Annotated in this window: 95 protein-coding genes; 57 read left to right on the top strand and 38 right to left on the bottom strand. The window is 52.1% G+C overall.

From position 1 onward, the window contains the following. Positions 1–178: 178 nt before the first annotated feature. From katG to FHD02_RS17480, 3 genes are all read right to left on the bottom strand, one after another. Complete coding sequence (gene katG, locus FHD02_RS17470) at positions 179–2359, bottom strand: catalase/peroxidase HPI (protein WP_042313364.1); 2181 nt, start codon at positions 2357–2359, stop codon at positions 179–181. Between the two features lie 167 nt (positions 2360–2526). Further along, positions 2527–3414, bottom strand: a complete 888-nt coding sequence (gene metF / locus FHD02_RS17475) for a methylenetetrahydrofolate reductase (protein WP_220394133.1) — start codon at positions 3412–3414, stop codon at positions 2527–2529. Between the two features lie 157 nt (positions 3415–3571). Continuing rightward, positions 3572–4480, bottom strand: a complete 909-nt coding sequence (locus FHD02_RS17480; RefSeq protein WP_042313366.1) for a LysR family transcriptional regulator — start codon at positions 4478–4480, stop codon at positions 3572–3574. 89 nt (positions 4481–4569) lie between these two features. Here FHD02_RS17480 and FHD02_RS17485 point away from each other — a divergent pair, with 89 nt between their 5' ends. After that, complete coding sequence (locus FHD02_RS17485) at positions 4570–4947, top strand: carboxymuconolactone decarboxylase family protein (protein ID WP_087856665.1); 378 nt, start codon at positions 4570–4572, stop codon at positions 4945–4947. A 38-nt stretch (positions 4948–4985) separates the two neighbouring features. On the opposite strand, the gene FHD02_RS17490 is transcribed toward FHD02_RS17485, so the two are convergent. Beyond that, positions 4986–6542, bottom strand: a complete 1557-nt coding sequence (locus FHD02_RS17490; RefSeq protein ID WP_137359878.1) for a bifunctional UDP-sugar hydrolase/5'-nucleotidase — start codon at positions 6540–6542, stop codon at positions 4986–4988. Positions 6543–6675: 133 nt separating this feature from the next. Here FHD02_RS17490 and FHD02_RS17495 point away from each other — a divergent pair, with 133 nt between their 5' ends. Next, entirely contained in the window at positions 6676–7860 is a 1185-nt protein-coding gene (locus FHD02_RS17495; RefSeq protein ID WP_137359877.1) for a cytoplasmic protein, read from the top strand. A gap of 26 nt (positions 7861–7886) precedes the next feature. On the opposite strand, the gene metL is transcribed toward FHD02_RS17495, so the two are convergent. Both metL and metB read right to left on the bottom strand, forming a co-directional pair. Further along, positions 7887–10319: a bifunctional aspartate kinase/homoserine dehydrogenase II gene (gene metL / locus FHD02_RS17500; RefSeq protein WP_042313376.1), complete on the bottom strand. Its 2433-nt coding sequence runs from the start codon at positions 10317–10319 to the stop codon at positions 7887–7889. Between the two features lie 2 nt (positions 10320–10321). Continuing rightward, the gene (metB, locus tag FHD02_RS17505) at positions 10322–11482 is read right to left on the bottom strand and encodes a cystathionine gamma-synthase (protein ID WP_042313378.1); all 1161 of its coding nucleotides are present in this window, start codon (positions 11480–11482) and stop codon (positions 10322–10324) included. 265 nt (positions 11483–11747) lie between these two features. Between metB and metJ the strand changes: the two genes are divergently transcribed. After that, positions 11748–12065, top strand: coding sequence for a met regulon transcriptional regulator MetJ (gene metJ / locus FHD02_RS17510; RefSeq protein WP_003825168.1), 318 nt, complete (start codon positions 11748–11750; stop codon positions 12063–12065). A 53-nt stretch (positions 12066–12118) separates the two neighbouring features. Here metJ and FHD02_RS17515 read toward each other — a convergent pair whose 3' ends face one another. The 3 genes from FHD02_RS17515 to rpmE all read right to left on the bottom strand — a co-directional run bounded on the left by FHD02_RS17515 (position 12119) and on the right by rpmE (position 14864). After that, complete coding sequence (locus FHD02_RS17515; RefSeq protein ID WP_137359876.1) at positions 12119–13543, bottom strand: MFS transporter; 1425 nt, start codon at positions 13541–13543, stop codon at positions 12119–12121. A gap of 89 nt (positions 13544–13632) precedes the next feature. Continuing rightward, positions 13633–14313 carry an oligogalacturonate-specific porin KdgM family protein gene (locus tag FHD02_RS17520; protein WP_110496307.1) on the bottom strand — a complete coding sequence of 227 codons (681 nt, stop codon included), beginning with the start codon at positions 14311–14313 and terminating at the stop codon, positions 13633–13635. Between the two features lie 338 nt (positions 14314–14651). Beyond that, on the bottom strand, positions 14652–14864 hold the full coding sequence (gene rpmE, locus FHD02_RS17525) for a 50S ribosomal protein L31 (protein ID WP_003028810.1): 213 nt from the start codon (positions 14862–14864) through the stop codon (positions 14652–14654). A 257-nt stretch (positions 14865–15121) separates the two neighbouring features. Here rpmE and priA point away from each other — a divergent pair, with 257 nt between their 5' ends. The 11 genes from priA (at position 15122) to FHD02_RS17580 (ending at position 27946) form a co-directional block, all read left to right on the top strand. Further along, the gene (gene priA / locus FHD02_RS17530; protein WP_220394134.1) at positions 15122–17320 is read left to right on the top strand and encodes a primosomal protein N'; all 2199 of its coding nucleotides are present in this window, start codon (positions 15122–15124) and stop codon (positions 17318–17320) included. Positions 17321–17474: 154 nt separating this feature from the next. Beyond that, positions 17475–18500, top strand: a complete 1026-nt coding sequence (cytR, locus tag FHD02_RS17535) for a DNA-binding transcriptional regulator CytR (RefSeq protein WP_042313387.1) — start codon at positions 17475–17477, stop codon at positions 18498–18500. A 93-nt stretch (positions 18501–18593) separates the two neighbouring features. After that, a complete protein-coding gene (gene ftsN / locus FHD02_RS17540; protein ID WP_072055793.1) occupies positions 18594–19568 on the top strand; it encodes a cell division protein FtsN in 975 nt (324 codons plus the stop codon). Between the two features lie 91 nt (positions 19569–19659). Further along, positions 19660–20190: an ATP-dependent protease subunit HslV gene (gene hslV, locus FHD02_RS17545; protein ID WP_003028805.1), complete on the top strand. Its 531-nt coding sequence runs from the start codon at positions 19660–19662 to the stop codon at positions 20188–20190. A gap of 9 nt (positions 20191–20199) precedes the next feature. Next, the gene (gene hslU, locus FHD02_RS17550; protein ID WP_003028803.1) at positions 20200–21531 is read left to right on the top strand and encodes an HslU--HslV peptidase ATPase subunit; all 1332 of its coding nucleotides are present in this window, start codon (positions 20200–20202) and stop codon (positions 21529–21531) included. 67 nt (positions 21532–21598) lie between these two features. Then, positions 21599–22528: a 1,4-dihydroxy-2-naphthoate polyprenyltransferase gene (menA, locus tag FHD02_RS17555; RefSeq protein WP_047025891.1), complete on the top strand. Its 930-nt coding sequence runs from the start codon at positions 21599–21601 to the stop codon at positions 22526–22528. Positions 22529–22620: 92 nt separating this feature from the next. Beyond that, entirely contained in the window at positions 22621–23106 is a 486-nt protein-coding gene (gene rraA / locus FHD02_RS17560) for a ribonuclease E activity regulator RraA (RefSeq protein WP_008787034.1), read from the top strand. Positions 23107–23333: 227 nt separating this feature from the next. After that, on the top strand, positions 23334–23624 hold the full coding sequence (locus tag FHD02_RS17565) for a UxaA family hydrolase (RefSeq protein WP_038636007.1): 291 nt from the start codon (positions 23334–23336) through the stop codon (positions 23622–23624). A 21-nt stretch (positions 23625–23645) separates the two neighbouring features. Continuing rightward, entirely contained in the window at positions 23646–24809 is a 1164-nt protein-coding gene (locus FHD02_RS17570) for a UxaA family hydrolase (protein WP_220394135.1), read from the top strand. An 86-nt stretch (positions 24810–24895) separates the two neighbouring features. Then, positions 24896–25855, top strand: coding sequence for a 2-keto-3-deoxygluconate permease (locus tag FHD02_RS17575; RefSeq protein WP_038636001.1), 960 nt, complete (start codon positions 24896–24898; stop codon positions 25853–25855). Positions 25856–26014: 159 nt separating this feature from the next. Next, complete coding sequence (locus tag FHD02_RS17580; protein ID WP_220394136.1) at positions 26015–27946, top strand: sigma 54-interacting transcriptional regulator; 1932 nt, start codon at positions 26015–26017, stop codon at positions 27944–27946. Between the two features lie 206 nt (positions 27947–28152). Here FHD02_RS17580 and zapB read toward each other — a convergent pair whose 3' ends face one another. Continuing rightward, on the bottom strand, positions 28153–28398 hold the full coding sequence (gene zapB / locus FHD02_RS17585; RefSeq protein WP_019077914.1) for a septal ring assembly protein ZapB: 246 nt from the start codon (positions 28396–28398) through the stop codon (positions 28153–28155). A 428-nt stretch (positions 28399–28826) separates the two neighbouring features. On the opposite strand from zapB, the gene FHD02_RS17590 reads away from it, so the two are divergent. From FHD02_RS17590 to fpr, 4 genes are all read left to right on the top strand, one after another. Then, positions 28827–29672, top strand: a complete 846-nt coding sequence (locus FHD02_RS17590) for an MIP/aquaporin family protein (RefSeq protein ID WP_038635996.1) — start codon at positions 28827–28829, stop codon at positions 29670–29672. Positions 29673–29694: 22 nt separating this feature from the next. Beyond that, positions 29695–31203: a glycerol kinase GlpK gene (gene glpK / locus FHD02_RS17595; protein WP_079225709.1), complete on the top strand. Its 1509-nt coding sequence runs from the start codon at positions 29695–29697 to the stop codon at positions 31201–31203. Between the two features lie 135 nt (positions 31204–31338). Beyond that, on the top strand, positions 31339–32349 hold the full coding sequence (gene glpX / locus FHD02_RS17600; protein ID WP_003840506.1) for a class II fructose-bisphosphatase: 1011 nt from the start codon (positions 31339–31341) through the stop codon (positions 32347–32349). A 95-nt stretch (positions 32350–32444) separates the two neighbouring features. Continuing rightward, complete coding sequence (gene fpr, locus FHD02_RS17605; protein ID WP_038635988.1) at positions 32445–33191, top strand: ferredoxin--NADP(+) reductase; 747 nt, start codon at positions 32445–32447, stop codon at positions 33189–33191. A 39-nt stretch (positions 33192–33230) separates the two neighbouring features. On the opposite strand, the gene FHD02_RS17610 is transcribed toward fpr, so the two are convergent. After that, the gene (locus tag FHD02_RS17610) at positions 33231–33659 is read right to left on the bottom strand and encodes a DUF805 domain-containing protein (RefSeq protein ID WP_042313402.1); all 429 of its coding nucleotides are present in this window, start codon (positions 33657–33659) and stop codon (positions 33231–33233) included. Between the two features lie 100 nt (positions 33660–33759). Here FHD02_RS17610 and FHD02_RS17615 point away from each other — a divergent pair, with 100 nt between their 5' ends. Together FHD02_RS17615 and tpiA are read left to right on the top strand one after the other, a co-directional pair. Continuing rightward, on the top strand, positions 33760–34359 hold the full coding sequence (locus FHD02_RS17615; RefSeq protein ID WP_042313405.1) for a YiiQ family protein: 600 nt from the start codon (positions 33760–33762) through the stop codon (positions 34357–34359). A 108-nt stretch (positions 34360–34467) separates the two neighbouring features. Further along, on the top strand, positions 34468–35235 hold the full coding sequence (tpiA, locus tag FHD02_RS17620) for a triose-phosphate isomerase (RefSeq protein ID WP_038635981.1): 768 nt from the start codon (positions 34468–34470) through the stop codon (positions 35233–35235). A gap of 40 nt (positions 35236–35275) precedes the next feature. Here tpiA and FHD02_RS17625 read toward each other — a convergent pair whose 3' ends face one another. The 7 genes from FHD02_RS17625 to cpxP all read right to left on the bottom strand — a co-directional run bounded on the left by FHD02_RS17625 (position 35276) and on the right by cpxP (position 42986). Then, the gene (locus tag FHD02_RS17625; RefSeq protein WP_042313410.1) at positions 35276–36748 is read right to left on the bottom strand and encodes a DASS family sodium-coupled anion symporter; all 1473 of its coding nucleotides are present in this window, start codon (positions 36746–36748) and stop codon (positions 35276–35278) included. 113 nt (positions 36749–36861) lie between these two features. After that, a complete protein-coding gene (locus FHD02_RS17630) occupies positions 36862–38166 on the bottom strand; it encodes an SLC13 family permease (protein ID WP_061382571.1) in 1305 nt (434 codons plus the stop codon). A gap of 73 nt (positions 38167–38239) precedes the next feature. Beyond that, entirely contained in the window at positions 38240–38989 is a 750-nt protein-coding gene (locus tag FHD02_RS17635) for a CDP-diacylglycerol diphosphatase (protein WP_137359872.1), read from the bottom strand. 104 nt (positions 38990–39093) lie between these two features. Then, a complete protein-coding gene (gene sbp, locus FHD02_RS17640; RefSeq protein WP_042313417.1) occupies positions 39094–40083 on the bottom strand; it encodes a sulfate/thiosulfate ABC transporter substrate-binding protein Sbp in 990 nt (329 codons plus the stop codon). Positions 40084–40287: 204 nt separating this feature from the next. Next, positions 40288–41250: a 6-phosphofructokinase gene (pfkA, locus tag FHD02_RS17645; RefSeq protein ID WP_006686196.1), complete on the bottom strand. Its 963-nt coding sequence runs from the start codon at positions 41248–41250 to the stop codon at positions 40288–40290. A gap of 185 nt (positions 41251–41435) precedes the next feature. Next, positions 41436–42338 (bottom strand): CDF family cation-efflux transporter FieF, encoded by a 903-nt coding sequence (fieF, locus tag FHD02_RS17650; RefSeq protein ID WP_038635968.1) that lies wholly within the window; start codon positions 42336–42338, stop codon positions 41436–41438. 147 nt (positions 42339–42485) lie between these two features. Next, positions 42486–42986 (bottom strand): cell-envelope stress modulator CpxP, encoded by a 501-nt coding sequence (gene cpxP, locus FHD02_RS17655; RefSeq protein WP_042313421.1) that lies wholly within the window; start codon positions 42984–42986, stop codon positions 42486–42488. Positions 42987–43136: 150 nt separating this feature from the next. On the opposite strand from cpxP, the gene cpxR reads away from it, so the two are divergent. Further along, entirely contained in the window at positions 43137–43835 is a 699-nt protein-coding gene (cpxR, locus tag FHD02_RS17660) for an envelope stress response regulator transcription factor CpxR (RefSeq protein WP_038635960.1), read from the top strand. After that, the gene (cpxA, locus tag FHD02_RS17665) at positions 43832–45205 is read left to right on the top strand and encodes an envelope stress sensor histidine kinase CpxA (RefSeq protein WP_042313425.1); all 1374 of its coding nucleotides are present in this window, start codon (positions 43832–43834) and stop codon (positions 45203–45205) included. The genes cpxR and cpxA overlap by 4 nt, the downstream gene beginning before the upstream one ends. 40 nt (positions 45206–45245) lie before the next feature. On the opposite strand, the gene FHD02_RS17670 is transcribed toward cpxA, so the two are convergent. From FHD02_RS17670 to yiiM, 4 genes are all read right to left on the bottom strand, one after another. Next, positions 45246–46496 carry an MFS transporter gene (locus FHD02_RS17670; protein WP_087856673.1) on the bottom strand — a complete coding sequence of 417 codons (1251 nt, stop codon included), beginning with the start codon at positions 46494–46496 and terminating at the stop codon, positions 45246–45248. Between the two features lie 117 nt (positions 46497–46613). After that, entirely contained in the window at positions 46614–47570 is a 957-nt protein-coding gene (locus FHD02_RS17675) for a sugar phosphate isomerase/epimerase (RefSeq protein WP_042313589.1), read from the bottom strand. Positions 47571–47577: 7 nt separating this feature from the next. Next, the gene (locus tag FHD02_RS17680) at positions 47578–48282 is read right to left on the bottom strand and encodes a GntR family transcriptional regulator (protein ID WP_042313430.1); all 705 of its coding nucleotides are present in this window, start codon (positions 48280–48282) and stop codon (positions 47578–47580) included. A 218-nt stretch (positions 48283–48500) separates the two neighbouring features. Continuing rightward, positions 48501–49175 (bottom strand): 6-hydroxyaminopurine reductase, encoded by a 675-nt coding sequence (gene yiiM / locus FHD02_RS17685; protein WP_042313432.1) that lies wholly within the window; start codon positions 49173–49175, stop codon positions 48501–48503. Positions 49176–49327: 152 nt separating this feature from the next. Here yiiM and FHD02_RS17690 point away from each other — a divergent pair, with 152 nt between their 5' ends. Continuing rightward, positions 49328–50224 carry a dihydrodipicolinate synthase family protein gene (locus FHD02_RS17690; RefSeq protein WP_121529789.1) on the top strand — a complete coding sequence of 299 codons (897 nt, stop codon included), beginning with the start codon at positions 49328–49330 and terminating at the stop codon, positions 50222–50224. A gap of 41 nt (positions 50225–50265) precedes the next feature. On the opposite strand, the gene kdgT is transcribed toward FHD02_RS17690, so the two are convergent. Both kdgT and sodA read right to left on the bottom strand, forming a co-directional pair. Continuing rightward, complete coding sequence (kdgT, locus tag FHD02_RS17695) at positions 50266–51249, bottom strand: 2-keto-3-deoxygluconate transporter (protein WP_079225712.1); 984 nt, start codon at positions 51247–51249, stop codon at positions 50266–50268. A 236-nt stretch (positions 51250–51485) separates the two neighbouring features. Next, complete coding sequence (sodA, locus tag FHD02_RS17700) at positions 51486–52106, bottom strand: superoxide dismutase [Mn] (protein WP_038635943.1); 621 nt, start codon at positions 52104–52106, stop codon at positions 51486–51488. A gap of 288 nt (positions 52107–52394) precedes the next feature. Between sodA and rhaT the strand changes: the two genes are divergently transcribed. Continuing rightward, complete coding sequence (gene rhaT, locus FHD02_RS17705) at positions 52395–53429, top strand: L-rhamnose/proton symporter RhaT (protein WP_220394137.1); 1035 nt, start codon at positions 52395–52397, stop codon at positions 53427–53429. On the opposite strand, the gene rhaR is transcribed toward rhaT, so the two are convergent. Next, positions 53426–54274: an HTH-type transcriptional activator RhaR gene (gene rhaR, locus FHD02_RS17710; protein ID WP_042313444.1), complete on the bottom strand. Its 849-nt coding sequence runs from the start codon at positions 54272–54274 to the stop codon at positions 53426–53428. The two genes, rhaT and rhaR, sit on opposite strands and share 4 nt — an antisense overlap. A gap of 108 nt (positions 54275–54382) precedes the next feature. Further along, the gene (gene rhaS / locus FHD02_RS17715; protein ID WP_042313449.1) at positions 54383–55231 is read right to left on the bottom strand and encodes an HTH-type transcriptional activator RhaS; all 849 of its coding nucleotides are present in this window, start codon (positions 55229–55231) and stop codon (positions 54383–54385) included. Positions 55232–55531: 300 nt separating this feature from the next. Here rhaS and rhaB point away from each other — a divergent pair, with 300 nt between their 5' ends. The 5 genes from rhaB to rhaM all read left to right on the top strand — a co-directional run bounded on the left by rhaB (position 55532) and on the right by rhaM (position 60696). Beyond that, the gene (gene rhaB / locus FHD02_RS17720) at positions 55532–57001 is read left to right on the top strand and encodes a rhamnulokinase (RefSeq protein ID WP_137361712.1); all 1470 of its coding nucleotides are present in this window, start codon (positions 55532–55534) and stop codon (positions 56999–57001) included. Beyond that, positions 56998–58257, top strand: a complete 1260-nt coding sequence (rhaA, locus tag FHD02_RS17725) for an L-rhamnose isomerase (protein ID WP_137361711.1) — start codon at positions 56998–57000, stop codon at positions 58255–58257. Before rhaB ends, rhaA begins: the two co-directional genes overlap by 4 nt. A gap of 143 nt (positions 58258–58400) precedes the next feature. Continuing rightward, positions 58401–59225, top strand: coding sequence for a rhamnulose-1-phosphate aldolase (rhaD, locus tag FHD02_RS17730; protein WP_220394138.1), 825 nt, complete (start codon positions 58401–58403; stop codon positions 59223–59225). An 11-nt stretch (positions 59226–59236) separates the two neighbouring features. Next, positions 59237–60385 carry a lactaldehyde reductase gene (gene fucO, locus FHD02_RS17735; RefSeq protein ID WP_220394139.1) on the top strand — a complete coding sequence of 383 codons (1149 nt, stop codon included), beginning with the start codon at positions 59237–59239 and terminating at the stop codon, positions 60383–60385. Next, positions 60382–60696: an L-rhamnose mutarotase gene (gene rhaM / locus FHD02_RS17740; protein WP_137371473.1), complete on the top strand. Its 315-nt coding sequence runs from the start codon at positions 60382–60384 to the stop codon at positions 60694–60696. The genes fucO and rhaM overlap by 4 nt, the downstream gene beginning before the upstream one ends. An 85-nt stretch (positions 60697–60781) precedes the next feature. On the opposite strand, the gene FHD02_RS17745 is transcribed toward rhaM, so the two are convergent. Next, positions 60782–61330, bottom strand: coding sequence for a helix-turn-helix domain-containing protein (locus tag FHD02_RS17745; RefSeq protein WP_003825255.1), 549 nt, complete (start codon positions 61328–61330; stop codon positions 60782–60784). A 101-nt stretch (positions 61331–61431) separates the two neighbouring features. Here FHD02_RS17745 and FHD02_RS17750 point away from each other — a divergent pair, with 101 nt between their 5' ends. From FHD02_RS17750 to FHD02_RS17775, 6 genes are all read left to right on the top strand, one after another. Continuing rightward, entirely contained in the window at positions 61432–62091 is a 660-nt protein-coding gene (locus tag FHD02_RS17750; protein ID WP_042313471.1) for an AzlC family ABC transporter permease, read from the top strand. After that, positions 62091–62414, top strand: coding sequence for an AzlD domain-containing protein (locus FHD02_RS17755; protein WP_042313473.1), 324 nt, complete (start codon positions 62091–62093; stop codon positions 62412–62414). The genes FHD02_RS17750 and FHD02_RS17755 overlap by 1 nt, the downstream gene beginning before the upstream one ends. A gap of 182 nt (positions 62415–62596) precedes the next feature. Then, positions 62597–63043, top strand: a complete 447-nt coding sequence (locus tag FHD02_RS17760) for a PTS fructose transporter subunit IIA (RefSeq protein ID WP_137361708.1) — start codon at positions 62597–62599, stop codon at positions 63041–63043. Positions 63044–63053: 10 nt separating this feature from the next. After that, on the top strand, positions 63054–64499 hold the full coding sequence (locus FHD02_RS17765) for a PTS fructose-like transporter subunit IIBC (RefSeq protein ID WP_042313477.1): 1446 nt from the start codon (positions 63054–63056) through the stop codon (positions 64497–64499). Further along, entirely contained in the window at positions 64489–65559 is a 1071-nt protein-coding gene (locus tag FHD02_RS17770) for an aminopeptidase (RefSeq protein WP_220394140.1), read from the top strand. Before FHD02_RS17765 ends, FHD02_RS17770 begins: the two co-directional genes overlap by 11 nt. Next, the gene (locus FHD02_RS17775; protein ID WP_220394141.1) at positions 65559–67304 is read left to right on the top strand and encodes a putative frv operon regulatory protein; all 1746 of its coding nucleotides are present in this window, start codon (positions 65559–65561) and stop codon (positions 67302–67304) included. Before FHD02_RS17770 ends, FHD02_RS17775 begins: the two co-directional genes overlap by 1 nt. Positions 67305–67360: 56 nt before the next feature. On the opposite strand, the gene FHD02_RS17780 is transcribed toward FHD02_RS17775, so the two are convergent. Next, positions 67361–67573, bottom strand: a complete 213-nt coding sequence (locus FHD02_RS17780; RefSeq protein ID WP_042313485.1) for a DUF1471 domain-containing protein — start codon at positions 67571–67573, stop codon at positions 67361–67363. 129 nt (positions 67574–67702) lie between these two features. On the opposite strand from FHD02_RS17780, the gene FHD02_RS17785 reads away from it, so the two are divergent. Then, entirely contained in the window at positions 67703–68224 is a 522-nt protein-coding gene (locus FHD02_RS17785) for a Crp/Fnr family transcriptional regulator (RefSeq protein WP_061382588.1), read from the top strand. A gap of 58 nt (positions 68225–68282) precedes the next feature. Next, the gene (locus tag FHD02_RS17790; protein WP_079225725.1) at positions 68283–68789 is read left to right on the top strand and encodes a YgjV family protein; all 507 of its coding nucleotides are present in this window, start codon (positions 68283–68285) and stop codon (positions 68787–68789) included. Here the strand turns inward: FHD02_RS17790 and fdhD are convergent. Then, the gene (gene fdhD / locus FHD02_RS17795; RefSeq protein WP_072276989.1) at positions 68756–69592 is read right to left on the bottom strand and encodes a formate dehydrogenase accessory sulfurtransferase FdhD; all 837 of its coding nucleotides are present in this window, start codon (positions 69590–69592) and stop codon (positions 68756–68758) included. The genes FHD02_RS17790 and fdhD overlap by 34 nt on opposite strands. A 194-nt stretch (positions 69593–69786) precedes the next feature. Here fdhD and fdnG point away from each other — a divergent pair, with 194 nt between their 5' ends. Genes fdnG through fdhE form a run of 4 tightly spaced genes read left to right on the top strand, consistent with a single transcriptional unit; the run spans position 69787 to position 75310 of the window. Further along, positions 69787–72837 carry a formate dehydrogenase-N subunit alpha gene (gene fdnG, locus FHD02_RS17800; RefSeq protein WP_220394142.1) on the top strand — a complete coding sequence of 1017 codons (3051 nt, stop codon included), beginning with the start codon at positions 69787–69789 and terminating at the stop codon, positions 72835–72837. Positions 72838–72849: 12 nt separating this feature from the next. After that, positions 72850–73752: a formate dehydrogenase O subunit beta gene (gene fdoH / locus FHD02_RS17805; protein ID WP_003028691.1), complete on the top strand. Its 903-nt coding sequence runs from the start codon at positions 72850–72852 to the stop codon at positions 73750–73752. Beyond that, a complete protein-coding gene (gene fdoI / locus FHD02_RS17810) occupies positions 73749–74384 on the top strand; it encodes a formate dehydrogenase cytochrome b556 subunit (protein WP_042313508.1) in 636 nt (211 codons plus the stop codon). Before fdoH ends, fdoI begins: the two co-directional genes overlap by 4 nt. Then, entirely contained in the window at positions 74381–75310 is a 930-nt protein-coding gene (gene fdhE, locus FHD02_RS17815) for a formate dehydrogenase accessory protein FdhE (protein WP_042313511.1), read from the top strand. Before fdoI ends, fdhE begins: the two co-directional genes overlap by 4 nt. A 36-nt stretch (positions 75311–75346) precedes the next feature. Here the strand turns inward: fdhE and FHD02_RS17820 are convergent, their stop codons facing one another. Beyond that, complete coding sequence (locus tag FHD02_RS17820; protein WP_061382591.1) at positions 75347–75721, bottom strand: type II toxin-antitoxin system VapC family toxin; 375 nt, start codon at positions 75719–75721, stop codon at positions 75347–75349. After that, entirely contained in the window at positions 75721–75963 is a 243-nt protein-coding gene (locus tag FHD02_RS17825; RefSeq protein ID WP_001523745.1) for a CopG family transcriptional regulator, read from the bottom strand. The genes FHD02_RS17820 and FHD02_RS17825 overlap by 1 nt, the downstream gene beginning before the upstream one ends. A 204-nt stretch (positions 75964–76167) precedes the next feature. Between FHD02_RS17825 and FHD02_RS17830 the strand changes: the two genes are divergently transcribed. The 3 genes from FHD02_RS17830 to FHD02_RS17840 all read left to right on the top strand — a co-directional run bounded on the left by FHD02_RS17830 (position 76168) and on the right by FHD02_RS17840 (position 77937). Beyond that, positions 76168–77097 (top strand): alpha/beta hydrolase, encoded by a 930-nt coding sequence (locus FHD02_RS17830; protein WP_220394143.1) that lies wholly within the window; start codon positions 76168–76170, stop codon positions 77095–77097. Positions 77098–77182: 85 nt separating this feature from the next. Further along, the gene (locus tag FHD02_RS17835; RefSeq protein WP_079939296.1) at positions 77183–77494 is read left to right on the top strand and encodes a type II toxin-antitoxin system HigB family toxin; all 312 of its coding nucleotides are present in this window, start codon (positions 77183–77185) and stop codon (positions 77492–77494) included. Then, positions 77491–77937, top strand: a complete 447-nt coding sequence (locus tag FHD02_RS17840) for a type II toxin-antitoxin system HigA family antitoxin (RefSeq protein ID WP_079939295.1) — start codon at positions 77491–77493, stop codon at positions 77935–77937. Before FHD02_RS17835 ends, FHD02_RS17840 begins: the two co-directional genes overlap by 4 nt. Before the next feature lie 18 nt (positions 77938–77955). Here the strand turns inward: FHD02_RS17840 and fabY are convergent, their stop codons facing one another. From fabY to FHD02_RS17870, 6 genes are all read right to left on the bottom strand, one after another. After that, positions 77956–78897 (bottom strand): fatty acid biosynthesis protein FabY, encoded by a 942-nt coding sequence (fabY, locus tag FHD02_RS17845; protein WP_003825286.1) that lies wholly within the window; start codon positions 78895–78897, stop codon positions 77956–77958. 44 nt (positions 78898–78941) lie between these two features. Continuing rightward, a complete protein-coding gene (dtd, locus tag FHD02_RS17850) occupies positions 78942–79379 on the bottom strand; it encodes a D-aminoacyl-tRNA deacylase (RefSeq protein WP_220394144.1) in 438 nt (145 codons plus the stop codon). Continuing rightward, on the bottom strand, positions 79376–80248 hold the full coding sequence (locus FHD02_RS17855; protein ID WP_220394145.1) for a virulence factor BrkB family protein: 873 nt from the start codon (positions 80246–80248) through the stop codon (positions 79376–79378). The genes dtd and FHD02_RS17855 overlap by 4 nt, the downstream gene beginning before the upstream one ends. After that, positions 80242–80841, bottom strand: a complete 600-nt coding sequence (gene yihX / locus FHD02_RS17860) for a glucose-1-phosphatase (protein ID WP_123269190.1) — start codon at positions 80839–80841, stop codon at positions 80242–80244. Before yihX ends, FHD02_RS17855 begins: the two co-directional genes overlap by 7 nt. A gap of 104 nt (positions 80842–80945) precedes the next feature. Continuing rightward, on the bottom strand, positions 80946–81749 hold the full coding sequence (locus tag FHD02_RS17865) for a DeoR/GlpR family DNA-binding transcription regulator (RefSeq protein ID WP_137361702.1): 804 nt from the start codon (positions 81747–81749) through the stop codon (positions 80946–80948). A 33-nt stretch (positions 81750–81782) separates the two neighbouring features. Further along, a complete protein-coding gene (locus tag FHD02_RS17870) occupies positions 81783–82679 on the bottom strand; it encodes a sugar kinase (protein WP_137361701.1) in 897 nt (298 codons plus the stop codon). Between the two features lie 166 nt (positions 82680–82845). Between FHD02_RS17870 and yihU the strand changes: the two genes are divergently transcribed. From yihU to ompL, 9 genes are all read left to right on the top strand, one after another. Then, the gene (gene yihU, locus FHD02_RS17875; protein ID WP_137371466.1) at positions 82846–83742 is read left to right on the top strand and encodes a sulfolactaldehyde 3-reductase; all 897 of its coding nucleotides are present in this window, start codon (positions 82846–82848) and stop codon (positions 83740–83742) included. Positions 83743–83752: 10 nt separating this feature from the next. After that, complete coding sequence (yihT, locus tag FHD02_RS17880; RefSeq protein ID WP_023217875.1) at positions 83753–84631, top strand: sulfofructosephosphate aldolase; 879 nt, start codon at positions 83753–83755, stop codon at positions 84629–84631. A gap of 15 nt (positions 84632–84646) precedes the next feature. Then, positions 84647–85888, top strand: coding sequence for a sulfoquinovose isomerase (yihS, locus tag FHD02_RS17885; RefSeq protein WP_023217874.1), 1242 nt, complete (start codon positions 84647–84649; stop codon positions 85886–85888). Positions 85889–85959: 71 nt separating this feature from the next. Next, positions 85960–86862 carry an aldose-1-epimerase gene (locus FHD02_RS17890; RefSeq protein WP_063941728.1) on the top strand — a complete coding sequence of 301 codons (903 nt, stop codon included), beginning with the start codon at positions 85960–85962 and terminating at the stop codon, positions 86860–86862. Between the two features lie 88 nt (positions 86863–86950). Further along, positions 86951–87826: a sulfite exporter TauE/SafE family protein gene (locus tag FHD02_RS17895; RefSeq protein WP_063941727.1), complete on the top strand. Its 876-nt coding sequence runs from the start codon at positions 86951–86953 to the stop codon at positions 87824–87826. 122 nt (positions 87827–87948) lie between these two features. Then, a complete protein-coding gene (locus FHD02_RS17900; protein ID WP_220394146.1) occupies positions 87949–89985 on the top strand; it encodes an alpha-glucosidase in 2037 nt (678 codons plus the stop codon). A gap of 45 nt (positions 89986–90030) precedes the next feature. Next, the gene (locus tag FHD02_RS17905; protein WP_200920946.1) at positions 90031–91413 is read left to right on the top strand and encodes an MFS transporter; all 1383 of its coding nucleotides are present in this window, start codon (positions 90031–90033) and stop codon (positions 91411–91413) included. Positions 91414–91458: 45 nt separating this feature from the next. Continuing rightward, positions 91459–92877: an MFS transporter gene (locus FHD02_RS17910; protein WP_220394147.1), complete on the top strand. Its 1419-nt coding sequence runs from the start codon at positions 91459–91461 to the stop codon at positions 92875–92877. A gap of 66 nt (positions 92878–92943) precedes the next feature. Next, positions 92944–93636, top strand: coding sequence for a porin OmpL (gene ompL / locus FHD02_RS17915; RefSeq protein ID WP_137361695.1), 693 nt, complete (start codon positions 92944–92946; stop codon positions 93634–93636). A gap of 69 nt (positions 93637–93705) precedes the next feature. Here the strand turns inward: ompL and typA are convergent, their stop codons facing one another. Next, complete coding sequence (gene typA, locus FHD02_RS17920; RefSeq protein ID WP_003028641.1) at positions 93706–95529, bottom strand: ribosome-dependent GTPase TypA; 1824 nt, start codon at positions 95527–95529, stop codon at positions 93706–93708. 380 nt (positions 95530–95909) lie between these two features. Between typA and glnA the strand changes: the two genes are divergently transcribed. The 4 genes from glnA to FHD02_RS17940 all read left to right on the top strand — a co-directional run bounded on the left by glnA (position 95910) and on the right by FHD02_RS17940 (position 100208). After that, complete coding sequence (gene glnA / locus FHD02_RS17925) at positions 95910–97319, top strand: glutamate--ammonia ligase (protein WP_038635848.1); 1410 nt, start codon at positions 95910–95912, stop codon at positions 97317–97319. Positions 97320–97514: 195 nt separating this feature from the next. Then, positions 97515–98564: a nitrogen regulation protein NR(II) gene (gene glnL, locus FHD02_RS17930; RefSeq protein WP_042313563.1), complete on the top strand. Its 1050-nt coding sequence runs from the start codon at positions 97515–97517 to the stop codon at positions 98562–98564. A gap of 11 nt (positions 98565–98575) precedes the next feature. After that, positions 98576–99985: a nitrogen regulation protein NR(I) gene (gene glnG / locus FHD02_RS17935; protein WP_220394148.1), complete on the top strand. Its 1410-nt coding sequence runs from the start codon at positions 98576–98578 to the stop codon at positions 99983–99985. A 112-nt stretch (positions 99986–100097) separates the two neighbouring features. After that, a complete protein-coding gene (locus FHD02_RS17940) occupies positions 100098–100208 on the top strand; it encodes a YshB family small membrane protein (protein WP_003028631.1) in 111 nt (36 codons plus the stop codon). The last annotated feature ends 179 nt before the right edge of the window (positions 100209–100387 follow it).

Genomic DNA, 100387 nt, shown 5'->3' on the forward strand with positions numbered 1-100387 from the left:
TGTGAAACAATTTATCCTGCCAGAAAAGAGAAAACGGCCCAAAAAAAGGACCGTTCGAATCTCAAAAACCCAGTATCCCGTTCACTCAAAACATCTTAAGTGAACGGTGTTACGCAATTGCGGGGATTTTTTATTCATACCATGCCGGATACGCGCAAGCGCCATCCGGCGTTTTTGTTTACAGCAGATCGAAACGATCCAGGTTCATCACTTTCACCCATGCCGCCACAAAGTCCTTCACGAACTTCTCGTGCGCATCGCTGCAGGCATAAACTTCAGCCACTGCACGCAGTACAGAGTTAGAACCAAACACCAGATCGGCGCGAGTTGCGGTGTATTTTACTTCGCCACTCAGACGGTCACGACCTTCAAACAGCTCTTGTGACTCATCAACCGCTTTCCATTCGTAACGCATATCCAGCAAATTGACGAAGAAGTCAGTGCTGAGTACGCCAGGACGATCGGTAAAGACGCCGTGCTGACTACCATCGAAGTTGGTGCCCAGTACGCGCATACCGCCCACCAGCACAGTCATTTCCGGTGCGGTCAGCGTCAGCTGCTGTGCTTTATCGATCAGCAGTGACTCAGTGGTTGATACGTCAGGGCGAGAACGATAGTTACGGAACCCGTCCGCAATTGGCTTGAGCAGTTCAAACATCTCAATATCCGTTTGATCCTGACGCGCATCTACGCGGCCCGGCGCAAAAGGAACATTGATGCTGACACCCGCAGCGCTTGCAGCCTGCTCCACGCCTACGACACCGGCCAGCACGATAATATCGGCCAACGACGCGGTATGGGCTGATTTATAGATGCCCTCTAACACGGGCAGTACGCGTGCTGCGGTAGCATTCACATCCCAACCACGCTGTGGGTCGAGCGCCAGACGAGCGCCATTCGCGCCGCCACGTTTATCCCCACCGCGGAAGGTTGATGCCGAAGCCCACGCTACCGATACCAGTTCGCCCACGGACAACCCGGAAGCCGCAATGGTCGCCTTCAGGTTAAGAATATCTTCTTCGCTTGGGTTGAAGAACGCATGCGGCAACGGATCCTGCCAAATCAGATCTTCTTTTGGCACTTCCGGTCCGATGTAACGCGCTTTCGGCCCCATATCGCGGTGCGTCAGTTTAAACCACGCACGGGCAAAGGCTTCGTTGAACGCCTGCGGATCATTGAGGAAACGACGAGAGATCTTCTCGAACTCAGGATCGAAACGTAGCGTCAGGTCGGTGACCAGCATCGTCGGCTTGCGTTTTTTCTCAGGATCAAACGGATCGGGGATAATCTCCGGCGCATCCACCGCTTCGAACTGGATAGCACCAGCCGGACTGCGAGTCTGGACCCACTCATATTTGAACAGGTTCTCGAAGAAATAGTTGCTCCACTGGGTCGGCGTTTGCGTCCAGACCACTTCCAGGCCGGAAGTAATCGCGTCTGCACCCGCGCCACTACCATAGCTGCTGGCCCAGCCTAAGCCTTGCGCTTCAATCGGCGCGGATTCAGGATCGGCCCCAACATGGGAAGCTGCTGCTGCGCCGTGGGTTTTACCTAACGTATGACCGCCGCCAATCAGCGCCACAGTTTCTTCGTCGTTCATTCCCATGTTACCGAAGGTCGCGCGAATCGCCGCGGCCGCAGAAAGCGGTTCGCCGCTATGATCCGGCCCTTCCGGGTTCACATAGATAAGACCCATTTCGGTTGCGCCCAGCGGCGCTTTTGCCAGTTCTTCCGGGTGACGGTGGGTCAGCCAGGCTTTTTCATCACCCCAGTTTACGTCGAGATCCGGTTCCCAGACATCTTCACGACCCGCGCCAAAACCGAAGGTACGGAAGCCGGAGTTTTCCAGCGCCACGTTGCCCGCGAGGATAAACAGGTCGGCCCAGGAGATTTTCTGGCCATATTTCTGCTTGATTGGCCACAGCAGACGACGCGCTTTATCCAGGCTGACGTTGTCCGGCCAGGAGTTCAGTGGTGCAAAACGCTGTTGTCCGCGACCCGCGCCACCGCGTCCATCGATGGAACGATAGGTCCCTGCCCCGTGCCATGCCATACGGATAAACAAACCGGCATAAGAGCCCCAGTCAGCAGGCCACCACGGTTGAGATTCGGACAGAAGGGCTCTGAGATCCCCTTTCAGGGCAGAGTAGTCAAGTTTGCTAAATTCTTTGCGGTAGTCGAAGTCCTCACCCAGCGGGTTCGAACGATTGGAATGTTGGTTCAAAAGATCAACGCGGAGTTGATTAGGCCACCAGTCGCGGTTACTTCTTCCTGCTCCCGCGCTGTGATCCGGCCCGCCCTGATGGAAAGGACACTTACCGGCAGTTGATGCGTTCTGGCTATCGTCGGACATGCTCATCTATATGCTCCCTTTACAGTGTTATGACTACGATATACACCACCAAAGATTAGATATAGTCGAAATAACCCACAGATTCGATAGCCAGATCCTTTTATATTTTTAGTTACAGAGATGTAGATCAAAATGATCAATAAAAACCCCTCCGCAGAGGGCTGACGTACTAATTATGCCGGTCTTACTCCCAGCGTGTGACAAATTGCGTAGCTCATTTCGGCACGATTGAGAGTATAGAAATGGAAATCTTTCACCCCTTCGCGGCTGAGAATTTTCACCATATCCATGGCAATGTTTGCGCCCACCAGCTTGCGGGTTTCCGCATCGTCATCCAGGCCAGCAAACATAGTCGACATCCATGCCGGAATGCGGACGTTGGTCATGTCGGCAAATTTTTTCGCCTGTTTAAAGTTAGATACCGGCAGGATGCCCGGAATAATTTCCACATCGATACCCGCAGAAACGCAGCGATCGCGGAAACGCAGATAGCTTTCTACATCGAAGAAAAATTGGGTGATCGCGCGGTTCGCACCGGCATCAACCTTACGCTTCAGGTTCAGCAGATCGGCCTGAGCGCTCTTCGCTTCCGGGTGCACTTCCGGGTAAGCCGCAACGGAGATATCAAAGTCCGCAACGTCTTTCAGCAGAGTCACCAGGTCAGAGGCATACATATCCGGTTTACCGCTTCCTGGCGGCAGGTCACCGCGCAGGGCAACAATATGACGAATACCGTTATTCCAGTAGTCCTGAGCAATAGTGCGCAGCTCATCGCGGGTCGCATCAATACAAGTCAGGTGCGGTGCCGCTTCAAGCCCGGTGCGCTCCTTAATCCCTTTAATAATGCTATGCGTGCGGTCGCGCTCACCAGAGTTTGCACCGTAAGTGACTGAAACAAACTTCGGCTTCAGGCTGCTCAGGCGATCGATAGAGTTCCACAGGGTTTGCTCCATTTCACTGGTGCGCGGCGGGAAAAATTCGAAAGAAACGTTAATCTGCCCCTGTACTTCGGCCAGACTCTGATTCAGCACTTCCCGCTGGTTGGCGTGAAAAAAGCTCATACCTTACCTCATCAATCTTTTGTCGTTATATGTTGTGTTGTGAACTGCTATACGTTTAGACGTCTAGATGTAAAAATGACGGAAAAGCACGCTGGCGTCAACACAAAAATCATCGTTAAAGGTGAGGAATACTCAGTCAACGTGAAAAAAATTCACATCAACCTGAAAGACCGAGGGATTGGTTCGCAACCGTCTGCAACCACTGCAACGTTGCTTCGCTCTCAGGCAGCATTACCAATCCCACGTGGATACGTAATGCGGAATCGGTAAGCGGCAGGAATATCACGCCCTGACGCTGGATAGCGGAAAAGGAGGCCGGGAGTAAACTCAGACCGTCGCCATGGGCGATCCGCGCCAGCAGCACGTCATGTTCCAGCGGCTCTTCAATACAGGCGGGAGAGTAACCGGCGCGACGAAAAATATGTCGGGTGTAATCAAAAAAGGCTGGGTTCCGTTCGCGTTTAAACCAGAACAGTGGCCGGTGGTTCAGCGTCGTTAATGAGAGTGACGGCAGGCTCGCCTCTGGCCAGATCGCGGGTAATGCGGCAATCATCGGCTCTTGCCAGCCAAGTTGCATAGCGGTAAGCCCAGGAGTCTCAAGCGGTAACGCCACCAGCGCTGCATCCAGTTTTCCCCGACGAACCTGCCGCACCAGCTCAGGCGAACCATGACGAACAATATGTAGTTTCTCCGTACACCCGTGTAGCTGCGATTCAAGCGAAGCAAAAACACCTTGTTCAAACGCCGTACTTAGCCCCAGGCGCAAAGAGTGCTCCCCAGCTTGCGCTAACTGACTCAACGTCGCGCAGGTTTCTTCGTACATCGTCAGCAGCGGACGCACTATTTCCAGTACGCGCAGACCATCTTCCGTCAGCGTCAAACCACGGGTATGACGGACAAAAAGCGTCATCCCCAGACGTTCTTCAAGCTGGCGAATATGGCGACTCAGCGGCGGCTGCGACATAAATAAACGCTGCGCCGCTCGGCTCATATTGTTCTCTTCCGCCACTACGGAAAAGTAACGCAGCAGGCGAATATCCAGAGTGTGCAAAGGCGATGTTGTCATACCGAAAAGGTATCACGGAAACGGTATTATCCCAATCATTCTGCACGCTTTATCCTCAGACCATATACCAGACAAATGAGGAAGAGATTATGCATTCAGAACGCTTTATTACCGGTCAGAAGATGCTGCAAAAAGTGGATGGTAAAGGGGGCGATGCGGTCGTCGAAAGTCTGCAAGATATTGCGCCAGACTTCGCCCGCTACCTGCTCGAATTTCCTTTTGGCGACATCTATTCAAGACCGGGTCTGGATTTACGCAGTAGAGAGATTGCTACCGTCGCGGCGTTAACGGCGCTGGGTAATGCCGCCCCGCAATTGAAGGTGCATATTGGCGCAGCATTACACGTAGGCTTAACGCAGGATGAGATCGTCGAAGTGATTATGCAGATGGCCGTATACGCTGGCTTCCCCGCGGCACTCAACGGCTTGTTCGCCGCAAAAGAGGTGTTTGCCTCCCACAGAGGCTAAAACAACAGGCCAGCGGATTGTCTGCTGGCCTGAACGTGTTACTTTTTCACATCTTCCACACGCATGCCTTTCAGTTGCTCATCCGTCAGCGTATTTCCCGCTTTGAAATAATCAACCACGGCATTAGAGACATAGTAACCGCCGGATGTATTACGCGCGGTGCCTTCGGTGAATGCCGTAAAACCATCACCGCCGTCTGCCAGGAAGCTATTGGTGGCAATGTGATAAATCACAGCGTCCTCAATTGGCTTACCGTTCAGCGTCAATACGGTGACCCGTTGGCCAACCGGTTTGCTGCTGTCGTACTTCATCTCAAACCCTTTGGATACCTGCAGTACGCCGTTGCTTAAACCCGCGCCGTGCTCCATCAAACTACGCAGTTGCTTACCGGTAAGATCCATCGTAGACAGCTCGTTCGGGAACGGGAAGGTACTAATAACTGCGCCCATCGTAATAGCACCTGACGGGATTTCATTACGAATGCCGCCTGAGTTGGTAAGCGCTAACTGGGTATCTTTACCCGCCGCAGCCAGTAATGCATCCGCCGCCAGATTCCCTAACGAGGAGGATTCCCCGTAAGCACGCGTCAGCTCAACCGGCGAGTTGGCAACCGTCTGTTGCACCACTTCATCAAGCTTTTTATTCCAGCCATCAATCACCTGTTTCGTCTGCGGATCGGGTTTCCACTCATCGGCGTAGATAGTCTTTAGCTCGAAATTCTTCACGGTAAATTGATGCGGTTTTTGCTGGTAATCCAACACCAGTTTACCGACATCAATACCGCCGCTGTCGGTGGAGAGAATTAAGGTATTACCGACTTTAATCGGCTCTGGCGTGCCCACATGCGCATGGCCGGTGATCAGGATATCCAGGCCATGCACCTGACCTGCAGTCTGGATATCTTTATCCAGCGCACGACGCACATCTGTACTTCCCTGGCTGGACTGACGCGCCGGTGTACCTTCGTGGATCAACGCCACCGTCAGATCCACTTTGCCTTTCAGTTCATCGATATAGCGTTGCAGCCACTTCACCTCATCTCGCGCCTCAATGCCCACGCGCGTCGAAGCAGAAACCGTATCATCAAAAGCAAACACGCCGTGCAGGCCAATAACGCCAATCTTCACGCCATCTTTTTCAATGATGGTCCAGGGCTTATCCCAGAACATTTTGCTGCTGTTCTGGTAAAAGATATTGCCCTGCACAATGGGGAATTTCGCCTGACTCAGTTGCAACAACGTATTATCCCATCCGTGATCGAACTCATGATTACCCATAGTGACGGCATCGAAGTTCATCGTATTCATGATATCGATAATCGCCTTGCCCTTTGTCAGGCTGCTGATGTACGGCCCGGTGAAGTAATCACCCGCGTCAAAGAACCAGGTCGCGCTATTTTTCGCTTTTTCCTGCTTCACCATCGTCGTGATATTGGCCCAACCGCCAATATCGCGTGTGCCATTAGCAATCCACGGGACTTTATAAGGTTCGACGTGGGCATGGAGATCGTTGGTATAGATAATCGTGACGTCTTTCGCTGACGCCCATAACGGCAGCGATACCAGAACACCGACAGCAAGCATTTTTAACTTCATAATCAATCCCTTTCAGTCATATAAAGAATCGCTACGTTACGTTCTGAAAGGTTTTTTTATGTGAGAAGACTCACACCCATCGGTAATAGTTGCAGGGCAAAATCAACGACCATTGAAAATCGTTGGTAATGCGATGACTTCTCTGTTCACCATCAACTGCTGCAAGTCTTTTGGCTGCAAAAATCTGGGGCTGGCAAACTCAGTTGATTACAGCTGGCCCGATTACCGGCTGGGCTACGCCGCCCTGCACTGCCGGGCATGCGGAAGTTATCCCCCGCTGTTTAACGCTGAACATTTCCGCGAGTGGTTGGCCGCCTGTTTTACACATTTTGCAATTAACAGCGGTCTTTTTTGCCCAAATTGCTACCAGCGGGAACCAATCCGTTATGGACATAACCCACAGGGAACCCAGCGCGTACAGTGCCGGAGCTGTAGAAAAGTCTGGACCCCCAGACAACCGCCATCGACGACTATTGATCCGCCAGAACAAATAGTGACGGTGCCGCTTATCGTCCCTTTTCAGGGCGCAAGTGCAGATCAGAAACTTTATGTATTACTCAGTTTTGATGCTATTCGCGGCAATATTTTGCATATTTCCAGCAACTTCTCCCCTCATTCTGTTGGCGAGTCATTAGTTTACCGCTGGCGCGGGACGGTCGAGGCCACAGCGAATCATGACGATGTTATCCAGCGTGTAAATCAGCGAGAAACGCAGTTTTTACGCCGTAGCCAGTTTGACGAAATTCAGTACGGCAGCGCGATGCTCAAACGTAACGCCAGCGGTGAGATTTTACGCCCGGTCATTACCGCGCATGGGCATTTCCGCGTCCTGAGCCATCTCTGGCCAACGATTAAAATGCACATCATCGCCCACGAATGCTTTCTGCGCGGCGCTGTGATTACCGCATGGTCGGAACAGTTTCGCGAACATCACACCTCGCTTTGGTTTGTGGATGAAGAAATGGGTGACGATCAACACACCAGGTCCTGGCAATTACTGGGCAAAAGTTATCAGGGATGGTGGCAAAACCAGTGGCAGATTTGGCAACAGAGCAACAGGCGTAAAATGGTGTGTTTGTTAACGGAGGGACAGGTTGAAAAAGGGGCCTCGATAACCCTGAGGGCAAGTCATCATTTTATCGCCTGGCTACAGCAACAGCCGGAATTTCGGGATAGCGCCCGTTACTCGGCCCATTCGGTGTTTCAGACGATAAGGACGCTGACGGAGAAATACAACACCCTAATCACCCAGAGCGATTTGCCCGGTGGCGCTGCCGCTTCCCGGGCCTACGGTTGGTGTCATAGCCAGGCCGGATAAGCGTAAACGCCATCCGGCATCGCAAACTACAGCAACTGCGCCAGGCGGTTGATGTCGGACTGAATGGCTCCGGCAGTCACATCACGACCCGCACCCGGCCCACGAATCACTAGCGGGTTATCGCGATACCAGCGGCTTTCAATGGCGAAAACATTATCGCACGGCAACAATGCCGCCAGCGGGTGCTCAGAACGTACCGCTTCAACACCCACACGTGCTTTACCGTTAGCGTCAAAACGCGCCACATAGCGCAGCACCAGCCCCATTTCACGCGCCGCTTCCAGACGCTGCACCATCTGCTCGTTCAGTTCATCGCCATTTTCAAAGAAATGGTCAATAGAGCCTTCTTCACAATGCGCAGGCACCAGCGACTCCACGCGAACCTGATCCGGCTCGATGTCGTAACCCGCTTCACGCGCCAGAATCACCAGCTTACGCATCACATCCTTGCCGGAAAGATCCACGCGCGGGTCTGGTTCGGTCAGCCCCTGCTGCCACGCCTGATCCACCAGGTCGGTGAAAGGCACCGTGCCATCAAATTGCAGGAACAGCCACGACAACGTGCCAGAGAAGATCCCGCTGATCGACAGAATGGTATCTCCGCTATCAATCAGATCGCGCACGGTATGGTTGATCGGCAAACCTGCGCCCACAGTGGCGTTGTACAGCCAGTGACGACCGGTTTTTTCAAACGCATCATGAATTTGGCGATACTTATTACTGCTGCTCGCACCTGCCAGTTTGTTGGCGCTGATAACATGGAAACCGTGACTGGCGAAATCCAGATATTGATCCGCCAACTGCTCGCTGGCGGTTACGTCCAGCACCACTAAATCATCATACGGGTGGGCGCGCATCCACAGGAACAACGACTCTTCATCCTGTTCCACTGCCTCATCATCAAAGAAAGCCAACGCGCGGCTGGCATCCAGCCCTTCATAATTCAGCAAGCTACGGCGGCTATCAACCACGCCTGCCAGCACGAACTCTAATCCGGTACGCGCCGAGAGCGTACTTTGCTCACGGGCGAATAGCTCCAGCCAACGTGATCCAATATTCCCCTTCCCGAACAACACCAGGCCAATACGTTTTTCCGCGCGGAAAATTGACTGATGCAGACCTTGGATCAGGCTCTCCGTCGGTCCAGTACGCAGTACGGCGACCAGGCTGATGCCCTCCTCCGACTGCCAGGTGAATTCGACCGGTTGTCCTTTCAGTTGCTGCCAGAAGCGGTGGCAGTGCAGCGGGTTACGGGTGACGCCCGCCCCGACCATCGCCACCAGCGCCAGCCCTTGACGCAGACGCAGCTCTCCCGGCAATCCGGCCTCATCAAGAATTCTCAACGCGCCGTCAGCGACTTCGGAGGTATAGCAAAATTGCAGCAGTTGGCGATCGGGATGCACACCCACCGCCAGCGGACGCACCTGGGTGCGTTTTAAAATCTGGTCGACCTCTTTGTGGGCCAGCTTAAAGTCCTGACCGGTGGGAACCTGAAACTCAATCAGGCAGACGTCGTCATGACTGGTCACGATACGCGCCCCGGTCCCGGAAGCCAGCACGCGTTCAATACGCGTTGAACCTTGCTCCGGCGTATAGCTACAACGCAACTGGAGATCAATATCACTGCCGGAAACCGGCTGTAAGGTACGGGCATGGAGGACCGGAGCCGCCAGACGCGCCAGTTCGCTGGCTTCATCCAGACGCAGCAGCGGTAGCAGACAGGCATCTTTCACTTTACGCGGATCCGCGCTGTAAACCCCGGCGACATCGCTCCAGATAGTTACGCGGGAAACCCCGGCCAGCGCGCCAACCTGCGTCGCCGAGTAGTCAGAACCATTACGCCCCAGCAGTACCGTTTCACCGGCGTTGCTACGGCTAATAAAGCCGGTAACGACCAGGCGTTTACCCGGATGTTGCGCCAGCAGTTGCTGCAGCAATGGGTAAGAGAGACCTTCATCCACCTGCGGCTGAGCGCTACGCTCCGCACGTAAAAAATCGCGCGCATCCAGCCAGGCCGATTCCATACCTTGTTGGTTAAGGACGGCGGACATCAAACGCGCCGACCATACCTCACCGTGTCCGACAACTTCAGCATAAACGGCATCGTTCACGCCGCTGTCGAGTAATCCGGCCAGACGCTCCAGGTCGTGAATAAACGCACCGATCAGGCCGTCGGCCACTTCTGGTGGTAACAAACCGCTAATCAGCTCGCTCTGATAGCGACGTAACGTCTGCTGAACCTGATGCGCAGAAAGACGATCGGTCTGGCTTAACTTCAGCCAGCTAATCAACTGGTTAGTGGTGCTGCCTGCGGCTGAAACAACCATCATGTCATCAGGCTGCGAGTACTCCGCCATAATGCCTGCGACACGCAGATAACATTTCACATCAGCCAGACTACTACCACCAAATTTGTGCAGTTGACGACCCTTCGCCCCTGCCTGCGCAATCACACTCATGTTTACCCCTTGTTTGCAGCCCGGAAGCCATTTTCCAGGTCGGCAATTAAATCTTCGCCATCTTCAATACCGGTGGAGATACGCAGCAGCGTTTCCGAAATCCCTGCTGCCGCGCGCGCTTCTGGTGCCATTCCCGCGTGTGTCATGGTTGCAGCGTGGGAGATCAGACTTTCAACGCCTCCTAACGATTCCGCCAGCGTAAACAATGACAGCCCGCCAAGGAAGCGACGCAGCGTTTGCTCATCGCCATCCAGTTCAAAACTCAGCATCGCGCCAAAGCCTTTTTGCTGACGCGCGGCAATCTCATGCCCCTGATTATCCGGCAATGACGGGTGATACAATTTTTTCACCAGCGGCTGCGTTTGCAGATAATCAACAATCGCCTGAGCATTACGTTGCGCCACCTCCATACGCGGTGACAGAGTACGTAGGCCGCGCAGCAGCAGATAACTATCAAACGCGCCGCCGGTCACGCCAATATTGTTCGCCCACCACGCCAGTTCAGTGACCGTTTCCGGATCTTTCGCTATCACCACGCCAGCCACCACGTCTGAGTGACCGTTTAAATATTTCGTGCATGAATGCAACACCAGATCGGCGCCCAATGCCAGTGGATTTTGCAGTGCCGGGCTTAAAAAAGTGTTGTCTACCACGCTGACTGCACCAGCTTCACGCGCCAATTGACAGATTTTCGCAATATCCACCACGCGTAGTAGCGGGTTGCTGGGGCTTTCTACCAGCACCAGCTTCGGTTTTTCCGCCAGCGCCGCCTGCAATGCCCGCTCATCGCCTTGATCGACAAACAGTACGCGATAACAGCCACGCTTTGCCAGACTGTCAAACAGGCGATAGCTGCCACCGTAACAGTCGTGCGGCGCGACCAGCAGATCGCCAGGTTTCAGGAATACCGTCGTCACCAGATGAATCGCCGACATACCGGTATTGGTGAGTACCGCGCCCGCGCCACCTTCCAGTTCTGCCAACGCGCGCTGAACCACATCGCGCGTCGGGTTACCGCGGCGTGAATAGTCATGGGCGCGAGGTTCATTAAAACCGGTAAAGTTATAGGTACTGGAGAGGTGAATCGGCGGGACAACGCAACCGTACTGTTCGTCGTCATTTAATCCGCTACGCACTGCGATGGTGGCCTGTTTACGCGTCATATTGAGGAGATCCTGGCTGAGTCGGTGAAAAGTCAGGCACCAGATTAATCATAGTTACAATAGACGTCAATACATCTGGACATCTAAACTTCTTTGCGTATAGATTGAGCAAACCGCAAATAGCCGTTAAAATTATATGCATTAGCGTACATCCGCGTCGGCTTACTTCGTGTCAGGGCCGCGCCACTACGATAAACTACGCGCAATTATGGTCCGGGCTCAGGTTCTGGCCTCAATATTAATGACGAAGAGGATTAGGTATCTCATGGCTGAATGGAGCGGCGAATATATCAGCCCATACGCTGAGCACGGTAAGAAGAGTGAGCAAGTAAAAAAAATTACGGTTTCCATTCCTCTGAAGGTGTTAAAAATCCTTACCGATGAACGCACGCGTCGTCAGGTGAACAACCTGCGCCACGCCACCAATAGCGAACTGCTGTGTGAAGCGTTTCTGCATGCTTTTACCGGGCAACCACTACCCAACGATGACGACCTGCGTAAAGAGCGCAGTGATGAAATCCCGGAAGAAGCAAAGGTAATCATGCGTGAACTGGGTATCAACCCGGAAACGTGGGAATACTAATTGTTGAAGAAAGATGAAAGAAGGCGGGATTGCTCCCGCCATCTTTCACAACGCTACTTACTAATTCCATTGAGTTTATTCAATGTTTCTTCCATTTTGAGCGTTTCTTTACGGTTCAATGGATAGCAATAAATCAGAATGACCGCCGCCAAAAACAGGCACAAAGCCGGCAGGAGATTCGCCATCGTATAAATATTTTCCTGCACGATGCTGGTTTGCACAGCCCCACCCGTTGAGGAAGATTGATAACCAATGATGGCCAGCATAAAGCCGCCAATAGCCCCGGCGCACGCCTGACCAACCTTGCGGGCGAAGAAGTTCACGCCATAAACGGTACCATCCTCACGATCGCCAGTGACATACTGGTGATAATCACAAACATCAGTCATAAACGCCCATATCATCAGGTTGAATAACCCCGCACCCAGCGTCGCCAGAAACAGGAAAACCAAATAGACTTTCGCGTCGGTAATGTGGACGAAGTACATAATCAGATACATCGCTACCGCAAAGAGCAACGCGCCTACACTTGCTTCTTTTTTACCAAACCGCTTCGTGAGCCAGGATGCCGATGGCGCCAGCAAAACCAGAGAGCCAAAGGTAAACAGCAATGCAACGGACATGGCCTCTTTGTTATGGAAATAGTCATTAAACAGGTAGGTCATATTGGTCCCGGACAACCCCTGATTAATCACAATCAGCAGATCCACCACAACCAGAACAATCAGTGCCTTGTTGCGTAACAACCCCTTCAGTAACACCGACACGGGCATGCTCTCTTTTCTCTCCACACGCACGCGTTCCGTCGTTAGCTGACAGGTTAGGGTTAAAAAGATAAAGCCCAGCACTGCGCAACCAATGGCAATCCAAAAGAAATGCTGCCCGGAAATCACCTGGCTTCCGTCCACCAGGGTGGTGTACATCAGAATTGGAATAAAAAAGCCGGTTGCCCCGCCGCCGATGGCAGACCCAACGCTGCGCCAGGTTGAGAGCGAAACACGATCTTCCGGGTTCGAGCTGATCGCCGCAGACATGGCACCATACGGGATACTGACCGTCGATAACAACGAACCGTAGATAAAATAGGAGCAGCAGATGTAGATAATTTTCGCCGTATAAGAGAAATCATTCACAAATGGCAGGAACAGGACGACCGCAATGATGCAGAAAGGATACTTCATACGGCGCACCCACGGGTTAAACCGTCCATGCACCGTTAGTTTAGAGGTATCACATAAACGCCCTACGCCAACATCGACAAACGCATCAAAGAGTTTGGTCACAAAATAGAGCGAGCCAACAATAACGCCGGAAATACCGAGTACGTTAGTGTAATAAATCATTAGAAAACTGTTCACCAACCCAAGAATAAAACAGGTTCCGAGGTCACCACACAAATAACCAAATTTATCTCTTAATCCGAAAGGCCTGACAGCAATACTTTGATTACTTCCGATTATAGTTCCATCATTAGACATGATGTCAACTCCTTAGACTCATTATTCACGCAAACTATATGTATATACCGATGCTCAGCGTAATAAACCGCAATGAAGAGTATTAATGGTCAGAAGTTATAACCGAGACCGACACGATAACGAGTCTGGCGATCGTCTGTGGTGGTGGTGTTATAACCGGAGGAAACGTTACCCACCTCAACAAATGGAATCCAGGAACCTATTTTATAAGCCACACGGAAGTTATATTCATAATCGTCTTTGCGGTTGTTATATAAATCTTCGCTATCGGCAATTTTATAAATACCGTTAAGCTCAAACATCCAGTCATGAATGTTATAACCGAGCCATGCTTCCGGACGATAGACCATGCGGTCATCCTTGCCGTCAGTGTTTCTGCGCATGTACTCCTGACGATAGCGGAACGCAGTCCACCAGTTGTCATTGATATTGTACTGTACACGGATATAAGGTTTATAAATCGTGATGTTATCGCCCGTTTCAATCGCAATACCCGGCTGCCAGATAAGATCCCGCCAGGTAAATTGGTAGCTTGCCGTATACTCGTTGCCATTACTTTCCATATTATTCCACGCATCATTAGATTGCGTATCTTCGGAACGTGAAATGGCTTCAACGGCCACACCAAAACCAGTCGCAAAACGATGAGACATATAAACACGATCGTAATTACGCCCATCGTCATAATATTCATGACGATAATCAACATAACCCGCTTGCGCGGCCACAGAAAATAATGGAATCAGTAATAACGCAGATTTAAATTTCATGACCATCCCTCTTCACACTAAATCAAGGAAATTACCCATCTCGTTCCGTCCATTAATGGGAAACGATGAAGGATTAAGAATAATTTTATATTTCGACAAAAGTGTATTTTAGAAAGAAAGCAGAAACCTTTGGTATTTTGCCAACAATTAGCATGAGTGGCAAAAACCAGAAGATAAAAAGGACGCAGATCACCAGTAGAAACATTTTACCTAAAAAATAAAAACACTGTTTTATTTATTAAATAAAAGACACTATTCAACACATCAATATAAATTTCAGTCTTCAGGCGCAGATACAAAAAAAGCGCCGTAAGGCGCTTTTTTCTGACAGCTGAAACTTACTTGCTGCCTGGGATGCTGAAACGCTTGTTGAAGCGATCAACACGGCCACCGGTAGCAACATCACGCTGCTTGCCAGTATAGAACGGGTGGCACTTGCTGCACACGTCGAGGTTCAGATCGTGACCGACAGTAGAGCGGATTTTAATGACGTTACCGCAAGAGCAGTTTGCAGTAATTTCTTCGTATTTCGGGTGAATATCTTTTTTCATGGGAAAACCTCGGTTTAAGGCCGCGTCGCTCTTCCAGCCCTAACGCCAGACACCACGCGATGTTAATTATTCCCCGTCACCTTTCACACTGCATCAACAGCTTGAAATTCTCGGGTAATGGTCATTGTTTGACGCAATCAATTTGCATCAAAGGCGGCGAATCATACAGAAATTAACCTGCTCATGCAAACTGATCCGCATTCTACCCTTCACTAATGTGTATACTAACCCGCCAGATTTCAAGTCAGGATGATTCAATGCCCGTTGCGCACGTTGCCTTACCCGTTCCACTACCTCGCACCTTTGACTACCTCCTGCCGGAAGGCATGAGCGCCAAAGCCGGGTGTCGTGTACGCGTGCCTTTTGGCAAGCAGCAGGAGCGCGTGGGCATCGTCCTTTCCGTTAGCGAGCACAGCGAACTACCTCTCAACGAATTAAAAGCCGTTCTCGAAGTGCTGGACAGCGAACCGGTCTATTCGACCTCCGTCTGGCGTCTGCTGTTGTGGGCAGCTGACTATTATCATCATCCTATTGGCGACGTGCTGTTTCATGCCCTGCCGATTCTGCTACGCCAGGGACGCCCGGCTACCAACGCGCCCATGTGGTACTGGTTTGCCACTGAAGAGGGCCAGGTTATTGATCTCAACGGCCTGAAGCGTTCTCCCAAGCAGCAGCAGGCGCTGGCAGCATTACGCCAGGGAAAAATCTGGCGCGACCAGGTGGCAGAGCTGGAATTTAATGACGCCGCCTTGCAGGCGCTGCGTAAAAAAGGCCTGTGCGATCTGGCAAGCGAAACGCCAGGATTTAGCGACTGGCGTACACACTACGCGGTTTCCGGTGAGCGTCTGCGGCTGAATACCGAACAGGCTACCGCCGTCGGGGCGATCCACAGCGCTTCTGACAGTTTTAGCGCCTGGCTATTAGCGGGCGTGACGGGATCGGGTAAAACAGAGGTCTATTTAAGCGTACTGGAAAATGTGCTCGCCCAGGGCAAACAAGCACTGGTAATGGTGCCGGAGATTGGCCTGACGCCGCAAACTATTGCCCGTTTTCGCGGGCGCTTCAATGCGCCGGTCGAAGTCCTGCACTCGGGTTTAAATGACAGTGAACGTCTTTCGGCATGGCTGAAGGCGAAAAATGGCGAAGCGGCGATTGTTATCGGCACTCGCTCGTCGCTGTTTACGCCGTTTAAAAATCTGGGCGTGATTGTCATCGACGAAGAGCACGACAGCTCTTATAAACAGCAGGAAGGCTGGCGCTATCATGCGCGCGACCTCGCGGTTTATCGCGCCCATAGCGAACAAATTCCCATCATTCTCGGCTCAGCCACCCCAGCACTGGAAACGCTGTGCAACGTGCGGCAGAAAAAATACCGCATGCTGCGCCTGACGCGCCGCGCCGGGAATGCCCGCCCAGCCACTCAGCACGTACTGGATCTGAAAGGTCAGCAGGTGCAGGCCGGACTCGCCCCTGCGCTTATCGCCCGTATGCGTCAGCACCTGCAGGCGGATAATCAGGTGATCCTGTTTTTGAATCGCCGGGGCTTTGCTCCTGCCCTGCTGTGTCACGATTGTGGCTGGATTGCTGAATGCCCGCGCTGCGATCACTACTACACGCTGCATCAGGCGCAGCACCATCTGCGCTGCCACCACTGCGACAGTCAGCGTCCGATACCGCGTCAGTGCCCTTCCTGCGGCTCAACGCATATGGTTCCGGTAGGACTCGGCACCGAACAGCTTGAGCAGGCTCTGGCGCCTTTTTTCCCCGGCGTGCCAATCTCACGCATCGATCGCGACACGACCAGCCGTAAAGGGTCGCTGGAGCAGCATCTGGCGGAAGTGCATCGCGGCGGCGCGCGAATCCTGATCGGCACGCAAATGCTGGCGAAAGGCCACCATTTCCCGGACGTCACCCTGGTGGCGCTGCTGGACGTTGACGGCGCGCTGTTCTCCGCAGATTTCAGGTCGGCAGAACGCTTCGCCCAGCTCTACACGCAGGTTTCCGGGCGTGCCGGTCGCGCCGGGAAGCAGGGCGAAGTGGTACTACAAACGCACCACCCTGAACATCCGCTGCTGCAAACCTTGCTGTATAAAGGTTATGACGCCTTTGCCGAACAGGCGCTGGCCGAGCGACAAACGCTCCAGCTTCCCCCATGGACCAGCCATGTCATCGTGCGGGCAGAAGATCACAACAACCAGCATGCGCCGATGTTCTTGCAGCAGTTACGAAATCTGATTCAGGCCAGTCCGCTGGCCGATGAAAAACTGTGGGTGTTAGGCCCGGTTCCTGCCCTGGCGCCCAAACGTGGCGGTCGCTATCGCTGGCAAATTTTGTTGCAGCACCCGTCGCGAATTCGCCTGCAGCATATCGTCAGCGGCACGCTGGCGCTGATTAATACATTACCCGATGCACGTAAGGTTAAATGGGTGCTGGATGTCGATCCCATCGAGGGATAATCCCTCACGATGCGAGGCGGATCGTAAAATTAAATATCCATCACACTTTTTATGAAAATTCTGTAACCGCTTCCATTCACTATCTGATAAAAATGTTTCAGATGAAGGTTATCCAGGGACGAGTCTGTGCCAACCGCCCTGGCGAGGAGAAAGAGTGAAACCGAATAAGCAGGTTGCCGCCGCTACGATGAAAGATGTTGCTCTGAAGGCGAAAGTCTCAACGGCAACCGTATCCCGCGCATTAATGAACCCAGACAAAGTTTCGCAGTCAACCCGTAACAAGGTTGAGCAGGCTGCTCTGGAAGTGGGATATCTACCTCAATCGATGGGACGCAACGTAAAGCGTAATGAGTCACGTACCATTCTGGTGATTGTGCCTGATATCTGCGATCCGTTTTTTAGCGAAGTCATTCGTGGCATAGAAGTCACCGCCGCAGAACAGGGATATCTGGTGCTTATCGGCGATTGCGCGCACCAGAATCAGCAGGAAAAGACCTTTCTTAACCTCATTATCACCAAGCAGATCGATGGTATGGTGCTGCTCAGCTCGCGCCTGCCGTTTGATGCCAGCGTGGAAGAGCAGCGTAATTTACCGCCGATGGTTATGTCCAACGAGTTCGCGCCAGAGCTGGAACTTCCCACCGTGCACATTGATAACCTCACCGCCGCCTTTAACGCGATGAACTATCTGCTGGAACTGGGACATAAACGCATTGGCTGTATCGCCGGACCAGAGGATATGCCGCTGTGCCATTACCGTCTGCAAGGTTACGTTCAGGCACTGCGCCGCAACGGAATTACGGTCGATCCGCATTTCATCGCGCGCGGAGACTTTACCTATGAAGCGGGAGCCAATGCGCTTAAACAGCTCCTGGCGCTACCACAGCCGCCTACTGCGGTCTTTTGCCACAGCGATGTCATGGCCCTTGGCGCCCTCTCTTACGCCAAACGTCAGGGCCTGAAGGTGCCCGACGATTTATCGATCATTGGCTTTGATAACATTTCGCTCGCGGAATTTTGTGATCCACCCCTGACAACCGTCGCACAGCCGCGTTTCGATATCGGACGTGAAGCTATGCTGTTACTGCTCGATCAATTACAAGGCCAGAACGTCAGCAGTGGCTCACGTTTACTGGACTGCGAGCTTATTATTCGGGGTACAACCCGGGCACTGACGTAAAGTAAAGTGCTTTCGGACTCCCCTGTCTGGTCAAAGGCCCGCCGCTTAAGTAACATGGCGGGCTGACGAACGAATAAATACAGCGAAACGATAGTGGCACAACGAGATTATGTACGTCGCGGCCAACCGGCACCTTCGCGGCGCAAAAAGAGCACATCACGGAAAAAACAACGCAATACGCCTGCGGTATCGCCCGCTATGGTTGCTATTGCTGCAGCCGTACTCGTGACCTTTATCGGTGGTCTGTACTTCATTACGCATCACAAGAAAGAAGAGTCCGAAACGCTGCAAAACCAGAAAGTCACCGGCAATGGCATTCCACCAAAACCGGAAGAGCGCTGGCGATACATCAAAGAGCTGGAAAGCCGTCAGCCTGGCGTACGCGCTCCTACCGAACCGTCCGCCGGCGGCGAGGTGCTGAACGCCGACCAGTTAACCAATGAGCAACGCCAGTTATTGGCGCAGATGCAGGCTGACATGCGTCAACAGCCAACGCAGCTCAACGAAGTCCCGTGGAACGAACAAACGCCTGAGCAACGCCAGCAAACGCTGCAGCGTCAACGTCAGGTGCAACAGCAGCAGTGGAACACTACGCAGCAGCAGGCTCAACAGCCACGCCAACGGGCAACGGAACAGCCTTACCAGCAGCCGCAAACGCGTACGGCGCAAACCGCACCGGTACAACAGCCGAAACCGCAGCCAAAACCGGCGGCGCAACAGCCTTATCAGGATCTGCTGCAAACGCCTGCGCATACCACCGCCGCTCAGCCGAAAACGCAACCGGCCGCGCCAATAACGAATGAAACGCAACCGCCAAAACAGACGGCGGAGAAAAAAGATGAACGCCGCTGGATGGTTCAGTGCGGGTCATTTAAAGGCGCTGAGCAGGCAGAAACCGTGCGCGCGCAGCTGGCCTTTGAAGGGTTCAACTCGCGTATTACCACCAATAACGGCTGGAATCGCGTGGTCATTGGTCCGGTCAAAGGCAAAGAGAATGCCGACAACACCATCAGCCGCCTGAAGGTTGCTGGTCACACAAACTGCATTCGACTCGCCACTGGGGGTTGAAACCCCCAAAATCCCCCCCATCTATACTTGCATTACGCCCCGCATCCTGTGCGGGGCCTGTATTCTGCATTTGTAACCAAGGGGTCTGCTCGTGACAACAATAGTAAGCGTACGCCGTAACGGCCATGTGGTAATCGCCGGTGATGGTCAGGCCACACTGGGTAACACCGTAATGAAAGGCAACGTGAAGAAAGTCCGCCGTCTGTATAACGACAAAGTCATTGCGGGCTTTGCAGGCGGTACTGCGGATGCATTCACGCTGTTCGAACTGTTCGAACGCAAGCTGGAAATGCACCAGGGTCACCTGGTGAAAGCGGCCGTTGAACTGGCAAAAGACTGGCGTACCGACCGTATGCTGCGCAAACTCGAAGCGCTGCTGGCCGTCGCAGATGAAACGGCATCACTCATCATCACTGGTAACGGCGACGTCATCCAGCCAGAAAACGATCTGATTGCCATCGGCTCCGGCGGTCCCTACGCCCAGGCTGCTGCACGGGCTCTGCTGGAAAACACCGAGCTTGGCGCGCGCGAGATTGCTGAGAAAGCGTTGGATATTGCAGGGGATATCTGCATTTATACCAACCACTTCCATACCATCGAAGAATTGAACTCCAAAGCGTAAGGATCCCCCATGTCTGAAATGACCCCACGCGAAATTGTCAGCGAACTGAACAAACACATCATCGGCCAGGATAACGCTAAGCGTTCCGTGGCGATTGCCCTGCGTAACCGCTGGCGCCGTATGCAGCTCAACGAAGAGCTGCGCCATGAAGTGACGCCGAAAAATATTCTGATGATTGGCCCGACCGGCGTCGGTAAAACCGAAATCGCCCGTCGCCTGGCAAAACTGGCCAACGCGCCGTTCATCAAAGTTGAAGCAACCAAATTCACCGAAGTTGGCTATGTTGGTAAAGAAGTTGACTCCATCATCCGCGATCTGACCGACGCTGCCATTAAGATGGTTCGCGTTCAGGCAATTGAGAAAAACCGCTTCCGCGCTGAAGAGATGGCGGAAGAGCGCATTCTCGACGTGCTGATCCCACCAGCTAAAAATAACTGGGGGCAGTCTGAACAACCGCAGGAACCTTCTGCTGCGCGTCAGGCGTTCCGTAAAAAACTGCGCGAAGGCCAGCTCGACGATAAAGAGATCGAAATCGATCTCGCCGCCGCACCGATGGGCGTTGAAATCATGGCGCCTCCGGGCATGGAAGAGATGACCAGCCAACTGCAGTCCATGTTCCAGAACCTGGGCGGTCAGAAGCAAAAACCGCGTAAGCTGAAAATCAAAGACGCGATGAAGCTGCTGATTGAAGAAGAAGCGGCCAAGCTGGTGAACCCGGAAGAGCTGAAACAGGAAGCTATCGACGCCGTTGAGCAGCACGGGATCGTGTTTATCGACGAAATCGACAAAATCTGTAAGCGCGGCGAATCCTCTGGTCCGGACGTGTCCCGTGAAGGTGTACAGCGCGACCTGCTGCCGCTGGTTGAAGGCTGCACGGTCTCCACCAAGCACGGCATGGTGAAAACCGATCACATTCTGTTTATCGCTTCTGGCGCATTCCAGGTCGCGAAACCGTCTGACCTGATCCCGGAACTGCAGGGTCGTCTGCCGATTCGCGTTGAACTCCAGGCGCTGACCACCAGCGATTTTGAGCGTATCCTGACCGAACCGAATGCCTCCATCACCGTTCAGTACAAAGCGCTGATGGCGACCGAGGGTGTGGACATTAACTTCACCGAATCGGGCATTAAACGCATTGCTGAAGCGGCCTGGCAGGTTAACGAGACCACCGAAAACATCGGTGCGCGTCGTCTGCACACCGTTCTCGAGCGTCTGATGGAAGATATTTCCTATGATGCGAGCGATTTGAACGGCCAAAGCATCACAATTGATGCCGAATATGTGAGCAAACATCTGGATGCGCTGGTCGCAGATGAAGATCTGAGCCGTTTTATCCTATAATCGCGTTCAATGCATTTTCATCACTGTTGATGGGGCTGATAAAGCCCCATTTTTATTGGCGCTAAATATGACTGAACAACAACAAATTAGCCGCTCACAAGCCTGGCTGGAAAGTTTACGACCTAAGACCTTACCGCTCGCCTTCGCGGCGATCATCGTCGGTACGGCATTAGCATGGTGGCAAGGATACTTCGATCCGCTGGTTGCTCTGCTGGCATTAATTACGGCGGGACTGCTGCAAATTCTGTCCAATCTCGCTAACGACTATGGCGATGCCGTCAAAGGCAGCGACAAGCCCGACCGCATTGGACCACTGCGCGGTATGCAAAAAGGGGTTATCACCCAACAGCAGATGAAGCGCGCGCTGATCGTCACCGTGGTGTTGATCTGTCTGTCTGGTCTGGCCCTGGTTGCTGTGGCCTGTCACACGCTGGCAGATTTTGTCGGTTTCCTGGTGCTCGGGGGGCTGTCGATTATCGCCGCAATCACTTACACCGTGGGTAATCGCCCTTACGGGTACATCGGTCTGGGCGATATTTCCGTGCTGGTATTCTTCGGCTGGCTCAGCGTGATGGGAAGCTGGTATTTGCAGGCACATACGCTGATTCCGGCGCTGATTCTGCCTGCCACCGCCTGCGGTCTGCTGGCAACCGCCGTGCTCAACGTCAACAACCTGCGCGATATCAACAGCGACAGAGAGAACGGCAAGAACACGCTGGTCGTGCGTTTAGGCGCCGTCAATGCCCGCCGCTACCATGCCTGCCTGCTGATGGGTACGCTGGTCTGCCTGGCGCTGTTTAACCTGTTCTCGCTGCAAAGCCTGTGGGGATGGCTGTTTATTCTCGCCGCTCCGTTGCTTTTCAAACAGGCGCGTTACGTGATGCGTGAGATGAACCCTGAGGCAATGCGCCCGATGCTGGAACGCACCGTAAAAGCGGCACTATTAACTAACCTGCTGTTTGTCGTTGGGATTTTCTTAAGTCAGTGGTCTCTTTAACTGACAAATATCAATTAACAATTGATGATTTTGCCAACAGTACACATAGCGCGATATACTAAAAATTCTCGCAGCAACTAAACGTTAAGCCTATGAAATACGATACATCCGAGCTTTGTGACATCTATCAGGAAGATGTCAACGTCGTGGAACCGCTGTTCTCTAACTTTGGGGGACGGTCGTCGTTTGGCGGACAAATCATCACGGTAAAATGTTTCGAGGACAACGGGTTGCTGTACGATCTGCTCGAACAAAACGGCCGTGGTCGCATTCTGCTGGTCGATGGCGGCGGTTCTGTCCGTCGCGCGCTGGTCGATGCCGAACTGGCAAGACTGGCCGTACAGAATGAATGGGAAGGTCTGGTCATCTACGGCTCAGTACGCCAGGTAGACGATCTGGAAGAACTGGATATTGGCATTCAGGCAATTGCCGCAATTCCGGTAGGCGCTTCCGGTGAAGGCATTGGGGAAAGCGATGTGCGCGTCAACTTTGGCGGCGTGACCTTCTTCTCCGGCGACCACCTGTACGCCGACAACACCGGGATAATCCTCTCCGAAGACCCGCTCGATATCGAGTGATCAAAAAGGCACCGCAAGGTGCCTTTTTTTATGCGTTTCCGTCGTACCCACCTTTTGCACGCCTTGCAACTGTAGCTATTTGCCGCAACTGATGAAGCTACTTACAGCGGCTCTATCTCCCCCTTCCCACTCTGCGTATTATTTATCTTAATAAACAACAAGTTAAAAACATGGCACGCCTTATGCTTTATACCACTGTATCCAATCAAAGCGCATAAGGATTTTTTATGAAGAAAAATGCAGTGGTTATTAACCCGCAAGATAGCGTTGCTACTGCTATCCAGCCCCTCAAGGCCGGAGACGTCGCCAACATGTTTGTTGGCAATGAAAATCTGACCATCACCTTACGGGATGACATCCCTTACGGTCATAAATTTGCCATTAAAGCCGTTGCGCTTCATGGCGAAGTTTACAAATACGGTGAATCCATTGGTCGGGCAACAAAGCCTATCCAGACCGGAGATTATGTTCATGTTCATAATGTTGAAAGTGAACGTGGCCGTGGGGATTGGAAATAAAGGCTGAAGGAACAAGTGAAAATGAAAAAAACAATCAAAGGTTATCGTCGTCCGGATGGCAGCGTGGGTATTCGCAACTACGTCTTAATTTTACCTACCAGCGTTTGCGCCAATAAAGTGGCTCAGGACATCTCCGCTCAGGTTCATGGCTCAACCTGGCTTAATAATGATTTTGGTTGCTGCCAGATTGCTGGTGATGCTGCATTAACCGAAAAAACACTGATCAACGTTGCCAGGAACGGCAACGTTGGCGCCATACTCGTTGTCGGATTGGGTTGTGAAGGCGCTGAACCTACTCACATTGCGCACGAAATCACGAAATTTGGTAAGCCGGTTTCCTGCATCACAATTCAGAATGAAGGGGGGACCTTGCAGTGTCAGGCGCGCGGAATTTCAATCGCACGTCAGTATGCGCAGGATTTGTCCCAGCAAGACTACGAAGAAATAAGCGTCAGCGAGTTGATCCTCGGAATGGAATGCGGAGGTTCTGATACCACCTCTGGCCTCGCCTCCAACCCTGCCTGTGGTGTTGCATCTGATTTGTTAGTTAACGATGGTGGCACATCGATTCTTTCAGAAACCACCGAATTCATTGGCGCAGAACACGTTGTTGCTCGTCGGGCCATTAATTCACAAGTCGCAGACGATTTAATCAAGCTGGTTGTGGGGTGTGAAGAAAGAGCGAAAGCCCTGGGCGCAGATATCAGGGGCGGGCAACCGACGCCAGGTAATATCCAGGGCGGTATCACCACCATTGAGGAAAAATCTCTGGGCTGCATGCACAAAGCGGGTCATTCACCGCTACAGGGCGTCCTGCAATACGCAGATTTCCCTGGCGGTCGTGGACTATGGGTGATGGACTCCCCTGGACAAGATATCGAATCCATCTCCGGGATGGTGGCTGGCGGCGCACAAATTATTATCTTTACTACCGGGCGCGGAACCCCCACGGGAAACCCGATTGCGCCAGTGATCAAAATCACCGCCAACGAAGAAACATTTACCAAAATGCGCGACAACATTGATATTGATGTTTCATCGATTATGCGGGGAGAATCTTCTATTAATGAGATGGGCGAGGTGATTTATCAGGAAATCATTAAGGTTTCTAATGGTAAAACAACCAAAGCTGAAGATCTTGGGCATAAGGAATTCTCTATTTACAAGATCGCACCAACATTTTAAGACGATAGAAATATAACCCTATACGGTGGGAATAAATAACATATTCCCATCATTTATATCCGTTACGAAAACACGGAAGTCTCCTCATGAAAATAAAACAAACAATTGAGAAATTCCCAGGCGGGATGATGGTAATCCCGTTATTGATCGGAGCATTATTAAAGACATTTTGTCCAGGTGCTTTAGAAATAGGGAGCTTTTCGACGGCGGTAGCTCATGGCGCTCTCGCTATCCTGGGCGTATTTTTTGTCTGTATGGGCGCTGAAATCCGCCTACAGGCCGCGCCGGTCGCCCTGAAAAAAGGGTTCGCCATTATGCTGTCCAAGTTGGTTGTCGGGACAGCAATTGGCTTACTGGTCGCAAAGTTTTGCGGCGCCAACGGCTTCTTTGGTTTGTCTGCACTCGCCATTATCGCGGCTATGACCAATGCGAATATGGGCCTCTACGCTGCACTGACCAAACAGTTTGGCAATGAAACCGATGCGGGCGCTATCGCTGTGCTTTCCGTACTTGAAGGCCCCTTTCTGACGATGGTGGCGATGGGTGCCGCTGGGCTGGTGTCGATCCCAATAATGGAGCTGTTCGCCGTTGTTTTACCAATACTGATTGGTATGCTGCTCGGAAATCTGGATGAGGATATGCGTTCGTTCCTGAAAAGCGGCGGCGCGATGCTGATCCCCTTCTTCTCTTTTGGTCTGGGTACCGGAATCGATTTCAGCACCCTGCTGATGGCCGGATTCGCAGGGGTTATTCTGGGTCTCATGACCGCATTCATTGGCGCGCTGATTAATGTTGCCGTCTCCCGTTTTGTCGGAGGTTCGGGCATCGCCGGAGCGGCAGTCTCCACGACAGCCGGTAACGCCGTTGCGACCCCCGCAGCCATCGCCGCGGTTGACCCCAGCGTGTCAGCATTAATCGCCGTAGCGACGCCGCAGATTGCCGCCTCTACGATCGTCACCTCCTTAGTCGTACCGTTTATAACCGCCTGGGTTGCTCGCCGCGAACAAAGGAGAATCGCCCAACGCCAGCAGTTATCAAAAACATAAATTCCACAGAGTTGATCGAAAACAATTCCGCTGTTCACCATTTATGTGACAAAAAGATTGCAGAAACAGTAAGTCGTGAATGGATTACTGTTTCTGCAATAATGCCGACAACTGTTTCCACCGTTATCGACTTCACATCATGATCATGCTGGATTCAACATGTTAAAATTACCTAATATTTACATCGTTTCTCCTTTACAAGCGCTCTCTCTCGAAGCTGAACGCCTGTCTATCCGATATAATCACATCGCAAATATAACGATATTAAATGCCACCCTCGACGATGTTGATTCCGTGATCCCGATATTGCGCACGAATTCCCCTGATCTTGTGATTAGTCGCGGTGGCATGGCATGGATGCTTAAACAAAAAATACCGCAGCCTGTCATTGAAATAAAAACATCCGCCTATGATATTATCGATGCCCTCAGGCCATATCTTGGGCTCAATAAAAATATTGGGGTTATTGGGTTTCGCAGCGTTATCGACGGCTGTATGAAAATAGCCAGGATGCTTAATCTGCAACTCACTGAGTTTATCATTGACGAAATGGCCAACCCTTGCATTGAGAATGTCAGAAATGACTTTGTCAATTACACACAAAATAACCAGATAGATCTTATTATTGGCGATGCCATTTGCCCGCTTTATTTTGGCACACACAGCATGGAACATTTCATCCCTTTCCATTCAGGTGTCGAGTCCATAGAACTGGCATTACATGAGGCAATTCAGCTGTATCAGGCGCTCGCTAATGAGCGCATTGAGCAAAACCAGCTAAACCTGTTACTTGACCACACCAATAAATTCATTCTTCTTATTGATAATTGCGGTAAGGTCATTCACTGTAATCATAAAGCCGTCGAGCTTTTACAACTCAGTAAACATGATTTAATCAGTAAAAAAATACCTTCCTTAACGCTAAACTGGGAAGATCTGCAAAATAATATCCCGATAGAAAATGAGTTAATCAACACACCCTATGGCGAATTTGTGGTTAACCAGTTCCCCATTGTAGAAAACGAAAATCTCAACCGCGTGGTGATCACCCTCCAGACATCATCTAACTTACAGAATGCTGAGCAGAAGATAAGAATCAAAGAAGCGAAAAAGTTAGGGTTTCACGCCAGGTATCACTTCGAAGATTTTATTACCTGCAACGGTGAAATGCAGGATCGCTTAAGGTTAGCCAGGATATATGCGGAAACCGAAGCAACAATACTGCTACTCGGTGAAAATGGTACCGGCAAAGAGGTTCTGGCGCAGAGCATTCATAACGCCAGTTCACATCACAATGGGCCATTTGTTGCGGTTAACTGCGGCGCAATCCCCGCTTCAATTATGGAAAGCGAACTCTTTGGATATGTCGATGGCGCGTTTTCCGGTGCCTCTAAAAAAGGCCGCGCAGGGATGTTTGAACTGGCGCATAACGGCACCATCTTTCTTGATGAAATCAGCGAACTGGATAAGTTCTTACAAGCAAAACTCTTACGCATTCTGCAAGAGCGCCAACTGATGCGCCTGGGCGCAGATCACATGATTCCGGTCAACGTCCGCGTTATTGCGGCCACAAACCGAAACTTACCGGCAATGATTGCAGCCGGTGATTTTAGAGAAGACCTTTTTTATCGCTTGAATGTGCTCAAGGTCACCACATTACCATTACGTGAACGCCCGGACGATATCCAACTTATCGGACAAACAACTTTAGATGCGCTGAGAAAGTCCTATCAGTTGCCTCCCATTGCATTGAGCGAAAGTTTATGGAGTGAGCTAAAAAAATATTTATGGCCGGGTAACGTACGTCAGTTGAATAATATTATGGAGCGCCTGGCGTTATCGTTTTCATCCGGCGTGGTGTCTCTCTCTGCCGCCACGTTACTGATTGAGGATTTACAAGCCGATAAAGCGTCTTCCCCCCAACAACCTCGCCATCACTGCCCGGACTGCCAGTTGCTCGAAGGGCCGTATAAACGGATCCGTAGCCGTATTCTCAAAGGGGTGCTACTACGACAGCAAAACAACAAAAGCCGTGCAGCGAAGCAACTGGATATTGACCGTAGCTCGTTCACCCGTTGGCTTGGTGATTGATGGGAAAGCCCGCAAGCAAGGCCGTTATCAAAGATAAGTATTGCCGGATGTCGGCTTACACCTTATCCGGCCTACAAACTAAATCCTCTATAGATTTCGCGTCAGGGCAAGGCGGCAAGTAAGTGAATCCCCAGGAGCATAGGCCACTATGTGACTGGGGTGAACGCACGCAGCCAACGCCGCCATAACGTGAAATATGACGAGGATTAGACTTCTTCCATACGGCCTAAAAGGGCATGCAGACGATCCTGCCAGCCGTTCTGCTGTTCTTTCAGGTTGTTGTTCTCACGCTCCAGTTCTTCACGCTGCTGCTGTGCAGACTGAACTTCCTGCGACAGTGAGTTGTTCTTTTCTTTCAGCTCTTCGATTTCCATCTGCAACAGCGTGATGGTATCAATCGCCTGCTGTACTTTTGCTTCCAGTTTCTCAAACACTTCTAATGACATCGTCATACCTCTCCTGAATTGCAAGGCGTTGATGGATAAAAATCCTCGTCCCGATAACCGGCGACGCCTTAATAAAAACGAGCGCACTCTACTTAACACCGATTGTATGAAGCCGCGTCATCCCTGTCCAGCGGCATCCCGCGCAGATTGCGGTTTGCAACACTTTTAGTCTTTCTCCTGGTGACATGACTGTCATAACGCTTAAGTGTTAAGAGATTGATCGGTGAAATGATTCAGCTCACACTATTTTTGTATAACAAATACCGCGCAATGGCGCGAAAACGCTCATTTTGTTGATGCAGTACACACATTTTAATTTCGATATTTCTCGTTTTTGAGCGTTAACGATAAATTAACAGTGTGCCTACCGGCTCCGGGGATGTCAGTGACCTTCTCGCACACAATAAACATTAAACTCTCTTCAGGATCCGATTATGAGTCAAACATCAACCTTAAAAGGCCAGTGCATTGCTGAATTCCTCGGTACCGGGTTGTTGATTTTCTTCGGTGTGGGCTGTGTCGCTGCACTCAAAGTGGCCGGGGCAACTTTTGGTCAGTGGGAAATCAGCATCATCTGGGGTCTGGGGGTAGCAATGGCTATCTATCTGACCGCAGGCGTTTCTGGTGCACACCTGAATCCAGCGGTCACCATCGCACTCTGGCTGTTTGCCTGTTTTGATAAACGCAAAGTCGTCCCTTTTATTATTTCGCAAATTGCCGGCGCCTTTTGCGCAGCGGCACTGGTTTACGGGCTTTATTACAATCTTTTCCTCGATTTCGAACAAACCAACCATATCGTGCGTGGCAGTACGGAAAGCCTGGGTCTGGCGGGTACTTTCTCCACCTATCCGAACCCGCATATCAATTTTGTGCAGGCCTTCGCGGTTGAAATGGTCATTACCGCTATTCTAATGGGGCTGATTCTGGCCCTGACCGACGATGGTAACGGTGTACCTCGTGGTCCGCTGGCACCACTGCTGATCGGCTTACTGATTGCCGTTATTGGTGCTTCCATGGGGCCGCTAACCGGTTTTGCGATGAACCCGGCGCGTGACTTCGGACCGAAACTGTTCGCCGGACTGGCCGGATGGGGTGAGATTGCCTTCACGGGTGGTCGTGATATCCCTTACTTCCTGGTACCAGTGTTTGGCCCAATTACTGGCGCAATTTTGGGCGCATGGGCCTATCGCAAACTGATTGGTCGTCATTTACCGTGCGATGTCTGCGCGATTGAAGAGAAAGACGTTGCGGCCAACACTCAACAAAAAGCTTCGCAGTAATGTGACTACGGGACAAAAAATTATGACTGAAAAAAAATATATCGTTGCGCTCGACCAGGGCACCACCAGCTCCCGCGCGGTCGTAATGGACCACGATGCGAATATCGTTGCCGTTTCACAGCGCGAATTCGAGCAAATCTACCCGAAAGCAGGTTGGGTAGAACACGACCCAATGGAAATTTGGGCGACCCAAAGCTCCACGCTGGTAGAAGTGCTGGCGAAAGCCGATATCAGTTCCGATGAAATTGCCGCGATCGGTATTACCAACCAGCGTGAAACCACCATCGTCTGGGAACGTGAGACCGGTAAACCTATCTATAACGCCATTGTGTGGCAGTGTCGTCGTACCGCGGATATCTGCGAGAAGCTCAAGCGCGACGGTATGGAAGAGTACATTCGTAGCAACACCGGCCTGGTGATTGACCCGTACTTCTCCGGTACCAAAGTGAAGTGGATCCTCGACCACGTAGAAGGCTCGCGTGAGCGCGCTCGTCGCGGTGAACTGCTGTTTGGTACCGTAGACACCTGGCTTATCTGGAAAATGACGCAGGGGCGTGTACACGTCACCGATTACACCAACGCCTCACGTACCATGCTGTTCAACATTCACTCCCTGGACTGGGACGACAAGATGCTGGATGCGCTGGATATTCCGCGCGCCATGCTGCCGGAAGTGCGTCGTTCTTCTGAAGTGTACGGTCAGACCAACATCGGTGGTAAGGGCGGCATTCGTATTCCTATCTCCGGTATCGCCGGTGACCAGCAGGCGGCGCTGTTCGGCCAGCTGTGCGTGAAAGAAGGGATGGCGAAAAACACCTACGGTACCGGCTGCTTCATGCTGATGAACACCGGCGATAAAGCCGTTAAGTCCGAAAACGGGCTGCTGACCACCATCGCCTGCGGACCGACCGGGGAAGTGAACTACGCCCTGGAAGGCGCGGTGTTTATGGCGGGTGCCTCTATCCAGTGGCTGCGTGATGAAATGAAACTCATCAGCGATGCATTCGACTCCGAATATTTCGCCACCAAAGTGAAAGACACCAATGGCGTGTACGTCGTTCCGGCATTTACTGGCCTGGGCGCACCGTACTGGGACCCGTATGCCCGCGGCGCCATCTTTGGTCTGACCCGTGGGGTAAACTCCAACCACATCATCCGTGCCACGCTTGAGTCTATTGCATACCAGACTCGTGATGTTCTGGAAGCGATGCAGGCTGACTCCGGTATTCGTCTGCACGCCCTGCGTGTTGATGGCGGTGCGGTCGCCAACAACTTCCTGATGCAGTTCCAGTCCGACATTCTCGGCACGCGCGTTGAGCGCCCGGAAGTCCGCGAAGTCACCGCATTGGGTGCGGCGTACCTGGCCGGTCTGGCAGTAGGCTTCTGGCAGAATCTGGATGAGCTGCAGGAAAAAGCGGTCATCGAGCGTGAATTCCGCCCAGGCATCGAAACCACCGAACGTAACTTCCGTTACAGCGGCTGGAAAAAAGCGGTCAAACGCGCCATGGCGTGGGAAGATCATGACGAGTAATACGTCATTGCCGGATAGCGACTGTGCCTTATCCGGCAATATCTTCGTGCGGGGGCAACCCCGCACACACATCAATAATCTCGCCCCCTCCCCTGTGCTACACTTCGCGCCATTCCTTTCAGCTACGAGTTTGCAATGAGACGAGAACTTGCCATTGAATTTTCACGCGTGACCGAAGCGGCCGCGCTGGCTGGCTATAAATGGCTGGGCCGCGGCGATAAAAATACCGCTGACGGCGCGGCGGTAAACGCCATGCGTATTATGCTCAACCAGGTCAACATTGACGGCACCATCGTGATTGGCGAGGGCGAGATCGATGAAGCACCGATGCTGTTTATCGGTGAGAAAGTCGGGACCGGTCTTGGTGATGCGGTCGACATCGCCGTAGATCCTATCGAAGGCACGCGCATGACGGCAATGGGTCAGGCAAACGCGCTGGCGGTGCTGGCTGTGGGTGATAAAGGCTGCTTCCTGAACGCACCAGACATGTACATGGAAAAACTGATTGTCGGTCCTGGTGCAAAAGGGTCTATCGACCTGAACCTGTCGCTGGAAGCCAACCTGCATAACGTTGCCGCTGCACTCAATAAGCCGCTGAGTGAACTGACCGTCACCATTCTGGCCAAGCCACGCCATGATGAAACGATCGCCGAAATGCAAAAACTGGGCGTGCGCGTCTTTGCCATTCCAGACGGTGACGTTGCAGCCTCCATTCTGACCTGCATGCCAGACAGTGAAGTTGACGTGCTGTACGGCATTGGCGGCGCACCGGAAGGTGTGGTTTCCGCGGCCGTTATCCGTGCGCTGGACGGCGACATGCAGGGCCGTTTACTGGCGCGTCATGATGTCAAAGGCGACAGCGAAGAAAACCGTCGTATTGGCGAACAAGAACTGGCTCGTTGCGCCGCCATGGGCATTGAAGCGGGCAAAGCACTGCGCCTCGATGAAATGGCGCGTAGCGACAACGTCATTTTCTCCGCCACCGGCATCACCAAAGGCGATTTGCTGGAAGGGATTAGCCGCAAAGGTAATATCGCGACCACCGAAACGCTGCTGATCCGCGGCAAATCACGCACAATCCGCCGCATTCAGTCGATTCACTATCTCGATCGCAAAGATCCCGATGTGCAGGCGCACATCCTGTAATTGATTTGATCAATAGAGCCTTCCAGCCCATCCGGGCTGGAAATCTTTCGTCCAACGAACGAAGATAAGGCAATCAAAGCAGACAGGAGAAAACCATGGCAGATTGGGTAACAGGCAAAGTCACAAAGGTGCAGAACTGGACCGATGCCTTATTTAGTTTGACCGTGCGAGCTCCAGTTCTTCCTTTTACTGCTGGCCAGTTTACCAAGCTTGGCCTGGAAATCGACGGCGAGCGCGTCCAGCGCGCCTATTCCTACGTCAATGCGCCCGACAATCCCGATTTAGAGTTTTATCTGGTGACGGTTCCCGACGGCAAACTCAGCCCTCGTTTGGCCGCGCTGAAACCTGGCGATGACGTTCAGGTGGTCAGTGAAGCCGCTGGCTTCTTCGTGCTGGATGAGGTCCCCGATTGCGACACGCTATGGATGCTGGCGACCGGCACGGCTATCGGCCCGTATTTGTCGATTTTGCAGTTAGGCAAAGATCTGGATCGCTTTAAAAATCTGGTGCTGGTCCACGCCGCGCGCTATGCCGCCGATTTAAGCTACCTGCCATTGATGCAGGCGCTGGAAAAGCGCTACGAAGGTAAATTACGTATCCAGACCGTTGTTAGCCGTGAAACTGCGGCAAATTCGTTGACCGGGCGAGTGCCGGCGCTGATTGAAAGCGGTGAGCTGGAAAAAGCGGTAGGTCTGCCAATGGATAAAGAAACCAGCCACGTAATGCTATGTGGAAATCCACAAATGGTACGCGACACGCAGCAACTGTTGAAAGAGACCCGGCAGATGACCAAACACCTGCGCCGTCGACCAGGCCATATGACCGCTGAACACTACTGGTAAGGGCTTGCCGGATGGCGACGCTAACGCGCCTTATCCGCCCTACGAGTCAGCTCTGTACTTTACGTCCTGCGTATCTTTACCATATTTATTTTCGTCCTGGGTGCCGACAAACGCGCCCAGATCGATAAGCATGCCGACCAGAATCAGCGTCGGAAGAAAACGGCCTACCGCCCATTGCCAGACGCCAGGTAACATCGCCCAGTTTCCGGCCAGCAGCATCCACGCCAGAATCATCAGCAACGCCCACGCCCCTGAACGCCCTCGGTCATGCAGACGCTTTACCGTCACCGCCGCCGTCGGCCATAGCAGACACACCAGACAAAATGCCGCGGTTTGAATATCGAGTAATTGCTTACTCGCCAGTGAGAACAACGCCAGCATACTGACGAGCCACAGACCGATCCAAATCCAGAAATCACGGCGTCCAATACGCCCTTTAAATGAGAATAACCACTGCTGTATGGTCATGTAGGTTCCTTTATTATTACCTTCCAGGACAGTTTACCCTTTTGACAAGCCGGACGGTTACCGTTTTAATCGTGAGCAGTGAGAATGAAAGGTACAATTGATGAAGCAAGGATTTACACTGTTTTTATTACTGTTTTCAGCCTTAACCGTAAGCACTACGGCGCAGGCGGAAGAGCCATCGACGGCAATCACGGCCCCCTATTTGTTGGCGGGCGCGCCAACTTTTGATCTATCGATTAGCCAGTTTCGTGAAAACTTTAATACACAGAATCCGAAGCTTATCCTCAATGAATTCCGTGCCATCGACAGCAGTCGCGATCGGGCGAATCTCACCCGTGCCGCCAGCAAAATCAACGAAAACCTGTATGCGTCCTCAGCCCTTGAGCGCGGTACATTGAAAATCAAAAGTATGCAGATCACCTGGCTGCCGATTCAGGGGCCAGAACAAAAGGCGGCGAAAGCGAAAGCGCTGGAATATATGAGCGCCGTCATCCGCACCGTCGCGCCGCTGCTGACGAAAGAACAGAGCCAGAAAAAGCTGCAAAAATTGCTCGCCGCAGGCAAAGGTAAGCACTATTACGCCGAAACAGAAGGCGCTATTCGCTATGTCATAGCAGATAACGGTGAAAAGGGGCTGACCTTCGCTGTTGAACCGATTAAGCTGGCTCTATCTGAAAACCTCGAAGGGTCGAATAAGTGACAAAAAGCAAAGCCTTTCTGGGGATGAATCTCTATACTGTTTCACAGACCATGCTGCCCTGACGGGCGGCCATATTCCTTAATTCGCTGACAAGCGTGGAGAAATGAAATGCGACATCCTTTAGTGATGGGTAACTGGAAACTGAACGGCAGCCGCCATATGGTAAACGAACTGGTTGCTAATCTGCGTAAAGAACTGGCTGGCGTTGCTGGCTGTGCAGTAGCGATTGCTCCGCCGGAAATGTATATCGACCTGGCGAAACACGCCGCTGCCGGTAGCCACATCATCCTGGGCGCGCAGAACGTTGACCTGAACCTGTCTGGCGCATTCACCGGTGAAACAAGCGCTGAAATGCTGAAAGATATCGGCGCACAGTACATCATTATCGGTCACTCTGAGCGTCGTACTTATCACAAAGAGTCTGACGAGCTGATCGCGAAGAAATTCGCTGTGCTGAAAGAGCAGGGTCTGACTCCAGTTCTGTGCATCGGTGAAACCGAAGCAGAAAACGAAGCGGGCAAAACTGAAGAAGTCTGCGCACGTCAGATCGACGCCGTTCTGAAAACTCAGGGCGCTGCGGCATTCGAAGGCGTAGTCATCGCTTACGAACCAGTATGGGCTATCGGTACCGGTAAATCTGCAACTCCGGCTCAGGCTCAGGCTGTTCACAAATTCATCCGTGACCACATTGCTAAAGCTGACGCGAAAATCGCTGAACAGGTTATTATCCAGTACGGCGGTTCCGTAAATGCGGGCAACGCGGCAGAACTGTTCGCTCAGCCGGACATCGACGGCGCGCTGGTTGGCGGTGCTTCTCTGAAAGCAGACGCCTTCGCAGTCATCGTTAAAGCAGCAGAAGCCGCTAAACAGGCTTAAGTTGTATGGCGGGAGGAGCACTCCTCCCGTCGCATCAGGTTTACCAGTATCCCAGCCAGTGCCACCAGAAGGCGCCGGTTACCCCCCAAATGGTCAGGTTGACCACACTCATTACCAGCCCCGTTTTCCACCACTCCGCCAGCGTGACATAGCCCGAACCAAAGATAATAGGCGCAGTACCCGTGCCATAGTGCGTGAGCGACATCATCAAGGAGGAGGAGAAACCGAGCATTAAACCAAGCAGCGCTGGCGGCGCGCCGAGGCCTAAACCTGCAGCGAAGAACGCAGCGAACATCGCCGTAATATGCGCAGTTGTACTGGCGAAAAAGTAGTGCGAATAGACGTAAAGCAGAATCAACAACAGCGTCGCAATGCTCCAGTGCACACCCAGATGGTCGATTGCACTACCCACGCTGGTCGCCAGCCAACCAACCAACCCAAGCTTGCTGAGAAAATCCGCCATCATTACCAGCGCCGCGAACCAGACTATGGTATCCCACGCTCCACGGCATTTAAGAATGTCTTCCCAGCTTAATACTCCCGCCATCAACAGAATCGACAAACCAATTAACGCGGCGCTTGTGGGGTTTACGCTCCAGGCGCTGCCCATCAACATCGCGGGCACTCCCGCCCACAGGCAGAGCAGCAAAATGAAGACGGCCAGGGTAATTTTCTCTGCCAGTGAAAGCGGACCTAGCGCCTCCAGTTTTTGTCGTGCGAACTGCGGCGCATTTGGCGTGCGCGTGATAGCTGGCGGATAGAGCCACCAGATTACAATCGGCATGACGACCAGCGAGACCACAGCGGGAAGCAGCGCCGCAATAGCCCACATTCCCCAGGTCATGTTCAGCACGCCATCCGTCCCCTTCGTTAAAAAGCTAACGATTAAGGGGTTAGGTGCGGTCGCGGTGATGAACATTGCCGAGCTGATGGGGTTAATGTTGTAATTCACCAGCGCCAGATAGCGACCCGTTGAACCATTCTCGTTGTTTCCCGGTTGCGATCCGAGGCTTTCCGCAATCGCCCGCATTACTGGGTGGATAATACCACCGCCACGCGCCGTGTTGCTGGGCGTAACCGGCGCAATCAGCGTTTCCGCAAGGGTTAATGCCCACGCAATACCCAGCGTTCTTTTACCAAACAGCGCAATAAACCCGTAGCCAATTCGCGCCCCCAGGCCGGTCTTTAACAGACTTTGCGACAGCATAATGGATAAACCAATCAGCCAGATTAACTGGTTAGAAAAGCCACTCAACGCATCGTTCAGTGCGGCCGAGGGTTTACCGGGGTTAGTGACGCCGGTCATCGCCACCAGCATAATCGCCACAACCGCAATGGCGCCAATGGGCATGGCTTTACCGATAATCGCTGCGATCGTACCTATGAACAACGCCAGCAGATGCCACGCTTGCGGAGTGACATCAGGCGGACACGGGATAACAAACCAGATGGTCAGCGTGATCGCGAGCGAAATGATGGCAGGCCAACAGCGGATAGGGGTCAAACTGTCCATGAATCAATCCTTGAGTTTCCAGTGCACAAATCTGCGCCCCGGTATTAACCGCCATCAGCCCAAATAAAACAATTCATCATCTCACAAAACAAAAAATTAACATTTAGATACAGTTATAATTTACCCAGCATACTGAACCAGAGGTAATCCAACGGCAGAAGCACCAGATACGTTGCCGCCGCCAGCGCAATACACAGCAGCATCCCCGCCCTCGCAGGCACTTTCCCAAGCGCCATCGCCACAACAATGGGTGAAGCCTGATACGGAAGTAGCGGTGTGGAATATCCCAGTACCTGAATCATAATCACCGACAGCAGCGGGAATCCCGTCGCATCGGCAAAGCTTTGCGCCAGCGTGGTATATAGCGCCGGAACGCCGTTTGCCGTCATAATAAAATTGAGTGCGGTGGTAATGCCAGTCAGCGCGAGGAAGCTGGTAAACGGTTTTTCCGCGTCCAGCGGCATCACCTGTAACAGCGCCTCGCCCACCGCACTGCCAATACCGGTCTGCGTGACGGTGATCGCCAGCCCCAGAATACCCGCCACATAGATACAGGTACGGATATTGACCCCACTGGAAAACTCCTCGCCATTAATAAAGCCAACCCGAGGTAGCAGCGTGATAACCGCCGCCGCCAGTCCGGTCCACGCTGGACCAATGCCGTGCCAGCTTTCGCTTACCCACAAAAACAACACCACCGCTAACATCCATGCCAGACGTTTTTCATCCCGGCTCATCGGCTCAGGCGGCGTCAGATCGCGCGGTGCATGGGGCTTACCAGGAAACAGCCAGCAGATAAGTACGATGAGTACCGCGCCCTTGAGCCAGCCCAGAACCGGCGTATGTAACAGTAAATAGGGCAGATAATTCAGGTGGATACCGTAAGAACCTTCCGCTGCGCCGCTCATCACCAGATTCGGCACGTTAGCGGGTAAAATCGTCGCGGAAAGCTGGAACGTCCCAAACCCGACGGCCAGCGCCAGACCATACCAGGCTCGCGTGCCGTCGTTAATTCCCGCCCGTTTCGCCATCGCCGCGACAATCGGCATCAGCAGCGCAATGCGCCCCATATTGGACGGCATTACAAACGCCAGCGCATAACTTAGCAGTACCACACTCGCTACCATTAACGGCCAGGAGTCGGTCAATCGCGATGACAGCGCCCTCGCCGCCCTGTCCGCCAATCCCGTTTTACGAATCGCGATACCCAGCACGAAGCCACTGAAGACCAGCCAGAATGCCGATGACGCAAAGCCGCCAAAAATCACATCCGGTGGCGCTATTTTGGCCACCATCGCCACGGCAAAGAACAGCAGCGCCGTTATAAATTCCGGTAGTAGCGACGTCGCCCAGAGAATAATGGTGATGCCAACCACCAGAGAAGGAATAAACAGAGGGTGTGAAAGCCAGAGCGACATGCCTGTCTCCTGTTGTTTTTTTCAACAAGAATACGGGGGCAGGCATGCGGAGTAAACGCCAGATTAGGTAGGGTTAGCGCAGAATATCACATTGATGATCCTGAATTTCCTCAGCAGAGGCGAGATTCAGCGAAAGCAAGTTACGCTGAGTCGCCAGCAGGACAAAAGACTCATCGCTTTGGCGCACCATCGCCAGCGCATAGCGGCCCATATGTTCTCGCGCATCCGGTACTTCTTCCGCCAGCATAATAAACGGGCTGCGTTGCGCCAGTTCGTTTTCCGTGACGCGACGCGCCAGATATTCATGCCCGCGTAATCCACCCGGCAAAGGCAACCAGCGGGTGCTGATTTTCGCCATGTTGTCATCCAGCTGCTTTCTGACATCGGTTCGCAGGCAGGAGATATGAATGTGCAGGTGATTTTGCGTACGCCCGCTACGCGAGTTAATGGTCAGCGATACCGCTTTGTCAGGGATCTCCTGACCGTATTTTTGGCTCATAAAGCTACGCGCCTGCCAGGCCAGCCAGAAAAAGTTCGGCGTGCCTGATTCCAACAGCAACGGGCTTTCCGTACCATTGATACGGTAACCAGGCATCAACAGATATTGCAGCGGACCGTTACGATCTTTGTACACCACATATCCGGCGTCTGGTTTCACTTCCGCGCACGGTGCGGGATCCTGCTGCTGCAACTGGTGCGGCAAGCATTGCTGAAGAACAATCTGGCGTAACGCGTCCGGGTTGCCGGTGAATTTCCAGTAACCAATGCCAGCAGCGGCAGCCACCACAATCACCGCCAGTAAAAGATAGCCTGCTTTTTTCATTACGCGTTCCCTGTATCCTATTGAGGGGCAAGAGTAACGCAAAACCATGACAAATAAAAAACCCGGTCGCGTTATGCCACCGGGTTGGTAACTCACAGATTTATTTAACGCTTGCTGATCTGGTCGAACGTACCGCCGTTAGAGAAGTGCTCTTTCTGTGCTTTCGTCCAGCCGCCAAACTCTTCGTCAATGGTGAACAGCTTCAGCTTCGGAAAGGCATTTTCGTATTTCTTCGCCACTTCAGCATCACGCGGACGGTAGAAGTTTTTCGCTGCTATCTCCTGACCTTCCGGCGAGTAGAGATACTTCAGGTAGGCTTCCGCTACCGCTTTGGTGTCTTTCTTTTCCACCACTTTGTCGACCACGGAAACGGTCGGCTCCGCGAGAATAGATTCACTCGGGGTGACTATCTCGAATTTATCTTTACCCAGTTCGTTCGTCGCCAGTAGCGCTTCGTTTTCCCAGGCAATCAGCACATCACCGATACCGCGTTCAACGAAGGTATTGGTTGAGCCACGCGCACCGGAGTCCAGCACTTCAACGTTTTTAAACAGGGCTTTGACGAAGTCCTGGGCTTTGGCCTGATCGTTATTGTTGTGGTGCAGGGCGTAGCCCCATGCTGCCAGATAGTTCCAGCGTGCGCCGCCTGAGCTTTTCGGGTTTGGCGTAATGACAGACACACCCGGTTTGACAAGATCGTTCCAGTCATGAATTTGTTTTGGATTGCCCTTGCGGACCAGGAAAACGATGGTGGAAGTGTAAGGTGCTGAGTTATCCGGCAGACGCTTGATCCAGTTTTTATCGATACGACCACGTTCAGCAATAGCGTCCACATCGTAAGCCAGCGCCAGCGTCACGACATCGGCTTCAATGCCGTTAATGACGGAAGTCGCCTGTTTACCCGAACCGCCGTGCGATTGGCGGATCACGACGTTGTCGCCGGTTTCCTGCTTCCAGTGCGCGCTAAAAGCTTTGTTGTACTGCTCGTACAGCTCACGCGTTGGATCGTACGATACGTTAAGTAACTGAATATCCTTTGCCAGAACGCTGGTCGATGCCAGCAATAATGTTAACCCTACGCCCCATTTGTTCATCGCCCAGCTCTCTTATGTGGTGTTGTGATGAGCAAAGCGTGCCAGAAAGCGATCCAAACATTAAAGAATAAAAAAAGATTTGCTATAACTGCGAGGAATAAATCTGAGGGATTGCCGGATGGCGGCTAGCGCCTAATCCGGCCTACACGTTTCTGCAACCTGTAGGCCTGATAAGCGTAGCGCCATCAGGCGCGCAAAAAACAATCAGTACAGTTTTTTCGCGCAGTCCAGCCAGTCACCTTTGAAAGGACGCTTCATGTTTTCGATAGCGTCGATGATGTCATGGTGAACCAGTTTTTCGTTCTGAATACCTACGCAACGGCCACCGTGACCTTCGAGCAGCAGTTCAATGGCATACGCGCCCATACGGGACGCCAGAATACGGTCATAAGGAACCGGAGAACCACCACGCTGGATGTGACCCAGTACGGTTGAACGCGTTTCACGGCCCGTTTCTTTCTCGATGTAATGCGCCAGTTCGTCAACGTCACACATGTGTTCAGTGATCGCTACAATCGCGTGTTTTTTACCTTTCGCGATACCGGCTTTGATTTCAGCAACCAGATCGTCACGGCTGAATTCTACTTCCGGAACCACCACGAACTCACAACCGCCGGCAATCGCTGCCGCCAGAGTCAGATCACCACAGTAGCGGCCCATCACTTCAACGATGGAAATACGCTGGTGAGAAGAAGAGGTATCACGCAGACGGTCAATCGCTTCGACTACAGTACCCAGCGCGGTGAAATAACCGATGGTGTAGTCGGTACCTTTGATATCGTTATCGATAGTGCCCGGCAGACCGATGCACGGGAAGCCCATTTCAGTCAGGCGTTTCGCACCCATGTAAGAACCGTCACCGCCGATAACAACCAGGGCGTCGATGCCACGTTTCTTCAGGTTTTCGATAGCCACCGCACGCACGTTTTCGTCGCGGAATTCCGGGAAGCGGGCAGAACCGAGGAAGGTACCGCCACGGTTGATCATGTCGGACACGCTATAGCGGTCGAGCTGGACCATACGGTCTTCATACAAACCCAGGTAGCCATCATGGATCCCCATGACTTCCAGCCCTTCCGTCAACGCTGCACGTACAACACCACGGATTGCTGCGTTCATGCCCGGCGCATCACCGCCGCTTGTCAACACACCGATTTTCTTAATCATGACTACCTCTGAACTTTGGAATGCAAAATGAAATCTGCTGCCGGAAGTCGATTCCGCATATCGAAACGATCCAACGAATATGCAGATAGTATAACAATCACTTCCTGCTGAATTGATTCAGGTCAGGCCAAATGGTGGTAATTTATACACAAAATGCTGGCCTGGTTCACTTTTTTTACAACGAATTATGAAAGCTCAAACATCTTGCCTTCCTTGGGTACGACGGAACAGGGATCCTGATGAATAATGACATCCGATCCCGGGAAACGTCGCAAAATTGCCTGCTCGACCTGCTCAGCCACTACATGCGCCTGAACGAGCGGCAGATTATCTTCCATTTCCAAATGAATCTGAATAAAGCGGGTCGGCCCTGACTGCCGCGTGCGAAGATCGTGAGCGCCGCTGACTCCCGGCCATGACGTCACGATATCAATAATTTCCTGACGTTCTTCATCGGGTAAAGCGCGATCCAGCAATGACTGCACCGCCTCATACCCCATGCGTAATGCGCTATATAAAATATAGATGCCAATTCCGAGTGCAAACAAGGCATCTGCGCGATGCCAGCCATACCATGCCAGCCCAAGCGCAATGAGAATCGCACCGTTCATCATAACATCAGACTGATAATGAAGCATATCCGCCCTAACGGCCTGACTTTGCGTACGCTTCACCACCCAGCGCTGAAACGAGACCAGTATGATGGTGCACACTAACGCAATGATGGTGACAATCACCCCGACGCCGGGATCTTTCATCGGCGTGGGTTGGATAAGATGCTGAATCCCGGTCAGGAATAAAAACAGCGCTGAGCCGGAAATAAACATACTTTGCGCCAACGCCGCCAATGATTCCGCTTTACCGTGTCCAAACGTGTGTTCATCATCGGCCGGTTGCAATGAATAACGCACCACCAACAGGTTGGTTAACGACGCCGCGATATCCACCAAAGAATCCACCAGTGCAGCCAGAATACTGACCGATCCGGTGTACCACCACGCAAAAATTTTGATCAAAAGTAACAGCGATGCCATCACGGTCGCCGCGATTGCCGCCCGGCTAACCAGCCGCCCATAGGTTTGATTCATAAACACTCCTGCCAGGATATGCCGCTAGTATAACGGATGAAGTAAAACAGTCAGGCAATTACCGAGTGACAAATTTTGGGCAAAAAAAACCCCCACATCATGTGGGGGAAGACAGGGATGGTGTCTATGGCAAGGAAAACAGGGTTACTACTGGGAACGTGAGTTGCTACTACTCAATAAATTCAACGATGAGCTTTTTTGCCAGTGCGCGACGTCGCGCAGTTGCTCCATTCGTTGTTCATGTTTCTCATTTAAAACCGCTTGCTGCTCGGGCGTTAACAGGCGATACATCTGGTTGCGAACCTTGGCTATTTCAACCTGGCGGGCAACCTGTTCCTGCGCCATTCTTTCTGCCTGAGCGCGCACAGCGCTTTCATCAAATTTCTCTGCGGTGACAAGGCGATGCATTGTCTCCATTTCGCTAACATTAACAGGAGGCTGTTCGTGTCTTGCCTGCTGCATTAAATCTCGCATCTGTTGACGTTGATGTTCGGTTAAACTGATACCGTCAAACATGTGGCTCTGTACGCTGCGTTGCGAGGAGCCTTCACCCAGGTGCCAGTGATCGCCTGTGACGACTTCAGCTGCATGGCTTAAAGTACTGAGTGCCAGCGTTGAGGCCATGACGGCAGCGGTTACTTTGCCCATCACTTGCTCCCAAAATCTTTTCTGTCGCGATTCAACGAGAGACAGTTTACGATTCGGGCTGCAAACATGCGTCAGGGGGTGTAAAACAACGTAAAGTCATAGATTAGCGACGCCTGATGACGTAATTTCTGCCTCGGAGGTACGTAAACAATGAATAAAATCCTGTTAGTTGATGATGACCGAGAGCTGACTTCCCTGTTAAAGGAGTTGCTCGAAATGGAAGGTTTCGATGTGCTGGTTGCCCATGATGGGGAACAGGCGCTCGAGCTTCTGGATGACAGCATCGATTTACTTTTGCTCGACGTCATGATGCCAAAGAAAAACGGCATCGATACACTGAAAGCGCTTCGCCAGACACACCAGACCCCCGTAATCATGCTGACCGCTCGCGGCAGCGAATTGGATCGCGTTCTCGGCCTTGAACTGGGCGCGGACGACTATTTACCTAAACCGTTTAACGACCGCGAACTGGTCGCGCGCATCCGCGCTATTCTGCGTCGCTCGCACTGGAGCGAACAGCAGCAGAGCAGCGACAACGGCTCACCGACTCTGGAAGTGGATGCGTTAAGCCTCAACCCGGGTCGCCAGGAAGCCAGCTTCGACGGGCAAACGCTGGAGCTAACCGGCACCGAATTCACCCTGCTCTATTTGCTGGCGCAGCATCTCGGCCAGGTGGTTTCGCGTGAACATCTGAGCCAGGAAGTGCTGGGCAAACGCCTGACGCCTTTCGATCGCGCGATCGACATGCATATCTCAAACCTGCGTCGTAAGCTGCCAGAGCGTAAAGATGGGCATCCGTGGTTTAAAACGCTACGTGGTCGCGGCTACCTGATGGTCTCCGCTTCATGATAGGGAGTTTAACCGCACGCATCTTTGCCATCTTCTGGTTGACGCTGGCACTGGTGTTGATGTTGGTACTGATGCTACCCAAGCTCGACTCACGTCAGATGACCGAGCTACTGGACAGCGAGCAGCGCCAGGGGTTGATGATTGAGCAACACGTTGAAGCTGAACTGGCGAACGATCCACCCAACGATTTAATGTGGTGGCGTCGCTTGTTTCGGGCGATAGACAAGTGGGCGCCGCCAGGACAGCGGTTATTGCTTGTTACCACGGAAGGACGCGTGATCGGCGCAGAACGCAATGAAATGCAGATCATTCGTAACTTTATTGGTCAGGCCGATAACGCCGACCATCCGCAAAAGAAAAAATACGGTCGCGTGGAGATGGTCGGGCCTTTTTCCGTCAGAGACGGTGAAGATAACTACCAGCTGTATCTCATTCGACCTGCCAGCAGCTCGCAATCTGACTTTATCAACCTGCTGTTCGACCGACCGCTGTTGTTGCTGATCGTCACCATGTTAGTCAGCTCTCCGTTATTGCTCTGGCTTGCCTGGAGCCTGGCGAAACCGGCGCGTAAGTTGAAAAATGCAGCGGATGAAGTGGCCCAGGGCAACCTGCGTCAGCATCCGGAACTGGAAGCCGGTCCGCAGGAGTTTCTGGCGGCGGGCGCCAGCTTTAACCAGATGGTGACGGCGCTGGAGCGGATGATGACCACGCAGCAGCGCCTGCTGTCGGACATCTCTCACGAGTTGAGAACGCCGTTGACACGTCTGCAACTGGGTACCGCTCTGCTGCGCCGTCGTAGCGGTGAGAGCAAAGAGCTGGAGCGCATTGAAACAGAAGCGCATCGGCTGGACAGCATGATCAACGACCTGCTGGTGATGTCACGTAATCAGCAGAAAAACGCGCTGGTCAGTGAAACGGTGAAAGCCAATCAGCTATGGGGCGAAGTACTGGATAACGCCGCCTTTGAAGCCGAGCAGATGGGTAAATCGCTCACGGTGAATTTCCCGCCGGGTCCGTGGCCGCTGTACGGCAACCCAAATGCGCTGGAAAGCGCGCTGGAAAACATTGTGCGCAACGCCCTACGCTATTCACACACGCAGATTGAAGTGGGCTTCGCGGTGGATAAAGACGGGATCACCATCACCGTTGACGACGATGGTCCGGGCGTCAGCCCTGAGGACCGGGAGCAGATTTTCCGTCCGTTCTATCGTACCGATGAGGCGCGCGATCGCGAGTCTGGCGGAACGGGTCTGGGTCTGGCGATTGTGGAAACCGCGATCCAGCAGCATCGTGGCTGGGTGAAGGCCGAAGACAGCCCGCTGGGTGGTTTACGGCTGGTGATTTGGTTACCGCTGTATAAACGCGCTTAACAGGCTTCCCCGGTCACGTATCGCCGGGGAAGCACTCACATCATGCAGTTGCGGTCGCAGCCGCTAGCTTTTGCTTTTTGATCCGCTTCACCAGAATTGTCGAACAGATAAAGCCCATTAAGCTGAACGCAATCATCACGCTAAAAACATAGTTGTAGCCTGTGATGCCGCTATTGGTGTCCAGCAAATATCCGTATAACGTGTACGCAAACATGGCGGGCATATAACCGATGATGCAACCAAACGCCATTGCCGAACCGGCATACTCACGTGGCGTACCAATCTCATCCATCGGCGCGAAGAAAATCGCACGCTGTGAGAAGATAATCGCCCCAAATCCTAATGTCGCGGCCATACCGATATACACGTTCATTGTTTGATGCGGCAACTGCATGAAAACCAGCATCGCAACGGCAGAGATCAGAAAGGTCCATTTCAGGTACACCGTAGGCGATTTAGCAACCTTATCCGCCAGCAGCCCACCAATCGGCCCTCCTACCATTTTTAACGCATATTGGTTAATGATGCCGTACGCGCCGACCAGTGCTACCGGCAACATGTAGATGTCTTTTAAGAAGGGGATAAAGTAAGTCAGCCCACAATATGCGGCGTAAACGAAGAAAATCCCTAAAGAAGCCAACCAGACGTTAGGACAGGACAAAACATGTTTAATCCCCTTTAACACTTCCATATTGGCACTGGTATTCTCGCCGCCTTTCACTTTGTCGTCATCGACAATAAAGTACGTCACAATACCTGCCGCAAGCGTAATGACCGTATAAAACAACAGACCCGCCTGCATTCCCGCTTTGCCTTCACCAAACTGAACGAAGACAAACAGAGCGCCAGAAGCGACGATGACATCCACCACGCCACGTCCGGCTTCTAAAAAGCCAAACATGCGGCCTTGTTCTTCTTTCGTACCCAGCAGACGTACGGCTTTCAGCAATACCGGCCAATACACCACATCGGCAAAAAACGCCATTGCGGCAAAGCAAATGAGATAACCGGTAAATGACGGTAGCGTTGCCAGATATAAACCGCAAAGCCCAACACCGATCAGACCAAAGGGTAATAATATTTTCTTAGAATAACGGTCTGCAATATAGAGCGAAAGAAACAGGCCGGTTGTCTGAACAATCGTATAAACCGTAAAACTCAAGCCAATCTGCGTATTGGTTAAACCCCAGTCATTTTGCATTGGCACATAGAAAACATCTTTCATACTTGAAAGTTTGAATATTGTGCCGCCGCCTAAAATCAAAAAACAAAGCCTTGCCCATTTATTCATGAACATGAGTAAACCCTCATTGCTTGTTGAGAGAAATATTTAGATTAATTTATATAATTAATAAAATTGTAGAGTTATTTTCATAACCCTGTTCGCATTTAGTAAGATTTTAAAAAGTTATTGATTACCTATAAATTTATTACACAAGTCACGAATATATTTTATTTGAGCCAGAGCATGTTCTTTTTCCTGCGCCAGTCGCGCATCAATCATGTCAGCGTCGGGTAGCGGCGTATAACTTGCATCGCGCCATGGGATCCAGGGATTATCACCTTCATCATCGAAACGAAATGCCGGAGCATAATATTCAACTTCTTCTTCCAGACCAAAAGCATGTACTTGTGGTTTATCTTCACCTAAGAGTAATAATGCCTTGAGCATCTCCTCCATGGGTAAGTCGCCGTATCCTGAACGACAAGCCTCATGCCCCCAGCCTTTACCTTCTTTAATAATTTTAGCGTCTTTAATATGTACCTGAGTGATCCAAGGAGACATGACCTCTAACGCAGAAAGCGGCTGCTCATTAGCGTTAATCATGTTGCCAAAATCAAACAGAATAGAGAGATTCTTCATCCCACTATTCTTAACCAGCGTCACCAGTTCATGACCTTGCAGATCTTCATGCTGTTCGATGGTAAAGCTTAGGCCGCAGTCATCATGCTGAGACAACCACGCAATATCATTAGCGATCTTCGCCATAACATCGTTGAGATGCCCTTCATAGCGCGGGTAGAAACGAACTGACGTTGCGCCAGTTGCCATGGCAATACGGATCGCATCCGTCAATGTCGCCTGGTCCGATGCGCTGGTTTCAATATGCACATCCAAATTATATTTTTTGGCCTTTTCTTTAAAATCGTGTAACTGCCGATCGTTTAGTTTCTGCAGTGACTGGGACTCGCCATCCTCAACATGTATTTTTACACCTTTTAATTTTTGCTGATATGCAATATCCAGAAGATCGCCAGGGAGGACTCTCTCATAGCGCATATTCAGATGAAAGGCATAAGCATGTAGGTACAGCGGTATATTTCTCGCGCGTTCAGCGAGAAGTTCCTGGTTATATTTTCCCATAGTTTTCTCATTCATCACGAATAACAAGTTCCACTGATTCAAGTCGCCAGTATTCAAAATCAACCTGAACCACTTTTTTGTCTCGGGTTGCCCGATGTTTTTCTACTAAAATTCCATAAGTATTTGGCGCAACGCCCAGTTCTTTGCAGGCCACTTCCGGCATATTGACCGGTTTAAAAATCATCTCTTTGATATTTAAAACATGACCGAACGCATCTTCCCAGACGCTGGCAAAAGACTGATTGCCAAGTTTATTTATAAATCCCGGTGCAACATCGGCATCAATATAGGATTCATGGTAAAACACTTTATGTGAATCAAGACCACACCAGCCGGTAACTAAATAACGATCGCCGGAGGAGAGAAAAACATCATCAACATGGTGCGGAACCGTCTCAATCGTTTCCTTGGTCAAATAATCCCAAAAAGGTTTACGCCCTTGGGCACAGGCCTCGGCATTGAAGCTGGAAAGTGATTTCGGGTTATAAATGAATCGCTTCGATGAAATAAACCACCCGCTACGGTTCTTGCGGAAAATACGTGCATCAATCTCCAGCTCGATCAGAACCTGACGTAAGGTCATGCGCTTTGCATCCAGCAGCTCACATAGCTCTCTCTCCGAAGGCAATTTGGAGCCCGCTGGCAAATTATTCTCGTTTAACCAGCTTTCAAAGCGCTCTCTGAGCACATCAACATTGTTTTTCTTTTTCATCTCACTCAATCTGGTTTAAACCAATTTGAAGCTAAGATATTTGAGTGCACGAAATACTCAAGTTTTTTTTCAACGCAGCGTTTCTTTTTGTGGGCCAGGTATCAAGAATGGCCTGGACACATGGCGCGACAGGCAGGTTTTAGTACGTGAGGAGATGAACCATGAGGAAGATAAATCAGGTGTCGCCACCTGATTTAATGGCAAGCTAAAGGTGAGAGTTATTTCCCCCACAAACGGCGGGAATTATCTTCGATCTTGCCGCTTAAACGGCGCTTTTGCATCGTTCTGGTCCAGCTCTTCGATAACCCGGCAGCCGACAGTAAACGGTGATACTGCGAGTCATCAAACGGCATATGCCAGGCAATGGCAATCGCCTCGCGCACGCTGACATCGCTCACGCGTGACGCCAGGATCAACGGCGCGTCTGCCGACACCTGACCGGGAGCGATGACGCTACACAGCCAGCCCGTCTTGCCCGCATCCTGCATCTGGCTGGCCATATCGCTGATGCCAAAATGGAAATTCAGCTTAAAGCACGGCGAGCGCGGCTGTGTGACCTGAATCAGCGCGTCTCCCCACTGGAAAATGTCGCCAATATACACATTCTCTTCTGTCAGCCCCTCAGTGGAGAGGTTTTCGCCAAAAGCGGGGGCAACAAATAACTCCGCCTGCTCCGGAAACTCTTGTCTCCAGTGCTGATAGTGTTCACGCGGATAGTGGCACAGCGCGCGATCCGGCCCGCCATGAATTTTCGTTTCCGCCTGTTCATCCCCCGTCAGGCCCAGCTCGGTCAGCATCAGCTCACCATCGACCTGAACTTTAGCAATCGCGCTAGGACGACTTCCCGTATAGTCCCGAATCTTGCCTGTAAAAACATCGACCGGATATCGCATCTGTTCCCTCTCCCGATAAATTTCCCCCATTACACCATATTTATTTTATCCCAGTCGCTCAAAATGAGAGCACGGTTCACATGAAACTTAAGGACACATGCTATCAATGTAATCTGGTTTTGAAACATCATTTCAAATAAGGAGTCGACTACGTGACTGGTCAATCGCAATTTGCTGGCGTCTGGTGCCCTTCCATTACGCCAATGGACAATGACGGCAAGATCGATCTCAACGGTCTGAGCCAGCATCTTAAACGCCTTACCGAGGCCAAAATCGACGTGATTTTGCTGATGGGCAGCATCGGGGAGTTTGCTTCCTTTACGCTCGAAGAACGACTGCTGCTGATCCGTGAAGCCCGGGCCATGAGCTCGCTGAAGATGGTCGCCAACGTCTCATCCACCTGCCAGAAGGATGTTCTGTTGATGGCGCAGGAAGCATATCGCGCAGGTTATGATGCCGTGATGATCCTGCCGCCTTACTACTACGGACAAACGGCGAAACAGTTGCTGAGCTACTTCCGCCAGTTGGGACAGAAACTCAGCGGTAAATGGTTTGCCTATAATTTCCCGGCGCGTACCGGCTGTGATTTAACGCCGGAGCTGGTTGCCACTCTCGCTGCCGAGTTCCCAAATTTCGCCGGCATCAAAGATACCGTCGACTGTCAGTCACATACCCGCAGCATGATTCAGACAACGCGCGCCGTGCGGGAAGATTTTGCCGTACTGTCCGGTTATGACGAATACTACATTCCTAACCTGCTGGCAGGCGGGGCGGGGATTATTTCAGGGTTGAACAACGTTATGCCGGAACTGTTTGTCAGTGCGCGGGAGGCGTTTAAGCAGGGCGATCTGGCGACGCTTCGCGATATTCAGGACCAGATTGGCACCTATATGTCCATCTACGCCATTGGCGAAGATTTTGTCACCACCATCAAAACCGTGGTATCGCGTAAGTTTGGCTACTGCACCGGTGTGTCACGTAATGCTGGCGGAGAGTTGAATGAGGGGGAATGTCGGACTATTGATGAGGTGTTCGTCGTCAAAGGTTAACTGACTAAGCCGGATGGCGCAGACCATCCGGCAAAAGAGGCTTACTTCACGGTACCACGAAGATCAATTTCCTCCGCCCTGGCTTTGACCTTTTTCGACCAGATGGACGTGATAATCGGTACCAGAATGGAGGTCACAATCACCGAGGTCGCCACCAGAGAGGTTGCCGCTGGCGCCATCGGTTTAAATGCCGGAACCATTTCAGCAATCAGTACCGGCGTGGCAACCGCCGCACCCGCTGAGCTGGAAGCGGCAATCCCCGCTGTTCCATCGCCGCCGCCAATCAGTTTATCGGCGATAATCAATGGGATCCCGGTGATGATAATCACCGCCACGCCCAACAGAATCCCCAGCACGCCGGTCTGCGCAATCACGCTCAAATCAATGGTGTTACCCAGCGCGAAGGCGAAGAACGGGATCAGAGTCTGCACAGCTTTGCTGAAGAACTCCCGCAGTTCAGGGTCCAGATTACCCAGCGCAAAACCAATCAGGAAGGGTAATACGGCCCCCACAAACACGTGTGGTTCAAACGAAGCAATCCCCGCGGTACCCAGAATCACCATGGTCATCAGCGGGCCTGATTCCAGAGACATCAGGACAAATGCCCCGGCCTCTTCTTTGGTGCCATACTGCTGCATAATCGAGGCGTACAGCCCACCGTTGGTCATATCCATGGCGGCCACCAGCGCCAACGTGGACAACCCGGCGAAGAACCCGACTTCCACACCGTGTTCCGGCAGGATGCGTGAGGCAATTGCCGCCACCACCCACGCCACCAGAATTTTGGTGATGACTAACGTGCCTGATTTACGCAGCACAGTGCCGGTTGCACTTAGCTTAATCGATGCGCCCATACAAAAGAACCAGACCGCCAGAATAGGCACCGTACCGGTGATCATACCGTTGGTAAATGAGCCGAAATATTTCCCGGCGCCGGGTGAAAAGGTGTGACATAACGCGCCGAGGAAAAGCGGCACCAGCATCATCCCGCCAGGGATTCTCTCTATCGTACGTTTGATCTGCATTTCCATCACCTGTAGACATAAAAATGGGGCAATTTTTATGGGCGATTGCATCTTGCTTTTGAGATGCGCCCGTCTTGATGAACAGAAGATAGACATTCAGAGGAATTATAAAAGTGATCTCACCCGCACAATAAAACATTGTTTCAATTTAAATGGATCAATGTTCCTATGTTGATTTTGATCACAAAAAAGCCCCCACAAGCAGCGCTTGCAGGGGCATTATTTAAGCGTAGAACTTATTTTTTAGCGGCGAAACGCGCTGCAGCTTCGTCCCAGTTCACCACGTTCCAGAACTCTTTAATGTAGTCCGGACGGCGGTTCTGGAATTTCAGGTAGTAAGCGTGTTCCCACACGTCCAGACCGACGATCGGGAAGCCGGAAGCGCCAGAAATTGCTTCACCCATCAGCGGGGAATCCTGGTTAGCGGTGGAAACGACAGCCAGTTTGTCACCTTGCAGTACCAGCCACGCCCAGCCGGAGCCGAAGCGGGTGGCCGCTGCTTTTTCGAATTCAGCTTTGAAGTTGTCAACAGAGCCGAAGTCGCGTTCGATAGCCGCTTTCAGATCGCCCTGCAGCGTAGTGCCGGTTTTCAGGCCTTTCCAGAACAGGCTGTGGTTAGCGTGGCCGCCTGCGTTGTTGCGCAGTACGGTTTTCTTGTCCGCTGGCAGTTGATCCAGTTTGGTGATCAGCTCTTCAGCCGACAGGCTGGCGAATTCAGGCAGACTTTCCAGCGCAGCGTTGGCGTTGTTTACGTAAGTCTGGTGGTGTTTGGTATGGTGAATTTCCATCGTCTGCTTATCGAAGTGCGGTTCAAGGGCATCATAAGCGTACGGCAGGGATGGCAGTGTATAACTCATAATCATCTCCAGTGTTGTCGGGCGGCCAGTGTTAACGCCGCGTAAGCAGTTGGGTCATTATAGTTAATTAAATGATATTGAAAATGATTATCAATGCCGTACTTTTTACAAGGTTTTAATCGTTCAGTCTATTGCAAAAGTTGTGAACCGAATCACCCACTTAACGTGATGATTGCCAACATGCGCAAAATGGCGGCAAGCGTTAAAAGGTTAACACCTTGCGTAATTTTTAAACTCGTTAGGTCGGAGGGGTCATTACCGACGATAAAAAATAACGAGGATTAAGTCATGAGTAACGCGATTACGATGGGTATCTTTTGGCATTTGATAGGCGCAGCCAGTGCCGCCTGTTTCTATGCCCCGTTCAAGCAGGTCAAACATTGGTCATGGGAAACGATGTGGTCGGTGGGCGGGATCGTCTCCTGGCTTATCCTTCCGTGGACTATCAGCGCTATGTTACTTCCCAATTTCTGGGCCTATTTCAGCTCCTTCAGCCTTTCCACACTGGCACCGGTATTTCTTTTCGGGGCGATGTGGGGGATTGGCAACATTAACTATGGCCTGACTATGCGTTATCTCGGTATGTCGATGGGTATCGGCATTGCGATAGGTATTACGCTGATTGTCGGCACACTGATGACCCCGATTATCAACGGCAACTTTGATGTGCTGATCAACACCTCCGGCGGACGCATGACGCTGCTTGGCGTACTGGTCGCACTGATTGGCGTGGGCATTGTTACCCGTGCGGGTCAATTAAAAGAACGCAAAATGGGCATCGAAGCCGAAGAGTTTAATCTGAAAAAAGGGTTAGTTCTGGCGGTCATGTGCGGCATTTTCTCCGCAGGGATGTCATTTGCGATGAACGCCGCGAAACCGATGCACGATGCCGCCGCCGCATTGGGTGTGGATCCGCTGTATGTCGCCCTGCCCAGCTATGTGGTTATCATGGGCGGTGGTGCACTCGTCAACCTGGGTTTTTGCTTCATTCGTCTGGCAAAAGTGAAGAACTTGTCGATAAAAGCCGACTTCTCGCTAGCTAAACCGCTGATCATCAGCAACGTGCTGCTCTCCGCGCTCGGTGGCTTGATGTGGTATCTGCAATTTTTCTTCTACGCCTGGGGCCACGCACGTATTCCGGCACAGTATGACTATGTAAGCTGGATGCTGCACATGAGTTTTTATGTCCTGTGCGGCGGAATTGTTGGTCTGGTATTGAAAGAATGGAAAAATGCGGGTCGCCGTCCGGTCAGCGTACTGAGCCTCGGCTGCGTGGTGATTATCGTCGCGGCAAACATTGTTGGTCTGGGAATGGCCAGCTAAGCATGCTGGGTACTGAGATGACGCCACTGGCTCGGCGTCATCCCGGTTTCCCGCGTAAACACTACCGAAAAGTAGTTACTATCCTCAAAGCCACAGCGCATGGAAATCTCACTAATCATTAACCGGCTATGCTTGAGCAGATATTGAGCATGGCAGACCCGCACCTGGCGGAGATACTGGTTGATGGTCATCCCGGTCTGGCTACGAAACTGCTGGCGCAAAACGCGCTCGCTGCATTGTTCGCGCTCGCAAAATTTATCCAGTTCGAAAGCATGCTCATGGCTCCCGGCTAACGCGGTAATGAGTTTATCCAACAGCGTTTCACTCGACGTTGCCGGGAGCGTATCTGTGGCATAACGATGGCGTTTAAGGAGTGTCACCAGTTGCCCGAATAGCAGTTCCGCCATGCTAAAAGCCTGCGCATCGCGTTGATTACTTTCATGCTCAAGCTGGCTTATCACCTGCCGGGCCTGCGTCATGCCAACGCTGCCGAGTCGCCAGTGCGGCTGCCGCGGCGTACCGTTAAATCCGGGGATCGCCCCTTCCCAGTCAACATTCAGCGTCAACCGCTCCGGGCAGTAGATGATATTTTGCAACACAAGGTCGTTTACGGAAGTGTAGGAATGTTTGTCTTCGGCGCGAATGTAAAACAGATCGCCACGGGTTATTCGGTATGGACGATCGTTAAGGACATGCAGACCATTGCCGCGCCAGACCAGGACCAGCTCGCAAAATTCATGGGTATGCTCCGCAAAGACATCCTGCGGATAGCGGTCAGCCACGGCAACAGCCTGCTGCTCATGCGCAAAAAAATCTGATTTCAGAAGGATTAGCTGATTCGCCACCGCATTACCTCAACCTGGACACTTGCCGGATAAGGCGCAGCCGCCATCCGGCATGAAAGGGTATGATTATCAGCAAACGGGCGGTAAAAAACGTTGATAGCTTTCGCGTTACTGCAGGCTGCTTCCCGCCATGAGATCGCGCCCCTGACGAATATCGCGTGGCGACCACTCGAACTCACGGCGAAAAAGCGTCGAAAAGTGATTACTGTCGCCGAAACCGCAGAGATACGCGATATCGGTCACGCTGTCATCACTGTGGCGAAGCAGATGTCTCGCTTTAATAAGCCGCAGACGGTTAAGGTAGCGCTGGGGCGTCAATCCCGTTTGTTGTTTAAGCTGGCGGTGCAGTGTGCGCAAAGAGAGCGAAAACTTCTCGGCCAGCGCCTCCCAACACACCTCGTCAGCAAAGTTATCTTCCAGCCACGCCATCAGAAGGTTAAGCCGCGCGTCGTTATCGGTTGCCGCTGCCATCAGGCTGCTTTTACGCAACACGACCAGTAGCTGCATAAACAGAATTTCACGATTTGCTGCCGTTGGCGTATCCATCCCGTCACCAAGCGCTTCCATTTGCCCCACCAACTGTCGGACCTGCTGTAATACCCCCTGGTTTACCCGCCAATGGGATGGATACTGCCCATTCTGTTCCTGAGGTAAAAGCTGATTCAGCCCAGCTAAAAATTGAAACGCATCCGGGGATCGATACAAGACATTGGTCAGACACAAATTGTCCGTATGCTCATATAAATGCCGGTCATGATCGCGGACGAAACACACCGTACCACCGCTGATGGTGTAAGGCTGTCCGTTGAACACATGGATTCCCGTACCATGCTCGACCACCACAATTTCATGAAAATCATGATGATGTTCAGGAAACGCGGGTTGAGGAAGCCGTGGTTCAATAGCCACTGGCGCTTTACCTGTCGGAAAAAAGTCTACGCAATGCAGTACAGTCATGACGGCTCCCCCTGTTTAGCGAATATGGCTGAATAGTAATTAAGGGTTACTACCCTCACCTTAAATTTTTGACGCCAAAGTGCGTAAACACGGTCAATTCTTCAAGATAAGGCGGGAAAGATCGGGAATTGCGGAAGGCGTCACATCTGCCCGAATCCGCCCCATGAGTAGAAACTGTGAACATCATCACGTTCACCTTTGCCATGTTGCCAGCCGCTAATTATGCCTGTCACTGTTGAGAAGGTACGCCTTATTGGGGGTTCTTAGACTGAGTGCAATAAAACTCAGAAGGACCTCGCTATGACTTTTCGCCATTGTGTCGCTGTCGATCTCGGCGCATCCAGCGGGCGCGTAATGCTGGCGCGTTACGACAGTGAACACCGCACCCTGACGCTACGTGAAATCCACCGCTTCGTTAACAGCCTGCAAAAAACGGACGGTTTTGACACCTGGGACATCGACAGCCTGGAAAACGACATTCGTCTGGGTCTGAAGAAAGTCTGCGATGAAGGCATTCGGATAGACAGCATCGGCATTGATACCTGGGGGGTGGATTACGTGCTGGTCGATAACGCCGGTCAGCGCGTCGGTCTGCCGGTCTCTTACCGTGACAACCGCACGACGGGCATTATGGCGCAGGCGATGAAGCAGCCGGGTAAAAATGAAATTTACCGTCGGAGCGGTATTCAATTTCTCCCCTTTAACACCTTGTATCAACTGCGCGCGCTGGTTGAACAGCAGCCAGAACTGATTCCGCAGGTAGCGCATGCCCTGCTGATCCCCGACTACTTCAGCTTTCGCCTGACCGGTGAAATGAACTGGGAATACACCAACGCCACCACCACCCAGTTAGTCAATATCAATACCGACGACTGGGATGACACGCTGCTGGCGTGGACCGGGGCAGACAAAGCCTGGTTTGGTCGCCCGACGCATCCGGGAAACGTCATTGGCCACTGGATTTGTCCGCAGAAAAATCAAATTCCGGTCGTGGCGGTTGCCAGTCACGACACAGCCAGCGCGGTCATTGCTTCGCCGCTCGCCGATAAAAACAGCGCATATCTCTCTTCCGGCACCTGGTCACTGATGGGGTTTGAGAGCAGAACACCGTATACCAACGATGCGGCGTTGGCGGCGAATATCACCAACGAAGGCGGCGCGGAAGGGCGCTACCGGGTACTAAAAAATATCATGGGGCTATGGCTGCTCCAGCGCGTATTAAAAGAGCGCCAGATCGACGACTTGCCAACGCTTATCGCCGAAACGCAAGCGCTACCAGCCTGCCAGTTCCTGATAAACCCGAACGACGATCGCTTTATCAACCCCGACGATATGAGTGCGGAAATTCAGGCGGCCTGTCGTGAATCTGGCCAACCTGTTCCACTGCAAAACGCCGAACTGGCGCGCTGTATCTTCGACAGCCTGGCGCTGCTGTATGCCGACATTTTGCAAGAGTTGGCAGACCTGCGTGGCGCCGCGTTTAGCCAGTTGCACATTGTTGGTGGCGGCTGCCAGAACGCGTTACTGAATCAGCTGTGCGCGGATGCCTGCGGTATTCGCGTTATGTCCGGGCCGATTGAGGCCTCCACGCTCGGCAACATCGGCATCCAGTTGATGACGCTGGACGAGCTTAACAACGTCGATGATTTCCGTCAGGTAGTGCGCGCCAACTACGACCTGACCACCTTCATTCCCAATCCGGAAAGTGAAATTGCCCGCTACCAGGCGCAGTTTCAATCACTACGACAGACAAAGGAGCTTTGCGCATGACCACTCAACTTGAACAAGCCTGGGAACTGGCAAAACTGCGTTTCGCCGCGGTAGGTATTGATGTCGAGGCGGCCTTACGCCAGCTCGATCGTCTGCCGGTCTCCATGCACTGCTGGCAAGGCGATGACGTCGCCGGTTTCGAAAACCCGGAAGGCTCGCTCACTGGCGGAATTCAGGCTACCGGTAATTATCCGGGCAAAGCGCGCAACGCGACCGAACTGCGTGCCGATCTGGAGCAGGCGCTGAGCCTGATACCGGGACCAAAACGTTTGAACCTGCATGCGATCTATCTGGAATCCGATACGCCGGTTGCCCGCGACCAAATCAAACCGGAACACTTCAAAAACTGGGTTGAATGGGCGAAAGCAAACCAGTTAGGGTTGGATTTCAATCCGTCCTGCTTTTCTCACCCACTGAGCGCCGACGGCTTCACGCTGGCCCACGCCGATGATCACATTCGCCAGTTCTGGATCGATCACTGCAAAGCCAGCCGTCGCGTCTCGGCGTATTTTGGCGAGCAGTTGGGTACACCGTCGGTGATGAACATCTGGATCCCGGACGGTATGAAAGATATCACCGTTGACCGTTTAGCGCCGCGCCAGCGCCTGCTGGAAGCACTGGACGAAGTGATCAGCGAGAAACTCGACCCGGCGCACCATATCGACGCCGTTGAGAGCAAGCTGTTTGGCATCGGTGCCGAAAGCTACACCGTGGGCTCCAACGAGTTCTATATGGGCTACGCTACCAGCCGCCAGACCGCGCTGTGCCTGGATGCGGGTCACTTCCATCCGACTGAAGTGATTTCCGACAAAATTTCCGCCGCCATGCTGTATGTACCGCGCCTGCTGCTGCACGTCAGCCGTCCAGTGCGCTGGGACAGCGATCACGTGGTGCTGCTGGATGATGAAACTCAGGCGATTGCCAGCGAGATCGTCCGCCACAACCTGTTTGACCGCGTACACATCGGTCTCGACTTCTTCGACGCCTCTATTAACCGCATCGCCGCGTGGGTTATCGGCACCCGCAATATGAAAAAAGCCCTGCTGCGCGCGTTGTTAGAACCAACCGAGCAACTGCGTCAGCTCGAAGCCAGCGGCGACTACACCGCACGTCTGGCGCTGCTGGAAGAGCAAAAATCACTGCCATGGCAGGCCGTTTGGGAAATGTATTGCCAGCGCCACGACACGCCAGCGGGCAGCCAGTGGCTGGACAGCGTTAGCGCTTATGAAAAAGAGATCCTGAGCAAACGTAGCTGATTGCGACACCTGATCTGTAGGCCGGATACGACGCCTCGCGTCGCCATCCGGCAATAAATGAAACACGATTGCCGGATGGCGCTGCGCTTATCCGGCCTACGTAAGACCCGATAACCTTCGGGCAATAAACAGGAACACCGAAGATGCAAAACATTACTACTTCCTGGTTCGTCCAGGGGATGATCAAAGCCACATCCGATGCGTGGTTGAAAGGCTGGGATGAACGTAACGGCGGCAACCTGACGCTGCGCCTGGACGAAGCAGACATCGCGCCATTTAGCGCCGACTTTCACGAAAAACCGCGCTATATTGCGCTGAGTCAGCCCATGCCATTGCTGGCGAACACGCCGTTTATCGTCACCGGCTCGGGTAAATTTTTCCGTAACGTTCAGCTCGATCCGGCGGCAAATTTAGGCGTAGTGAAAGTGGACAGCGACGGTGCGGGCTATCATATCCTTTGGGGCCTGGCCCACGAAGCGGTGCCAACCTCCGAACTGCCAGCCCACTTCCTCTCTCACTGCGAACGTATTAAAGCGACGAACGGCAAAGATCGCGTGATCATGCACTGTCACGCCACCAACCTGATCGCCCTGACCTATGTGCTGGAAAACGACACCGCGCTAATGACGCGCAAACTGTGGGAAGGCAGCACCGAGTGCCTGGTGGTGTTCCCGGATGGCGTCGGCATTTTGCCGTGGATGGTGCCGGGTACGGATGAAATCGGCCAGGCGACCGCGCAGGAAATGCAGAAGTATTCGCTTGTTCTTTGGCCGTTCCATGGCGTGTTCGGCAGCGGCCCCTCTCTCGATGAAGCATTCGGTTTGATCGACACCGCAGAGAAATCAGCAGAAGTTTTAGTCAAAATCTATTCGATGGGCGGTATGAAGCAGACCATCACGCGTGAAGAACTGGTCGCACTCGGCAAACGTTTTGGCGTGACTCCGCTGGCAAGCGCACTAGCATTATAAGGAGAATAGTGATGAGCTTTATGTTAGCACTACCCAAAATTAGCCTGCATGGCGCTGGAGCGATTGCCGATATGGTGAACCTCGTGGCGAATAAGCAATGGGGCAAAGCGCTGATCGTCACCGATGGTCAACTGGTGAAGCTGGGCCTGCTGGACAGCCTGTTTGCCGCGCTGGATGGACATCAAATGTCTTACCACCTGTTTGATGAGGTATTCCCAAACCCGACAGAAGAGCTGGTGCAGAAAGGTTTTGCGGCGTATAAGAGCGCAGAATGTGACTACATTATCGCCTTCGGCGGCGGCAGCCCGATCGATACCGCTAAAGCGGTGAAAATCCTGACCGCCAACCCGGGTCCTTCTACCGCATACTCCGGCGTGGGCAAAGTGAAAAATGCCGGCGTTCCGCTGGTCGCCATCAATACCACCGCCGGTACAGCTGCAGAAATGACCAGCAATGCGGTGATTATCGACTCTGCTCGCAAGGTTAAAGAGGTAATCATCGACCCGAACATCATCCCGGATATCGCCGTGGATGATGCCAGCGTGATGCTGGAAATCCCGGCTTCCGTTACCGCCGCAACCGGTATGGACGCCCTGACCCACGCGGTGGAAGCCTATGTTTCCGTCGGCGCGCATCCACTCACTGACGCCAACGCGCTGGAAGCGATTCGCTTAATCAATCTGTGGCTACCGAAAGCGGTCGATGATGGCCACAACCTCGAAGCCCGTGAGCAAATGGCATTTGGTCAGTATCTGGCGGGTATGGCATTTAACAGCGCCGGTCTGGGTCTGGTGCATGCACTAGCGCACCAGCCGGGCGCAACCCACAACCTGCCGCACGGCGTCTGCAATGCCATCCTGCTGCCAGTAATCGAAAACTTTAACCGCCCAAACGCCGAGGCTCGCTTTGCCCGCGTGGCGCAGGCGATGGGCGTCGATACCCGCGGCATGAGCGATAAAGCGGCAAGCATGGAAGCCATTAACGCCATTCGCGCCCTGAGCAAGCGGGTAGGTATTCCAGCCGGTTTCAGCCAGCTTGGCGTGACCAAAGAAGATATTGAAGGCTGGTTGGATAAAGCATTGGCCGATCCGTGTGCGCCATGTAACCCACGCACCGCCAGTCGCGATGAAGTCCGCGAGCTATATCTGGAGGCGTTATGATCCGCAAAGCGTTTGTGATGCAGGTGAATGCCGACGCGCACGTTGAGTACCAGCGTCGTCATAATCCCATTTGGCCTGAGCTGGAATCAGTACTGAAACAACACGGCGCCCATCACTACGCGATTTATCTTGATCAGGAGCGTAATCTGCTGTTCGCCACCGTTGAGATTGAGTCCGAGGAGCGCTGGAATGCCGTTGCCAGCACCGACGTTTGCCAGCGTTGGTGGAAACATATGCGTGACGTGATGCCAGCCAACCCGGACAACAGCCCGCTCAGCGCAGAGCTAAAAGAGGTGTTCTATCTGCAGTAAGTCGTGTGCCCGGTGGCGCAAGCTTACCGGGCACACGGTTTTATTTTTTTGTAGGCCGGATAAGCGATAGCGCCATCCGGCAATTTCAATTCTGCTCAGAAACCAGAATCGCCTGGGTGTCAGGCTCCAGTGCTTTAAAGATATGCGCCCGATCGGCGGGGTAACAAATGTAGTCGCCCTCACCTAACTCTTCCGGCGCTTCCGTCAATCCCACCATCGCCTTACCTTGCGTCACGATAATATGTTCAACCGATCCCGGTGGATGCGGCTGTGAAATACGATCCGCGCCCGGTTGCGTCAGCAGCAGATAGATATCCCGCCGCGCGCCCGGTGGGCAGGCGGCCAGTAAAATGGCCTGATAGTGGGCCTGTTCCGCCACGACTTTTGTCCCTTCGCCGCGGCGAATCACCTGCGTTTTTTGCTCTTGCGGCTCCAGCAGGCGCGCAAAAGGGATATCCAACGCCACACACAGCGACCACAGCGTTTCCAGGCTAGGATTGCCATTACCCGCTTCCAACTGTGAGAGCGTCGATTTTGCAATCCCCGCGCGGCGGGCAATCTCTGCCAGTGACAAACCGGTGCGCTGACGTTCACGCACCAGGCTTTTCGCGATCATACTGATGGGCTGGGTCATTCACGACTCCATGTTTTTTATATCGAACGAATCGTTCGACTTGTAAAGCTAAATGGTTGCGTTCATTATAATGGAAATTCGTTCGATATGGCTAAAATGGTATGAAACATTATTTTTCCTGTCTCAAAGGCGACACGCTGAAAGCAATATTTCTCGTCTGTCTGGCCGTCGGCGTTGTCGGCATGTCATATGGCTCGCTGGCGATGGCCTACGGTTTCCCGCTGTGGGTACCGTTTGTGCTTTCTATTACGGTGCTGGCGGGCGCATCCGAGTTTATGTTTATCGGCATCGTCGCCAGCGGCGGTAACCCACTGGCGGCTGCGGCTGCCGGTTTACTGGTGAACGCCCGACACGTACCTTTTGGCGTTACGGTGCGTGACCTGGTGGGCTCTCGTGCCGCCAGCCTCCTCGGCTGCCATATCATGAACGACGAAAGCGTGGTGTTTGGCCTGTCGCAAAAAACGCCGGAACAGCGTAAAGCCGCCTACTGGCTATGCGGTCTGGGCGTCGCCCTATTCTGGCCGATTGGCACGCTGATTGGCGCAGGTGTCGGCAAACTGCTCCCGGCCCCAGAAACCATCGGTCTGGATGCCGTTTTCCCTGCCATTTTGTTGGCCTTAGTGGTCCCGGCCTTTAAAAACCGCACCACGCTGATCCGCGCCTGTAGCGGTGCCGCGCTGTCGCTTGCCGCCATTCCCTTTGCGCCGGTGGGTTTACCGGTTCTGCTCTCACTGTTTGGCTTACTGACGAGGAAAAAATAATGGGCAACATGACGCTGTTTATCGTTGGTATCGCCATGTTATCTCTGGGAACGTATTTAATGCGTTTAGGGGGAGCGAAGCTTGGGAGCCGTTTAGCGTTTTCAGAACGCTCGCAGGCGCTGCTTTCTGATGCCGCAACGGTATTGCTGTTCTCCGTCGCGCTGGCGACTACTTTTTATGAAGGTGAACACTTTGCTGGAATGGCACGCGTTCTTGGGGTTGGCTTCGCGGTCTTTCTCGCCTGGCGTAAAATGCCGTTGATCGTGGTAATCATTGCCGCGGCCGTGGTGACGGCGCTGTTGAGGATGGCGGGAATACATTAATAATATAACTACCCTGACGAAATATTCATCAGGGTAATCGCCTGTAGCATTGTGTGTTTTACCCCACAAAACCACGCGCTAACTCGGCCTCAAATTGTCACTGCGCGCTGACATATTGCCGCTCATCTCTTCATCGTCTCACCGTTAAAATCGTATGAAACAGGTTTTAACGGAGTCTCACCATGGCAGCCCTTACAGCTAACTGCATTGACCTGAATATTCAGGGAAATAGCGTTTATTCCATCCTCAAACAGCTGGCGAATATCGCTTTTGATAACAACTACGTCAGCGATCGTCATCAGTTTTTGCAAACGCTGCTGCTGCGCGAAAAGCTGCACTCCACCGGCTTTGGTTCGGGCATTGCCGTCCCGCACGGCAAAAGCGCCTGTGTTAAGCAGCCTTTCGTCCTGTTCGCGCGTAAATCAGAAAACGTCGACTGGAAGGCCAGCGACGGCGAAGACGTCAACTGCTGGATTTGCCTCGGCGTGCCGCAAACCGGCGAGGACGATCAGGTCAAAATCATCGGCACCCTGTGCCGCAAAATTATCCATCAGGATTTCATCAACCAGCTGAAACAGGGCGACGTCGGTCAGGTGCTTGCCCTGCTCAATCAGACCTTAACCTCATAAGGAAGCGGCTATGGAGTCATCCTTGCGTTTAGTGGCGATCACCAACTGTCCTGCGGGAATCGCCCACACCTATATGGTGGCGGAAGCGCTGGAGCAAAAAGCGCGTTCGCTTGGCCATACGATTAAAGTCGAAACCCAGGGTTCAAGCGGCGTGGAAAACCGTCTGACCAGTGAAGAGATTGCCGCCGCGGATTACGTGATTCTGGCAACAGGCCGCGGCTTAAGCGGTGAAGACCGCGCGCGCTTCGCCGGGAAAAAGGTCTACGAGATCGCCATTTCTCAGGCGCTGAAAAATATCGACCAGATTTTTACGCAGTTGCCTTCACATTCGCAGCTGTTTACCGCCGATAGCGGCGTAAAGCTGGGCAAACAGGATGTGCAGCAGGGTAGCGTGATGAGTCACCTGATGGCGGGCGTCTCCGCCGCGCTGCCGTTTGTTATCGGCGGCGGTATTCTGGTCGCCATCGCCAATATGCTAGTGCAGTTTGGTTTGCCCTATACCGACATGTCAAAGGGCGCGCCGTCGTTTACCTGGATCGTCGAATCCATCGGCTATCTGGGCTTCACCTTTATGATCCCCATAATGGGCGCGTACATCGCCTGGTCTATTGCCGATAAACCGGCGTTCGCCCCGGCGTTCCTCGTGTGCTATCTGGCGAACGATAAAGGGCTACTGGGGACGCAATCCGGCGCGGGATTTCTCGGCGCGGTCGTGCTGGGGCTGGCAATCGGCTACTTCGTCTTGTGGTTTCGCAAGGTGCGCCTCGGCAAAGCGCTCCAGCCGCTGCTCGGCTCGATGCTGATCCCGTTTGTCACACTGCTGGTGTTTGGCGTACTGACTTATTACGTCATCGGCCCGGTGATGTCCGATATCATGGGCGGCCTGCTGCACTTCCTGAACACCATTCCGCCATCAATGAAAATGGGCGCAGCCTTTCTCGTCGGCGCGATGCTGGCGTTCGATATGGGCGGGCCAATCAACAAAACCGCGTGGTTCTTCTGTTTCTCGCTGCTGGAAAAACATATCTATGACTGGTACGCCATCGTCGGCGTGGTGGCGCTGATGCCGCCCGTCGCAGCAGGTATCGCTACCTATTTAGCGCCAAAACTGTTTACCCAGCAGGAGAAGGCAGCCGCCAGCAGCGCGATTGTGGTGGGGGCAACCGTCGCCACCGAACCGGCTATTCCTTACGCGCTGGCCGCGCCGCTGCCGATGATTACTGCCAATACGCTCTCCGGCGGTATTACCGGCATGCTGGTGATCGCCTTCGGAATCAAACGGCTCGCGCCGGGGTTAGGTATCTTTGATCCACTGATTGGCCTGATGTCGCCAGTGGGGTCATTTTATCTGGTGCTGGCTATCGGTCTGGCGCTGAACATTTCGTTAATTATCATCCTGAAAGGGTTGTGGCTGAAACGTAAAGCCGCGCAGCAGGAGCTTGCCCATGAACATTGAGTTACTACAGCAGTTATGCGAAGCCAGCGCCGTCAGCGGCGATGAGCAGGAAGTTCGCTCCGTTCTCATTAATGCGCTGGAATCCGGCGTCGATGAAATCACCTTTGACGGCCTCGGCAGTTTTGTCGCCCGCAAAGGTGAGCGCGGGCCGAAAGTGGCCATCGTCGGGCACATGGATGAAGTCGGCTTTATGGTGACGCATATCGACGAGGGCGGTTTTATCCGCTTTACCACCATCGGCGGCTGGTGGAACCAGTCGATGCTTAACCATCGGGTCACTGTTCGCACTCGCACGGGGGCTAAAATACCCGGCGTGATCGGCTCCGTTGCGCCACATGCCCTCACGGAGAAACAAAAACAGCAGCCGTTCTCTTTTAATGAGATGTTCATTGATATTGGCGCGAACAGCCGTGAAGAGGTAGAAAAACAGGGAGTTGCGGTCGGCGATTTCATCAGTCCGGAGGCCAATTTCGCCCGCTGGGGCGATGATAAAATCGTCGGCAAAGCGCTGGATAACCGCGTCGGCTGCGCCCTGATGGCGGAGCTATTACAGGCAGTGGATAACCCGGAGATCATCCTGTACGGCGTCGGCAGCGTGGAAGAAGAGGTCGGGCTGCGCGGGGCGCAAACCTCGGCGGAGCATATCAAACCCGACGTGGTTATCGTGCTGGATACGGCGGTGGCGGGCGACGTTCCCGGCATTGATAGCATCAAATATCCGCTGAAGCTCGGCGATGGTCCGGGGCTGATGCTGTTTGATAAGCGCTACTTTCCCAATCAGCGACTGGTTGCCGCGTTGAAAGAGAGCGCTAAGCTCAGCGGGGCTCCTTTACAGTTCTGCACCATGAAAACCGGTGCGACGGACGGCGGACGCTATAATGTGATGGGCGGCGGTCGTCCGGTGGCGGCGCTGTGCCTGCCGACCCGCTATCTGCACGCCAATAGCGGTATGATTTCGGCGAAAGATTATGACGCGCTGTTCACTCTGGTCCGCGAGCTGCTGGTCTCGCTGACGGCGGATAACGTTAAAGCCTTCACCGATTTTCGCGAGTCAATCTGATGCTCAGTGAACGCCAGTTGAAAATTGTCGATCTCCTCGAACAGCAGCCGTATTCGTTGGGCGAGCTGGCGCGGCAAACTGGCGTTTCGGGCAGAACCATCCTGCGCGATCTTGACTACCTCAATTTTACGCTCAGCGGTAAGGCCCGCATCCAGCCAGGGGGCAGTGCGGGATATCAGTTGGATATCGTCGACAGACGCGGTTATTTTCAGCTTCTGCAACGCCATGATAATGATGACCGACTGCTGGCGATATTATTGCTGAACCCTTTTACCCCCCGCCTTCAGCTCGCCTCGACGCTGAATTTACCCGAAACCTGGGTTGCCGACAGGCTACCGCGTCTCAAACAACGCTATGAGCGCGCCTTTTGTCTTGCCAGCCGCCCAGGCGTCGGTCATTTCATTGATGAACCGGAAGAAAAGCGCATTATCCTGTTGGCGAATCTGCTGAAAAAAGATCCGCTGTTGATTCCGCTGCCGGGTATTACCCGCGACAATATCGACAGGCTCAATGCAGCATGTGAAAACCTTAATGAATTTCCGCTCATCTCGGGAGAGTACCTGGCAAGCCTGGTGCTGGCAGTCTACGCCCTGCGTAATCAGCTCTGCGGATCATGGCCAGAATGTCGGTATGCATCACTGAAAAACGCAGTGGAACAAGGAGGTGTTTACCTGGGTGAGAACGCCTTCAGAACACTGATCGGCCTCCTGGAAATCAGACAACAACAGGCCATGACCATCTCGGCCGGGACGGTGACTTCGTTATTAAAAAGCGTTCCCGGCATCGCCGCGTTGAATGTTATCGATAGCCAACTGGTTGATAATATTACCGGTCATCTGCTGAGATGCGTCTCTGCCCCGGTTTGGGTTCCGGAACACCGCCAGAGCAGTATGCATAACCTGAAGTCTACCTGGCCTGCCGCCTTCGATTTAAGTTTGCGTTTTATTGCCCTGTTGCGCGAAAAACTGGATATTCCGCTGTTCGATAGCGATCTCATCGGACTTTACTTCGCCTGTGCGCTGGAGCGGCACCAAAACGAGCGTCAGCCGGTCATTTTGCTCTCCGACCAGAATGCTATCGCCACTGTTAATCAACAGGCCATTGAGCGAGACGTACTGAATTGTCGGGTGATCATTGCGCGAAATACGAGTGAGGTCAGCGCCATCAGTGAAGAAATTACCCCGCTGTTAATCATCAATAATAGTCACTATCTGCTTGATGAATCTATAAAAAATACATTAACTATCAAAAACATTATCACCGCGGCGGGTACCGAGCAGATAAAACACTTCCTCGCAACGGCCTTTATACGCCAGCAGCCCGAACGATTCTTTTTACAGCAGGGCAGTTTTCATTACGCCAATACGAGTGGCGAAAGCTGGCAGAGCATCATTGGCCGGATCTGCGGCCAGCTTGTGGCACAGGGCCACATCACCGAAGACGAAGCGCTACGCATTTGCGCCCGGGAACATGAAGGTGAAAACCTGATAGTGAATCGTCTGGCGATTCCTCATTGCTGGAGTGAACAGGAGCGTCGCTTTCGTGGTTTCTTTATCACCCTCGCGCAACCTATTTTGGTGAATAACGAACCGGTCAGCCATGTGCTGATCGCCTGTGCCGCCGCCGAGGCGCGGCATGAACTAAAAATCTTCAGTTATTTATCCAGCGTGTTGAGTAGCCATCCGGCAGAGATTATTGCAGGGTTGAAAGACTATAAGGCGTTTATCGCATTGCTCGGGCAGTGAATGCCGGAAATGAAAAAAGCGCCTCAAAGGCGCTCTTTCTACAGTACTGAGGTATCTTATTTCAGCAGTTCAGCGGTCATGTGCACGCGGTTACCGGTGTAAGCCTGGGTGATTTTATAATCGCTGGCGCCTGCACGTTCAGCCTGAGCGGCAATGTTTGCTTCAGCGCTTTCCAGTGTAGAGCCGGTTGCAGTAACAGTCTGAGCAGCGAATGAACCGAAAGAAGTAGCCAGAGCGATAACTGCGACAAAAGTTTTGATGCTTTTCATGATATAAACCCTTTAACTTAGTTGTTTGAGTAAGGCACCGTGCCTTGATGTGATAAATAATAGGCTGATACTCGAACAACTAAAAGCGGAAGGATTTGCCTGTCTTATTCAAATTATTTGAGAAATAAAATGGCGCTTAATCACGAACAACAATGGTTCGCAGGTAGCAGAAGAAAAGCGCAACCGGCTGGCAGTTGGTTGCTTCGTCAGGGCGAGGCACAAAGTAAAATTCATCTTTTACATCATGGCGTTGCACGTGCGGTGTACCACGCAAACAACGGCGTAGAAAGGGTTAAAGAGTTTTACTTTGCCGGGGAATACTGCTTTCTGTACCTGAACTGGCTGACCAAAACGCCTGCTGATTACAGTCTGCAAATGATTACCGCAGGAGAAACCAGTGAAATTTCTTTGGCTTTGCTGGATGCGCCGGAAAATCAGGATATTAAGACCCAGCTACTGATTCAGCAATTGATCTACAAAGAGAAAAAAGAGCAAATGCTGCTGCTCAATACCCCAGAGCAGCGCTACCGGTATGTACAAACACACTTCCCGGACTGGGAGTCGCAGCTCACTCAGCGCGATCTCGCCAACTATATCGGTATTAATCCCGTTAGCCTGTCTCGTATTCGCCAGCGTCTTAACAAAAGCTAACGCCTTATGTGAATGCGTCGAGTATTGTCCCGCCACTCTGCAACGGTTGGCGCACATTATGAACGCATTTCTTCTCTCTCAGATTCTGGCCGGTATCAGCTTCTTGCTGGATATTTCCGCTTTTCATTTTCAACGCCGGGCCATCACCTTATCTCTGCTCACCACCTCCACTTCCCTGCTCGCTATCCATTTCTATCTTTTGGATCAAGATGCTGCGGCTGGGTTAATGGTCATCGCCGCATGCCGGTACGCGACGGCCATCGTCACGTTTCATCGCTGGGCTATGTGGGGATTTATGCTGGGGTCGCTGATGTGTAGCGTTTATCTTTGGCAAAATCTGTCGAGTATTTTGCCGCTGATGGGAAGCCTGCTGATGACCTTTGCGTCGTTTCAAAAACGCAGCGGGAAATTACGCGGATACACATTGTGCGGCAGCCTGTGTTGGCTACTGAACAATGTGATTGTCGGCTCGCCCGTTGCCGTAATAATGGAACTGGCATTTTCAGGCAGTATCCTGGCCGCCTGGTGGCGTCACTTCGCGATCAGACGCTCCGGATGCGTATAGATCGTCGCCCTGCCTGGTTTGCAAAAACCCACCAGCGTCAGGTTACAGCGTTCGGCAACTTCCACAGCGAGCGTTGTCGCCGCAGAAACGGCAAACAGGATCTCCACGCCGCACATTGCCGACTTCTGCACCATCTCATAGCTGGCGCGGCTGGAGACTAATACCGCACCCTGTTGCCAGGTTTCCCCTTCGAGCGCCCGACGCCCCAGCAGTTTATCCAGCGCGACATGACGCCCAACGTCTTCATGTCCGCCCGCCAGATGACCTGCAGGCTGCACCCATGCCGCCGCGTGCGTGCAGCCTGTCAGTTGACCCACGGGTTGAAAATCATTGAGATGTCGTAAAGCGTTATCAAGATTCGCCAGATCGAATGTCTGGGTAAACGGCAGCGGCTGGACCGGCTTGCCAATATCATTGAGCTGCTCCACGCCGCAAACACCACAACCGGTGCGCCCGGCCAACGCGCGACGACGTTCCTTCAATCCCATAAAACGACGGCTGGACAGCTCAACCTGAACTTCTAATCCGTTGCAGGAAGGAACCACGTCCATCCCGTAAATATCCTGCGGGGACTCAATAATGCCTTCAGAAAGTGAAAAACCCATCGCGAAATGCTCAAGATCTTTCGGTGACGCCATCATCACCACGTGTGAAATTCCGTTATAGACCAGCGCAACAGGCACTTCTTCAGCGACTTCATCAGGCTGAGGATGTTGTAAATCCTCGCGCTTCCAGAGAGTCAATTGGCGCGATCCTGTCGTAGATGTCACATTCTTAATGTTTTCTTGAATAATCTTATTCACTTTCTTTTAACCATATTGGAACACGCGTACCAACATTGTGGTATTCTTTACAAATCCCTCCTGGACGGAGGGAAATTCACCCAATTCTGGACCTTTGCGGTCCCGTCCGCAAAGAAAAATAACAACCACTTCCCACGCGTTGGCATGGCAGAAATGCGAAGGGAACGTGACAATGTCGAAACAAGGAGCAAACCATGCAGGTCAGCAGAAGGCAGTTCTTTAAGATCTGCGCTGGCGGTATGGCAGGCACCACGGCAGCGGCACTGGGCTTTGCACCCGGCGTAGCGCTCGCGGAAACACGGCAATATAAACTGCTGCGCACCCGCGAAACCCGTAACACCTGCACCTACTGTTCCGTTGGCTGTGGACTGTTGATGTACAGCCTCGGTGACGGAGCAAAAAACGCCAAAGCATCCATCTTCCATATTGAAGGGGACCCGGATCACCCGGTGAACCGCGGCGCGCTGTGCCCGAAAGGCGCAGGTCTTGTGGACTTCATCCACTCTGAAAGCCGTTTGAAATTCCCGGAATACCGCGCACCAGGCTCAGATAAGTGGCAGCAAATTAGCTGGGATGAGGCATTCGACCGCATCGCTAAGCTGATGAAAGAAGACCGCGACGCTAACTACGTTGCACAAAACGCCGAAGGCGTAACCGTTAACCGCTGGCTTTCCACCGGGATGCTGTGTGCATCCGCTTCCAGTAACGAAACCGGCTATTTGACGCAAAAATTCTCCCGCGCGCTGGGTATGCTTGCGGTCGACAACCAGGCGCGTGTCTGACACGGACCAACGGTAGCAAGTCTTGCTCCAACATTTGGTCGCGGTGCGATGACCAACCACTGGGTCGACATTAAAAACGCCAACCTCGTTGTGGTGATGGGCGGTAACGCCGCTGAAGCTCACCCGGTCGGGTTCCGCTGGGCGATGGAAGCGAAAATTCACAACGGCGCTAAGCTGATTGTCATCGATCCTCGCTTTACGCGAACCGCAGCGGTGGCTGATTTCTATGCCCCAATTCGTTCCGGTACTGACATTGCCTTCCTGTCAGGCGTCATGCTGTACCTGCTGAATAACGAAAAATTCAACCGCGAATATACCGAGGCCTATACCAACGCCAGCCTGATCGTGCGCGAGGATTTTGGCTTCGAAGATGGCCTGTTTACCGGCTACGACGCGGACAAACGCAAGTATGACAAAACCAGTTGGAACTATGAGCTGGATGAAAACGGCTTCGCCAAACGCGATGTGACTCTGCAACATCCACGCTGTGTATGGAACCTGCTCAAACAGCACGTCTCCCGCTATACACCGGAGGTCGTAGAGAATATCTGCGGTACGCCGAAGACCGATTTCCTGAAGGTCTGTGAATACATCGCAGAAACCAGCGCGAAAGACAAAACCGCATCATTCCTGTACGCGCTGGGCTGGACGCAGCACTCCGTTGGTGCGCAGAACATCCGTACGATGGCGATGATCCAGTTGATCCTCGGCAACATGGGCATGGCCGGCGGCGGTGTTAACGCCCTGCGTGGTCACTCCAACATTCAGGGACTGACCGACCTTGGTCTGCTGTCACAGAGTCTGCCGGGTTATCTGACGCTGCCAAGCGAAAAACAGACCGACCTGCAAACCTACCTTGCCGCCAACACGCCAAAACCATTGCTGGAAGGTCAGGTAAACTACTGGGGCAACTACCCGAAATTCTTCGTTTCGATGATGAAAGCCTTCTTTGGCGATAAAGCGACAGCAGAAAATAGCTGGGGCTTCGACTGGCTGCCGAAGTGGGATAAAGGGTACGACGTCCTGCAGTACTTCGAGATGATGAACCAGGGCAAAGTGAATGGCTATATCTGCCAGGGCTTTAACCCGGTCGCCTCATTCCCGAACAAAAACAAGGTTGTGGCTTCACTGTCCAAACTGAAGTATCTGATCACTATCGACCCGCTCAACACAGAGACCTCCACCTTCTGGCAGAACCATGGTGAGTCGAACGATGTTGATCCGTCAAAAATCCAGACCGAAGTATTCCGTCTGCCATCCACCTGCTTCGCCGAAGAGAACGGTTCGATCGTCAACTCGGGTCGCTGGCTGCAGTGGCACTGGAAAGGCGCGGATGCCCCAGGGATTGCCGCAACCGATGGCGAAATCCTCGCCGGTATCTTCCTGCGCCTGCGCAAGATGTATGCCGAACAAGGTGGTGCAAACCCGGAACAGGTGCTGAGCATGACCTGGAACTACTCCACACCGCATGAGCCGGCTTCGGAAGAAGTGGCGATGGAGAGTAACGGTAAAGCGCTGGCTGATATTACCGACCCGGCAACCGGCGCGGTAATCGTCAAGAAAGGCCAACAGCTCAGCTCGTTCGCCCAACTGCGTGATGACGGCACGACCTCCAGCGGCTGCTGGATTTTTGCCGGTAGCTGGACGCCGGAAGGCAACATGATGGCGCGTCGCGATAACGCCGATCCGTCTGGCCTTGGCAATACGCTGGGTTGGGCCTGGGCGTGGCCACTTAACCGCCGCATTCTTTATAACCGTGCTTCCGCAGACCCGCAGGGGAATCCGTGGGATCCGAAACGTCAGATCCTGAAATGGGATGGCGCGAAATGGAGCGGGATGGATATTCCTGACTACAGCGCCGCCGCACCGGGTACTGACGTAGGGCCGTTTATCATGCAGCCGGAAGGGATGGGACGCCTGTTTGCTATCGATAAGATGGCGGAAGGGCCGTTCCCGGAACACTACGAGCCGTTTGAAACGCCGCTCGGCACTAACCCGCTGCACCCGAACGTTATCTCTAACCCTGCCGCGCGTATCTTTAAAGGTGACGCGGAGGCGCTGGGTAAAGCGGATAAATTCCCGTATGTCGGTACAACTTATCGTCTGACCGAGCACTTCCACTACTGGACCAAGCATGCGCTGCTAAACGCCATCGCCCAGCCGGAACAGTTTGTGGAAATTGGCGAGAAGCTGGCGAATAAGCTCGGTATCTCTCATGGTGATACCGTCAAAGTCTCCTCTAACCGCGGCTATATTAAAGCCAAAGCAGTGGTGACCAAACGTATTCGCACGTTGAAGGCCAACGGTAAGGATATCGACACTATCGGTATTCCGATTCACTGGGGCTACGAAGGTGTGGCGAAAAAAGGCTTTATCGCTAACACGTTAACGCCATTCGTTGGTGATGCGAATACGCAGACGCCGGAATTTAAGTCCTTCCTCGTGAATGTGGAAAAGGTGTAACGGAGACGACCTATGGCTTATCAATCGCAAGACATCATTCGTCGATCCGCCACTAACGGTTTCACCCCCGCGCCTCAGGCGCGGGATCACCAGGAAGAGGTGGCGAAACTTATCGACGTCACTACCTGTATCGGCTGTAAAGCCTGTCAGGTGGCGTGTTCCGAGTGGAACGACATCCGTGATGAAGTGGGCAACAACGTTGGGGTGTATGACAACCCGGCTGATTTGACCGCGAAATCCTGGACGGTGATGCGCTTCTCGGAAGTGGAACAGAACGACAAACTTGAGTGGCTGATCCGTAAGGATGGCTGTATGCACTGCGCCGATCCGGGCTGCCTGAAGGCGTGTCCGGCTGAAGGCGCTATCATTCAGTATGCCAACGGTATCGTCGACTTCCAGTCCGAGCAGTGCATCGGCTGCGGCTACTGCATTGCTGGCTGCCCGTTCGATGTGCCGCGCCTCAACCCGGAAGACAACCGCGTGTACAAATGTACGCTGTGCGTCGACCGTGTAGTGGTCGGGCAAGAACCGGCCTGCGTGAAAACCTGCCCAACCGGGGCGATTCATTTCGGCACCAAAGAGTCGATGAAAACGCTGGCTGGTGAGCGCGTGGCGGAACTGAAAACGCGTGGCTACGAAAACGCGGGCCTGTACGATCCAGCGGGCGTTGGCGGTACGCACGTAATGTACGTATTGCACCATGCCGACAAGCCGAATCTGTACCACGGTCTGCCGGAGAACCCGGAAATCAGCGCCACCGTGAAGTTCTGGAAAGGCATCTGGAAACCGTTGGCAGCAGTCGGCTTCGCAGCGACATTTGCGGCCAGTATCTTCCACTACGTCGGTGTGGGTCCAAACCGTGCGGAAGAGGAAGAAGACAATCTGCATGAAGAGAAAGACGAGGTGCGCAAATGAAACGACGTGACACCATCGTGCGCTACACGGCGCCGGAACGCATCAACCACTGGATAACCGCCTTCTGCTTTATTCTGGCGGCAGTGAGCGGGATGGGTTTTCTCTTCCCGTCTTTTAACTGGCTGATGCACATCATGGGCACGCCGCAACTGGCGCGAATTGTGCACCCGTTTGTCGGCGTGATCATGTTTGCCTCTTTTATCATCATGTTTTTCCGTTACTGGCACCACAATCTAATCAATCGGGATGATATCTTTTGGGCGAAGAATATTCGTAAGATTGTCGTCAACGAGGAAGTAGGTGACACGGGACGTTATAACTTCGGCCAGAAATGCGTATTCTGGGCGGCGATTATCTTCCTGGTGCTGTTACTGGTGAGCGGAGTGATCATCTGGCGTCCGTATTTTGCGCCTGCTTTCTCAATCCCGGTGATCCGATTCGCGTTAATGCTGCATTCATTTGCCGCAGTAGCGTTAATTGTGGTTATCATGGTGCACATTTACGCCGCCCTTTGGGTGAAAGGCACCATTACCGCGATGGTGGAAGGATGGGTTACTAAATCGTGGGCGAAGAAACATCACCCACGCTGGTACCGAGAAGTCCGCCAGAAACAGGAAAAGTCATCTGAATGAGTATTCGCATAATCCCGCAAGATGAGCTGGGTTCGAGCGAGAAACGCACGGCGGATATGATTCCGCCGTTATTGTTCCCCAGACTCAAAAATTTGTATAACCGTCGTGCTGAACGTCTGCGCGAGCTGGCCGAAAACAACCCGCTGGGCGATTATCTGCGCTTTGCCGCGCTGATCGCCCACGCACAGGAAGTGGTACTGTACGATCATCCGCTGCAGATGGATCTGACCGCTCGTATCAAAGAAGCGAACGATCAGGGCAAGCCGCCGCTGGATATCCACGTCCTGCCACGTGACAAGCACTGGCAAAAACTGCTGCAATCGTTAATTGCTGAGCTGAAGCCAGAAATGAGCGGCCCTGCGCTGGCGGTGATCGAGAATCTGGAAAAAGCCTCAGAGCAGGAGCTGGAGCTGATGGCCAGCGCGCTGTTTGCCTCTGATTTTGCCTCCGTCAGTAGCGATAAAGCCCCGTTCATTTGGGCCGCACTGTCGCTCTACTGGGCGCAGATGGCAAGTCTGATCCCCGGCAAAGCGCGCGCTGAGTACGGTGAACAGCGTCAGTTCTGCCCGGTATGTGGTTCGATGCCGGTCTCCAGCATAGTGCAAATCGGTACGACTCAGGGGCTGCGTTATTTGCACTGCAACCTGTGCGAAACCGAGTGGCACGTGGTGCGCGTGAAGTGCAGCAACTGCGAACAGAGCCGTGACTTGAACTACTGGTCGCTGGATAACGAGCAGGCGGCAATTAAAGCCGAAAGCTGCGGCGACTGCGGGACTTACCTGAAGATTCTCTACCAGGAAAAAGACCCGAAAGTCGAGGCCGTGGCCGACGACCTCGCGTCACTGATGCTGGACGCCCACATGGAGCAAGAAGGCTTTGCCCGCAGCTCCATCAACCCGTTCTTATTCCCGGGTGAAGGGGAGTAAAACCCCAGTACTGCCGGGCGACGCTGGTCGCCCGGACTATAACGTATACGGTGTGACCACACCGGATATGCTTGCAAAATCTTTGGTATTACGCGTAACCAGTGTCAGATGATGAATCTGCGCAGTAGCCAGGATAATGGCATCCGGCAATTTCATCCCGTATTCTTGCCTGATATTCACGCTTCGCTCAGCAATATCCTGTGAAACTCCAATAATGTTAAAAGCGCCTAGCGCAATGCGAGTACGGGCCTCCTGATGGTATTTTTTTGCGCCTACCATCACCTCCATCCAGGTAATGAGACTGATTGCGTTCTGTGGCGGCCATGTTTCTATCGCCAGTTTTGCTTCACTTCGCCCGCTAAACAGGTCGATGAGGATATTGGTATCAAAAAGCGCAGACCCTTTGACCATTACCATTCCTCACGAAGTTTACGTTGGTATTCAACGCCATCTTCCTCACAGCCTTGCCAGAGCCCCAATGCTTTCGAAATTGTGGTTTCAGCCCGATCCTGTCTTTCCAGATATTGCTCAACGGCCTCCCGCAAGAGTTCTGCACGAGGCAGGTTGCGTTGCACCTTGAGATCGTCAAGCCGTTTAATCACGTCGTCTGATAAATCGAGTAAAATTCTGCCCATATCCATCCCAGCCATCATACTCACATATACCTCCAGTATATCATTCGCGCTTATTTTTCAAATAACATACACCTGAGACTGACGAGAAAATAGTTATTACGCGAACGATTTTTATTTTTGCGAGCCGCTTTCCAGAATCGTACGCAGCCCAATTTTCCCATTTTCATTCGTACCAAATCGGGTTATAAAACTGTATATCCATACAGATAAAGGCAATGAAAAATGGCACTGGAAAGCGGGATTGCGCAGTTAGTGGAGGAATTTATCGCGGCGGGACGCCCCTCTTCTCGCGAACAGAATATTGATGACCGGAGGGCGGGCTACATCGCCAGCACGACACTGGCAGGAGAAACAGAAACCCGCGTCCAGGTTGAAGATATTGAACTCGATGCCATGACGTTTCGCGTGGTTTCGCCGCTCAATGCCACAGGAAAATTACCCTGCGTCATTTATTATCATGGTGGCTGCTTTGTCAGCGGTGGCTTTGCTACTCACGATAACCAGTTAAGGCAGTTAGCTTTTTACAGTAATTGTCGCGTGATTGCCGTGCAGTACCGACTTGCGCCAGAGCACACCTTCCCGGCCGCGCATAACGATGCCGAAACCGGAGCCAATACTATCTGGAAATATGCCCAGAAACTGGGGATAGACCGCGCGAACATTACGCTTGCCGGCGATAGCGCGGGCGGGCATCTGGCGCTGGTCACCGCGCTACGCCTGAAAGCCGCCCGTCAATGGCAACCTGCACAGCTGACTCTGATCTACCCCATGCTGGACGCAACCGCCAGATTTGAGAGCTACGCCCGTAACGTGCAGGATTACATTATCACGCGTGACACGCTGCTTTCAGGCTACGAGATGTATATGCCGCGAACCGATCCACTGCATCCTGAAGCCAGTCCGCTCTGGCGTGAGGACTTCGCCGGTCTGCCATCCACGCACATCATTACAGCCGAATTCGACCCACTGCGCGATGAGGGCGAGGCCCTGTATCAACGGTTCCAGGAACAGGGTGTGGAATGCACTTGCCAGCGCTATCTCGGTGTCATCCATGGCTTTTTCCAGCTCGGAGGTGTGAGCCAGGCGGCACGAAGCGCCATGCGAGATGTGGCCTGGCGTGTTGTAAGTCCATCAACAGGGAAAATAATCTAAAATTCAATTTAGTTTTCAACTTGAAAACCTGATGATGCTGCGCTAAATTGTTTTCAGGTTGAAAACTTTGTAATGGAACTACATCGTGCATGTTATCAGCCGAAAACCATTCAATGAGGCGATGCTCATGTATCCAAACCATGAGCTTGCTCTTGCTGACTTGCTGAATGTTCTGGAGAAAAAGACATTCACCAGGCCTGAGGAGATGAAGCAGTACATACATTCACTGGATAATTTTAAGTACAGAGATAAATGGTGGGTGATTGATGTTTCTGGCAACAGCCTGAGACTCATTTCCTACATAGATTTCAGGTCACATAAGATATTTGTGAAACATATCGTTTCCCATGCCGAATATGACAAACTGACAGCATATTATCGGGGTAATAAAGAATGAGAACTCATCGTCAGATGGATGCAACCAGCGCAAAAAAGATCGTAGATACCTTCAGCGATGCGGTAAAAACCATCCCACTGTTGGGGGAAGACCAAAATGACACTGAGTATCGCAGGGCACTAGCGCTAGTGGAGTTTCTGGTCGACCAGAACGATCTCGAAAACCCACTATTTGAATTGCTCTGTGCCCGGATCAGTGAATATGAAAAACATGCGCCGGAATTCAAAGCACTCAACCAACACCTGGAGAAAACTCCCTCTGGCGTTTCAGTATTGCGAACGCTCATGGATCAATATGGTCTCAAAGCAGCAGATCTTGCCAACGAACTTGGTTCAAAATCGAACGTCAGCAACATCTTAAATGGTCGCAGAGCCCTGACTGTAAGTCACATTAAAGCACTTGCTGAACGCTTTAACCTTCCGGCGGACGCTTTCATTGAGTAGATGATTACATCCTCTGACCTACTCTTCCTCGTTCCCGCCTTCTTCATATGCGCCAAACGGTTTTGCGGGTAGCACAATGTAGGTACCTTCAAACACCACGCCCGGCGTGTCATCGCCAAACACCCCAACCTGCATCTGAACGCGCGCCTTGCGACCTCTTGCCAGACGGTCCAGGTCACCGCTCAGCGAGCCCAGATCGGCGATAGCGGTAGGTTTCCCGGTGATCGGCCTGCTGTATCGGATATGTGCGTCGGCAAGGATTATCGTCCCGCCCAGATGACGCTCACGCAGCATCAGCCAGATAAGTCCCCAGCCCGTTAGCGTCGCCAGGGAAAACAGACTCCCGGCAAACAGCGTATGGTGCGGGTTCTGATTGCCCGTCTCGGGCATCGTGGTGATAAACTTCTGCCCGGTATACTGCTGAATGCGCACACCCATTTTCTCACTCAATGGAATATGTTCGTACCAGGCTTGCTGTAGCTGTCCGCACCAGTCCCCGCGATGGAGAATATCGTCCAGCGTCGCAATAGGCTTAATCATCAAAAAGTGACGCACCGGCGTGGTTTGCGGCGTGGTGATTTCTCCCTGGCTCACAAATCCCAGTTTGGCGAAAAATTCGACCGCATCTTCACGGGCACTACAGGTTACGCGTTTGACTCCTTCCTGACGCGCCACAGACTCCAGGGTCATCGCCATCAGCGTGCCCAACCCTTTCTCCTGCACGGAAGGGTCAACGGCCATAAAGCGTATGGAGGCTTCGTTATCCGCATTGATATACAGTCGGCCAACTGCGACCAGATTTCCCTCTTCGTCCACCACCATCTGGTGATGCGCCATCGCGTCCCAGGCATCCCGTTCGGAGCCTTTTGGCTGGTGCAAAGGTTTACGCAGCATCTCCCAGCGAAACTGGTAGTAACGCTCCAATTCTTCTTCTGTTTGCGGTACTCGAAGGTGATACATAGTCGTATTCTCTCTTGTTGTCCGCGGCCACACCGGTAGCTGGTTCATACTTGTAACCAGAACGTCACGGGGCCATCATTAACCAGTGAAACCTGCATATCCGCAGCGAATCGGCCGGTTTGCATATTCACTTCCTGTTGGCGGCAACGCTCAACAAAGTACTCATACAGCGCTTCAGCGCGATCGGGAGCAGCCCCTTTTGAAAACCCCGGGCGCATGCCGCGTTCGGTATCTGCCGCTAGCGTGAACTGTGAAACCACCAGTACACTCCCCCCTGACTGCTGCACGTTAAGGTTCATTTTGCCTTCGGCATCGCTAAAGATTCGATAGCCGAGTACGCGCTCGCACAGGCGGTTCGCTTTCTGTTCGTCATCATCCCTTTCGACACCTAACAGGACCAAAAGTCCTGGGCCAATTTCACCCGTCACCTCGCCCTCCACGGTGACGCTGGCACGGGTTACGCGCTGAATTAATGCAATCATGGTTGCTCTGCTTCTTCTTTTTCTGCGGCTTGTTTAAGTTTGCGGTATTCCCCGAGAGTGACAGTTATTTCCGCGCCTAGCAAGACGATACACCAGGTCCAGTATACCCAGACGAATAAAATGGGGATCACCGCCAGAACACCGTAAATGAGCTGATAAGACGGGAACATCGTGATATAGAGCGCAAATCCTTTCTTTCCGGTTTCGAACAACACCGCGGCCACAAAGGCACCAATAACCGCATCACGGTTAGGTACACGCGTAGTCGGTACGATGCTGTAAAGCAGCCAAAACGAGAGCCAGGAAAGCACCAGCGGGAAAATACGCAGGACGTTATCAATCACCGTGTTGAGATCGCTGGCCCAGCGCAATGACAACAGATAAGAGCTGATCGCCAGACTGGCCCCCGCCAACAGCGGCCCCAACGTTAAAATCATCCAGTAAACGGCGAAAGAGTAAACTTTAGGCCGGGTACGCTTGCTGCGCCAGATAGTATTCAGGGCGTTATCAATGGAATACATCAGTAATAACGCTGTCACAATCAGCCCACACGCCCCAACGGCCGTCATTTTGTTCGAGTTGGCGACGAACTGTTCGATATAACGCTGAATGACATCTCCCGTCGCTGGGATAAAGTTTGCGAAAATGAAATGACGTAGCTGGACACTGACGTCAGAAAACATCGGAAATGCGGCGAAAAGTGCAAAAACTACGGCAATAAGCGGCACTAATGAGAGCAATGAGACATAGGCAAGATTCCCTGCCAGCGTCGTCATGTTGTCCTCATCAATCCGCTGCCATAGTAGCTTCAGCCAGGCCCGAACAGGACGCGTATGGTACCTGGCTTGTTGCTGAACATTTTTTAGCATAGCAACTTCGCGAAATAGTCCGGAATGGTCGTTTTATCGACAACCTGGATGCTGGTAATCCCTAACCGATTAGCCCCTTCAATATTATCGGCGTTGTCATCAAAAAATACCGCCTCATGCGCAGAAAAACCTTCAGACTGCAGGACATGCTGGTAAATCCGCGCTTCCGGTTTACGCATGCCCAGATCCTGGGAAAGGTAAATATGGTCAGCAGCCTGACGGATTTCGGGGTATTCGTCCGGCCAAAACGTCGTGTGCAGACGGTTAGTATTCGACAAGACAACCACCCGATGCCCCTGCTCACGCAGCTTTTGCATGATGTCGATGACTTCAGGACGCAAGGCAACAAAAACGGCCTGCCAGCCATGGGAGAACTGCTCATAGCTTAACGGTAGCGCCATGTCATGACATATCGCCTCGGCAAAGGCTTCATCCGTTATTTCACCTCGCTCGTGCTGGTGAAAAGCCTCTCCCATGGTGAAACTTTGCTTTAACGAAGCCAGCGGTACACGGCTCAGATCGCTCCAAGTACCTAACACGCGATTGAAGTCGATATCGACAATCACATTACCCAAATCAAAGATATAGAGCATGCCCTTCTCCTTATTCGCCGTGGATGAATAACTGTAGCGGGAAAGGAGAAGTTTGACTATGCGAGAGTGATGGCTACGAACTTATCGAGCCATCATTGGGAGAATTACACTGCCAGAGCATCATCCTGTGAAGGACTCACTTGCACAATTTCCACCTGCTGTGACTGGAGTAAATTATGCAATGCGGGACCTGGGTATTCATCGGTAAACAGCGCGGTCACCTGAGACACGTTGCCAATCTCTACCGCGGCAGAAGCCGTATATTTCGTATGATCCGCAGCCAACAGAATATGCCTTGAATGGGCCATCATCGTCTTCACCACGCTGGCCTCGTTGACATCAAACTCCAGCAGCGCACCATCATTTTCGATCGCGCCAACGCTGGTAACCAGGTAGTCGGCCCGAAAATCAGCCACAAATGCCGAGGCAGAAGGGCCAATGATGCCGCTGTTATGCGAGCGTAACGTTCCCCCCGGCACCATGACTTCAAAACGTGGGTTGTTATACAGAATGTGCGCCACGCGTAGGCTATTGGTAATAATGCGCAAATGATTATGGTTTAACAGCGCGCGTGCTACCTGCTCAACGGTGGTGCCTATGGTAATAAACACCGTTGACCCATCGGGAATGTAGTCAGCCACCGCTTCCGCGATGGCTTTTTTCTCTTCCGTCCAGGAAACTTCACGCTGCTCGAACGCCGTATTCACCACGCTGGAGGCTCTACCCGCGCCACCATGATGACGCGTAATTAATCCTTGCTCGCTGAGTTTACGAATATCGCGACGTACGGTTTGCGTGGACACGTCCAGCAGGCTGGCCAGCTCGTCGATATTCATATAACCGCGCTCGCTAATCAGCATAAGCAGTTGATCGTGTCGCGGGTTACCGGTCAGTTCGGTAAGACTCATGAAATTTCCTCGAAAAACCATTGCCCTGGCATTTTATACAAAAAGTGACAGAAAAGATCGGGTTTGATCACAGTCAGGGATTCCGGCCCTTCCTCCCGGACGCGTGCATTTTAACGCAGCAACTCCGCTGGCAAACCTGACGGCCTCTTCTGGAGCATCGCCCCCAGCCAGGCTGAATGCGAGCGCACCGTGGAAAACATCTCCAGCTCCCGTAGTATCCACAACATCAACTTTAAATCCAGATTGATGCTGCAACGTATTATTTTTTATCCAGTCACAGCCTTCGCTCCCTCGTGTCACATAAACATGACCATTTGTGAGCGTTTTTGCTTGTTTCAGTCCAGCTTCAGAATCATTTATCCCGGTTAAACGTGCCAGACCAGGTTCAGAGAACGCAGCATGATCGCTTAACGCCACCAGCTCGCTGATATCTTGTGGCGTTACGTCACCATCCAGTACCGTCATCACTCCCGCCTGACGCGCCAGCGCGAACGCCTGCCTGGCCCCTTCGTGCCAGCGAACATCCGCCAACACCACATCCCACTGGGAAAAATCGATCTCATTGAGCCAATCAGCATCCGGCAATAAATCCGGGCTGGGATAGTTAACGATAATCCGTTCCCCTTGCGCATCAACCATAATTGCCGATTGCGAAGACTTCGCCCCTGCATAGCGCCGGGTGTAGCGGGTATTTACCCCCAGGGATTCCAGCTCCGCCAGCAGGCTATTTCCGGTGTCGTCATCGCCCACACGGCCAATAAAGTCCACCTGTGCGCCCAGCTTCGCTGCAGCCACTGCGGCCGTTGCAGCAGGCCCACCGCCCACTTCCGTATAACGCTTCGCCACATACTTACCCCCCTCAGTCGGTAATCCTTCCACGTAATAGATGCGATCCATCACGGCAATACCTACACAAGCAATACGAATCATGGTCATTCCTTAGGCGTTTCAAGATGGGACCATTTTAATTTCACAAAATGTTTAAAAAGTGACGGCTGTCAATTTTTTGACCATAAATTACAAATACGATCAAAAACAGACAAAAACAAACGACCTTAAATGACAAAAAATGACATCCACGTCTCAGGAGAACGTTATGGCAGTTATAGCATTTATCGGATTAGGTCAGATGGGTTCACCCATGGCGAGCAACTTGCTGAAGCAGGGTCATCAACTCAGCGTCTTTGACGTTAACCCGGATGCCGTTCAGCGCCTGGTGGAAAAAGGAGCACTGCCTGCCAGCAACCCGGCTCAGGCCGCAAAAGGGGCAGAATTTGTCATCACCATGCTGCCAAACGGCGATCTGGTACGCAGCGTACTGTTCGGCGAGCAGGGTATCTGCGAAAGCCTCTCCCCACAGTCGTTGGTGATTGATATGTCCACCATTCACCCGCTGCAAACCGACAAACTAATTACCGATATGCGTGCCAAAGGCTTCGACATGATGGATTGCCCGGTTGGACGCACCTCCGATCACGCTATCGCGGGAACGCTATTGCTACTGGCAGGTGGAACGGCACAGCAGGTAGAACGCGCCACACCGGTTCTGATGGCGATGGGTAATGAATTGATCAATGCAGGGGGTCCCGGTATGGGGATCCGCGTGAAACTCATCAACAACTACATGAGTATCGCATTGAACGCTCTTTCTGCCGAAGCCGCCGTGCTGTGCGAAGCGCTCGGCCTCTCCTTCGATGTAGCTTTGCAAGTGATGAGCGGCACCCCCGCCGGGAAAGGCCACTTCACTACCTCCTGGCCGAACAAAGTGCTGAAAGGCGATCTTTCCCCGGCCTTCATGATCGATTTAGCTCACAAGGATCTTGGCATCGCGCTGGACGTTGCCAACCAACTACATGTGCCGATGCCGCTCGGCGCCGCCTCCCGCGAAGTCTATAACCAGGCACGCGCCGCTGGCCGTGGCCGGGAAGACTGGACGGCCATTCTTGAACAGGTTCGCGCATCCGCCGGGCTAAATAAACACACAGATAAGTAAGGATTGAGCAATGACGAAGTACACCCTGAAAGATATCACCCGAGCTTCTGGCGGATTTGCCATGCTGGCGGTCGATCAGCGCGAAGCCATGCGCTTAATGTTTGCCGCAGCGGGTGCAAAATCCCCGGTCAATGACAGCGTGCTGACCGATTTCAAAGTCAATGCGGCGAAGATCCTGTCCCCCTATGCCTCCGCCATTCTGGTCGATCAGCAGTTCTGCTACCGCCAGGTTGTAGAGCAAAACGCGGTCGCCAAAAGTTGCGCCATGATTGTGGCCGCTGATGAGTTTATTCCGGGTAACGGTATTCCGGTCGATAGCGTGGTGATTGATAAAAAAATCAACCCGCAGGCCGTGAAGCAAGATGGTGCCAAGGCTCTCAAACTGCTGGTGCTGTGGCGTAGCGATGAAGATGCCCAACAGCGTCTTGATATGGTGAAAGAATTCAATGAGCTATGCCATTCCAATGGCTTGCTGAGCATCATCGAGCCTGTTGTTCGTCCACCGCGTCGTGGCGATAAGTTCGATCGCGAACAGGCCATTATCGATGCCGCAAAAGAACTGGGTGATAGCGGTGCCGATCTCTACAAGGTCGAAATGCCGCTATACGGCAAAGGTACCCAACAAGAATTGCTTAGCGCGTCTCAGCGCCTGAATGAAAACATCAACATGCCGTGGGTCATTCTCTCCTCTGGTGTAGATGAAAAACTGTTCCCGCGCGCGGTCAGCGTAGCAATGACCGCTGGCGCATCCGGCTTCCTGGCCGGACGTGCGGTGTGGTCATCGGTTGTTGGCCTGCCGGATACCGAACTGATGCTGCGTGATGTTTCCGCGCCTAAATTGCAACGTCTTGGCGATATCGTCGATGAAATGATGGCCCGTCGCCGCTAATACGAGGATCAAAGAATGAAATGGTTTAACACACTGAGCCACAACCGCTGGCTGGAGCAGGAAACTGACCGCATCTTTAACTTTGGCAAAAATGCTGCTGTCCCTACCGGATTTGGCTGGCTGGGTAACAAGGGGCAAATTAAAGAAGAGATGGGGACTCATCTATGGATTACTGCCCGAATGTTACACGTTTACTCTGTGGCAGCGGCTATGGGCAGGCCTGGGGCATATGATCTGGTTGATCACGGCATCAAGGCTATGAATGGCGCGTTACTAGATAAAAAATATGGTGGTTGGTATGCCTGCGTGAATGACGAAGGCGTGATGGATGCCTCCAAACAAGGGTATCAACACTTTTTTGCACTGCTGGGCGCAGCCAGCGCAGTAACAACCGGGCATCCTGAAGCCAGGAAATTACTGGATTACACCATAGAAGTTATTGAGAAATACTTCTGGAGTGAAGAAGAGCAGATGTGCCTGGAATCCTGGGACGAAGCTTTCAGCCAGACGGAAGATTACCGCGGCGGTAACGCCAACATGCATGCGGTCGAGGCTTTCCTGATCGTTTATGACGTTACCCATGACAAAAAATGGCTGGATCGCGCTATCAGAATCGCATCCGTCATCATTCATGATGTAGCCAGAAACAACCATTACCGTGTGAATGAGCACTTTGATGCTCAATGGAATCCTATCCGCGACTATAACAAAGAAAATCCAGCACACCGTTTCCGTGCATTTGGCGGCACACCAGGCCATTGGATCGAATGGGGTCGTTTAATGCTGCATATCCACGCAGCGCTGGAAGCCAGATGCGAACAACCCCCAGCATGGCTGCTGGAAGATGCTAAAGGTTTGTTCCACGCTACAGTACGCGATGCCTGGGCTCCAGATGGGGCAGACGGCATTGTGTATACCGTTGATTGGGAAGGGAAACCCGTTGTACGTGAACGTGTACGCTGGCCTATTGTAGAAGCGATGGGGACAGCCTATGCCCTCTATACCGTAACAGGGGATCGTCAATACGAAACCTGGTATCAGACATGGTGGGATTACTGCATTAAATACCTGATGGACTATGAAAATGGTTCATGGTGGCAAGAATTGGATGCAGACAACAAGGTGACCACTAAGGTCTGGGACGGTAAGCAGGATATATACCATCTTCTGCACTGTCTGGTAATCCCACGCATCCCGCTCGCTCCAGGGCTGGCACCAGCCGTAGCAGCGGGCTTGTTAGATATCAATGCGAAATAAAAAAGCCTAGTAAAGACGGCATATCAGCAAACAAATGTTGCATATGCCGTTGTTTAGTAAGGGTATCTAATATTAAGGTGATATATATGCATAGTGGTGGGAATACGATATTACTCGCTGCAGGTGATTACCGGGCGCAAATAGTTTCAGTTGGTGCCGGTCTTGCCGAATTAACCTGGCAGGGCAAACATCTGGTTATACCTCATAAACCAGAAGAGATGCCTCTTGCTCATCTGGGTAAGGTATTAATCCCTTGGCCAAATCGTATTGCCAATGGCATTTATCAGCATGATGGGCATGAGTATCAGCTACCGATTAATGAACATGGTTCCAACACCGCTATTCACGGTTTACTTGCATGGCGGGACTGGCAAATTGATGAATTAACGGCCACAAAAGCCTCATTCTCCATATTTCTGCCACCAAGTTATGGCTACCCATTCGCATTGATTTCACGAGTGATTTACTCACTGGACGCAACAGCCGGACTGTCCGTTGAGATAATTAGCCAAAATGTCGGCGATAAACCAGCACCTTACGGAGTCGGTATTCACCCTTATTTAACCTGTGATTTAACGCCTGTTGATGACTATACGCTGCAGCTTCCTGCAAATGAGGTTTTGGCTTTCGATACACAGTCTAACTCAACAACGTTACTTCACGTCGATGAGCTGAATTTGGACTATTCCATCCAACAAAAAATCGGTGATAAACGGATTGATCATACTTTCAAAACTTGCGGCGAGCGGTGGGAAGCGAAAATTATTAATCAACAAAAAGAGCTGGCTGTTAGTTTGTGTTCCGATCAACCGTGGCTTCAGGTCTATAGTGGCGAAAAGTTGAATCGTCAGGGATTAGCTATCGAGCCGATGAGTTGTCCACCTAATGCCTTTAACTCTGGGATCAACTTACTATTACTTAAACCAAAACAGCAGCATACATTATTTTTTAATATTCATGGTGAATGCATATAGTTCAAGTATTTATTTGTGCAGGATACCCATTACCCTGACTTAAAAAGGCCAAGGTAATATTTTAGAATTTGATAATGAAGGAATTATAATGGATTTCTTTAATTTATTTACACCTGATGGCGTGATGTTGGAATCTAATGTTATATACACCGTTATCGCCTTAATGTTTCTTTATACATTCGTAGGAATATGTGCTGGCTTTGGTGGTGGATTGACAACTATGCCGCTCATCACCCTGATGCTGCCTGTAAAAATGGCAACACCACTTTCTGTTATTGTCGGAACAGCGACCGCCATTTATGCCACATGGTTATCTCGTAAAGAAACGGACTGGCGATCGGCTGCCGTTCTTATCGGCTTTTCCTTTCTTGGCATTCCGGTAGGTTTATATGCACTTTCCTATCTACCTGACCACATTATGAAAATAGGATTGGGCGGTTTTCTTATTCTCTACTCATTCTACAGTATGTTTATTCCTCGCTTACCCATCTATGACAGACGTTGGATTGCTGCACCGTTAGGGGCAGTAGCTGGTGCGCTAGGGGCGGCCTTTTCCACAAACGGACCACCAGTTGTGATGTATGGAATGCTACGTAATCTGGGTCCAGCCGCTTTTCGCGGTACGCTGAATGCGTTCTTTACGGCTAACAACATTGCCGTTGTCGGCGGTCTGGCAACGAGTGGAATATTAACAATCTCAACATTTAAACTGGTTATTTTCTGTATTCCTACAATGATACTCGGTTCCTTAGTCGGGCAATATGTGCATAAGCGCATTTCGGTAAAAGTATTCCGTGTTTTAGTATTTTTATTATTAATCGCTTCAGGTGCAATGTTAATAAAAGGTGCATTAGGTATTTCAGCTATCACGGCGCTTCTACCACCATTTGTGCTGTTGGCGGCATTACAAATACTTTTAGGTAAAAAAATTGCTGAGATTCGTAGAGTGGATGCTAGCAAATAATAAGAGTTTGTCTTGTTCAAGCGCTACTTAAGGGTAGCGCATAACTATTTAAGGCTAATGAATAATAGCAAACCATAACCAATCAGTATGCTCGCGTTCCTCAATTTCATGGAGAATATTTTATGAGCACGCAAAGTAGGCATCTATCCTCTGTCCTGATAGAAAAGAATATTGATGGCTTTACGCTAACGTACCACCAGCGCCTGATTTTACGTCACAGCACAGAAACCCCTTGTCTATGGATCGGCGCTGGCGTTGCCGACATTGACATGTTTCGCGGCAACTTCAGCATCAAAGACAAGCTCAATGAGAAGATTGCTCTGACCGACGCCACGGTTAGCGATTCACCTGATGGCTGGCTGGTACATTTCAGCCGCGGTAATACCATCAACGCCACGCTGCACATCTCTACCGATGAACAGGGCCGCCTGAAGCTGGACCTGCACAACGATGATCTCAGCCATAACCGCATCTGGCTGCGTCTGGCAGCCAACCCGGACGATCATATTTACGGCTGTGGTGAACAATTCTCTTACTTCGATTTGCGCGGAAAACCCTTCCCACTGTGGACCAGCGAACAGGGCGTGGGCCGTAACAAAAACAGCTATGTCACCTGGCAGGCTGACTGCAAAGAAAATGCCGGCGGAGACTACTACTGGACCTTCTTCCCGCAGCCGACCTTCGTCAGCACACAGAAGTACTACTGCCACGTTGATAACAGTTGCTATATGAATTTCGACTTCAGCGCACCGGAGTATCACGAGCTGGCGCTGTGGGAAGACAAAACCACCCTGTGCTTTGAGTGCGCCGACACGTATATTTCCCTGCTGGAAAAACTGACCGCGCTGTTAGGTCGCCAGCCGGAGCTGCCGGACTGGGTTTACGACGGCGTCACGCTCGGTATTCAGGGCGGTACTGAGATTTGCCAGAACAAACTGGACACCATGCGTAACGCAGGCGTGAAAGTAAACGGCATCTGGGCGCAGGATTGGTCCGGGATCCGCATGACCTCCTTTGGCAAGCGCGTGATGTGGAACTGGAAGTGGAACAGCGACAACTATCCGCAGTTGGATAACCGTATTAAGCAGTGGAAAGAAGAAGGCGTGCAGTTTCTCTCCTACATCAACCCATACGTCGCCAGCGATAAAGATCTCTGTGCCGAAGCTGCCGCTCGCGGTTATCTGGCGAAAGATGCCTCAGGCGCTGACTATTTGGTTGAGTTCGGCGAGTTTTACGGCGGAGTGGTCGATCTGACCAACCCCGAAGCCTACGACTGGTTCAAAGAAGTCATCAAAAAGAACATGATTGAGCTGGGCTGCGGCGGTTGGATGGCCGACTTTGGCGAATATCTGCCAACCGATACGTATCTGCACAACGGCGTCAGCGCTGAAATTATGCATAACGCCTGGCCCGCACTGTGGGCCAAATGCAACTACGAAGCGTTACAGGAAACCGGCAAACTCGGCGAGATCCTGTTCTTTATGCGTGCGGGCTACACCGGCAGCCAGAAGTACTCCACCATGATGTGGGCAGGCGATCAGAACGTTGACTGGAGCCTCGATGACGGTCTGGCTTCCGTCGTTCCTGCGGCGCTATCGCTGGCGATGACCGGCCACGGTCTGCACCACAGCGATATCGGCGGCTACACCACCCTGTTTGACATGAAACGCAGCAAAGAACTGCTGCTGCGCTGGTGTGACTTCAGCGCCTTCACGCCGATGATGCGCACCCACGAAGGTAACCGCCCTGGCGATAACTGGCAGTTTGATGGCGATGCAGAGACTATTGCCCACTTTGCCCGCATGACCACCGTGTTCACCACCCTGAAACCGTATCTCAAACAGGCCGTTGCGCAGAACGCCGCCTCCGGCCTACCGGTAATGCGCCCGCTGTTCCTGCATTACGAAGACGATGCAGCCACTTATACCCTGAAATATCAGTACCTGCTGGGACAGGATTTGCTGGTCGCGCCGGTTCACGAACAGGGCCAGCAAAACTGGACGCTGTATCTGCCGGAGGATAGCTGGGTAAACGTCTGGACTGGAGAAACTTACCAGGGCGGTGAAATTACCGTAGATGCACCTATTGGCAAGCCTCCGGTGTTTTATCGCGCGAAGAGTGAATGGGCGTCACTGTTTGCCACCTTACGCAACATCTAACACGGCTCGCCCGCGGGGAAACTCGCGGGCACATGGAGAATAATAATGAGTCAAACCTCTGCTGATCCGGCAACGCTACGCCTGCCACTTAAAGAAAAAATAGCTTATGGCATAGGCGATCTGGGTTCCAATATTCTGCTGGATATTGGCACACTCTATTTGTTGAAATTCTACACAGATGTCCTCGGTCTTCCGGGAACCTATGGTGGGATTATCTTCTTAATCGCTAAATTCTTTACCGCATTTACCGATATGGGCACCGGTATTGTGCTCGACTCGCGGCGAAAAATAGGACCGAAAGGTAAATTTCGCCCTTTCGTTCTGTATGGATCATTCCCAGTAGCACTGCTGGCTACAGCCAACTTTATAGGGACACCGTTAGAAATTACGGGCAAAACGGTCGTCGCAACGCTGTTGTTTATGCTGTATGGATTGTGCTACAGCCTGATGAACTGCTCTTATGGCGCGATGGTGCCAGCCATAACCAAAAATCCAAATGAACGTGCCTCGCTAGCCGCCTGGCGCCAGGGTGGATCCACCTTAGGCCTTCTCATTGGCACCGTTGCTTTTGTACCGGTAATGAATTTGATTGAAGGCAATCAACAGCTGCAATATGCCGTTACGGCTGCTCTTTTCTCGTTATGCGGGCTGCTATTTATGTGGCTTTGCTATGCGGGTGTCAAAGAGCGTTATGTTGAGGTCAAACAGGCTGATTCCGCACAAAAAGCAGGAATTTTGCAATCCTTCCGCGCAATCGCGGGTAATCGCCCACTGTTTATTTTGTGCGTTGCCAACCTCTGCACCCTTGCGGCATTTAATGTCAAACTGGCGATTCAGGTCTACTACACCCAGTACGTGCTGAACGATCCGATTATTTTGTCCTATATGGGCTTCTTCAGCATGGGTTGTATATTCATCGGCGTCTTTTTGATGCCTGCTGCTGTACGCCGCTTTGGTAAGAAAAAGGTCTATATCGGTGGGCTGATAATTTGGGCTGTGGGCGATCTGCTTAACTACGGCTTCGGTGACACTTCAGTGAGTTTCGTAGCCTTCTCCTGCCTGGCATTCTTTGGCTCAGCATTCGTCAACAGTCTGAACTGGGCGCTGGTCTCGGACACAGTGGAATATGGCGAATGGCGTACTGGTGTTCGTTCCGAAGGGACAGTTTATACCGGGCTCACCTTCTTTCGAAAAATGTCCCAAGCGCTGGCTGGCTTTTTCCCTGGATGGATGCTTACTCAAATTGGCTACATTCCAAACGTAGTGCAGTCGGCCAGCACTGTTGAAGGATTACGTCAGTTGATCTTCATATATCCTTGTGTGCTCGCGGTGCTCGCCATGATTACAATGGGCTGTTTTTACAACCTCAACGAGAAAATGTACTTCCGTATCGTTGAAGAAATAGAAGCGCGTAAACGTACTGCTTAACAATAATAATTAATGACGCCCTTCGGGGCGTTGTAAGGAGTGGTTATGCCTGACCATGATCCGCTAACGCTAAAATTAAGCCTGAAAGAAAAACTCGCTTACGGCGCGGGTGATATTGGCTCCAATCTAATGCTAAGCATTGGCACATTGTATTTGCTCAAATTTTACACAGATGAGCTAGGAATGCCTGCATATTATGGTGGGGTTATTTTCCTTATAGCAAAATTCTTTACAGCATTTACAGATATGCTAACCGGATTTCTTCTCGACTCTCAAAAAAACATAGGTTCCAGGGGGAAATTCAGACCTTTTATTCTGTATGCAGCTGTACCATCCGCGATTATTGCGACAGTTCAGTTTATTGCTACAACATTTAGCCTGCCGCTCAAGACTGCTATTGCCACTGGTCTATTTATGCTATTCGGTCTGTTTTACAGTCTAATGAACTGTTCATATGGCGCCATGATTCCAGCAATAACAAAAAATCCAAATGAACGAGCACAACTGGCAGCTTTTCGACAAGGTGGGGCAACAATAGGTTTATTAATCTGTACGGTTGCTTTTATTCCTCTTCAATCTTTATTCTCTACAACTACCATTGGTTATGGTTGTGCAGCCTTAATTTTCTCTATCTTTGGTTTTGTTTTTATCATGTTATGTTATAAGGGAACCAAAGAACATTACATTGAGCCCCTCTCTCTGGGGCATAAAACAAGCATAATCAAATCATTTTGTGCAATTTTTCACAACCCACCACTATTAGTTCTATGCATTGCAAATTTGTGTACACTAGCAGCATTTAATATCAAGCTCGCCATTCAGGTTTATTATACCCAATATGTACTAAATGACATTAACCTATTATCCTGGATGGGTTTTTTTAGTATGGGTTGCGTAATTATTGGGGTTTTGTTAGTCCCCTGGACCGTGAGATGCTTTGGCAAGAAACGCGTATATTTAGCAGGTATGGTTTTATGGGCCGCTGGCGATATTTTAAATTATTTTTGGGGTTATAACTCCTTTTATTTTGTGATTTTCTCTTGCTTAGCCTTCTTCGGAACCGCTTTTGTTAACAGCCTGAACTGGGCGCTGGTTCCGGATACGGTCGATTATGGCGAATGGAAAACGGGGATCCGCGCTGAAGGCTCGGTGTATACGGGTTATACCTTTTCGCGCAAAATTTCCGCTGCGCTCGCTGGGTTCCTGCCGGGCATCATGCTGACGCAAATCGGTTATATCCCCAACATAACCCAAAGCGATGCAACTTTGCTCGGCCTGCGTCAGCTTATTTTCCTCTGGCCTTGTGGGCTGGCCATTATCGCTGCATTCACGATGGGTTTATTTTATAAGCTCAACGAGACTCGCTTTGCTTTTATTATTGAGGAAATCAGCCAACGGAAGAAAAACAATGCTCTATCGGAGCCTGTTACCACTAAAAATAATACCACTGCTGTAAACGTATAAAAATAATAGCCGCCTACTCCATCTTAATGGATGGCGGCCTCCCTACGCTTAAAAAATGGATTTATTATGAAAAAGTTAACAACACTAATTCTCTTATCCTCTGTTGCTTCTACTTCTGTTTTTGCGGGTGCCTATATCGAGAACCGTGAGGCATATAATCTGGCATCCGATCAGATAGAAGTGATGATGCGCGTTGGCTATAACTCCGATATGGGCGCAGGTATCATGCTCACCAACACCTACACCATGCAACGTAAGGATGAGTTAAAACACGGCTATAACGAAATAGAAGGTTGGTATCCTTTATTTAAACCAACGGATAAATTAACTATCCAGCCCGGTGGATTGATAAACGATAAGAGTACGGGTTCTGGTGGCGCGGCTTATCTGGATGTTAACTATAAATTTACCCCGTGGTTTAATCTTACCGTGCGTAACCGTTATAACCATAATAACTATAGTTCAACCGATCTAAACGGTGATCAGGATAATAACGATACCTATGAAATAGGTAATTACTGGAACTTTACCATCACCGATAAATTTTCCTATACCTTTGAGCCGCACTATTTTATACGAGTCAATGACTTCAACAGCAGTAACGGAAAAGATCATCACTGGGAAATTACGAATACCTTTAAGTATCGTATCAATGAACACTGGTTGCCCTACCTGGAATTACGCTGGTTAGATCGTAATGTGGAACCCTATCATCGCGAACAAAATCAGATTCGTGTTGGGGCAAAGTATTTCTTCTGATACTCCCGAGATAAAAAAAGCCGCTGATAATCAGCGGCTTTTTTATGCTTACCTGAGAAAGAGCGTTAATTACTCTTCTTTCGCGCCACGCATTGCACGGCGACGATCGTTTTCAGTCAGGTGACGCTTACGAATACGGATAGAGGTTGGAGTCACTTCTACCAGTTCGTCGTCATCGATGAATTCCAGAGCCTGCTCCAGAGTCATCTTAACCGGCGGAACCAGAACCGTTGCTTCGTCAGTACCAGACGCACGCATGTTGGTCAGTTTCTTACCAGTCAGGCAGTTTACGGTCAGGTCGTTAGAGCGGCTGTGAATACCGATGATCTGGCCTTCGTAAACTTCAGCACCGTGACCCAGGAACAGCTTACCGCGGTCCTGCAGGCTGAACAGTGCGAACGCAACTGCTTTACCCTGGCCGTTGGAGATCAGTACGCCGTTCTGACGCTGACCCACATCACCCGCACGAACGTCGTCGTAGTGGCTGAAGGTGGAATACAGCAGACCGGTACCGGAGGTCATGGTCATGAATTCTGAACGGAAGCCGATCAGACCACGGCTTGGGATCACGTAGTCAAGACGTACGCGGCCTTTGCCATCTGGATTCATGTTTTTCAGATCGCCTTTACGCTCACCCAGCGCCTGCATCACAGAACCCTGATGCTGCTCTTCAACGTCCAGCGTTACGTTTTCGAACGGCTCTTGTTTACGGCCATCGATTTCGCGGAAGATAACTTTCGGACGGGAAACCGCCATTTCGAAACCTTCACGACGCATGTTTTCGATCAGAACAGACAGGTGTAGCTCACCACGACCGGATACACGGAACGCATCCGCATCTTCGGTTTCTTCAACGCGCAACGCAACGTTGTGCACCAGCTCTTTGTTCAGGCGGTCAAGGATCTGACGAGAGGTAACATATTTACCTTCTTTACCACAGAACGGAGAGGTGTTTACGCAGAAGAACATGGTTACGGTCGGTTCATCAACGGACAGAGCCGGCAGCGCTTCGACATTCTGCGGGTCGCAGATGGTGTCGGAGATGTTCAGTTCGCCCAGACCGGTGATCGCGATGATATCGCCTGCTTCGGCAATATCACTCTCGATACGTTCCAGACCCAGGTGGGTCAGAACTTTACCGACTTTACCGTTGCGGGTTTTGCCTTCGCTATCAATGATAGTGATCTGCTGGTTCGGTTTAACTTTACCGCGTTTGATGCGGCCGATACCGATAACGCCAACGTAGTTGTTGTAGTCCAGCTGAGAGATTTGCATCTGCAGCGGGCCGTCAAGGTCTACGTTCGGAGCTGGTACGCGATCAACGATGGTCTGATACAGCGGGGTCATGTCTTCCGCCATATCTTCGTGATCCAGACCTGCGATACCGTTCAGCGCGGAAGCGTAAACGATCGGGAAGTCCAGCTGCTCGTCGGTAGCGTCGAGGTTAACGAACAGGTCGAATACCTGATCAACAACCCAGTCAGGACGCGCGCCAGGACGGTCAACTTTGTTGATAACAACAATTGGCTTCAGGCCATGGGCAAAGGCTTTTTTGGTCACGAAGCGCGTCTGCGGCATCGGACCATCCATTGCATCCACCACCAGCAGCACGGAGTCGACCATGGACATTACACGTTCAACTTCACCACCGAAGTCGGCGTGCCCCGGGGTGTCAACGATGTTGATACGGTAGTCATTCCATTTGATAGCGGTGTTTTTAGCGAGGATGGTAATCCCACGCTCTTTCTCCAAATCGTTGGAGTCCATCACGCGCTCTTGGGTTTCAGCACGTGCATCGAACGTACCGGATTGTTGGAGCAGCTTGTCTACCAGGGTCGTTTTACCATGGTCTACGTGCGCGATGATGGCGATGTTACGCAAATTTTCGATCACAACTTTGCCTCAGGCATTTTAGAAATAGCGCGTTATTGTACACGGATTAATCGCAGTACAAAACAGGATCACAAACATCCTCCGCAAACAAGTATTGCAGAGTTTCTTTGTGATCACATTCACGGAGCGTTAAAAGGGGTAATCTGGGGTGCTTTGCACCAATATGGTGCTTAATGTTCACATTAAAGCACTATAATGGTGCAATACATCCTTCATGGTGCAGCCCCTTTGCACGATAGTGCGCATGATAACGCCTTTTAGGGGCAATTTAAAAGTTGGCACAGATTTCGCTTTATCTTTTTTACGGCGACACGGCCAATTTTTTGCAGAATTGAAGACTTCGTTACCACGACGACCATGACCAATCCGGGAGAGTAAGTATGTCCGCTGAACACGTTTTGACGATGCTGAATGAACACGAAGTGAAGTTTGTTGATTTGCGCTTCACTGATACCAAAGGTAAAGAACAGCACGTCACTATTCCTGCTCATCAGGTAAATGCCGAATTCTTTGAAGAAGGCAAAATGTTTGACGGCTCCTCAATCGGTGGCTGGAAAGGCATTAACGAATCAGACATGGTTCTGATGCCAGATGCGTCTACTGCACTCATCGACCCGTTCTATGAAGAGTCTACCCTGATCATCCGTTGCGATATCCTGGAACCCGGTACGCTGCAGGGCTACGACCGCGACCCGCGCTCCATCGCTAAACGCGCTGAAGAGTACCTGCGTTCTACCGGCATCGCAGATACCGTTCTGTTCGGGCCAGAGCCAGAGTTCTTCCTGTTTGACGACATCCGTTTCGGCGCGTCCATTTCCGGTTCCCACGTGGCTATCGATGATATCGAAGGCGCATGGAACTCCTCCACCAAATACGAAGGTGGTAACAAAGGTCACCGTCCTGGCGTGAAAGGCGGTTACTTCCCGGTTCCTCCGGTAGATTCTTCTCAGGACATCCGTTCTACCATGTGTCTGATCATGGAAGAAATGGGTCTGGTTGTTGAAGCGCACCACCACGAAGTGGCAACCGCTGGCCAGAACGAAATCGCAACCCGCTTCAACACCATGACCAAAAAAGCGGACGAAATTCAGATCTACAAATATGTGGTGCACAACGTTGCTCACCGTTTCGGTAAAACTGCGACCTTTATGCCAAAACCAATGTTCGGCGATAACGGTTCCGGTATGCACTGCCACATGTCCTTGTCCAAGAATGGCGTAAACCTGTTCTCCGGTGACAAATATGCGGGTCTGTCTGAGCAGGCGCTGTACTACATCGGCGGCGTTATCAAACACGCTAAAGCGATCAACGCCCTGGCGAACCCGACCACCAACTCCTACAAACGTCTGGTCCCGGGCTACGAAGCGCCGGTTATGCTGGCTTACTCTGCCCGTAACCGTTCTGCTTCCATCCGTATTCCGGTGGTAGCTTCTCCGAAAGCGCGTCGTATCGAAGTGCGTTTCCCGGACCCGGCTGCTAACCCGTACCTGTGCTTTGCCGCGCTGCTGATGGCGGGTCTTGACGGTATTAAGAACAAGATCCACCCGGGCGAAGCGATGGACAAAAACCTGTACGACCTGCCGCCTGAAGAAGCGAAAGAGATCCCACAGGTTGCGGGTTCTCTGGAAGAAGCACTGAAAGAACTGGATCTGGACCGCGAGTTCCTGACTGCAGGCGGCGTGTTCACCAATGAAGCTATCGATGCGTACATTGCGCTGCGTCGCGAAGAAGATGACCGCGTGCGCATGACGCCGCACCCGGTAGAGTTTGAGCTGTACTACAGCGTTTGATCGTTTGAGTTGTACTTTCCAGAGAAGGTCGCGTCACGCGTTGGCGCGATAACCTGGAATTGAGTTGCCGTGGAAACTTTCAGCCCATCACACGATGGGCTTTTTTCTCCACTAACAACCTGCTTTCTCGCGCTTTTTATCCATAAAAAGCTATAATGCACTAAAATGGTGCAACACTTTTCAGGAGACTGCTGAATGGCAACCGGCACGCTGCCCGATGCTGGGCAGATCCTCAATTCTTTAATCAATAGCATCTTACTCGTCGACGATGAGCTGTCGATACATTACGCCAACCCGGCGGCGCAACAGCTGCTCGCTCAAAGCTCCCGCAAACTGTTTGGTACACCGCTGCCCGATCTGTTGAGTTATTTCTCGTTAAACATCGGACTGCTGCGTGAGAGCCTGGAAGCCGGTCAGGGCTTTACGGATAACGAAGTGACGCTGGTGATAGACAGCCACTCACATATCCTCTCTGTGACCGCCCAGAGGCTGCCTGATGGCTTGATCCTGCTGGAGATGGCGCCAATGGATAACCAGCGCCGTCTGAGTCAGGAACAACTCCAGCATGCCCAGCAAATTGCCGCCCGCGATCTGGTACGCGGGCTGGCGCATGAAATCAAAAACCCGCTGGGCGGGTTACGCGGCGCGGCACAGCTTCTCAGTAAAGCGCTCCCGGACCCGGCGCTGACCGAATATACCAAAGTCATTATTGAGCAGGCCGACCGCCTGCGTAATCTGGTCGACCGTCTGTTAGGACCGCAACAACCGGGCATGCACGTCACGGAAAGTATTCACAAAGTAGCGGAGCGTGTGGTCGCGCTGGTTTCGATGGAAGTACCAGAAAACGTTACGCTAATTCGTGATTACGATCCGAGCCTGCCTGAGTTATTGCACGACCCGGACCAGATAGAACAGGTTTTGCTGAATATCGTGCGCAATGCCCTGCAAGCCTTAGGGCCGGAAGGTGGCGAGATCGTACTGCGTACCCGCACTGCGTTTCAGCTCACGCTGCACGGCGTGCGTTACCGTCTGGCGGCGCGGATCGATGTTGAGGATAACGGCCCGGGTATTCCCTCTCATTTGCAGGACACGCTGTTCTACCCAATGGTCAGCGGTCGCGAGGGCGGTACCGGCCTTGGGTTATCCATCGCCCGTAATTTAATTGATCAGCATTCCGGCAAAATTGAATTTACCAGTTGGCCGGGTCATACCGAGTTCTCGGTTTACCTGCCTATCAGGAAATAAAGGTGACGTTTATGCAACGAGGAATAGTCTGGGTCGTTGATGACGATAGTTCCATCCGTTGGGTGCTAGAACGTGCGCTCGCAGGGGCTGGTCTGAGCTGTACCGCATTTGAAAGCGGTAAAGAGGTGCTGGACGCACTGGCCAGCAAAACACCGGACGTATTGTTGTCAGACATTCGCATGCCGGGTATGGACGGTCTGACGCTGTTAAAACAGATCAAACAGCGTCATCCAATGCTTCCGGTCATCATAATGACGGCGCATTCCGATCTGGATGCCGCCGTCAGCGCCTACCAGCAAGGGGCGTTTGATTATCTGCCCAAACCTTTTGATATTGACGAAGCCGTGGCGCTGGTCGAACGTGCCATCAGTCATTATCAGGAACAGCAGCAGCCGCGTAATGTACAAATCCCCGGACCAACGACCGATATTATTGGCGAAGCGCCAGCGATGCAGGATGTTTTTCGCATTATTGGCCGACTTTCCCGTTCTTCAATCAGCGTATTGATTAATGGCGAGTCCGGGACCGGTAAAGAGCTGGTCGCTCATGCCCTACACCGTCACAGCCCACGCGTCAAAGCGCCGTTTATCGCGCTGAACATGGCGGCGATCCCGAAAGATTTGATCGAGTCTGAACTGTTCGGTCATGAGAAAGGGGCGTTTACCGGGGCAAATACCATTCGTCAGGGGCGTTTTGAGCAGGCCGACGGTGGGACGCTGTTCCTCGATGAAATCGGCGATATGCCGCTGGACGTGCAAACGCGTTTACTGCGCGTATTAGCCGATGGACAGTTTTACCGGGTGGGTGGTTATGCGCCTGTGAAAGTGGATGTTCGCATCATCGCCGCCACGCATCAGAATCTGGAACTGCGCGTACAGGAAGGTAAATTCCGTGAGGATTTATTCCACCGTCTGAACGTCATTCGCGTTCATTTGCCCCCGCTGCGTGAACGTCGGGAAGACATCCCTCGCCTGGCACGTCATTTCCTGCAGGAAGCCGCCCGCGAACTGGGGGTGGAAGCCAAACAATTACATCCCGAAACCGAGGCAGCGCTTACGCGTCTGGCCTGGCCGGGCAACGTACGCCAGCTTGAAAACACCTGCCGCTGGTTAACCGTTATGGCTGCCGGACAAGAAGTATTGATTCAGGACTTGCCGGCCGAGCTTTTTGAAACCAGCGTGCCAGACGCGCCGTCCCCTATGCAGCCGGACAGTTGGGCAACGCTGTTAGCACAGTGGGCAGACCGGGCATTACGTTCCGGTCATCAAGATTTGCTTTCTGAAGCTCAACCAGAGATGGAGCGCACGCTATTGACCACCGCGCTACGTCATACCCAGGGGCATAAACAGGAAGCAGCGCGCTTGCTCGGCTGGGGCCGTAATACCTTGACGCGTAAGTTAAAAGAACTCGGAATGGAGTGACGCTCGGTCACAGTGTAAAGTTTGATAATTGAGCGCAAATTGCTGCTATTTTGCGCTTTACTGTTCTGATGAGTTAAGTATGATCGTGCCCGGCTAACGGGGGGAAGTCATCATGCTGGAATCAATGATTAATCTGCTGTCGAGCGGTGCGGTCGAAAGCCATACGCCACAAACTGCGGTTGCCGCAGTGCTGTGCGCGGCGCTGGTTGGACTGTTCAGCTGACAATGTGCCGGATGGCGCTAACGCTTATCGGGCCTACAGGTTGTCGCAACGCGTAGGCCCGGTAAGCGCAGTGTATGACCGGATACATAGGTGACAGATCAGACCGGGAACATAGGTAACACTTTTCAGTCTATCCGGAGCACACTCTCGGTTTTTCGGTCGTAGTACGCAAGTGTTAT

The organism is Citrobacter sp. EC_71, assembly GCF_019584005.1.
In the GTDB taxonomy this organism is placed as follows: domain Bacteria; phylum Pseudomonadota; class Gammaproteobacteria; order Enterobacterales; family Enterobacteriaceae; genus Citrobacter; species Citrobacter werkmanii.

Excerpts from the sequence above, each read along its gene's own strand:
- katG (WP_042313364.1), bottom strand. The coding sequence starts at position 2,359 with ATGAGCATGTCCGACGATAGCCAGAACGCATCAACTGCCGGTAAGTGT.
- metF (WP_220394133.1), bottom strand. The coding sequence starts at position 3,414 with ATGAGCTTTTTTCACGCCAACCAGCGGGAAGTGCTGAATCAGAGTCTG.
- FHD02_RS17480 (WP_042313366.1), bottom strand. The coding sequence starts at position 4,480 with ATGACAACATCGCCTTTGCACACTCTGGATATTCGCCTGCTGCGTTAC.
- FHD02_RS17485 (WP_087856665.1), top strand. The coding sequence starts at position 4,570 with ATGCATTCAGAACGCTTTATTACCGGTCAGAAGATGCTGCAAAAAGTG.
- FHD02_RS17490 (WP_137359878.1), bottom strand. The coding sequence starts at position 6,542 with ATGAAGTTAAAAATGCTTGCTGTCGGTGTTCTGGTATCGCTGCCGTTA.
- FHD02_RS17495 (WP_137359877.1), top strand. The coding sequence starts at position 6,676 with ATGACTTCTCTGTTCACCATCAACTGCTGCAAGTCTTTTGGCTGCAAA.
- metL (WP_042313376.1), bottom strand. The coding sequence starts at position 10,319 with ATGAGTGTGATTGCGCAGGCAGGGGCGAAGGGTCGTCAACTGCACAAA.
- metB (WP_042313378.1), bottom strand. The coding sequence starts at position 11,482 with ATGACGCGTAAACAGGCCACCATCGCAGTGCGTAGCGGATTAAATGAC.
- metJ (WP_003825168.1), top strand. The coding sequence starts at position 11,748 with ATGGCTGAATGGAGCGGCGAATATATCAGCCCATACGCTGAGCACGGT.
- FHD02_RS17515 (WP_137359876.1), bottom strand. The coding sequence starts at position 13,543 with ATGTCTAATGATGGAACTATAATCGGAAGTAATCAAAGTATTGCTGTC.
- FHD02_RS17520 (WP_110496307.1), bottom strand. The coding sequence starts at position 14,313 with ATGAAATTTAAATCTGCGTTATTACTGATTCCATTATTTTCTGTGGCC.
- rpmE (WP_003028810.1), bottom strand. The coding sequence starts at position 14,864 with ATGAAAAAAGATATTCACCCGAAATACGAAGAAATTACTGCAAACTGC.
- priA (WP_220394134.1), top strand. The coding sequence starts at position 15,122 with ATGCCCGTTGCGCACGTTGCCTTACCCGTTCCACTACCTCGCACCTTT.
- hslU (WP_003028803.1), top strand. The coding sequence starts at position 20,200 with ATGTCTGAAATGACCCCACGCGAAATTGTCAGCGAACTGAACAAACAC.
- menA (WP_047025891.1), top strand. The coding sequence starts at position 21,599 with ATGACTGAACAACAACAAATTAGCCGCTCACAAGCCTGGCTGGAAAGT.
- rraA (WP_008787034.1), top strand. The coding sequence starts at position 22,621 with ATGAAATACGATACATCCGAGCTTTGTGACATCTATCAGGAAGATGTC.
- FHD02_RS17565 (WP_038636007.1), top strand. The coding sequence starts at position 23,334 with ATGAAGAAAAATGCAGTGGTTATTAACCCGCAAGATAGCGTTGCTACT.
- FHD02_RS17570 (WP_220394135.1), top strand. The coding sequence starts at position 23,646 with ATGAAAAAAACAATCAAAGGTTATCGTCGTCCGGATGGCAGCGTGGGT.
- FHD02_RS17575 (WP_038636001.1), top strand. The coding sequence starts at position 24,896 with ATGAAAATAAAACAAACAATTGAGAAATTCCCAGGCGGGATGATGGTA.
- FHD02_RS17580 (WP_220394136.1), top strand. The coding sequence starts at position 26,015 with ATGTTAAAATTACCTAATATTTACATCGTTTCTCCTTTACAAGCGCTC.
- zapB (WP_019077914.1), bottom strand. The coding sequence starts at position 28,398 with ATGACGATGTCATTAGAAGTGTTTGAGAAACTGGAAGCAAAAGTACAG.
- FHD02_RS17590 (WP_038635996.1), top strand. The coding sequence starts at position 28,827 with ATGAGTCAAACATCAACCTTAAAAGGCCAGTGCATTGCTGAATTCCTC.
- glpK (WP_079225709.1), top strand. The coding sequence starts at position 29,695 with ATGACTGAAAAAAAATATATCGTTGCGCTCGACCAGGGCACCACCAGC.
- glpX (WP_003840506.1), top strand. The coding sequence starts at position 31,339 with ATGAGACGAGAACTTGCCATTGAATTTTCACGCGTGACCGAAGCGGCC.
- fpr (WP_038635988.1), top strand. The coding sequence starts at position 32,445 with ATGGCAGATTGGGTAACAGGCAAAGTCACAAAGGTGCAGAACTGGACC.
- FHD02_RS17610 (WP_042313402.1), bottom strand. The coding sequence starts at position 33,659 with ATGACCATACAGCAGTGGTTATTCTCATTTAAAGGGCGTATTGGACGC.
- FHD02_RS17615 (WP_042313405.1), top strand. The coding sequence starts at position 33,760 with ATGAAGCAAGGATTTACACTGTTTTTATTACTGTTTTCAGCCTTAACC.
- tpiA (WP_038635981.1), top strand. The coding sequence starts at position 34,468 with ATGCGACATCCTTTAGTGATGGGTAACTGGAAACTGAACGGCAGCCGC.
- FHD02_RS17625 (WP_042313410.1), bottom strand. The coding sequence starts at position 36,748 with ATGGACAGTTTGACCCCTATCCGCTGTTGGCCTGCCATCATTTCGCTC.
- FHD02_RS17630 (WP_061382571.1), bottom strand. The coding sequence starts at position 38,166 with ATGTCGCTCTGGCTTTCACACCCTCTGTTTATTCCTTCTCTGGTGGTT.
- FHD02_RS17635 (WP_137359872.1), bottom strand. The coding sequence starts at position 38,989 with ATGAAAAAAGCAGGCTATCTTTTACTGGCGGTGATTGTGGTGGCTGCC.
- sbp (WP_042313417.1), bottom strand. The coding sequence starts at position 40,083 with ATGAACAAATGGGGCGTAGGGTTAACATTATTGCTGGCATCGACCAGC.
- pfkA (WP_006686196.1), bottom strand. The coding sequence starts at position 41,250 with ATGATTAAGAAAATCGGTGTGTTGACAAGCGGCGGTGATGCGCCGGGC.
- fieF (WP_038635968.1), bottom strand. The coding sequence starts at position 42,338 with ATGAATCAAACCTATGGGCGGCTGGTTAGCCGGGCGGCAATCGCGGCG.
- cpxP (WP_042313421.1), bottom strand. The coding sequence starts at position 42,986 with ATGGGCAAAGTAACCGCTGCCGTCATGGCCTCAACGCTGGCACTCAGT.
- cpxR (WP_038635960.1), top strand. The coding sequence starts at position 43,137 with ATGAATAAAATCCTGTTAGTTGATGATGACCGAGAGCTGACTTCCCTG.
- cpxA (WP_042313425.1), top strand. The coding sequence starts at position 43,832 with ATGATAGGGAGTTTAACCGCACGCATCTTTGCCATCTTCTGGTTGACG.
- FHD02_RS17670 (WP_087856673.1), bottom strand. The coding sequence starts at position 46,496 with ATGAATAAATGGGCAAGGCTTTGTTTTTTGATTTTAGGCGGCGGCACA.
- FHD02_RS17675 (WP_042313589.1), bottom strand. The coding sequence starts at position 47,570 with ATGGGAAAATATAACCAGGAACTTCTCGCTGAACGCGCGAGAAATATA.
- FHD02_RS17680 (WP_042313430.1), bottom strand. The coding sequence starts at position 48,282 with ATGAAAAAGAAAAACAATGTTGATGTGCTCAGAGAGCGCTTTGAAAGC.
- yiiM (WP_042313432.1), bottom strand. The coding sequence starts at position 49,175 with ATGCGATATCCGGTCGATGTTTTTACAGGCAAGATTCGGGACTATACG.
- kdgT (WP_079225712.1), bottom strand. The coding sequence starts at position 51,249 with ATGCAGATCAAACGTACGATAGAGAGAATCCCTGGCGGGATGATGCTG.
- sodA (WP_038635943.1), bottom strand. The coding sequence starts at position 52,106 with ATGAGTTATACACTGCCATCCCTGCCGTACGCTTATGATGCCCTTGAA.
- rhaT (WP_220394137.1), top strand. The coding sequence starts at position 52,395 with ATGAGTAACGCGATTACGATGGGTATCTTTTGGCATTTGATAGGCGCA.
- rhaS (WP_042313449.1), bottom strand. The coding sequence starts at position 55,231 with ATGACTGTACTGCATTGCGTAGACTTTTTTCCGACAGGTAAAGCGCCA.
- rhaB (WP_137361712.1), top strand. The coding sequence starts at position 55,532 with ATGACTTTTCGCCATTGTGTCGCTGTCGATCTCGGCGCATCCAGCGGG.
- rhaA (WP_137361711.1), top strand. The coding sequence starts at position 56,998 with ATGACCACTCAACTTGAACAAGCCTGGGAACTGGCAAAACTGCGTTTC.
- rhaD (WP_220394138.1), top strand. The coding sequence starts at position 58,401 with ATGCAAAACATTACTACTTCCTGGTTCGTCCAGGGGATGATCAAAGCC.
- fucO (WP_220394139.1), top strand. The coding sequence starts at position 59,237 with ATGAGCTTTATGTTAGCACTACCCAAAATTAGCCTGCATGGCGCTGGA.
- rhaM (WP_137371473.1), top strand. The coding sequence starts at position 60,382 with ATGATCCGCAAAGCGTTTGTGATGCAGGTGAATGCCGACGCGCACGTT.
- FHD02_RS17745 (WP_003825255.1), bottom strand. The coding sequence starts at position 61,330 with ATGACCCAGCCCATCAGTATGATCGCGAAAAGCCTGGTGCGTGAACGT.
- FHD02_RS17750 (WP_042313471.1), top strand. The coding sequence starts at position 61,432 with ATGAAACATTATTTTTCCTGTCTCAAAGGCGACACGCTGAAAGCAATA.
- FHD02_RS17755 (WP_042313473.1), top strand. The coding sequence starts at position 62,091 with ATGGGCAACATGACGCTGTTTATCGTTGGTATCGCCATGTTATCTCTG.
- FHD02_RS17760 (WP_137361708.1), top strand. The coding sequence starts at position 62,597 with ATGGCAGCCCTTACAGCTAACTGCATTGACCTGAATATTCAGGGAAAT.
- FHD02_RS17765 (WP_042313477.1), top strand. The coding sequence starts at position 63,054 with ATGGAGTCATCCTTGCGTTTAGTGGCGATCACCAACTGTCCTGCGGGA.
- FHD02_RS17770 (WP_220394140.1), top strand. The coding sequence starts at position 64,489 with ATGAACATTGAGTTACTACAGCAGTTATGCGAAGCCAGCGCCGTCAGC.
- FHD02_RS17775 (WP_220394141.1), top strand. The coding sequence starts at position 65,559 with ATGCTCAGTGAACGCCAGTTGAAAATTGTCGATCTCCTCGAACAGCAG.
- FHD02_RS17780 (WP_042313485.1), bottom strand. The coding sequence starts at position 67,573 with ATGAAAAGCATCAAAACTTTTGTCGCAGTTATCGCTCTGGCTACTTCT.
- FHD02_RS17785 (WP_061382588.1), top strand. The coding sequence starts at position 67,703 with ATGGCGCTTAATCACGAACAACAATGGTTCGCAGGTAGCAGAAGAAAA.
- FHD02_RS17790 (WP_079225725.1), top strand. The coding sequence starts at position 68,283 with ATGAACGCATTTCTTCTCTCTCAGATTCTGGCCGGTATCAGCTTCTTG.
- fdoH (WP_003028691.1), top strand. The coding sequence starts at position 72,850 with ATGGCTTATCAATCGCAAGACATCATTCGTCGATCCGCCACTAACGGT.
- fdoI (WP_042313508.1), top strand. The coding sequence starts at position 73,749 with ATGAAACGACGTGACACCATCGTGCGCTACACGGCGCCGGAACGCATC.
- fdhE (WP_042313511.1), top strand. The coding sequence starts at position 74,381 with ATGAGTATTCGCATAATCCCGCAAGATGAGCTGGGTTCGAGCGAGAAA.
- FHD02_RS17820 (WP_061382591.1), bottom strand. The coding sequence starts at position 75,721 with ATGGTCAAAGGGTCTGCGCTTTTTGATACCAATATCCTCATCGACCTG.
- FHD02_RS17825 (WP_001523745.1), bottom strand. The coding sequence starts at position 75,963 with ATGATGGCTGGGATGGATATGGGCAGAATTTTACTCGATTTATCAGAC.
- FHD02_RS17830 (WP_220394143.1), top strand. The coding sequence starts at position 76,168 with ATGGCACTGGAAAGCGGGATTGCGCAGTTAGTGGAGGAATTTATCGCG.
- FHD02_RS17840 (WP_079939295.1), top strand. The coding sequence starts at position 77,491 with ATGAGAACTCATCGTCAGATGGATGCAACCAGCGCAAAAAAGATCGTA.
- fabY (WP_003825286.1), bottom strand. The coding sequence starts at position 78,897 with ATGTATCACCTTCGAGTACCGCAAACAGAAGAAGAATTGGAGCGTTAC.
- dtd (WP_220394144.1), bottom strand. The coding sequence starts at position 79,379 with ATGATTGCATTAATTCAGCGCGTAACCCGTGCCAGCGTCACCGTGGAG.
- FHD02_RS17855 (WP_220394145.1), bottom strand. The coding sequence starts at position 80,248 with ATGCTAAAAAATGTTCAGCAACAAGCCAGGTACCATACGCGTCCTGTT.
- yihX (WP_123269190.1), bottom strand. The coding sequence starts at position 80,841 with ATGCTCTATATCTTTGATTTGGGTAATGTGATTGTCGATATCGACTTC.
- FHD02_RS17865 (WP_137361702.1), bottom strand. The coding sequence starts at position 81,749 with ATGAGTCTTACCGAACTGACCGGTAACCCGCGACACGATCAACTGCTT.
- FHD02_RS17870 (WP_137361701.1), bottom strand. The coding sequence starts at position 82,679 with ATGATTCGTATTGCTTGTGTAGGTATTGCCGTGATGGATCGCATCTAT.
- yihU (WP_137371466.1), top strand. The coding sequence starts at position 82,846 with ATGGCAGTTATAGCATTTATCGGATTAGGTCAGATGGGTTCACCCATG.
- yihT (WP_023217875.1), top strand. The coding sequence starts at position 83,753 with ATGACGAAGTACACCCTGAAAGATATCACCCGAGCTTCTGGCGGATTT.
- yihS (WP_023217874.1), top strand. The coding sequence starts at position 84,647 with ATGAAATGGTTTAACACACTGAGCCACAACCGCTGGCTGGAGCAGGAA.
- FHD02_RS17895 (WP_063941727.1), top strand. The coding sequence starts at position 86,951 with ATGGATTTCTTTAATTTATTTACACCTGATGGCGTGATGTTGGAATCT.
- FHD02_RS17900 (WP_220394146.1), top strand. The coding sequence starts at position 87,949 with ATGAGCACGCAAAGTAGGCATCTATCCTCTGTCCTGATAGAAAAGAAT.
- FHD02_RS17905 (WP_200920946.1), top strand. The coding sequence starts at position 90,031 with ATGAGTCAAACCTCTGCTGATCCGGCAACGCTACGCCTGCCACTTAAA.
- FHD02_RS17910 (WP_220394147.1), top strand. The coding sequence starts at position 91,459 with ATGCCTGACCATGATCCGCTAACGCTAAAATTAAGCCTGAAAGAAAAA.
- ompL (WP_137361695.1), top strand. The coding sequence starts at position 92,944 with ATGAAAAAGTTAACAACACTAATTCTCTTATCCTCTGTTGCTTCTACT.
- glnA (WP_038635848.1), top strand. The coding sequence starts at position 95,910 with ATGTCCGCTGAACACGTTTTGACGATGCTGAATGAACACGAAGTGAAG.
- glnL (WP_042313563.1), top strand. The coding sequence starts at position 97,515 with ATGGCAACCGGCACGCTGCCCGATGCTGGGCAGATCCTCAATTCTTTA.
- glnG (WP_220394148.1), top strand. The coding sequence starts at position 98,576 with ATGCAACGAGGAATAGTCTGGGTCGTTGATGACGATAGTTCCATCCGT.
- FHD02_RS17940 (WP_003028631.1), top strand. The coding sequence starts at position 100,098 with ATGCTGGAATCAATGATTAATCTGCTGTCGAGCGGTGCGGTCGAAAGC.